At 62.7% G+C, this 110207-nt stretch carries 112 protein-coding genes, 3 tRNA genes and 2 pseudogenes (1 of these 117 running past the window's edge); 67 read left to right on the top strand and 50 right to left on the bottom strand.

What is annotated here, in order from left to right; all coding sequences use genetic code 11:
- Positions 1-208, top strand: partial view of a cytochrome-c peroxidase gene (locus ACWGTI_RS14785; protein WP_454587797.1) — the end only. It extends 992 nt beyond the left edge of the window; the window shows 208 of its 1200 coding nt (coding positions 993-1200); the start codon falls outside the window, past its left edge; the stop codon is at positions 206-208.
- 4 nt (positions 209-212) lie between these two features.
- On the opposite strand, the gene ACWGTI_RS14780 is transcribed toward ACWGTI_RS14785, so the two are convergent.
- The gene (locus ACWGTI_RS14780; RefSeq protein WP_454574293.1) at positions 213-674 is read right to left on the bottom strand and encodes an Lrp/AsnC family transcriptional regulator; all 462 of its coding nucleotides are present in this window, start codon (positions 672-674) and stop codon (positions 213-215) included.
- A gap of 156 nt (positions 675-830) precedes the next feature.
- Between ACWGTI_RS14780 and putA the strand changes: the two genes are divergently transcribed.
- Positions 831-4439: a bifunctional proline dehydrogenase/L-glutamate gamma-semialdehyde dehydrogenase PutA gene (gene putA / locus ACWGTI_RS14775; protein ID WP_454587796.1), complete on the top strand. Its 3609-nt coding sequence runs from the start codon at positions 831-833 to the stop codon at positions 4437-4439.
- Between the two features lie 69 nt (positions 4440-4508).
- Positions 4509-5579, top strand: a complete 1071-nt coding sequence (locus tag ACWGTI_RS14770; protein WP_454587795.1) for a glycosyltransferase family 2 protein — start codon at positions 4509-4511, stop codon at positions 5577-5579.
- 43 nt (positions 5580-5622) lie between these two features.
- On the opposite strand, the gene ACWGTI_RS14765 is transcribed toward ACWGTI_RS14770, so the two are convergent.
- The 4 genes from ACWGTI_RS14765 to ACWGTI_RS14750 form a co-directional block, all read right to left on the bottom strand.
- Positions 5623-5937 (bottom strand): antibiotic biosynthesis monooxygenase family protein, encoded by a 315-nt coding sequence (locus ACWGTI_RS14765; RefSeq protein WP_454587794.1) that lies wholly within the window; start codon positions 5935-5937, stop codon positions 5623-5625.
- Between the two features lie 67 nt (positions 5938-6004).
- Positions 6005-6997 (bottom strand): energy transducer TonB family protein, encoded by a 993-nt coding sequence (locus ACWGTI_RS14760; protein WP_454587793.1) that lies wholly within the window; start codon positions 6995-6997, stop codon positions 6005-6007.
- Between the two features lie 127 nt (positions 6998-7124).
- Positions 7125-7565, bottom strand: coding sequence for a hypothetical protein (locus ACWGTI_RS14755; RefSeq protein ID WP_454587792.1), 441 nt, complete (start codon positions 7563-7565; stop codon positions 7125-7127).
- Between the two features lie 5 nt (positions 7566-7570).
- Positions 7571-9712 carry a TonB-dependent hemoglobin/transferrin/lactoferrin family receptor gene (locus ACWGTI_RS14750; RefSeq protein ID WP_454587791.1) on the bottom strand — a complete coding sequence of 714 codons (2142 nt, stop codon included), beginning with the start codon at positions 9710-9712 and terminating at the stop codon, positions 7571-7573.
- A gap of 273 nt (positions 9713-9985) precedes the next feature.
- On the opposite strand from ACWGTI_RS14750, the gene hemP reads away from it, so the two are divergent.
- From hemP to ACWGTI_RS14725, 5 genes are all read left to right on the top strand, one after another.
- Positions 9986-10192, top strand: coding sequence for a hemin uptake protein HemP (hemP, locus tag ACWGTI_RS14745; protein WP_454587790.1), 207 nt, complete (start codon positions 9986-9988; stop codon positions 10190-10192).
- Positions 10193-10245: 53 nt separating this feature from the next.
- Positions 10246-11304 carry a hemin-degrading factor gene (locus ACWGTI_RS14740; protein ID WP_454587789.1) on the top strand — a complete coding sequence of 353 codons (1059 nt, stop codon included), beginning with the start codon at positions 10246-10248 and terminating at the stop codon, positions 11302-11304.
- Positions 11305-11429: 125 nt separating this feature from the next.
- A complete protein-coding gene (locus ACWGTI_RS14735; RefSeq protein ID WP_454587788.1) occupies positions 11430-12317 on the top strand; it encodes a heme/hemin ABC transporter substrate-binding protein in 888 nt (295 codons plus the stop codon).
- Between the two features lie 4 nt (positions 12318-12321).
- Positions 12322-13419 carry a FecCD family ABC transporter permease gene (locus tag ACWGTI_RS14730; protein ID WP_454587787.1) on the top strand — a complete coding sequence of 366 codons (1098 nt, stop codon included), beginning with the start codon at positions 12322-12324 and terminating at the stop codon, positions 13417-13419.
- A gap of 23 nt (positions 13420-13442) precedes the next feature.
- Complete coding sequence (locus ACWGTI_RS14725; RefSeq protein ID WP_454587786.1) at positions 13443-14231, top strand: heme ABC transporter ATP-binding protein; 789 nt, start codon at positions 13443-13445, stop codon at positions 14229-14231.
- 5 nt (positions 14232-14236) lie between these two features.
- Here ACWGTI_RS14725 and rirA read toward each other — a convergent pair whose 3' ends face one another.
- Complete coding sequence (gene rirA, locus ACWGTI_RS14720) at positions 14237-14698, bottom strand: iron-responsive transcriptional regulator RirA (RefSeq protein ID WP_454587785.1); 462 nt, start codon at positions 14696-14698, stop codon at positions 14237-14239.
- Between the two features lie 281 nt (positions 14699-14979).
- Here rirA and ACWGTI_RS14715 point away from each other — a divergent pair, with 281 nt between their 5' ends.
- The 3 genes from ACWGTI_RS14715 (at position 14980) to ACWGTI_RS14705 (ending at position 17607) form a co-directional block, all read left to right on the top strand.
- Complete coding sequence (locus ACWGTI_RS14715; RefSeq protein WP_454587784.1) at positions 14980-16275, top strand: DUF445 domain-containing protein; 1296 nt, start codon at positions 14980-14982, stop codon at positions 16273-16275.
- A 230-nt stretch (positions 16276-16505) separates the two neighbouring features.
- The gene (locus ACWGTI_RS14710) at positions 16506-16931 is read left to right on the top strand and encodes a phasin family protein (protein WP_454587783.1); all 426 of its coding nucleotides are present in this window, start codon (positions 16506-16508) and stop codon (positions 16929-16931) included.
- Between the two features lie 178 nt (positions 16932-17109).
- Positions 17110-17607 carry a MaoC family dehydratase gene (locus ACWGTI_RS14705; protein WP_454587782.1) on the top strand — a complete coding sequence of 166 codons (498 nt, stop codon included), beginning with the start codon at positions 17110-17112 and terminating at the stop codon, positions 17605-17607.
- Here ACWGTI_RS14705 and ACWGTI_RS14700 read toward each other — a convergent pair.
- The gene (locus tag ACWGTI_RS14700; protein WP_454587781.1) at positions 17604-19040 is read right to left on the bottom strand and encodes an MFS transporter; all 1437 of its coding nucleotides are present in this window, start codon (positions 19038-19040) and stop codon (positions 17604-17606) included. The genes ACWGTI_RS14705 and ACWGTI_RS14700 overlap by 4 nt on opposite strands.
- Before the next feature lie 128 nt (positions 19041-19168).
- Here ACWGTI_RS14700 and ACWGTI_RS14695 point away from each other — a divergent pair, with 128 nt between their 5' ends.
- Positions 19169-20062, top strand: a complete 894-nt coding sequence (locus tag ACWGTI_RS14695; RefSeq protein WP_454587780.1) for a LysR family transcriptional regulator — start codon at positions 19169-19171, stop codon at positions 20060-20062.
- A gap of 4 nt (positions 20063-20066) precedes the next feature.
- Here ACWGTI_RS14695 and ACWGTI_RS14690 read toward each other — a convergent pair whose 3' ends face one another.
- Positions 20067-21503 carry an aminotransferase-like domain-containing protein gene (locus ACWGTI_RS14690; protein ID WP_454587779.1) on the bottom strand — a complete coding sequence of 479 codons (1437 nt, stop codon included), beginning with the start codon at positions 21501-21503 and terminating at the stop codon, positions 20067-20069.
- A gap of 106 nt (positions 21504-21609) precedes the next feature.
- Between ACWGTI_RS14690 and ACWGTI_RS14685 the strand changes: the two genes are divergently transcribed.
- Positions 21610-22473, top strand: a complete 864-nt coding sequence (locus ACWGTI_RS14685; RefSeq protein ID WP_454587778.1) for a DMT family transporter — start codon at positions 21610-21612, stop codon at positions 22471-22473.
- Positions 22474-22499: 26 nt separating this feature from the next.
- Here ACWGTI_RS14685 and ACWGTI_RS14680 read toward each other — a convergent pair whose 3' ends face one another.
- The 3 genes from ACWGTI_RS14680 to ACWGTI_RS14670 are packed head-to-tail and all read right to left on the bottom strand — an operon-like array spanning position 22500 to position 24942.
- Entirely contained in the window at positions 22500-23540 is a 1041-nt protein-coding gene (locus tag ACWGTI_RS14680; RefSeq protein ID WP_454587777.1) for a zinc-dependent alcohol dehydrogenase family protein, read from the bottom strand.
- A 39-nt stretch (positions 23541-23579) separates the two neighbouring features.
- A complete protein-coding gene (maiA, locus tag ACWGTI_RS14675) occupies positions 23580-24230 on the bottom strand; it encodes a maleylacetoacetate isomerase (protein ID WP_454587776.1) in 651 nt (216 codons plus the stop codon).
- Between the two features lie 4 nt (positions 24231-24234).
- Positions 24235-24942, bottom strand: a complete 708-nt coding sequence (locus ACWGTI_RS14670; RefSeq protein ID WP_454587775.1) for a fumarylacetoacetate hydrolase family protein — start codon at positions 24940-24942, stop codon at positions 24235-24237.
- A 207-nt stretch (positions 24943-25149) separates the two neighbouring features.
- On the opposite strand from ACWGTI_RS14670, the gene ACWGTI_RS14665 reads away from it, so the two are divergent.
- Positions 25150-25833, top strand: coding sequence for a response regulator (locus tag ACWGTI_RS14665; protein WP_023681717.1), 684 nt, complete (start codon positions 25150-25152; stop codon positions 25831-25833).
- On the opposite strand, the gene ACWGTI_RS14660 is transcribed toward ACWGTI_RS14665, so the two are convergent.
- From ACWGTI_RS14660 to ACWGTI_RS14650, 3 genes are all read right to left on the bottom strand, one after another.
- Complete coding sequence (locus tag ACWGTI_RS14660; RefSeq protein ID WP_454587774.1) at positions 25830-26225, bottom strand: hypothetical protein; 396 nt, start codon at positions 26223-26225, stop codon at positions 25830-25832. The two genes, ACWGTI_RS14665 and ACWGTI_RS14660, sit on opposite strands and share 4 nt — an antisense overlap.
- Positions 26226-26399: 174 nt before the next feature.
- Entirely contained in the window at positions 26400-27743 is a 1344-nt protein-coding gene (locus ACWGTI_RS14655; protein WP_454587773.1) for an ATP-binding response regulator, read from the bottom strand.
- 4 nt (positions 27744-27747) lie between these two features.
- Positions 27748-28884, bottom strand: coding sequence for an FIST N-terminal domain-containing protein (locus ACWGTI_RS14650; RefSeq protein WP_454587958.1), 1137 nt, complete (start codon positions 28882-28884; stop codon positions 27748-27750).
- Between the two features lie 20 nt (positions 28885-28904).
- Here ACWGTI_RS14650 and ACWGTI_RS14645 point away from each other — a divergent pair, with 20 nt between their 5' ends.
- The 4 genes from ACWGTI_RS14645 (at position 28905) to ACWGTI_RS14630 (ending at position 33075) form a co-directional block, all read left to right on the top strand.
- Entirely contained in the window at positions 28905-29123 is a 219-nt protein-coding gene (locus tag ACWGTI_RS14645; protein ID WP_454587772.1) for a hypothetical protein, read from the top strand.
- Between the two features lie 65 nt (positions 29124-29188).
- On the top strand, positions 29189-29689 hold the full coding sequence (locus ACWGTI_RS14640; protein WP_454587771.1) for a (2Fe-2S)-binding protein: 501 nt from the start codon (positions 29189-29191) through the stop codon (positions 29687-29689).
- A gap of 121 nt (positions 29690-29810) precedes the next feature.
- On the top strand, positions 29811-32162 hold the full coding sequence (locus ACWGTI_RS14635; RefSeq protein ID WP_454587770.1) for a xanthine dehydrogenase family protein molybdopterin-binding subunit: 2352 nt from the start codon (positions 29811-29813) through the stop codon (positions 32160-32162).
- A gap of 115 nt (positions 32163-32277) precedes the next feature.
- Positions 32278-33075, top strand: a complete 798-nt coding sequence (locus ACWGTI_RS14630; protein WP_454587769.1) for an FAD binding domain-containing protein — start codon at positions 32278-32280, stop codon at positions 33073-33075.
- Between the two features lie 140 nt (positions 33076-33215).
- On the opposite strand, the gene ACWGTI_RS14625 is transcribed toward ACWGTI_RS14630, so the two are convergent.
- The 6 genes from ACWGTI_RS14625 to ACWGTI_RS14600 form a co-directional block, all read right to left on the bottom strand.
- Positions 33216-33698, bottom strand: coding sequence for an SRPBCC family protein (locus ACWGTI_RS14625; protein WP_454587768.1), 483 nt, complete (start codon positions 33696-33698; stop codon positions 33216-33218).
- 70 nt (positions 33699-33768) lie between these two features.
- The gene (locus tag ACWGTI_RS14620) at positions 33769-34263 is read right to left on the bottom strand and encodes a GNAT family N-acetyltransferase (protein WP_454587767.1); all 495 of its coding nucleotides are present in this window, start codon (positions 34261-34263) and stop codon (positions 33769-33771) included.
- Complete coding sequence (locus ACWGTI_RS14615) at positions 34263-34964, bottom strand: copper homeostasis protein CutC (RefSeq protein ID WP_454587957.1); 702 nt, start codon at positions 34962-34964, stop codon at positions 34263-34265. The genes ACWGTI_RS14620 and ACWGTI_RS14615 overlap by 1 nt, the downstream gene beginning before the upstream one ends.
- Positions 34965-35139: 175 nt before the next feature.
- Positions 35140-35574, bottom strand: coding sequence for a cupin domain-containing protein (locus ACWGTI_RS14610; protein ID WP_454587766.1), 435 nt, complete (start codon positions 35572-35574; stop codon positions 35140-35142).
- Positions 35575-35654: 80 nt separating this feature from the next.
- Positions 35655-36038: a hypothetical protein gene (locus tag ACWGTI_RS14605; protein ID WP_454587765.1), complete on the bottom strand. Its 384-nt coding sequence runs from the start codon at positions 36036-36038 to the stop codon at positions 35655-35657.
- Positions 36039-36102: 64 nt separating this feature from the next.
- The gene (locus ACWGTI_RS14600; RefSeq protein ID WP_454587764.1) at positions 36103-36642 is read right to left on the bottom strand and encodes an alpha-ketoglutarate-dependent dioxygenase AlkB; all 540 of its coding nucleotides are present in this window, start codon (positions 36640-36642) and stop codon (positions 36103-36105) included.
- 195 nt (positions 36643-36837) lie between these two features.
- Between ACWGTI_RS14600 and ACWGTI_RS14595 the strand changes: the two genes are divergently transcribed.
- Positions 36838-37065 carry a KTSC domain-containing protein gene (locus ACWGTI_RS14595; protein WP_454587763.1) on the top strand — a complete coding sequence of 76 codons (228 nt, stop codon included), beginning with the start codon at positions 36838-36840 and terminating at the stop codon, positions 37063-37065.
- A gap of 28 nt (positions 37066-37093) precedes the next feature.
- Here ACWGTI_RS14595 and ACWGTI_RS14590 read toward each other — a convergent pair whose 3' ends face one another.
- A complete protein-coding gene (locus ACWGTI_RS14590; protein ID WP_454587762.1) occupies positions 37094-38596 on the bottom strand; it encodes a winged helix-turn-helix domain-containing tetratricopeptide repeat protein in 1503 nt (500 codons plus the stop codon).
- A 264-nt stretch (positions 38597-38860) separates the two neighbouring features.
- On the opposite strand from ACWGTI_RS14590, the gene ACWGTI_RS14585 reads away from it, so the two are divergent.
- Together ACWGTI_RS14585 and ACWGTI_RS14580 are read left to right on the top strand one after the other, a co-directional pair.
- Positions 38861-39127 carry a hypothetical protein gene (locus ACWGTI_RS14585; protein ID WP_454587761.1) on the top strand — a complete coding sequence of 89 codons (267 nt, stop codon included), beginning with the start codon at positions 38861-38863 and terminating at the stop codon, positions 39125-39127.
- A 1589-nt stretch (positions 39128-40716) separates the two neighbouring features.
- A complete protein-coding gene (locus ACWGTI_RS14580; RefSeq protein WP_454587760.1) occupies positions 40717-40932 on the top strand; it encodes a hypothetical protein in 216 nt (71 codons plus the stop codon).
- Positions 40933-41395: 463 nt separating this feature from the next.
- Here the strand turns inward: ACWGTI_RS14580 and ACWGTI_RS14575 are convergent.
- Positions 41396-41470: transfer RNA gene (locus ACWGTI_RS14575), tRNA-Asn, on the bottom strand.
- Between the two features lie 230 nt (positions 41471-41700).
- Between ACWGTI_RS14575 and ACWGTI_RS14570 the strand changes: the two genes are divergently transcribed.
- The 9 genes from ACWGTI_RS14570 (at position 41701) to ACWGTI_RS14530 (ending at position 53535) form a co-directional block, all read left to right on the top strand.
- Complete coding sequence (locus ACWGTI_RS14570) at positions 41701-41961, top strand: hypothetical protein (RefSeq protein ID WP_454587759.1); 261 nt, start codon at positions 41701-41703, stop codon at positions 41959-41961.
- Between the two features lie 439 nt (positions 41962-42400).
- Positions 42401-42474: transfer RNA gene (locus tag ACWGTI_RS14565), tRNA-Cys, on the top strand.
- A 109-nt stretch (positions 42475-42583) separates the two neighbouring features.
- Complete coding sequence (locus tag ACWGTI_RS14560) at positions 42584-43258, top strand: protein-L-isoaspartate O-methyltransferase family protein (protein ID WP_454587758.1); 675 nt, start codon at positions 42584-42586, stop codon at positions 43256-43258.
- Between the two features lie 186 nt (positions 43259-43444).
- Positions 43445-44833, top strand: coding sequence for a TolC family outer membrane protein (locus ACWGTI_RS14555; RefSeq protein ID WP_454587757.1), 1389 nt, complete (start codon positions 43445-43447; stop codon positions 44831-44833).
- A 369-nt stretch (positions 44834-45202) separates the two neighbouring features.
- Positions 45203-46105 (top strand): PopZ family protein, encoded by a 903-nt coding sequence (locus tag ACWGTI_RS14550; protein ID WP_454587756.1) that lies wholly within the window; start codon positions 45203-45205, stop codon positions 46103-46105.
- 225 nt (positions 46106-46330) lie between these two features.
- Positions 46331-49114: a valine--tRNA ligase gene (locus ACWGTI_RS14545; protein ID WP_454587755.1), complete on the top strand. Its 2784-nt coding sequence runs from the start codon at positions 46331-46333 to the stop codon at positions 49112-49114.
- 358 nt (positions 49115-49472) lie between these two features.
- The gene (locus tag ACWGTI_RS14540) at positions 49473-50708 is read left to right on the top strand and encodes an outer membrane protein transport protein (RefSeq protein ID WP_454574226.1); all 1236 of its coding nucleotides are present in this window, start codon (positions 49473-49475) and stop codon (positions 50706-50708) included.
- 291 nt (positions 50709-50999) lie between these two features.
- A complete protein-coding gene (gene ilvD, locus ACWGTI_RS14535; protein ID WP_454587754.1) occupies positions 51000-52724 on the top strand; it encodes a dihydroxy-acid dehydratase in 1725 nt (574 codons plus the stop codon).
- Positions 52711-53535, top strand: coding sequence for a tetratricopeptide repeat protein (locus ACWGTI_RS14530; protein WP_112564806.1), 825 nt, complete (start codon positions 52711-52713; stop codon positions 53533-53535). The genes ilvD and ACWGTI_RS14530 overlap by 14 nt, the downstream gene beginning before the upstream one ends.
- Positions 53536-53563: 28 nt before the next feature.
- Here the strand turns inward: ACWGTI_RS14530 and ACWGTI_RS14525 are convergent, their stop codons facing one another.
- The 4 genes from ACWGTI_RS14525 to erpA all read right to left on the bottom strand — a co-directional run bounded on the left by ACWGTI_RS14525 (position 53564) and on the right by erpA (position 55482).
- The gene (locus ACWGTI_RS14525) at positions 53564-53818 is read right to left on the bottom strand and encodes a hypothetical protein (protein WP_454587753.1); all 255 of its coding nucleotides are present in this window, start codon (positions 53816-53818) and stop codon (positions 53564-53566) included.
- 116 nt (positions 53819-53934) lie between these two features.
- Entirely contained in the window at positions 53935-54729 is a 795-nt protein-coding gene (gene xth / locus ACWGTI_RS14520; RefSeq protein WP_454587752.1) for an exodeoxyribonuclease III, read from the bottom strand.
- The gene (locus tag ACWGTI_RS14515) at positions 54726-55130 is read right to left on the bottom strand and encodes a VOC family protein (RefSeq protein ID WP_454587751.1); all 405 of its coding nucleotides are present in this window, start codon (positions 55128-55130) and stop codon (positions 54726-54728) included. Before ACWGTI_RS14515 ends, xth begins: the two co-directional genes overlap by 4 nt.
- A 4-nt stretch (positions 55131-55134) precedes the next feature.
- Positions 55135-55482 carry an iron-sulfur cluster insertion protein ErpA gene (erpA, locus tag ACWGTI_RS14510; protein WP_027050337.1) on the bottom strand — a complete coding sequence of 116 codons (348 nt, stop codon included), beginning with the start codon at positions 55480-55482 and terminating at the stop codon, positions 55135-55137.
- A 76-nt stretch (positions 55483-55558) separates the two neighbouring features.
- Here erpA and ACWGTI_RS14505 point away from each other — a divergent pair, with 76 nt between their 5' ends.
- The 13 genes from ACWGTI_RS14505 (at position 55559) to ACWGTI_RS14445 (ending at position 71543) form a co-directional block, all read left to right on the top strand.
- Positions 55559-56773: a deoxyguanosinetriphosphate triphosphohydrolase gene (locus tag ACWGTI_RS14505; RefSeq protein WP_454587750.1), complete on the top strand. Its 1215-nt coding sequence runs from the start codon at positions 55559-55561 to the stop codon at positions 56771-56773.
- A 62-nt stretch (positions 56774-56835) separates the two neighbouring features.
- A complete protein-coding gene (argS, locus tag ACWGTI_RS14500) occupies positions 56836-58599 on the top strand; it encodes an arginine--tRNA ligase (protein ID WP_454587749.1) in 1764 nt (587 codons plus the stop codon).
- A gap of 103 nt (positions 58600-58702) precedes the next feature.
- Positions 58703-62065, top strand: coding sequence for an SPOR domain-containing protein (locus ACWGTI_RS14495; protein WP_454587748.1), 3363 nt, complete (start codon positions 58703-58705; stop codon positions 62063-62065).
- 133 nt (positions 62066-62198) lie between these two features.
- On the top strand, positions 62199-63218 hold the full coding sequence (gene nagZ, locus ACWGTI_RS14490; RefSeq protein WP_454587747.1) for a beta-N-acetylhexosaminidase: 1020 nt from the start codon (positions 62199-62201) through the stop codon (positions 63216-63218).
- Between the two features lie 63 nt (positions 63219-63281).
- A complete protein-coding gene (locus ACWGTI_RS14485) occupies positions 63282-64085 on the top strand; it encodes a segregation and condensation protein A (protein ID WP_454587956.1) in 804 nt (267 codons plus the stop codon).
- On the top strand, positions 64082-64855 hold the full coding sequence (gene scpB / locus ACWGTI_RS14480) for an SMC-Scp complex subunit ScpB (RefSeq protein WP_454587746.1): 774 nt from the start codon (positions 64082-64084) through the stop codon (positions 64853-64855). Before ACWGTI_RS14485 ends, scpB begins: the two co-directional genes overlap by 4 nt.
- Before the next feature lie 180 nt (positions 64856-65035).
- On the top strand, positions 65036-65257 hold the full coding sequence (locus ACWGTI_RS14475) for a twin-arginine translocase TatA/TatE family subunit (RefSeq protein WP_023667688.1): 222 nt from the start codon (positions 65036-65038) through the stop codon (positions 65255-65257).
- A gap of 86 nt (positions 65258-65343) precedes the next feature.
- Entirely contained in the window at positions 65344-66078 is a 735-nt protein-coding gene (tatB, locus tag ACWGTI_RS14470) for a Sec-independent protein translocase protein TatB (protein WP_454587745.1), read from the top strand.
- The gene (gene tatC / locus ACWGTI_RS14465) at positions 66075-66950 is read left to right on the top strand and encodes a twin-arginine translocase subunit TatC (protein WP_454587744.1); all 876 of its coding nucleotides are present in this window, start codon (positions 66075-66077) and stop codon (positions 66948-66950) included. The genes tatB and tatC overlap by 4 nt, the downstream gene beginning before the upstream one ends.
- Positions 66951-67049: 99 nt before the next feature.
- Positions 67050-68354, top strand: coding sequence for a serine--tRNA ligase (gene serS / locus ACWGTI_RS14460; protein WP_454587743.1), 1305 nt, complete (start codon positions 67050-67052; stop codon positions 68352-68354).
- Positions 68354-69115: a 5'/3'-nucleotidase SurE gene (gene surE, locus ACWGTI_RS14455; RefSeq protein ID WP_454587742.1), complete on the top strand. Its 762-nt coding sequence runs from the start codon at positions 68354-68356 to the stop codon at positions 69113-69115. Before serS ends, surE begins: the two co-directional genes overlap by 1 nt.
- A gap of 26 nt (positions 69116-69141) precedes the next feature.
- Positions 69142-69795 (top strand): protein-L-isoaspartate(D-aspartate) O-methyltransferase, encoded by a 654-nt coding sequence (locus ACWGTI_RS14450; RefSeq protein WP_454587741.1) that lies wholly within the window; start codon positions 69142-69144, stop codon positions 69793-69795.
- Between the two features lie 239 nt (positions 69796-70034).
- Entirely contained in the window at positions 70035-71543 is a 1509-nt protein-coding gene (locus tag ACWGTI_RS14445) for a peptidoglycan DD-metalloendopeptidase family protein (protein WP_454587740.1), read from the top strand.
- 115 nt (positions 71544-71658) lie between these two features.
- Here ACWGTI_RS14445 and ACWGTI_RS14440 read toward each other — a convergent pair whose 3' ends face one another.
- Complete coding sequence (locus ACWGTI_RS14440; protein ID WP_454587739.1) at positions 71659-72534, bottom strand: ATP-binding protein; 876 nt, start codon at positions 72532-72534, stop codon at positions 71659-71661.
- 269 nt (positions 72535-72803) lie between these two features.
- Between ACWGTI_RS14440 and yajC the strand changes: the two genes are divergently transcribed.
- The 7 genes from yajC to ACWGTI_RS14405 all read left to right on the top strand — a co-directional run bounded on the left by yajC (position 72804) and on the right by ACWGTI_RS14405 (position 79754).
- The gene (gene yajC / locus ACWGTI_RS14435) at positions 72804-73151 is read left to right on the top strand and encodes a preprotein translocase subunit YajC (RefSeq protein ID WP_454587738.1); all 348 of its coding nucleotides are present in this window, start codon (positions 72804-72806) and stop codon (positions 73149-73151) included.
- 112 nt (positions 73152-73263) lie between these two features.
- Positions 73264-74307 (top strand): SecDF P1 head subdomain-containing protein, encoded by a 1044-nt coding sequence (locus ACWGTI_RS14430; protein ID WP_454587737.1) that lies wholly within the window; start codon positions 73264-73266, stop codon positions 74305-74307.
- A 185-nt stretch (positions 74308-74492) separates the two neighbouring features.
- Positions 74493-77045, top strand: a complete 2553-nt coding sequence (gene secDF / locus ACWGTI_RS14425; RefSeq protein ID WP_454587736.1) for a protein translocase subunit SecDF — start codon at positions 74493-74495, stop codon at positions 77043-77045.
- 11 nt (positions 77046-77056) lie between these two features.
- Positions 77057-77446 carry an Mth938-like domain-containing protein gene (locus ACWGTI_RS14420; RefSeq protein ID WP_454587735.1) on the top strand — a complete coding sequence of 130 codons (390 nt, stop codon included), beginning with the start codon at positions 77057-77059 and terminating at the stop codon, positions 77444-77446.
- Positions 77447-77471: 25 nt separating this feature from the next.
- Positions 77472-78293: a phytoene/squalene synthase family protein gene (locus ACWGTI_RS14415; RefSeq protein WP_454587955.1), complete on the top strand. Its 822-nt coding sequence runs from the start codon at positions 77472-77474 to the stop codon at positions 78291-78293.
- Positions 78294-78369: 76 nt separating this feature from the next.
- Positions 78370-78804: a hypothetical protein gene (locus ACWGTI_RS14410; RefSeq protein ID WP_454587734.1), complete on the top strand. Its 435-nt coding sequence runs from the start codon at positions 78370-78372 to the stop codon at positions 78802-78804.
- Positions 78804-79754: a sterol desaturase family protein gene (locus tag ACWGTI_RS14405; protein WP_454587733.1), complete on the top strand. Its 951-nt coding sequence runs from the start codon at positions 78804-78806 to the stop codon at positions 79752-79754. The genes ACWGTI_RS14410 and ACWGTI_RS14405 overlap by 1 nt, the downstream gene beginning before the upstream one ends.
- A gap of 16 nt (positions 79755-79770) precedes the next feature.
- On the opposite strand, the gene ACWGTI_RS14400 is transcribed toward ACWGTI_RS14405, so the two are convergent.
- The 3 genes from ACWGTI_RS14400 to trmFO all read right to left on the bottom strand — a co-directional run bounded on the left by ACWGTI_RS14400 (position 79771) and on the right by trmFO (position 81856).
- Entirely contained in the window at positions 79771-80103 is a 333-nt protein-coding gene (locus ACWGTI_RS14400; protein WP_454587732.1) for a type II toxin-antitoxin system RelE/ParE family toxin, read from the bottom strand.
- Positions 80087-80377, bottom strand: coding sequence for a type II toxin-antitoxin system ParD family antitoxin (locus tag ACWGTI_RS14395; protein ID WP_454587731.1), 291 nt, complete (start codon positions 80375-80377; stop codon positions 80087-80089). The genes ACWGTI_RS14400 and ACWGTI_RS14395 overlap by 17 nt, the downstream gene beginning before the upstream one ends.
- A 69-nt stretch (positions 80378-80446) precedes the next feature.
- Positions 80447-81856 carry a methylenetetrahydrofolate--tRNA-(uracil(54)-C(5))-methyltransferase (FADH(2)-oxidizing) TrmFO gene (trmFO, locus tag ACWGTI_RS14390; protein ID WP_454587730.1) on the bottom strand — a complete coding sequence of 470 codons (1410 nt, stop codon included), beginning with the start codon at positions 81854-81856 and terminating at the stop codon, positions 80447-80449.
- A 72-nt stretch (positions 81857-81928) separates the two neighbouring features.
- Here trmFO and ACWGTI_RS14385 point away from each other — a divergent pair.
- Positions 81929-82087, top strand: a pseudogene (locus tag ACWGTI_RS14385) (Rrf2 family transcriptional regulator); the annotation flags it as partial.
- Here the strand turns inward: ACWGTI_RS14385 and ACWGTI_RS14380 are convergent.
- From ACWGTI_RS14380 to ACWGTI_RS14370, 3 genes are all read right to left on the bottom strand, one after another.
- Positions 82073-83101 carry a mechanosensitive ion channel family protein gene (locus tag ACWGTI_RS14380; protein ID WP_454587954.1) on the bottom strand — a complete coding sequence of 343 codons (1029 nt, stop codon included), beginning with the start codon at positions 83099-83101 and terminating at the stop codon, positions 82073-82075. The pseudogene ACWGTI_RS14385 and the gene ACWGTI_RS14380 sit on opposite strands and share 15 nt — an antisense overlap.
- Positions 83102-83171: 70 nt before the next feature.
- Entirely contained in the window at positions 83172-83594 is a 423-nt protein-coding gene (locus tag ACWGTI_RS14375) for a cupin domain-containing protein (RefSeq protein WP_454587729.1), read from the bottom strand.
- 67 nt (positions 83595-83661) lie between these two features.
- The gene (locus ACWGTI_RS14370) at positions 83662-84141 is read right to left on the bottom strand and encodes a carboxymuconolactone decarboxylase family protein (protein WP_454587728.1); all 480 of its coding nucleotides are present in this window, start codon (positions 84139-84141) and stop codon (positions 83662-83664) included.
- Positions 84142-84269: 128 nt separating this feature from the next.
- Between ACWGTI_RS14370 and ACWGTI_RS14365 the strand changes: the two genes are divergently transcribed.
- On the top strand, positions 84270-85169 hold the full coding sequence (locus ACWGTI_RS14365; protein ID WP_454587727.1) for a LysR substrate-binding domain-containing protein: 900 nt from the start codon (positions 84270-84272) through the stop codon (positions 85167-85169).
- A gap of 392 nt (positions 85170-85561) precedes the next feature.
- On the opposite strand, the gene ACWGTI_RS14360 is transcribed toward ACWGTI_RS14365, so the two are convergent.
- On the bottom strand, positions 85562-85705 hold the full coding sequence (locus ACWGTI_RS14360; RefSeq protein WP_142865062.1) for a DUF1127 domain-containing protein: 144 nt from the start codon (positions 85703-85705) through the stop codon (positions 85562-85564).
- Positions 85706-85756: 51 nt separating this feature from the next.
- A complete protein-coding gene (locus ACWGTI_RS14355) occupies positions 85757-85897 on the bottom strand; it encodes a DUF1127 domain-containing protein (protein WP_006335194.1) in 141 nt (46 codons plus the stop codon).
- 235 nt (positions 85898-86132) lie between these two features.
- Between ACWGTI_RS14355 and ACWGTI_RS14350 the strand changes: the two genes are divergently transcribed.
- From ACWGTI_RS14350 to ACWGTI_RS14340, 3 genes are all read left to right on the top strand, one after another.
- Positions 86133-87245 carry a DUF2157 domain-containing protein gene (locus ACWGTI_RS14350; protein WP_454587726.1) on the top strand — a complete coding sequence of 371 codons (1113 nt, stop codon included), beginning with the start codon at positions 86133-86135 and terminating at the stop codon, positions 87243-87245.
- The gene (locus ACWGTI_RS14345; RefSeq protein ID WP_454587725.1) at positions 87242-87826 is read left to right on the top strand and encodes a GDYXXLXY domain-containing protein; all 585 of its coding nucleotides are present in this window, start codon (positions 87242-87244) and stop codon (positions 87824-87826) included. The genes ACWGTI_RS14350 and ACWGTI_RS14345 overlap by 4 nt, the downstream gene beginning before the upstream one ends.
- A gap of 77 nt (positions 87827-87903) precedes the next feature.
- On the top strand, positions 87904-89352 hold the full coding sequence (locus ACWGTI_RS14340; protein WP_454587724.1) for an aromatic amino acid lyase: 1449 nt from the start codon (positions 87904-87906) through the stop codon (positions 89350-89352).
- A 100-nt stretch (positions 89353-89452) separates the two neighbouring features.
- Here the strand turns inward: ACWGTI_RS14340 and ACWGTI_RS14335 are convergent.
- Positions 89453-89535: transfer RNA gene (locus ACWGTI_RS14335), tRNA-Leu, on the bottom strand.
- A gap of 339 nt (positions 89536-89874) precedes the next feature.
- Between ACWGTI_RS14335 and tig the strand changes: the two genes are divergently transcribed.
- The 4 genes from tig to ACWGTI_RS14315 all read left to right on the top strand — a co-directional run bounded on the left by tig (position 89875) and on the right by ACWGTI_RS14315 (position 94172).
- Positions 89875-91350: a trigger factor gene (gene tig, locus ACWGTI_RS14330; protein ID WP_454587723.1), complete on the top strand. Its 1476-nt coding sequence runs from the start codon at positions 89875-89877 to the stop codon at positions 91348-91350.
- 263 nt (positions 91351-91613) lie between these two features.
- Positions 91614-91994, top strand: a complete 381-nt coding sequence (locus tag ACWGTI_RS14325) for a c-type cytochrome (protein ID WP_454587722.1) — start codon at positions 91614-91616, stop codon at positions 91992-91994.
- A 48-nt stretch (positions 91995-92042) separates the two neighbouring features.
- The gene (gene cyoE, locus ACWGTI_RS14320) at positions 92043-92975 is read left to right on the top strand and encodes a heme o synthase (RefSeq protein WP_454587721.1); all 933 of its coding nucleotides are present in this window, start codon (positions 92043-92045) and stop codon (positions 92973-92975) included.
- Between the two features lie 378 nt (positions 92976-93353).
- A complete protein-coding gene (locus ACWGTI_RS14315; RefSeq protein ID WP_454587720.1) occupies positions 93354-94172 on the top strand; it encodes a DUF2189 domain-containing protein in 819 nt (272 codons plus the stop codon).
- A gap of 55 nt (positions 94173-94227) precedes the next feature.
- Here ACWGTI_RS14315 and ACWGTI_RS14310 read toward each other — a convergent pair whose 3' ends face one another.
- The 7 genes from ACWGTI_RS14310 to ACWGTI_RS14280 all read right to left on the bottom strand — a co-directional run bounded on the left by ACWGTI_RS14310 (position 94228) and on the right by ACWGTI_RS14280 (position 100138).
- The gene (locus ACWGTI_RS14310; protein WP_436260332.1) at positions 94228-94701 is read right to left on the bottom strand and encodes an aminoacyl-tRNA deacylase; all 474 of its coding nucleotides are present in this window, start codon (positions 94699-94701) and stop codon (positions 94228-94230) included.
- 196 nt (positions 94702-94897) lie between these two features.
- Positions 94898-95296 (bottom strand): cytochrome C oxidase subunit IV family protein, encoded by a 399-nt coding sequence (locus ACWGTI_RS14305; protein ID WP_454574190.1) that lies wholly within the window; start codon positions 95294-95296, stop codon positions 94898-94900.
- Between the two features lie 9 nt (positions 95297-95305).
- On the bottom strand, positions 95306-96028 hold the full coding sequence (locus ACWGTI_RS14300; RefSeq protein ID WP_454587719.1) for a heme-copper oxidase subunit III family protein: 723 nt from the start codon (positions 96026-96028) through the stop codon (positions 95306-95308).
- A 13-nt stretch (positions 96029-96041) separates the two neighbouring features.
- Complete coding sequence (locus tag ACWGTI_RS14295) at positions 96042-96746, bottom strand: cytochrome c oxidase subunit 3 (RefSeq protein ID WP_454587718.1); 705 nt, start codon at positions 96744-96746, stop codon at positions 96042-96044.
- Positions 96743-98512 (bottom strand): cytochrome c oxidase subunit I, encoded by a 1770-nt coding sequence (gene ctaD, locus ACWGTI_RS14290; RefSeq protein WP_454587717.1) that lies wholly within the window; start codon positions 98510-98512, stop codon positions 96743-96745. The genes ACWGTI_RS14295 and ctaD overlap by 4 nt, the downstream gene beginning before the upstream one ends.
- 23 nt (positions 98513-98535) lie before the next feature.
- Positions 98536-99420 carry a cytochrome c oxidase subunit II gene (coxB, locus tag ACWGTI_RS14285; RefSeq protein ID WP_454587716.1) on the bottom strand — a complete coding sequence of 295 codons (885 nt, stop codon included), beginning with the start codon at positions 99418-99420 and terminating at the stop codon, positions 98536-98538.
- A gap of 157 nt (positions 99421-99577) precedes the next feature.
- Positions 99578-100138, bottom strand: coding sequence for a DMT family transporter (locus ACWGTI_RS14280; RefSeq protein ID WP_454587715.1), 561 nt, complete (start codon positions 100136-100138; stop codon positions 99578-99580).
- A gap of 132 nt (positions 100139-100270) precedes the next feature.
- On the opposite strand from ACWGTI_RS14280, the gene ACWGTI_RS14275 reads away from it, so the two are divergent.
- Positions 100271-101050, top strand: a complete 780-nt coding sequence (locus ACWGTI_RS14275) for an alpha/beta hydrolase (RefSeq protein WP_454587953.1) — start codon at positions 100271-100273, stop codon at positions 101048-101050.
- A gap of 73 nt (positions 101051-101123) precedes the next feature.
- Here ACWGTI_RS14275 and radC read toward each other — a convergent pair whose 3' ends face one another.
- Both radC and map read right to left on the bottom strand, forming a co-directional pair.
- The gene (gene radC / locus ACWGTI_RS14270; protein ID WP_454587714.1) at positions 101124-101906 is read right to left on the bottom strand and encodes a RadC family protein; all 783 of its coding nucleotides are present in this window, start codon (positions 101904-101906) and stop codon (positions 101124-101126) included.
- Between the two features lie 35 nt (positions 101907-101941).
- Entirely contained in the window at positions 101942-102769 is an 828-nt protein-coding gene (gene map / locus ACWGTI_RS14265) for a type I methionyl aminopeptidase (protein WP_454587713.1), read from the bottom strand.
- 323 nt (positions 102770-103092) lie between these two features.
- Here map and ACWGTI_RS14260 point away from each other — a divergent pair, with 323 nt between their 5' ends.
- From ACWGTI_RS14260 to ACWGTI_RS14250, 3 genes are all read left to right on the top strand, one after another.
- Positions 103093-103389, top strand: coding sequence for a DUF982 domain-containing protein (locus tag ACWGTI_RS14260; RefSeq protein WP_454587712.1), 297 nt, complete (start codon positions 103093-103095; stop codon positions 103387-103389).
- A 147-nt stretch (positions 103390-103536) separates the two neighbouring features.
- Entirely contained in the window at positions 103537-103812 is a 276-nt protein-coding gene (locus ACWGTI_RS14255; protein WP_454587711.1) for a DUF6074 family protein, read from the top strand.
- 69 nt (positions 103813-103881) lie between these two features.
- On the top strand, positions 103882-104550 hold the full coding sequence (locus ACWGTI_RS14250; RefSeq protein WP_454587710.1) for a DUF2161 domain-containing phosphodiesterase: 669 nt from the start codon (positions 103882-103884) through the stop codon (positions 104548-104550).
- Between the two features lie 24 nt (positions 104551-104574).
- On the opposite strand, the gene ACWGTI_RS14245 is transcribed toward ACWGTI_RS14250, so the two are convergent.
- On the bottom strand, positions 104575-104928 hold the full coding sequence (locus tag ACWGTI_RS14245; RefSeq protein ID WP_454587709.1) for a hypothetical protein: 354 nt from the start codon (positions 104926-104928) through the stop codon (positions 104575-104577).
- 731 nt (positions 104929-105659) lie between these two features.
- Here ACWGTI_RS14245 and ACWGTI_RS14240 point away from each other — a divergent pair.
- From ACWGTI_RS14240 to ACWGTI_RS14225, 4 genes are all read left to right on the top strand, one after another.
- The gene (locus ACWGTI_RS14240) at positions 105660-105866 is read left to right on the top strand and encodes a hypothetical protein (RefSeq protein WP_454574179.1); all 207 of its coding nucleotides are present in this window, start codon (positions 105660-105662) and stop codon (positions 105864-105866) included.
- Positions 105867-105904: 38 nt separating this feature from the next.
- Positions 105905-106375, top strand: coding sequence for a GNAT family acetyltransferase (locus tag ACWGTI_RS14235; protein WP_454587708.1), 471 nt, complete (start codon positions 105905-105907; stop codon positions 106373-106375).
- 650 nt (positions 106376-107025) lie between these two features.
- Positions 107026-107571, top strand: a complete 546-nt coding sequence (locus ACWGTI_RS14230) for a cupin domain-containing protein (RefSeq protein WP_454587707.1) — start codon at positions 107026-107028, stop codon at positions 107569-107571.
- Positions 107565-108626: a glycosyltransferase family 2 protein gene (locus tag ACWGTI_RS14225; RefSeq protein ID WP_454587706.1), complete on the top strand. Its 1062-nt coding sequence runs from the start codon at positions 107565-107567 to the stop codon at positions 108624-108626. The genes ACWGTI_RS14230 and ACWGTI_RS14225 overlap by 7 nt, the downstream gene beginning before the upstream one ends.
- A gap of 37 nt (positions 108627-108663) precedes the next feature.
- Here ACWGTI_RS14225 and ACWGTI_RS14220 read toward each other — a convergent pair whose 3' ends face one another.
- The 4 genes and pseudogenes from ACWGTI_RS14220 to ACWGTI_RS14205 form a co-directional block, all read right to left on the bottom strand.
- Positions 108664-108849, bottom strand: a complete 186-nt coding sequence (locus ACWGTI_RS14220) for a hypothetical protein (protein WP_454587705.1) — start codon at positions 108847-108849, stop codon at positions 108664-108666.
- Positions 108846-109157, bottom strand: a complete 312-nt coding sequence (locus ACWGTI_RS14215; protein ID WP_454587704.1) for a hypothetical protein — start codon at positions 109155-109157, stop codon at positions 108846-108848. The genes ACWGTI_RS14220 and ACWGTI_RS14215 overlap by 4 nt, the downstream gene beginning before the upstream one ends.
- Positions 109158-109679: 522 nt before the next feature.
- The gene (locus tag ACWGTI_RS14210) at positions 109680-109961 is read right to left on the bottom strand and encodes a helix-turn-helix domain-containing protein (protein WP_454574176.1); all 282 of its coding nucleotides are present in this window, start codon (positions 109959-109961) and stop codon (positions 109680-109682) included.
- Positions 109962-110130: 169 nt separating this feature from the next.
- A pseudogene (locus ACWGTI_RS14205) lies at positions 110131-110207 on the bottom strand (CsbD family protein); the annotation flags it as partial.

The following is a 110207-nucleotide window of genomic DNA, read 5'->3' as shown; positions in this document are numbered from 1 at the left end:
GCGCGCCTACAAGACGCCGTCGCTCAGGGGAGCCGCGACGCGGCCACCCTATATGCATGCCGGTCAGTTCTCTTCGCTGGAGGAGGTGGTGGCGCATTATGCGAAGGCGGAGGCGAGCGTCGAGGGCACCTCCGAAGTCCACCCGCTGCAACTGTCGGATCGCGAACGTGCGGCGCTGGTGGCGTTTTTGAAGACGCTGTCGGACTGAGGTGTCAGCGGTCCTTCACCGTTTCCATGGCCACGAAGGTCGAGGTCTGGGCAACGTGGGGCAGGGCCGAGATGCGCTCTCCGAGAACGCGGCGGTAGGCGGCGATGTCGGTGGTGCGGACCTTCAGGAGATAGTCGAAGCTCGATGCCATCATGTGGCACTGCTCGATCTCTGGCACCGCCTGCACCGCGCGGTTGAAAGCGTCGAGCGCGGCGGAGCGTGTATCCGACAGTTTGACCTGGACGAAGGCGACATGGCCTTCGCCCATGCGCTCGCGGTCGATGATCGCCTGGTAGCCCCTGATATAGCCGTCCTTCTCCAGGCGCTTCACCCGCGCCTGCACCGGCGTTTTCGACAGTCCGACCTTGCCGGCCAGTTCCGACATGGACAGCCGCCCGTCGCGTGCCAGAGACGACAGGATGTTTTTGTCGATGCGGTCCAATTGGTCTTCCGTCACGGATATCATAGTCCATTTGATGACAATTCGACCACAATGATAGATCGACTAGCCTTCCATGTCGATTTCTTTGGACCGGCTGAAAATACGGCTCTGTGCTAGCTTGCGCCATTCGGTCCGGCGAACGCCGGCCCGCTCCCAGATGCTCGCTCCGCAGGGACCGCCATGCCGCTAGACACCATCCGCCAGCAGATCCGCGCCAACTACCTGCCCGACGAAGACGCGGCTGTGAAGCGTCTAGCTGCGGCAACAGAACTTTCCGCCGATGACCGCAAAGCGATCTCGGCCCGCGCCGCCGATCTTGTGCGGGCGGTGCGCGGCTCGTCCGACCCCAGGCTGATGGAGGTGTTTCTCTCGGCCTACGGTCTCTCCACCAAGGAAGGCGTGGCACTGATGTGCCTGGCCGAGGCGCTGCTGCGCGTGCCCGACACCGAGACCATGGACGATCTCATCGCCGACAAGATTGCGCCGCATGACTGGTCGGCCCATTCAGGTGGTTCGAGCTCAATCTTCGTCAATGCATCGACCTGGGCGCTGATGCTGACCGGCCGCGTGCTCGACGAGGGCGAGGGTGGCATTGAAGGCACGCTGCGCTCGATGGTGCGCCGGCTGGGCGAACCGGTCATCCGCAAGGCGGTGGCCGCCGCCATGCGCGAAATGGGCGAGCAGTTCGTGCTCGGCCGCTCCATTGCGGAAGCCGTCAAGCGCGGCAAGGCGATGATCCAGAAAGGTTATCTCTATTCCTTCGACATGCTGGGCGAGGCAGCCCGCACCGAGGCCGATGCGCTGCGCTACCTCAAGGCCTATGCCGACGCGATTTCCTCGCTCGATTCAGGCTCGAACGGTCCCGATATCAGGCAGAACCACGGCATCTCGGTCAAGCTGTCGGCGCTGCATCCGCGCTACGAAGAGGCGCAGAAGGAAAAGATGCTGCCGATAATGGCCGAACGGCTGCTGTCGCTGGCGCTGGCCGCGCGGCATTCGCGCATGGGCCTCAACATCGACGCCGAGGAGGCCGACCGGCTCGACCTGTCGCTGGATGTCATCGAGAAGGTGTTGTCCGAGCCGGAGCTCGCCGGCTGGAACGGGTTTGGTGTGGTGGTGCAAGCGTACGGGCCACGCGCGGCCTTCACCATCGACTGGCTCTATGCGCTGGCGAAAAAGTACAACCGCAACATCATGGTGCGGCTGGTCAAGGGCGCCTATTGGGACACCGAGATCAAGCGGGCGCAGACGCTCGGGCTTTCGGGCTACCCCGTCTTCACCCGCAAGGCCAACACCGATGTTTCCTACATCGCCTGCGCCAAAAAACTGCTTGGCATGACCGACCGCATCTATCCGCAATTCGCCACCCATAACGCCCACACCGTTGCCGCCATCCTGTCGATGGCTGACAACCGTGACGCCTTCGAGTTCCAGCGTCTGCACGGCATGGGCGAGGCGCTGCATGAGACGGTGCGCCAGGCCGAAGGCACGCGCTGCCGCATCTATGCGCCGGTCGGCGCGCATTCCGATCTTTTGGCCTATCTGGTCCGCCGCCTGCTGGAGAATGGCGCCAACTCGTCCTTCGTCCACCAGCTGACCGACGAGGATGTCGAACCGGAAGATATTGCGCGCGATCCGCTCGAAACGATCGAGGGCCAGGGGCCTGCCGCCAATCCGGCAATCGCTCGCCCCGCGACGATCTTCGGCGCCGGGCGGCGCAACTCGAAGGGGTTCGACATCACCGATCCGGTGACGCTGGTGGCGATCGACAAGGCCAAGGCGGCCTTCGCCGGGCCTGAGCGCTGGCATGCCAAGCCGATCACGCGTGCGGCCGGCTACGGCAAGCAGCGCCCGGTGGTCAATCCGGCGAAGCCTGCCGAGATCGTCGGCACGGTCAGCGAAGCGGCGGCCAAGCAGGTCGCGACGGCTGTGCGCTTTGCGGTGGAAGCGCAGCCGGCCTGGGCAAAGCGCCCCGTCGCCGAGCGCGCCGCCATCCTCAACCGCGCCGCCGAACTCTATGAGGCCAACGCCGTTGAGTTCTTCGCGCTCGCCACCAGGGAAGCCGGCAAGTCGCTGGCCGACGGCGTCGCCGAAGTGCGCGAAGCCGTCGACTTTCTGCGCTATTACGCTGCCGAGGCGGCGGACAACGAAGCGGGCACGCAAGCACGCGGGGCGATCGTCTGCATCTCGCCGTGGAATTTCCCGCTCGCCATCTTCACCGGCCAGATCGCGGCCGCACTCGTCACCGGCAATTCGGTCATCGCCAAGCCAGCCGAACAGACGCCACTGATCGCCTTCCGCGCCGTCGAACTCTTGCGCGAAGCCGGCGTGCCGGAGGATGTCATCCAGCTTCTGCCCGGCGATGGCCCGTCGGTCGGCGGACCGCTGACCGCGGATCCGCGCATCGCCGGCGTCTGCTTCACCGGCTCGACCGAGGTCGCCAAGCTGATCGAGAAGCAGCTGGCCGAGACAGCGGCGCCGGACGCCATGCTGATTGCAGAGACCGGCGGTCTCAACGCCATGATCGTCGATTCCACCGCACTGCCCGAACAGGCGGTGCGCGACATACTGGCGTCGGCCTTCCAGAGTGCCGGCCAGCGCTGCTCGGCGCTGCGCGTGCTCTATGTGCAGAAGGACGTCGAGAAGAAGATGCTGGAGATGCTGAAGGGCGCCATGGAGGCGCTCACCATCGGCGATCCCTGGCAGATATCGACCGACGTCGGACCGGTCATCGACGACGAGGCGCAGGCTTCGATCCGCGACTATTGCACCACGATGGGCCTGCAGGGGCGGCTGATCGCCAAGCTCGAAGCGCCGAAAGATGGCCGCTTCGTTGCGCCGCATGTGTTCCGCGTCAAAGGCATCGAGGAGATGGAGCGCGAAGTGTTCGGCCCGGTGCTGCATGTCGCCAGCTTCGACGCCGACGGGATCGATGCCGTCATCGCCGCCATCAACCGCAAGGGCTACGGCCTGACCTTCGGTCTGCACACCCGCATCGAGGGCCGCGTCCAGCATTTCGTCGACGGCATTCATGCCGGCAACATCTATGTCAACCGCAACCAGATCGGCGCCGTCGTCGGTTCACAGCCATTCGGCGGCGAGGGGCTTTCGGGCACCGGCCCGAAGGCCGGCGGGCCGCACTATCTCCGGCGGTTCCGCAAGGGTCCGGAGGCCGGCACCGAGATTGCCGAGGGCCGCAAGGTGACGGCGACCGAACTCGCCGACAATCTGCCCGATCCGACGCTTGGCGGCTGGTCGACGCGGCCGGACCGCATCGCCATTCTGAGAAAGCATCTGCGCGGCAAGGGTGCGGCAGCGATCGGCGCTGCCGCCGGCATCGATTTCGGCCAGGTCGATCTGCCCGGACCGACGGGCGAGGCCAACACGCTGTCGCTGTCGCTGCGCGGCCGGGTGCTGTGTCTCGGACCTGACGCCGACACGCTGCTTGCCCAGGCGATCCAGGCGCTGGCCGCAGGGAACGCGGTGCTGGCGGTCGCGCCAGGCGCGCCGGCAGCACTGTCGGCGCTGACCGGCAAGGGGCTGCCGCTGGCTGCTATCGATGGCCGGCCCGATCCGGTCGAGGCACGTTCGCTGCGCGTCGATGTCGTCGCCTTCTCGGGCAAGCCCGAGGCAGCCCGCATCGTGCGCAAGGTGATCGCCAACCGGAACGGTCCGATCGTGCCGCTGGTCAGCGAAGTGCTCAATCCGGCGGCCTATGCGCATGAACGCGCGGTCTGCGTCGACACCACCGCTGCCGGGGGCAACGCCAGCCTGCTGGCCGCGGCGTAGGGGACTTTTCGCGGCTCGCTTGCCTGCGTCTGGTTGCAAGGATATGCCCTGATATAGACAGCAACTCGAGTGGGCCAAGCCGAACAGATGGAAGAGAAGCGCCCACCGTTTGAGCTGCCGCGCGTGGCCGTGGTCATCACCTGCTACAATTACCGGCCCTATGTCGAACAGGCGATCCGTTCGGTATTGACGCAGACCTACCGGAATTGGGAATGCGTCATCGTCGACGATGCCTCGACCGACGGCTCGGCCGAGCATGTCCGCCAGCTTCTCCAGTCAATCGGCGATCCGCGCCTGCGTCTCCTGATGCGGCCGCAAAACGGCGGCCAACTGGCGGCCTTCCGCGACGGCTTTGCCGCTGGTGACGCGCCGTTTGTGACCTTCCTTGACGCCGACGATGTCTGGCGGCCGAATTTTCTCCTGGCGCATATTTCGGCCCATCTCAATGCAGTGCGCTCTGCGGCGCTGTCCAGTTCGGACGTGTTCCTGGTCGATGGCGACCGAACATTGCTGGGCGGCACCTATGCCCTGTTGCGCAAGCCGCGTCCCGAGCCGGATGGCCTCGGGACCGTCATTCCGGCCGGCGGGCAGCTTGGCGAGATAGCGCCCGATCTCGCCTATGCATCGGATCATCCGGTCACCTATTTTGGGCCAGGGGTCTATGGCTGGATGTGGGCGCCGACATCATCGATGGTTTTCAGACGTGGCGCACTGGAACCGGTTCTGGCGTTCCCCTTCAAGACCAGGATAGGGACCGACTATCTGGCTGCAACATGCGCGCATCTGTCGGCCGGCAGCCTGCTCTTGTCGGAAGGTCTCGGCCTCTATCGTCTGCACGGCGCCAACGCGTCCGCCGGCGTCTCCTATGCCGGAGGCCACGTGCAGCAATCGGCGGCCTATCGCACGCATGAGATCGCGCTGGGTACGGATGTTCTCGACTATGTGCTCGCCAATGCGGAGCGGCTCGGTGCCGTCAATGGCCGCGATTTCGTGCCTGGATTCCTGGCGCAGCACATCAGGCGGTTCGGCCGCCTGGGAGATGATCCGCGCGTGAGGCCTTTTCTGGATCGCAGAAGCCGGTTGCGATGGCTGCGCAAGCGCGTCACCCGCTCTTTGCGGCGATTGCTTGGTCGGGCCTGACAGTGGGCAGGTCTGAATGCAGCTGCCCTTAGGCCAAAATATCTCAAGCGCCCTCGACGACCGAAAAGCCTTCGAACTGCGGATGGCCGAGATAGTGCACCTTCGAGGTGCCGGTGTTGCGGTGGGCGGCGCGAAAATTCTCGGATTTGGTCCAGGCGACGAAATCCTCGTGGCTTGCCCAAATCGTGTGCGAGGCAAACAGCGTGTAACCCTCGGTCTCGTTGACCGGGCCGCGCAGCAAGTGGAACTCCCTGAAACCCTTCATCTCCGAAAGGCTGGAATCACGGTTCTTCCAGACATCCTCGAAGGCGGTCTCCGAGCCGTTCTGGACCTTGAAGCGGTTCATGGCGATGTACATTGGCTTCCTTTCGATACCGACGAGTTGTGTTTGATGAACCGCTACGGCTGCGGCGGTGGAGGTTTTCTTAAAATGGGCCGATCCGCGCCCTGAACACCCAACTCGACCTGCCGGTTTCCGTTGGAATGGGCGGGAATGGAGCTTGCTGGCGCACCAGCTTCAAAGCGAATTCGTCAAGCTCGGCAGACCCTGAACTTTCGGCAAGCTGTACGTCGCCGACGCTGCCATCGGCCATGACGACGAAAACGACCCTGGCATTGTTTTGAGCCTTTGCTTGCACCGCTTTGGAAACGCGGCGGTTAGCCTTGGCGAGTTTCTTTTGAATTTCCCCGCTGTAGCGGGATTCCATCGCATTGCCGGCCGCAGCCTGCTTTTTGCCCTTGCTGGCAACCACTGATGCGTCGCGTTCCTCGCCGTCTGCCGCGCCGCGCGAATCGTTGGTGTTGCTTGTTCCTCCGACTCCAGCTGAGGCGCTTGGCCTTGCAGTCGGGACTGGTGGCTTGGCAACAGGGGTTTCTGCGGGAGGTGCGTCTGCAGGAGGAGCCTCGGTGCTTTGCGTCTGCGCAGCGGGCGCTGCCGGCGGCTCACTGCTTCTGGTGACACTCTGGTCGTCCTGGCGAGGGGTGGCAGCGGTCAACATGTCGGGAGTGTCGATTGCTTGTTTGACGGCTTCCGGTGGCGACTTAGGAGCCTCGGGCTGTTCTACCGGTTGTGGTGCCTCGGCCGGCGGCGCGGGTGGAACGGCCTTGGGTTCGGGCGGTCGCGGGTCCGACACCAAGGTGACATCTACCGCGCCGGGCGCCTGGCCGTCCAAATCGCTGCCGACGACATCAACGCCCGATTGATCGGTGCCCTCGGACTGTATCGCGTTGCTGGAATCGAATGTTCCCGCAGGCGCGATCAACAACGCCGCCGCAACAGCAGCGTGGAGCAGGCCGGACGCAATGATCGCCACCGTCCACTTGCGGTCCGCAGCCGACGGCTGCGACTGCGCAAGCGGCTCTGCCGGCGCAATCGCCAGGTCGTTGCCGGCGTCGGGGAGGGGGCTGATGTCCTGCATGGTTTGCGGCGAGACCTGCCGCGAGCGGGGTGGGGTTGTCAAATCAAGATCGGTTGCGGGCCACGGCGATGGACCGGAGATGGGCCACGCCGCGCTATCGTGCTTGAAGGCGGGCTGCAGTCCCACCTCAGACGCCGAATGCGATGCCGGTCTTGGTCGCAGTCTTCAGCCCGCGCATGCAGGCGCCCGGCTCGACGCCGGCGCCGGCGCATTCGGTCGCGCTGTTGATCAGCACGCGGCTGAGTTTGGTGCAGTCGGTGCCGGCGAGGTCGAAACGGGTCACCTTGGTCTTGCCGGCCGGCAGGTCCTTGAAGTCGAGCACGCTCAGCCGATCGACGACGCCGGCATCGTTGAACAGCGCGATCTCGAAGGCCGCCTTGGATAGATCGGCGCCAAGCGCATTGTTGACGACGAAGGTCAGCCGGCAGCCCTTGTTGGATGGCTGCGCGGCATTGAGCTCGAGGCTGAGTTGCGGCGCCGGCGCGGACTGGGCCCACGCCGGCGCCGAACCGACCGACATCGCCAGCGTCGAGGTCAGGAGACGAAGCGATATCGTCAAGCTTGTCATTGACGTCAGCCTCCAAAGCGCATGGTTGCCGCCAGCTTCAGCGTGATGCCGGGCTCGTAGATCACAGCAGTTGTGCCGCCGTTCAGCGGGTTGGTGTATTTGACATCGAACAGATTGTCGGCGCGGAAATCGACCTTCAAATTGTCGGTCGCTTGGTAACTGGCGAAGGCGTTGACCAGCGTATAGTCCTTGGCCACGGGGTTGCCCTTGGGCTTGCCGTTGTATTGCACCTCGCCGCCAACGGTCAGCTTGTCCTGAAGGAAGCGGAAGCCGAGCTGCCCGGTGACCTGCGAGGACGGGATGGCGGCAAGGTCGGCCCGCTCGCCTTCGTAAGAGATGGTGTGGCCGTTGATGATCGAGGCCGACAGCCCGGCATAGCCCCAGGCGGCGTCATAGACGCTTTCCAGTTCGACGCCGTTGATCTTGGCCTGGGCGAAGTTCTGGTACTGGAGGCAGATCGGGATGCCGGGGCCGAACGGGCAGCCGCTGGTTGGGTCGAACGGCGACAGCGTCACGCCCTCGATGTAGTCGTCGACATCGTTGTGGAAGTAGGCGGCCTTGAGCCGAAACGCGTCCCCGGCCTCGATGATGTCGTTCAGCTTGTAGTTGACGCCGAATTCGGTGGTCTTGCCGGTTTCGGGCCGCAGGTTCGGGTTGGGCAGGAACGGGAAGGTGACGCCGGCCGGATGGTTGCCGCTGATCAGCGTTTCGGTCAGTGACGGCGAGCGGTAGCCTTCCGCGTAGGTGCCATAGAACTGCAGGCCGGCAAGGCTGGCGCTTTCGAAGGGCGAGAGGCCGACGGTGATGCGCGGCGACAGCCGGTCGCCCGAGGTTTCGTTGTCCGGATCCTTCAGTCTGTAATTGTCGTAGCGCAGGCCGGTGATGACTTCGAGCCAGCCCCAGCTCAGCTTGTCCTGGATGTACGCGCCTGACACGTTGCGCTTGCCCGACGGCGTGTAGAAACTGTCGCCGCCCGATGTGCCGCCGGTCTCGACGTCGTCGCCGACCCAGTCGCCGCCAAAGGTCAACTCGTGCGCGATGCCGGCGGTCTCGAAGCGCGACGTGTTCCAGATGTCGATCCCGGTGGTGCCGACATCGAAGGTCGACGTTGAGCCAACCGGCAGCACGACGGGAAGACCGGTGACCGGATCGAACCGGTTTTGCGGCACAAGCGTCGTCAGGTCGAGATTGGTCTTGTTGTAGGAGGCATTGATGTGGAGATCGAGCCAGCTCTTGGCGTCGTCGGTGATGTTGTAGCGGGCAGTAAAGGTGTTCGACTTGAGGTCGACATCGTTGGCCGGCACGCCGCCGCTGGTTTCCATCCAGCCATCGCTCGAGCCGATCCAGCCGAGCTTCAATTCGCTGTTTTCACTGGGCCGGATGGTGGTCTTGATGAGGCCGCTCAGCACGTCGAAGCCGGTACCGGCGACGGTGTCGCCGCTGCCGTTCTTGTAGTCGTCGTAGTCGCGGTAGACGATGTTGCCCAGCACATCCCAATTGTCGTTGAATTTGTAGGCGCCGCTGGCGCTGGTGGTCCAGCCCTTGCCATTGCTTTCATAGCGTCCGGTGACGGAACCGGCCCAGGTCTTACCGGGCTTCAAGAAGTCCTCGGCATCCTTGGTGTCGAAGAAGACGACACCGCCAATGGCCCCGGAGCCATAGGTGTTGGCGACCGGTCCGCGGATCACATCGACGGATTTGATGAGTTCAGGATCGACATAGAAGGTCGACTGCGTGCCGTGGTCTGAGCGCTGGAAATTCTGTCGGGCGCCGTCGACAATCACCGCAACGCGGCCGAAATCCTGCAAGCCGCGAATGTTGATGCTGGAGCTGACGCGTCGCGCGTCGGCCTGCACGGTGACGCCCGGCACGCCGAGCAGCATTTCGTTCGGTGTCGTCGCCATGCGGCGGTCCAGCTGTTCCTGGTCGACATGGCTGGCCGATGCCAGCGATTCGATCGCCGTCTCGCCTGTCCGGCTGATGACGAGGATCTTGTCGAGCAGTGTCACGCCGGCAGGGGCGGGCTGTTCGGTTTTCTCAGCCTGATCGGCCTGCTGTTGATCAGGCGCCGGTTGCGTTGCCTGTTGAGCGCTGGCCGGCGGCGTAAGCAACGCGATAACTGCACCACCCGCAAGCAAGGCGGCCATCGCCTTTGCCATAGACCGATGTACCGGATCGGCGTGCGCCAGACCCAGTCGTCCACGATTTCCCAACCCCATGCCCCAACTCCAAAATCCAGGTTCGATGCTGGCTGGCGTTGGCGCTCGCTGGCATTTTTCATTGCTTCCGGCGTCTTAAATGTTGACTCATTTAGTCCGGTAATGCACTGACTAATAAACATGACTATTAGAGTCAAGAAATGAATCGGCATTTTTGCAACGCCTAGCCAGACGCCCGGCACAGGAAAGGGATCGATAGAGATGAACACCCACAATCCCAATGACTTTCGCTACCGCGTCCGCCGTTCCGAGGACGCCACAGCCCGCTTCGACCGGGTGCCGCTGGCGGTAAGGACGCTCTCTTCCAACACGTTGTTCCAGGGCGAGCACGAGATCGGCATCGAGCACCACGGCGCGCTTTACCGGCTGAAGATCACCCGCCAGGGCAAGCTCATCCTCAACAAGTAGCCAAACAACCGGCCAGGCCGAAAAAACAAGCCAGGACAGACAGGTAGCAAGACATGGACCAGCGCGTAAAACCCGCCCCGCATGAAATCCGGCGGGCGCGGGCAGACAACCCGAAAGCGCGCGAGCGTGACCTTGCCGCCGAGCTCGGTATTTCCGAGGCCGAACTGGTCGCCGCTTATTGCGGCGAGGGCGTCGTGCGCGTCGAGCCGCGGGTCAACGATCTGCTGACCGGCCTCGACGCCGTCGGCGAAGTGATGGCGCTGACCCGCAACGAAAGCGCGGTGCACGAGAAGATCGGCGTCTACGACAAGATCGTGCCCGGTTCCCACAACGCCATGGTGCTCGGCGAAAACATCGACCTGCGCATCTTTCCGAAAGTCTGGGCGCATGGCTTTGCGGTGGAGAAGCGCGATGGCGGCGACATCCGCCGCAGCCTGCAATTCTTCGACGCGGCGGGCGATGCGGTGCACAAGGTGCATCTGCGGCCTGCGTCCAATCTCTATGCCTACCAGAAGCTGGTAGCGTCGCTCGAATCATCGAACCAGGAGCCGACCGTTTCCATCGCAGGCTTGGCCGAGGACGATACGGAGACACCGGGCGCTGATGCAAACATCGACGATTTGCGCGACCGCTGGAGCCGGCTGACCGACGTGCATCAGTTCTTCGGCATGCTGAAGGCGCTGAAGCTCAGCCGTCGCCAGGCCGTGCGCATGGTCGGCCAGGACTATGCCTGGCTGCTCGACAACAACGCCGTCAACGCCATGTTCCATCATGCCGCAGCCGACGGCATGCCGATCATGTGCTTCGTCGGAAACCGCGGTTGCATCCAGATCCATTCCGGCCCGGTCAAGACGATCAAGCCGATGGGGCCGTGGATCAACGTCATGGACGAGACTTTCCATCTGCATTTGCGGACGGATCACATCCAGGAAGTCTGGGCCGTGCGCAAGCCGACCAAGGAAGGTCATGTCACCTCGCTCGAAGCCTATGGCGCTGACGGCAAGATGATCATCCAGTTCTTCGGCAAGCGCCATGAAGGCGAGGGCGAACGCGACGACTGGCGGTTCCTCGCTGAAAACCTGCCGCGCATTCCAAGCCCGACCGCGGCCTAGAGCCGGATGATTTCAGGTCTTTCCGACCTGAAATCTGAATCCGGCTCTAAATCAAAGAGATAGGAGCATGATGTCGTCCGAAAACCGCTTCACACTTTTCGGCATCATGCTCCGGGGACCAAACGATGATTTCACTGTTCAGGCGCTCGACGCTTGCCGCGGCCATGAACCTGTCGCTGTTTCTTGCAGCACCGGCGCCGGCCAGCGAAAACCTCGCCGTCTTCGCCGACACGTCGCGGATCGCGGCGATCGGCGGCTCGATCACCGAGATCGTCTACGCGCTTGGCGAAGAGGGCCATCTGGTCGCCCGCGATTCAACCAGCCGCTACCCGGCGGCGGCGGTCGCATTGCCCGATGTCGGCTATATGCGCCAGCTGTCGCCGGAAGGCGTTTTGTCGGTCAATCCGTCGGGCATTCTGGCGCTGCATGGCAGCGGCCCGAGGGAAGCGGTCGGTGTGCTGAAAAAGTCGAGCGTGCCGTTCATCGACGTGCCCGAGCACTACAGCCATGACGGCATCCTGGAAAAGATCCGCATCGTCGGCAAGGCGCTCGGCGTCGACGCAAAGGCCGAGAAGCTGGCGGCCGAGACCGACGCCAAGCTGAAGGCGGCCGAAAAGCAGACGGCGTCGATCAAGGAGCGCAAGCGCATCCTGTTCGTGCTGTCGATCCAGGGCGGCAAGATCCTCGCCGCCGGCAGCGACACCGCCGGCGACGGCATCATCAAGCTCGCCGGGGCGGTCAACGCGGTCGAAGGCTTTTCCGGCTACAAGCAGATGTCCGACGAGGCCATTGTCACCGCCAAACCGGACGTGATCCTGGCGATGAAGAATGCCGGACCGCCAATTGCGGAAGCTGAGCTGTTCGCCATCCCGTCGATCACTTCGACGCCGGCCGGCGCCGATCACAAGCTGATCCTGATGGATGGCGGTTACCTCCTCGGCTTCGGGCCGCGCACGGCCGCTGCCATCCATGACCTCGCCGTCTCGGTCTATGGCAGCCAGGTCACGGACTGAGCGAATGGTGGACCAGTCGATCGCCGGCGCGGCGGGCAAGGTGGCGGCCGAGGGAGATCGTTCAGGGCGCGCGCGCCTGGTCATTTTGCTCCTGTGCGTGATGCTTGCCCTTTCCATGTTCCTGTCGCTGACGTCGGGCGCGTCCGATGCGTCGGCCGTCGGCGTCATCCGTGACTGGCTGACCGGCACTGTGCCGGCCGACGCCGCGCTCGGCGCTCGCGACCGGCTGATCGTCTACGACATCCGCATGCCGCGCGTGCTGCTCGGCGTGCTGATCGGAGCGGCGCTGGCCGTCTCCGGTGCGGTCATGCAAGGGCTGTTTCGCAATCCGCTCGCCGATCCCGGCCTGATCGGGGTATCAGCCGGGTCGAGCCTGGGCGCGGTCGCCGTCATCGTGCTCGGTACGACCTGGCTGGCGCCGCTGACTTTGGCGCTGGGCAGCATGGCCCTGCCGCTCGCCGCCTTTTTCGGCGGCCTTGCGGTGACGCTGGTGCTCTACCGCGTCGCCACGCGGCAGGGGCGGACCTCGGTCGCCACCATGCTGCTTGCCGGCATTGCGCTGGCCGCCCTTGCCATGGCGCTGACCGGCATCCTGATCTTCATGGCCGACGACCGGCAATTGCGTGACCTGACCTTCTGGCAGCTGGGATCGCTGGGCGGCGCGACCTGGCCGAAGATCGCTTCGGTCGGCCCGATCATCATCTTGGCGCTGGCGACAATGCCGTTTTTGGCCCGCGGGCTCAATGCGCTGGCGCTCGGCGAGGCGACGGCCGGCCATCTCGGCATTCCGGTGCAGCGGCTGAAATACACCGCGATCGTCGGCGTCTCGGCGGCAGTCGGCGCTTCGGTCGCGGTCAGTGGCGGCATCGGCTTCGTCGGCATCGTCGTGCCGCACCTGCTTCGCCTGCTGATCGGCCCGGACAATCGCTATCTGCTGCCGGCGTCCGCTCTGCTCGGCGCCTCTATGCTGCTTCTTGCCGATGCCGTCGCCCGCGTCGTCGTGGCGCCGGCCGAACTGCCGATCGGAATCGTCACCGCGATCGCCGGCGCGCCGTTCTTCCTCTGGATCCTGCTGCGCAAGCGCGGCGTGATCGACCTGTGAGATTTGAAACCTGTGAGGCCATCATGATCGAAGCGCACGATGTCTCGGTGGCGATCGGCGGCAAACGCATTGTCACTAATGTAGATTTTGTCGCGCGGCCGGGCGAAATCGCCGCCATTGTCGGACCCAATGGTTCGGGCAAGACGACCTTCCTTAAGGCACTGTCGGGCGATCTGACGTTTACGGGAACCATTGCCGTCAACGGCCGCAACCTCGCTGATATGAAGCCGATGGAGGCGGCCACTGCACGCGCGGTGCTGCCGCAGGCGACGACGCTGTCCTTTCCCTTCACCGTGCACGAAGTGGTCAGGCTCGGCCTTGTCGGCGGCCGTTCCGGCGTGCTGCCGGGTGAAGACGACAGGCTGCCGGAGCGCGCGCTGGCGCGCGTCGACCTCGACGGTTTTGCCGGCCGTTTCTACCAGGAGCTTTCGGGTGGCGAGCAGCAGCGCGTGCAGCTGGCGCGCGTTCTGTGCCAGGTCTGGGCGCCGGTGCTCGACGGCAAGCCGCGCTATCTGTTCCTCGACGAGCCGGTTTCCAGCCTCGACATCAAGCACCAGCTGATCATCATGAACATCGCCCGCGATTTCGCCCGGCGCGGCGGCGGCGTGATCGCCATCCTGCACGACCTCAATCTGACGGCCATGTACGCAGACCGGATCTTCGTCATGCATCGCGGCAGGCTTGCCGCCAATGGTTCGCCGCAAGAGGTGTTGAGCGACGATCTCATCGAAAAAGTGTTCGATTGCCGGCTGAAGGTCGGTGTGTTGCCGGCTGGAAACGTGCCGTTCGTGCTGCCGCAGTCGGCGGCTTAGAAAGTTCAGGCGGCCGGAGCTCGCTGCACCAGCATGTCGATCCCGAGCAGATGGCGCACGTTCGGCCGCGCCGCCACCATATCGGCAATCGTGTAACGGGAGAGCACGGCAAAGAAGGCGTTGAGAGCCTCACGCAGCGCCGAGTTGAGGGCACAGCTGTCGACCAGCGGACATTCGGCCGCGTCGTTCTCGAAGCACTCGGCCATGGCGAAGCTCTCTTCGGTCACCCGCACGACGTCGAACAGGTTGATCTCAGCGGCGGGACGGCCAAGCCTGACACCACCATTGCGGCCGCGCACCGTCTCGACCAGACCATGCTCGACCAGCGGCTGCAGGATCTTGAACAGGAAAAGCTCCGACACCGAATAAGCGGCCGCGATCTCGGGGATGCGGCTCAGCCGTTCGGTGTTTGCCGCGCAATACATCAGGATGCGCATGGCGTAGTTGGTCTGGCGCGTTAACCGCATTTCATTTCTCACCCAATTGCTGGCGCATTGGAACTGCACCAGATTTTAGATTGTGCTGGTGCGGCTTTCTCACCCGGAGCTTCGGATTCGCCCACACTGGCCTCTTCGGAATATGGCCTATACCTTGGAACAATTCCAGACTGGGATTGCATGATAGGTGAATATTCTTGTCAACTTTGTGTGCGCAATCGGCATGTCTCGAGGCGAAATCGGCCGTCCGGTCATGTCCCGGGCCGAAACAGTCCCTAAATACCCCTGAGATCGACGAGGAGCGGCCCATCATGTCTCAATCGGCCCCGTCCCTGGCGTCCGGCGGTTTCGATACCGAAGCGGGCGCCAAGCTTTCCGCGCTGCGGTGGACAAAGTTCCTTGCCACGGCAGCGCTGGCGCTTTGCGTCGTGGCCTTTGCCGTCGCCAAATCGTTCGAGGGCACCTATCCGTGGCTTGGCTTCGTGGCGGCCTTCGCCGAGGCGGCGACCATTGGCGGCCTGGCCGACTGGTATGCTGTCGTGGCGCTGTTCAAGCGACCCCTCGGTCTGCCGATCCCGCACACCGCCATCATCCCGGAGAACCAGAACCGCATCGCCGACAATCTCGGCCGCTTCATCGAGGTCAATTTCCTGGCGCCGGAGCCTGTGCGCGAAAAACTTGCCGAGGTCGATTTTGCGGCGCTCGTCTCCGACTGGCTGACTGACGCCGAACGCTCTGCCGGTCTGTCGCGCTTCGTCGTGCGGCTGGTGCCGCAGACGCTTGCGGCGATCGAGCAATCCGGCCTGCGCGGCTTCTTAGCGAGCCGCATGCTGGAGCAGATAGACAAGGTGCCGCTGGCGCCGCTGGCCGCCGAGCTGCTGTCGGCGCTCACCGACGATCGCCGCCACCAGAAGCTGTTCGATGAGTTCACCCGGGTGATCGGCCGGTTCCTGAACGACGAAGAGGCGCTGGCGACGATGCGCGAAAAAATCCGCGAGGAGTTGCCGTCGCTCTTCAACCTGTTCAGAGCCGACGCCTACCTCCTGAAGAAGATCGTCGCTTCCGCCGGTTCGCTGCTCGACGAGGTGCGCGCCGATCCCGATCACCCGATGCGGGCCGAATTCGACCGTTTCGCGCATAGCTTCATCGAGCGGCTCAGGACCTCGAAGCAATACGCCAAGCGGGCAGAGAAGCTCAAGCGCGATTTCCTGGCGCGGCCAGAGGTCAGGGCGCTGGCCGGCGATATGTGGCAGAGCCTCAGCCTGTTCATCGAGCAGGATGCCAAGGCGGAGAATTCGATCGTTCGCGAACATCTCGCCAACATGTTCGTCGAGGTCGGTCGCCATCTTGCCGGCGATCCGCAGATCAGGGCCGACATGAACCAGGGCTTTGTCGTGGCGCTAGGCTCGTTCGTGGAGAGCCAGAAGAGCGGCGTGTCGACATTCATCGCCGACCAGGTCAAGCGCTGGGACCTTGCCCAGCTGACCAGGCTGATCGAGATGAACATCGGCAGGGACCTGCAATATATCCGTTTCAACGGCATGATCATCGGCGGCCTTGCCGGCGTCGCGCTCTACGTGGGCGAGCGCCTGTTGCTTGCTGGTTGAAGTGGGGCCGGCTGACCTGCATTCGCCGCCAAATTGCATTGCGCGGGCGAATGGACACGCGGCGCGCGAGTGCTATTGTCCGGATTAGAGCAGTTCACCGTTTTCACAGAAAACTGCGACCTGCTCTAACTCTTTGTTTTGACGCAATTCCGGACGGAAAACCGTTTCACGCTTTTCCTGGAATTGCTCTAGGGTTCCGCATTTGCAGTAAACTGGGGAGCAAACGAGCAATGGCCAAACAACCCGATTCCGATTCGTTCCTGGACATGTTCAGCCGCTTCGGCCGCGACCTGAAGGTGCCGAATGTCGAGGCGGTCCTTGCGCATCACCGCAAGAACCTCGAGGCGCTAGAAAAATCGGCGCGGGCGGGGGCTGCCGGCGCGACCTCGCTCTTGTCCAGGCAGCGCGAGATGCTGCAGGACACGCTGCGTGAAGTCAGCGACATGGCGCAAAGCTACCGGGTGCCGGGCAACCCGCAGGAGATGATGTCGAAACAGGCGGAGTTCGCCAAGAAATCCTTCGAAGCTGCCCTGAAGAACGCCAGCGAAGTGGCCGAGATGGTCAAGAAATCCGGTACCGAATCGGTCGAAATCCTGCGCGAACGCATCAAGGAAGCGATGGAGGAAATCCGCTCCGGCTACGAAAACAAGAAGTGATGCTAGGGGCGCGGCCTGACGACGGCGGCCAGCCACGGCTCTGACAGGCCGCTTGCGCGCATGACCATGGACGAAGGGCGGTATTTGGCCGAGAATGGCGGAACAGAATCGCAACAGGCGAATTGACAGGGGCTGTCGGTTCGTGGTCCGAGGCATTGGAGCCATCGGGAAAGCAGGAATGACGGAAATACGGTCGAAAGCGCCGCCGACCTTCGAGCAGCTAAGGGCGATGGTCGGGCAGGAGCTCGGCGTGTCGGAATGGACGACCGTCGACCAGAACCGCATCAACCAGTTTGCCGAATGCACCGGCGACCATCAGTGGATTCATGTCGATCCGGAGCGCGCGAAGCGGCAGAGCCCATTCCGCACAACGATCGCGCATGGCTATCTGACGCTGTCGATCATCGGCGCACTGGCGCTCGACATGGGCATCGTGCCTGAAAACACGCAAGCCGCCTTCAACTACGGCTTCGACAAGGTGCGTTTCCTGGCACCGGTCAGGGTCGGCGCGCGCATCCGGCTGCGCTCCACGCTGTTGTCGGTGGAGGACAGGGGGCCGGGCCAATACCTGATGAAGGCCGCCAACACGGTCGAGATCGAGGGCGAGCAGAGGCCCGCCCTGACCGCCGAAACGCTGGTCATGCTGTATGAGCGCCGCAAACGGGCAGGGGCCTAAGCCGGCCGGCCGGCGGCGCGGGCCGAGAGCAGCGCCAGCAGCAGGGCAGCCACTGCCAGGGCCGTCGCCGTCTGAAAGGTGATCTGCATGCCTTGGACGGCTGCCGCTGAGGTCAACTGACTTTCCGGTCCTCCCGTTGATGCGGCCGCGAAGATAGCGCCCATAAGCGATGCGCCGGTGATCAGGCCGAGATTGCGCGACAGATTGAGCAGGCCGGAGATGACGCCGCGCTCGCCGGCGGCGACACCGTTCATGACGGCTGCATTGTTGGAGGTCTGGAAGAGCGCGTAGCCGAAGCAGGTGACGATGATCGGCATGACATAGCTGGCAATGCCGAGTTTTGTCATAGCAAGCGACAGCAATGAGGTGCCGATGGCAAGGCTGAACAGTCCGGCGACCATCATCCTGTGCGCGCCGAAGCGATCCGTGAGGCGGCCGGCGATGAGCGCCGAGAGCGCCGAGACCAGCGGACCTGTCGACAGCACCACACCGACCATCGCGGCATTGAGCCCGAGACCGCGCGACAGATAGAACGGCGCAACCACCAGCGTCGCCATCATCACCGTGGCGACGACGAGGTTCATGGCGAGGCTGGCAGTGAGCCTGATGTCATACAAGCCGGCAAGCCGGATCAAGGGATTCTTCGCTCTCGTCTGCGCAACGCCGAACAGGAAGATGCCGATGCCGGCGGCGATCAGCAGGCCGATGTTGAGGGTGCCGAAATTGCCGCGGCCGAGCGTCATCGCCAGCGCATAGGCGGTGGGCGTCAGAGCGAGCAGCGCGGTGCCCACCGCATCGAACCTGCCTCGATCGGCTTCGGCAGCCTTGCCGCGGGCGGGCAGGGCCAGCCAGGCGAGCGCGAAGGCCGCGACGCCCAGCGGAACATTGACGAGGAAGATCGCCCGCCAGCCGAAGCCGGCGATGAGAAGGCCGCCAAGCGAGGGGCCGAGCGTGGTGCCGATCGCCGACACGGCGCCGAGCAAGCCCATGGCGCTGCCGGTTCGTTCCTTGGTGACTGTCTCTGCGACAAAGGCCAGCGTCAGCGCCATCATCAGCGCTGCACCAAGCCCTTGCACGGCGCGCGCCGCGATCAGCAGCCACAGGGTCGGCGCAAGCCCGCACAGAACCGAAGCCAGCGTGAACAGCGCGATGCCGCCGAGCAGCAACGGCCGGCGACCGAACATGTCGGCCAGCCGCCCGGCGCTGACGATCAGGGCGGTGATGGCGAGCAGATAGGCGAGAACCACCCATTGCACCGACTGGAACGACGCCCCGAAGGCCTGCATGAGGGAAGGCAGGCCGACGCCGGCGATGCTGGTGCCGAGCGACGACAGCAGCGTGGCGAGTGACAGACTGGCCAGCGCCAGGACAGCGGACTTGATCTGTTGCGGCGCGGAGACGCGCTCGCTTGCGTTCTGCTCGGCAATTGCCATGGCGATCTCCTTTTTCGATCCGAGAGCGGGCCTGCCCGAGATCTAGTTTCTGAAATGACATGGCGAAAGGCGCAGCATTTGCAGCTTATTCGTGCGTGGAACGCCATGTCTTGTGTTACAATCCGCTGATGACATCACCCGATCTCAATCTGCTGTTCGCGCTCGACATCCTTTTGGCAGAAGGCAGCGTGGCGCGCGCCGCCAGCCGGCTGAGGCTCAGCCCTTCGGCGATGAGCCGGACGCTGGCGCGGCTGCGCGAGGCGACGGGCGATCCATTGCTGGTTCGCGCCGGCCGCGGCCTGGTTCCAACGCCGCGCGCGGAGGAATTGCGGCGGCAGGCCGGCCGCGTCGTTGGGGATGCCGAGGCGTTGCTGCGCCCTGCCAGGCTTCTCGATCTCGCGAAGCTGGACCGGGTTTTCACGCTGCGCACCAATGAAGGGTTCGTCGAGGAGTTTGGACCGCGTCTTGTCGCCCGCATCCAGGCCGAGGCGCCCGGCGTGCGGCTGCGCTTTGCGCCCAAAGCCGACAAGGATATCGCCTCGCTGCGCGACGCGACGATCGATCTGGAGATCGGCGTCGCCGGCGAAACCGGACCGGAGGTGCGCATACAGGCGCTGTTTCGCGACCGGTTCGTCGGCGCGGTGCGAGCCGGCCATCCGTTGAGCGAAGGTGCGATGACACCAGAACGCTATGCAGCCGGCCGCCACATCAGTGTGTCCAGGCGCGGCCGCGAAAGAGGACCGATCGACGAGGCCCTCGCTCTGCTTGGCCTGCAGCGGACGGTGGTGTGCATGGTCGCCGGTTTCTCGGCCGCCCTCGCCATGGCGCGTGCGTCGGACCTGATCGCCAGCGTGCCGGGACGGCATACCCAAGGCGCACGTGCCGGCATGGTCAGCTTTCCGCTGCCGGTCGCCACCGTCGAGGTCACCATCTCGATGCTCTGGCATCCACGGCTTGACGCCGATCCGGCGCAACGCTGGCTGCGCGACTGCGTTCGCGAGGTCTGCGCGGCCTCTCGCTGATCGATCACCGCGCCATCGCGGTCTCAAGCACCCTGAAAATGCGCTCGTCCTGACACTGCGCGACGTTGAAGCGCAGGAAGCGGCTGGCGGTTCCCGACAGGCTGAACGCATTGCCGGGCGCCAATACGATGTTGTCTGCCAGAGCGCGGCGGGCGATTTCGGCCGCATCCGCGCCATCCGGCAGGCTGCACCACAGGAACAGTCCGGCCGGCTGATCGATCCACGGCGTGATGCCGATCGCCTTCAGGCGCGCGGCCGTCTCGCCCATGGCGCGCGAAAGGCGCGCCCGCAGCAGATCCATATGCTTGCGATAGCTGCCGTCCTTGAGCAGCGCCAGCACCAGTTCGGCCGCCAGTCGGCCGCCGCCGAAGGTGGTGGCGATCTTGAGGTCGGTGAGTTGCTCGATCCAGTCGCGCGGTGCTGCGATAAAGCCGCAGCGCAACGAGGCCGACAGCGTCTTGGAGAAGCTGCCGATGTGGACGACGCGATTGAGGCCGTCGAATGCCGCTAGCCGGGGTGCGGGGCTGTGCTCGAAATCCGCAAAAATATCGTCCTCGATAATGGTCAGGTCCGACTGGTCGGCGAGTTTCAGCAGCCGGTGTGCGGTGACCGGCGACAGGATCGCGCCGGTCGGGTTGTGGATGGCGGAATTGGTGATGTAGAGGCGCGGCCTGTGCTCGGCGAGCGCTTGCGCGAACAGCTCGATATCCGGCCCCGATGGCGTGTAGGGAACGCTGACGACCTTGGCACGATGGGCACGCAGCAGCGCGTGAAAATTGAAATAGCAGGGGTCGTCGACCAGAACGGTATCGCCGGGCTCGATCAGGAAGCGGCAAAGGAGATCGATGGCTTGCGTGCCCGATTCCGTCAGCATGATCTGTTCGGGCGAGACCTCGATGCCGTGGCCTGCCATGCGCCGCGCCAGCAATTGCCTGAGCGGCGGCAGGCCAAGCGGCGTGCCGTAGTCGGAAAGGTCGACATCGTCGGCGCGCGCCACCGTGCGCAGCGCCCGGCGCAAGGCGGATTGCGGCATCCACGAAGCCGGCATCCAGCCGCAGCCGGGTTTGAGCATCTCGCCACCGGCTTCCAGCGACTGGCGCGACACCCACAGCGGATCGACTTCACGGTCGAGCCGTGGGCCGATCTCGGCGAGCGACAGCGGCGCCAGCGATCCGGCGGCATAGAAGCCCGAACCCGGCCGGGAGCGGATCGCGCCTTCGGCGGCAAGCCGTTCATAGGCTTCGACGACGGTCGATTTCGACACCTGCATGGCTTTGGCGAAGGCACGGATCGAAGGCAACCGCGTGCCCGGCGTCAGGCTGCGCGCCGATATACGCTGGCGAATGGTCGCCATGACAGTTTCGACCAGCGTGTGGGAGATAGGCGTGGTCGCAGCGAGGGCGGCGTCCGCAGGGTTAGTTTTGAGAGCGAGTTCGGTCATCTGTATTGCTCATTCGGCCATTACAGTTTTGCAAAATTGTACCGCATTGTCTCTAGCAGTTCCATACCCTCAGGCCCGATAGAGAGCGCAAGAATTGGAGCCTGGAATGGACAAGACCGCGAGCGGCTGGGTGAATGGATTCGTCGGCGTGCTGATCTTCAGCGGTTCGCTGCCGGCAACGCGTGTGGCGGTGGCGGATTTCGATCCGACCTTTTTGACCTCGGCCCGCGCGGCGATTGCCGGGCTGCTCGGCCTGGCGATGCTCGTCCTGTTCCGGCAGAAGCGGCCGGAGCGCACCGATTTCATGTCGCTGGTGATCGTCGCACTTGGCGTGGTGGTCGGCTTTCCCTTGCTAACGGCGCTGGCGCTGAAGCACGTCACCTCCGCCCATTCGATCATCTTCGTCGGCCTGCTGCCGCTCGCCACCGCGATCTTCGGCGTGCTGCGCGGCGGCGAGCGCCCGCGCCCGGCCTTCTGGTTGTTTTCCTGCGTCGGCAGCGGGCTGGTCGCGGGTTTTGCGCTTTCGCAAGGCGTCACGGCGTCCCCGGTCGGCGACGGCCTGATGCTGGCCGCCATCATCGTCTGCGGGCTGGGCTACGCCGAGGGCGCCGCGCTTTCGCGCCGGCTCGGCGGCTGGCAGGTGATCTGCTGGGCGCTGGCGATCTCGCTGCCGATCATGCTGGTGCTGACGCTCGTGACCCTGCCGCCTTCGTTCGCCACAATAGGTTCCGGCGCCTGGGTCGGTCTTGCCTATGTCTCGCTGTTCTCGATGCTGATCGGCTTCGTGTTCTGGTATCGCGGCCTGGCGCAAGGCGGTATCGCCGTAGTCGGGCAATTGCAGCTGCTGCAGCCCTTCTTCGGCCTGGCGTTGGCGGCAAGCCTGCTGCACGAACAGGTGAGCCCGCTGATGGTGGTGGTCACGCTCGGCGTGGTGGCGTGCGTGTTCGGCGCGAAGAAGTTCGCGCGCTAAATCCGCGGCGGACGGCTACTCCGCACCTAGAACTTCGTCACAACCCCAATGCCGATCCCCTCAAAACCACCCATCGCCATCAAGGCGGCGGGCGCCTCGTCGAGGCTGATCTTCTTGCCGACCAGCAGTTCGGGCTTAAGCTTGCCGGTGCGGATCATCTCCATCATTGCGGGGTAGCGATAGGCTTGCATGCCGTGGCTGCCGAGGATTTCGAGCTCAAAGGCGATCACCTTGTCCATCGGCACTTGTGGGCGGGAATGTTCGCCCAGCATCAGCCCGACCTGCACGTGGCGGCCGCGCCGGCGCAGATTGGCGATCGAATTGAACGATGTCGTGGGGTGGCCGAGCGCGTCCATCGACATATGCGCGCCGCCATTGGTGATCTGCTTGACCGCCTTGACGACGTTGGGTGTGGTCGAGGCGTTGATCGTCGCCACGGCGCCGATCTTTTTGGCGAATTCCAGTTTCTCGTCGGTGAGGTCGATCGCGATGACGTTGGCGCCCATGGAACTGGCTATCATGATCGCCGACAGGCCGACGCCGCCGCAGCCGTGCACGGCCACCCATTCGCCCGGCGTCACCCGGCCCAGGTCGACAATGGCGCGAAACGAGGTGACGAAGCGGCAGCCGAGGCTGGCGGCGGTGGCGAATTCCATCTCCTCGGGCAGGCGCACGAGATTGGTGTCGGCATGCTCGATGGCGACATATTCGGCAAACGATCCCCAGGCGGTAAAACCCGGCTGCGTCTGGTGTTCGCAGACCTGGTGGTTGCCTGAGTTGCACTCGAAGCAGCGGCCGCAACCGACGGCGAACGGCACGGTGACGCGCTCGCCGGCCTTCCAGCGGGTGACCCGCTTGCCGGCGGCGACGACGACGCCGGCCAGTTCGTGGCCGGGAACATGCGGCAGTTGGACGTCAGGGTCATGGCCCATCCAGCCATGCCAGTCGCTGCGGCAGAGTCCGGTCGCCTCGACCTTGATGACGACGCCATCGGCGGCCGGCTTCGGATCGGGCACGGTCTGGATCGTCGGCGCTTGGCCGAATTTCTCGAAGACGACGGCTTTCATCGGGTGGTCCTCATGCTCTGCACCAGCAACATTGCGCCGCTATTCCGCATCTATCTGATTCTCGGGCGCTGCCTTCCGAAAGGCCGGCAGCGCCATGCAGGCGGCGTGGATGCGCGATATGGTGGGGTAGGGCGCCAGGTCGACGCCGAAGCGGGCGTTGCTGGCGATCTGGGCGACCAGGCAGATGTCGGCGAGGCCCGCCGCGTTGCCATGGCAGAAAGTGCCGGTCTCGGCCGATGGAGCCAGAATCTTTTCAAGCGGCTGAAAGCCCTCGTTCACCCAGTGGCGGAACCAGTTGACGACATCCTGGTCGCCCGCCCCAAACAGCGTGCGCAGCGAGGTCAGCACCCGCAGATTGTTCACCGGGTGGATGTCGCAGGCAATCATCTGCGCCAGCATTCTCACGCGCGCCCGCCCGAGCGCGTCCCTGGGGAGCAGCGGCGGTTCAGGCTTGGTCTCGTCGAGGTACTCGATGATCGCCAGCGACTGGGTCAAAAGCGTGCCGCCCTCCAGGATCAGCGCCGGCACCAGCCCTTGCGGATTGACCACGCGGTAGGCGGGTTCCAGGTGCTCGCCATGGCGCAGATGATGCGGCACGTAGTCGTAGGTCAGCCCCTTCATCTCCAACGCGATGCGCACGCGGTAGGAGGTGGAGGAGCGGTAGTAGTTGTGGAGGACGAGGTCGCTCATCGCATTACGACTTGCCGATGGGATCTTGGCCGATGGTGATCTCGATGGTGCCGATGCCGTCGACGCCGCCGGTCATCGTCTGGCCCACTGCCACGGCGCCGACGCCGGCCGGCGTGCCGGTAAAGATCAGGTCGCCCGGTTGTAGTGCAACCGACTCGCTACAGATCGAAACGATATCGGCGATCGGCCAGATCAGTTCGGCGAGGTCGCCATCCTGTTTCACCGCGCCGTCGACGGCGAGCCAGATGCGGCCCTTTTTCGGGTGGCCGGATTGTGCGGCTGATATCAGAGGGCCACAGGGCGCCGAACGATCGAACGCCTTGGACCAGTCCCAGGGCCGCGCCGCTTTCTTGGCCTCGTCCTGCAGGTCGCGGCGGGTGAGGTCAATGCCGACGCCGTAGCCCCAGACATGGTCGAGCGCTTGCGCGCGGGGGATGCGGACGCCGGCCTTGCCGATCGCCGCGACCAGCTCGATCTCGTGATGCAGGTTCTTCGTCAGCGGCGGGTAGGGGATCGTCATCCCTGAATCGACCACCGCATCGGCCGGCTTGGTGAAGAAGAAGGGCGGGTCGCGCTCGTCATTGCCGAGTTCGCGGGCATGCGCGGCGTAGTTGCGGCCGACGCAGAAGATGCGGCGCACCGCAAAGCGGGCCGCCGAGCCTGCAATGGCGACCGACGGGGTTGCGGGCAAAGGGAGGACGAAGTCTGTCATGCCAGGTCTTTCTGCTTCAGCTTCCGGCACATTTGACCGATTTGAACCGCCGGGCAAGCATGAGCGTCCGCAAAAGCGTCGGCTCGGCCTTGATCGTTTGGAAGAAGGCGGCTTCGCCTCCTGGGTTAAGATGGCGATAGACTATTTGCCAATAAGCTGGCCATACCAGCGGGAGTATCGTGCCCAGGGAGGACTGAAACGAGCCCCATGACAGCAATCAACGATCGTGCCCGGTTCCTGATCATCGACGACCATCCGCTGTTTCGCGAGGCGTTGCACAGCGCCGTGCAGATGGCCTATCCCGAAGTCGACACGGTGGAGGCACGATCGATCGCCGAAGCGCTCGATCTTCTGGGTGGGATAAAACCGTTCGATCTGGCGCTGCTCGATCTCAACATGCCTGATGTCCATGGCTTTGACGGGCTGCTGCAGCTCAGGACCCGTCATCCGCGGCTGCCAGTGGTCGTCGTCTCGGGCTATGAGGAGCCGAAGATCATCTCCGAAGCGCTGTCCTATGGTGCCGCCGGCTTCATCCCGAAATCGGCTCGCAAAAGCGATCTTGCCGCCGCCATCCGCTCGGTGATGGAGGGCGCGATCTATGTGCCGGAAAACTACGAGGGACAGCCGCCCGACGCTGACAGCACAGACCGCGCCGATATGGTGCAGCGGCTGGCGAAACTGACGCCGCAGCAGCTCAGGGTGCTGCAGATGCTGCGCCAGGGCCTGCTCAACAAGCAGATCGCCTACGAGCTGCAGGTCGGCGAAACCACGGTCAAGGCGCATGTCTCGGAGATCCTGCGCAAGCTCAATGTGTACAGCAGGACGCAAGCGGTGATCGAGGTGTCGAAGCTGGACAATGCGGAGCTGTTCAGGGATCAGGCGGGGTTTTAGACGGTGAGCGAGTGCTGCACTGTCACTGCAATTCCAGCGCCCGGCAACGGGATCTCATTGTCGATATTCGCTTCCTTGGGCCGTTCCAGGGGCTGGCATACCCTGTAGGCCTTCTTGAGCGCCGCGGCAGCGTCTTTGCGGGTTTGCGTTTTCATGATCGCCTGCGCTTTGTCGAGGACGCAGTCCAGATAGTCATCATCATCGTCCGCGCGAGCCATCCCGACCATCGTGGATGCGGCCACTATACCGGCCGCAGCCAACACCACTAGGCGGCCGGGCAGGAAACACGCGCCGACCGCCGACATCGCGGTCTTTGTGAAACGAAACCAGGGACTACTCATCATCACAACGGTTGAGGGATCACCCTGGCGGACCAGGTCACGCGAGGCCATGGAGCAAATGCTGTGCCATGCGCGTCGACCCATTTCGGCACATTTGGAGCGGTGGGAACGGTGACGGGTGCGCTTTGCTTGGGAGTTATGGTGACAGGGCACTATTTTTCGCGTGGACTCTCATCCGGCTGCCGCCACCTTCTCCCCGTATAGTGACGGAGAGAAGGGCTCATCTCAAGCCAGCAGATGCGCCAGCAGCGCCCTTAGCTGCGCCGGTTTCAGCGGCTTGCGCATCAGTTCGATGCCGGCGGCGCGGGCGGCTTTCACCACTGCTTCAGAACTGTCGGCGGTGACGATCAGGGCCGGCACCGCGCGGCCGAGATAGTCGCGGACGTCAGCGATGGTGGCGGTGCCGAGGTCGCCGTCGTCGAGATGCTGGTCGGCAATGACGATGTCGGGCACCCAGTCGGTGTCGCCGAGCAGGCTGAGTGCATCCTCGGTCGACGTCGCGGTTCGCACCAGGCATTGCCAGCGCTCGAGCAGGAAGGTCATGGCCTGCAGCACATCGGCGTCGTTTTCGACCAAAAGCACCTTGGTGCCGAACAGGCCGTAGCCGCGCGGCCGCTCCATCTCGGCAAGGCTGGCGATGGCATCGGCGCTGGCGCCGATGCCGACCGGCACATCGATATGGAAAATGGTGCCGCGCCCGAGCTTCGAGGAGAACGTCACGGGATGGCCGAGCGCGGCGGCCATGCGCCGCACGATGGCAAGGCCGAGCCCCAGCCCGCCGCCGGAGATTCCGGTATCGCCCGGAATGGCGGAGCCGCGATGGAATTCCTCGAACACCGCCTCGCGCTGATCTTCGGGAATGCCGCAGCCGGTGTCGGCGACATCGATGCGGATGGTGTCGCCGCGGTGCCTTGTGCCGACCAGCACGCCGCCGGAGCGGGTGTAGCGCAGCGCATTGGATAGGATGTTTTGCAGGATGCGGCGCAAAAGCGTGCGGTCCGAACGCACCACCGCGCTGACCGGGCGGAACTTCAGCGCCAGGCCCTTCATCTCGGCAACCGGCAGGAAGTCCGAGCGTAGCGAGGAAAACAGCGTCTCCAGATTGACGTCGCCAATGTCGGGCTCGACCACGCCGGCATCGAGCTTGGAAATGTCGAGCAGCGTGCGCAGCAGGTCTTCCATCGTCTCCAGCGAGCGCTCGACCTGACGGACGAGTTTCTTGCCCTCGTCGCTGGTCTGCACTTCGGCCAGCGCCGAGACCGAGAGGTGGGCGGCGTTCAGCGGCTGCAGCACGTCATGGCTGGCTGCGGCCAGGAACCGCGTCTTGGACAGGTTCGCCAACTCGGCGTTTTCCTTGGCGGCGCTGAGGTCGATGTTCGACTGCTCCAGCCGGCGCAGCGTCGAATGCAGTTCCTCAGTGCGGATGCGCACCCGGTTTTCCAGTGAAATCGCGGTCTGGAACAGCGAGAAGGCGTTGCCCTGCTGGTCCATCGAGCGCTCGACGCGGCTGACCAGAGCGGCGTTGATCTTCTTCAGCCTGTCGACGTCGTCGATATCCCTGAGCGGCATGGAGCTACTCCGCCGCCTGTCGTTCGCCGAACGCGATGCCGGTGAAAGTCTGGTTGAGGTGCATCGACCGGTACTGTTCGCCATAGGTGCCGAAGCCGATGACGTTGTTGACTCGATAGAGTTCGGAGATGTCGCGGAACACCTGACGGTTGCGGGCGTCCAGCCTTCGCAGCACGCAATCGAAACCGAGCACCATGTCGATGCCACCGAGCCGCTCCTCGACGTCGCGCAGGGCGGCGCGCGTCGATTCCACCATGTCCTTGGGCTGGGCGATGGACAGCACGACGCCGTCGTCGATGGCGCAGAAGAATGACAGCGAGCCGTCGGGATGCATCTTCTGGATCGAGCGGCAATAATATTCGCCGCCCACCTTCACCACCACCGGGTGCGAGGCGAAGCTCAGCGGCGTCAGGTTCTGCGCAACGATGCCGACCGAAGCGGCATATTCCTCGGCCGCGTTGGTGGCGTTGAATTCGCGCACGGTGCGGTGGTCGGGATCGGATGCCGTCACCACCAGCTTCTCATCTGTAGGAACGAAATTGTCGGTTTTGAAGACGTGGAAGGGAATTTCGGTCGATATCAGCACGATGATGGCGCTGTCGGAGGCCACCTTGCCGTTCGAGATCAGCCTGGTGGTTTCGAATTTCAAATCGTCGCCCGCCGAACCGCCGATCAGCGGGATGTCGTCCAGCCCCCAATGGATGGCCGAGGTCACCGCTTCCTCGGCAAAGGACAGGCCGTCGATGAAGCAGAGCGCAAAGATGCTGTTGGAATGGCAACCGCCGATGCGTCCGCGCAGCAGGCGCCGCAAGGCCTCGACTTCATCGGTGATCCTGTCCATGCCCGAAGAGGAGAGATTGTCGACCATGGTGCTGACCGCGGAGAACGAGGCGGAAGGAAGCAGAAGCGCCAGCACGTGGCCTTCCTCCAGGCCCTGCGGGGTGATCTCGCCGGCAGTCGAGCAGGCGGCATAGGTCAGCGTCGGCGCATGGGTCTTCAGCGCTTGCGACAGTGCGGTGGCGTCGACCAGGCTCTGCGAGAAGAACAATAGCGCAAAGCCGGCGTTGATGGCAGAGGCTTCGGCGGCGACAGCGCGGGCGAATGCATCGGCGTCGGGCTCGTCGGTGGTGATAGCCGACAGACCGGATGCATAGCTCGTCCGTGAACTGGCCAGCAGCTTTCTCCGCGTTCCTCCGACGCATTTTTGTGCGCGCCTGTTTTCGTTTTTATGTCTTTTGGCGCGCCAGCGTCGATGGCATTGTTGCCTTCAATCCGCACTTTGGCAATGGGGCGGACGAGCCCATGATTTTCGCTTTCTCCATGACCGAAAGTACAATGGGCACCCGTGTGTTTTTTGCGCGTTCTGCGGTGTACGAATAGCGCATGGCCGAGCGCCAAAGCCGCGCCGGCAGCATGATTACCGAGGTTATACCCAGGGAGGATGCATGTCGGACGTTTCGTTTGTCGTGAACGGAAAACGGGTCAGCGGGGCTGCCGAGGACCGAACGCTTCTGGTTCATTTCCTGCGCGAAAATCTTGGTCTCACCGGAACGCATGTCGGCTGCGACACCTCGCAATGCGGCGCCTGCGTCGTCCATGTCGACGGCAGGGCGGTGAAGTCCTGTTCGATGCTGGCCGTGCAGGCCTCCGGGTCGTCCGTGGTGACGATCGAGGGGCTCACCAACGGCGCCGACCTGCATCCGGTGCAAGCTGCGTTCAAGGAACATCACGGCCTGCAATGCGGCTTCTGCACGCCAGGCATGATCATGACTGCGACCGACATGATCGCGCGCCATCCCGAAGGCCTCGACGAGGCGACAGTGCGCGCCGAGCTCGAAGGCAACATCTGCCGCTGCACCGGCTACCACAACATCGTCAAGGCGATCCTCGCCGCATCGAAGACGATGGCGAAGGCGTCGAAGGGCAGGGCGAAACAAGCGGCTTAGAACGAGGGGAATAGGGGAGTGGGGCAGTAGGGGAGTAGGGCAAAAAGGCTAAACCGAGCCGCTTTTCCCTACTCCCTTACTCCCTACTGCCCTACTCCCCTAAATTCCGGAGGAATTCCTTATGGGCATTGAAGGTATCGGCGCTCGGGTCGCGCGCAAGGAAGACAAGAGGTTCATCACCGGCGCCGGCCGTTATGTCGACGACATGGTGGTGCCCGGCATGAAGCATGCCGCTTTCGTGCGCAGCCCGCACGCGCATGCGCAGATCAAGAAGATCGACGTCAAGAAGGCCCAAGGCATGCCCGGCGTCATCGGCGTCTTGACCGGCAAGGAACTCAAGGCCGACGGCATCGGCAACCTGATCTGCGGCTGGATGATCCATTCCAAGGACGGCTCGCCGATGAAGATGGGGGCCTGGTCGCCGCTCGCTGTCGACAAGGTGCGCTATGTCGGTGATGCTGTCGTCATCGTGGTGGCCGAAACCAAGGGCCAGGCGCGTGATGCGGCGGAAGCCGTCGAGATCACCTACAAGGAATTGAAGGCGGTGGTCGATGCGACCAAGGCGCTGCAAAAAGGCGCGCCGCAGGTCCATGCCGAGGCCGAGGGCAATCTGATCTTCGACTGGGAGATCGGCGACGCCAAGGCGACAGACGCGGCGATCAAGGCTGCCGCCCATGTCACGCGCATGAAGATCGTCAACAACCGGCTGGTTCCCAACGCAATGGAGCCGCGTGCCGCCCTTGGGCACTACGACAAGGCCGAGGACCACTTCACCTGTTGGACGACCTCGCAGAATCCGCATGTCGCGCGGCTGGTGATGAGCGCCTTCTACAATGTCGCGCCGGAAAACAAACTGCGCGTCATTGCGCCCGATGTCGGCGGCGGCTTCGGCTCGAAAATCTACATCTATCCCGAAGAGATCGTCTGCCTGTGGGCATCGAAGAAAACCGGCGTGCCGGTCAAATGGGTCGCCGACCGCACCGAAAGCTTCCTCACCGACGCGCATGGCCGCGACCATGTCTCGACAGTCGAAATGGCATTCGACAAGAACAACCGGATCACCGGTTTCAAGGTCGACACCATCGCCAATCTCGGCGCCTACATGTCGCTGTTCTCGTCCTGCGTGCCGACCTATCTCTACGCGACGCTGCTGTCGGGCCAGTACAACATCCCGACGATCCACGCCAATGTGCGCACCGTCTACACCAACACCGCACCCGTCGACGCCTATCGCGGGGCAGGGCGGCCGGAGGCGACCTATCTGCTGGAACGGACCATGGAGACGGCGGCGCGCGAACTCGGCGTGTCGCCGGCCGAACTTCGGCGCACCAACTTCATCACCACCTTCCCGCACCAGACGCCGGTGATCATGAATTATGATGCCGGCGACTATGGCGCTTCGCTCGATGCGGCGACAAAGGCGTCCGACTATGCCGGCTTTGCCAAACGCAAGGCTGCCGCGGCCAAGGCAGGAAAGCTGCGCGGCATCGGGATGAGCTGCTACATCGAGGCCTGCGGCATCGCGCCGTCGGCGGCGGTCGGTTCGCTCGGCGCCGGCGTCGGCCTGTGGGAATCGGCCGAAGTGCGGGTCAACGCCGTCGGGACGATCGAGGTGCTGACCGGCTCGCACAGCCATGGCCAGGGCCATGAGACGACCTTCGCGCAGCTGGTCAACCAGCGTTTTGGAGTGCCACTCGACTCGGTCTCGATCGTTCATGGCGACACCGACAAGGTGCAGATGGGCATGGGCACTTACGGCTCGCGCTCGGGCGCCGTCGGCATGTCGGCAATCGCCAAAGCGCTCGACAAGGTCGAGGCCAAGGCCAAGAAGATCGCCGCCCACCTGCTTGAGGCCGACGAGGGCGACATCGTCATCGAGAATGGCGAGGTCAAGGTCGCCGGCACCGATAAGAGCCTGCCCTGGTTCCAGGTGGCGCTTGCCGCCTACACCGCCCACAATCTGCCGGCCGGCATGGAGCCGGGGCTGAAGGAGACAGCGTTCTACGATCCGGCAAACTTCACCTTCCCGGCGGGCTGCTACATTTGCGAGGTCGAGATCGATCCGGAAACCGGCACGACCGAGATCGTCCAGTTCGTCGCTGCGGACGATTTCGGCAACATCATCAACCCGATGATCGTCGAGGGCCAGGTGCATGGCGGCATTGCCCAGGGCATCGGCCAGGCGTTGCTCGAAGGCGCCCATTATGACGCCGGCGGACAGCTGCTGACGGCGAGCTACATGGATTATACGATGCCCCGCGCGGGCGACCTGCCGTCGTTCAAGGTCTCGACCTCCAACACGCCGTGCCCGAGCAACCCACTCGGCATCAAGGGCTGCGGCGAGGCCGGCGCCATCGGCTCGCCGCCGGCGGTCATCAACGCCATCACCGACGCCATCGGGATTACCGACATCGCCATGCCGGCCTCGCCGTCCACCGTCTGGGCAGCGATCCGCGCGGCGAAGAAGCACTGAGAAGCGAATAGCGACAGGGAGTAGCGAATAGGGAAAGAGGCGCAGTGCGAAGGGGCAGTCCCTACTCGCTATTGGCTATTCCCTATTCGCTCTTTCCCCGAAGGGAGAAAGACAAATGTACGCAGTCAACTACCACCGCGCCGCCTCGGTCGCTGACGCCGCCAAGATGGTGAAGAGCGGCGACGCCAAGCTTTTGTCGGGCGGCATGACGCTGATCCCGGCGATGAAGACCAGGCTTGCAGCACCTTCCGACCTGGTCGACCTGTCGCGGATCAAGGAGCTGCAAGGCGTCAAGGTGTCGGGCAAGACCGTCACCATCGGTGCGGCCACCACACATTACGACGTCGCCAGTGACGAGAAGCTGCGAAAGGCCTGTCCGGCGCTGGCGAATATGGCGTCGCTGATCGGCGACCCGGCGGTCCGCCACAAGGGCACGATCGGCGGCTCGGTCGCCAACAATGATCCGGCTGCCGACTATCCGGCAGCATTGCTGGCGCTTGGCGCCACCATTGTCACCAACAAGCGCGAGATTTCGGCAGCCAAATTCTTCACCGGCTTGTTCGAGACGGCACTGAAGGAGGGCGAGATCATCACCGCGGTCAGCTTCACCGCGCCGGCGAAGGCTGCCTACGAAAAATTCCGCAATCCGGCCTCGCGCTACGCGATCGTCGGCGTGTTCGTGGCCAAGGGCAAGGTTGGGGTCAGCGTTGCCGTCACCGGCGCCGGCGACGACGGCGTGTTCCGCTCGAAGGAAATCGAGGCCGCGCTGGCGAAGAACTTTGCCGCATCAGCGCTCGACGGCGTGAAAGTGCCGGCGAAGAATCTGATGACCGACCTCCACGCTTCGGCCGAATACCGCGCCAACCTGATCGCGGTGATGGCCAAGCGCGCGGTGAACGCCGCCAACGCTTGATTTCTTCCGATACAAATGACTGGAAAGGGGCCCTTCGCGGCCCCTTTTTTGCTGGAGCGGCTCATTGTTTCAAGGAAACGCGGAGCTATTCTATCGCGGAAAAATCGGTGCGCGACTGGCCGGCAGCCAGCAAGGCGCTATCATGCCGCCTTCTTCTGCGCCGCGAGATAGCGGCGCAGGCCGGCTTCGCCGCGCGGGGTGGTCCAGCGATGATTCCAGGCAAAGGCTGGCCTGAGCAACGGCGCCAGGAACTTGAGGATCGGCCTCTCGACCGTCACCTGCCAGACAAGATCGACATGGGTGCCGGTTCCCGAAGGCGACAGTTCCGCACGCCACAGGCCGTCGAAATCGCCGAAGGTCTTGACCACCACCAGCCGGCCGGGCTCGAGCTCGGCGGCTTCGACTATGAAGTTCAGTTCATAGGGCAGGGCGCCTCGTGCCCGCGCTTTGGCCCGCGAGCCGACGACGCCCTTGCCCTTGCGGTCGAGTGGCACGACCTCCTTGTAGACGTCGCCCCACCACAGCGGCAGCAATTCGGCCTCGGACAGCACTTCCCAGACCTGTTGCGGCGTAGCCTCTGGGATGTCCCAGCTTTCCTCGAAGCGGAAGACGTTGCTCGGCATTGGTGTTTCGCCCCCGACCGGCGGAAGTTACTTTAGGCCTGGCTTCATTATGGCGCCAGTGGCGCCCGCGTCATCCGGCGATCTGCCTGAGATAGTAGCGCACCGCCTTCTTGCCGCCATGGATCACGGCGTCGCCGACCTCGGCAAAACCGAGCGCGGCGTGGAAGGCGTCGGATGCCGGGTTGGGGGGCTCGGCATTGACCTCGCAGGTGACGATGCTGTGGCCCGCGCGGGCGACTTCCACGAACAGATCCTCATAAAGCTGGCGGGCATGGCCGCGGCCGCGCGCTTCGCCGGCAACGACGACGCGGTCGACATAGACGAAGCGTGGATAGCGCTCACGGAACCAGAGGAAGTTCGGGCTGTCGTAGCGAGCATCCTGGTCGAAGGTCATGATGAAGGCTTCGAGCGCGGCGATGCGGCGGGCATAAAACGCTTCTCCGAGCAGGAAAGACAGCCGTTCGGGTTCGAGCCATGACAGCTCGGCCGCGTGTTCATTGTTGAGGGCGAGGATGGCAGCCTCATCTGCTGCCGAGACGCGGCTGATCGGGGCGGGCGTGGTCATCAAGCCCTGGCCGCCGCGATTGTCGCCGCCACCAGCGCGCCGTCGGTTACCGTGGTGCGATATTCGCGGTCGAGATCGGTGCCTCCCATGCCGACGTCCGGGTTGCGGTAGGCCATTGCGCTCGGTACGTCCTTGAGTGCGGCGAAATGCATTTCTGTCAGCCCGGTTTTCGCAAGCACCTCGACGATGTTGTCGGGATCAAGCCCCCCGCAGCCGAGGATGATGAGGCGGCTGCCGGCCTGGCGGACGAGATCCGCCAACAGGCCGGCGCCTTCCACCGCGGTATCCCTCTGGCCGCTGGTCAGGACGCGACCGACATTGCAGCGGATCAGCGCTTCCAGCGCCTCGGCCGGGTCGCGGGTCATGTCGAAGGCGCGGTGGCAGGTGACGTTGAGCGGACCCGCCGCCTCGACCAGAGCGCCCATGCGGGTTTCGTCGATGGTGGCGTCGGCATTGAGGCAGCCGACGACGACACCGGCGACGCCGAGATCGCGCAGCGCTGCGACATCGGCGAGCATCGAGCGGTATTCGGCCTCGCTGTAGAGGAAGTCGCCACCGCGCGGCCGCACGATGACATGGAAAGGAATGGTCGCGCTCTCAAGCGCTGCGCGCACCGTGCCGAGGCTCGGCGTGATGCCGCCTTCGACCAGGCTGGCGCAGAGTTCGACCCGATCGGCGCCGGCGGCTTGCGCGGCCAGCATTCCGTCGATGCCTTCGACGCAGATTTCGATCAGGGGGCGAGCATTACCGGCCAAGAGACGATCCTTCATGAATGCAGACGGCCAGTCCTAGCATCGGCTCGATTGCCGGGGAAGCGGAACAACCAATCGCTGCTTGGGCCAGCCGGGAGCCCAGCCTGGATCCGTCGCGGGAGGCCTATTGTTTCTGCAGAATGGTGTTCTTGACGCCTTGCTCGACCTGGTCGATGACCAGCAGCTTGACCGCGCCGTCACCGATATTGGTGGCCTGGTGCCACTGGCCGATCATCTCGACGATGAAATCGCCTGTCTTGTAGGTGTTGCTGTTGCCGGTCTCGACATTCGTCACCTTGAGCGTTCCGGCCTCGACATAGGCGTAGCGGGCAAACGGGTGCTTGTGCACCGGCAAGGTGGCGCCGACCGCGATGTCGTAGGTCGAAACCAGCACCTGGACATTTTTCTGCGGCAGCACGATCGGCTGGCCGGAAGCCGTCTGGGTGCGATCGGCAAGCGGCGTCACGACAACCGGGGTTCCGCTGCTGTCCAGTGCCCAGGCGGCGTTTACCGATAATGCGACCGCGAACAGCAGCGTCGATGCCAGAATCTTTCGCATGGTTCCTCCAAGTTTCTGCCGCCACATTGGTGCGCCAAAGTTCTACCTGCCGTCAGTTACCGGTTGGTGGAGACATAGCGTCATCCACCCGCGCCATCGTCCATCATCGTATTCGTGAGTTTCTCATAGATGTTGCTGCATGTCTGAGACTGCGGGCAGTGTTTTACGATAAGCACCGGGGCGACAGTCAGTGCGACGGCGACCAGCATTTGCAGGAAGAGAGAAGGCCCGAACCGTTTGCCGAACACGGCCCGGCAAGCGAAGTAGAGGCTCTGCGCCAGGCATGCCCAAACAAGGACATGCAACAGCGTGCTGGTCGCTCTCGCATAGGGCGTTACGTATCCGTCGGGAAAGCCGACCATCCCAAGATCGACGAGCCATTGCAAAGCCAGCAGGCAGGACAGACACGCCCATAGAACGAGCGTTGCGCGGACGCCCACGGATTTGCTGCGATCAACGCTCATATGCAATCGAAGCACAACTGGGCGCTGCCTTCCAGAGGGGCTGCTGCGTGCCTTGGAGTGGTGCCTATTTCAGGGTGCGCAGCGTGATAGAATAGCGGTGCCCGGCGACCGGCGGAATGCTGTGTTCCCATTCGCGGCGCGCCGGACCGTCCATGAGATAGACGGACCTCGGCTCGACCTCGATCGTCTCACGGTCCCATTTCACGCCGGCTTTACGGCGCAGCCGAAAGCTGCAGGGCGCCAGCAGCGACACGCCGGCGACGAGTTCGAAGTGCGGCTTGTCGCGATGCCAGCCTATGCCCGCTCCCGGACGGTATTCATTGATCAGTACTTGCGCGAAATCTGGGGCTGCGCGTCCGGCAAAGTCCGCTACCTTGTCGCGAAGCCGCAGCAGAAATTCTGGGATGGGCGGCGCTTCAACGACCTCGCGCCGATCGTAGTCGTAGCGCAGGCCGAAGCCGGCCACCTGCCGGTTGGCAAGATGGCCATGGAAGTCAAAGGGCTTGAACGACAGTCCCTTGAGGTGACGGACCAGCGCGGTCTCTTCGTCTGGAGTGATCAGGTCCGGCCGATAGGAGAACCCTTCCGGCAGGGTGGACGCCATGCCGAAGAGATCGCCCTGGCAGGTGTGGGCTTCAGTGCTCGATTTCATCGGTGACATCTGACGCAGATAGGAAGGCTCAGCGAGCAGGCAAGATTTTGGCGCAGCCGGAGGCCTGTCCATCCGACGGAACCTCCGGATTGCTGCGGCATTAAGAACTGGCGAAGCAGGATTTGGGGCGAAGCAGGATTTTTTGACATGCCGTCCACTGCCATCCGCAACACGCAATACGACCCGGCGACGAAGGTCCTTTCGGTCTGGTTCGTGCCGAGCGGGAACCGCTACGATTATGAGGAGGTCGAGCCCGAGACCTATGCGGCGTTCTGGGCCGCCTTCTCGAAAGGGCAATTCTTCAACGAGTTCATACGCGATCGCTACCGGTTTCGCCTGGTTGAGGACGGGCGCCGGCGGGCGGCTGGATCCTGAGCAACGCATCAAGCCCCCGAAGGTACGTTCACGCGGGAAACCCGGCCTTTCTCAAGCCTGACGTGAAAAGCTCGAGGGCGACTTGGTCGGCGAACGGGAGACCTGACATCAGCCGGACAGTCAGGTCGTGTTTCCTCGTCAGTGCTTCCTCGACCTCAGCGCGGGCCTTCTGCGTCTCGCCCAAATGTGCGTACGCCGCTGCGAGGAAGGCATGTATGAAGAATTGGTCGCCGGCCTTCTGATACGAACTGACGGCTTCCGAGTACCTTCCAAGCAGCAAGAGGGAGCTGCCCTTCACCTCCCAGAACCATATCGGAGGTAACGGGTCGCGCAGGAGCGCAGTTTCGAGCACGTTCAGCGCCGTCTCGGCCCGTCCGCCGTAGTTGAGCCAGCTTGCGTAGTCCCCCGCTATGTTCACGTCCAGCGGGTTCAACGAGCGCGCCTGCTCCAAATGCACTCCGGCATCGCTGTACCGGCGCATGTGCGTAAGCACCAGCCCCATGCTCTGGTGACAGACGCCATCGCTCCTGTCGAGAATTAGCGCCGTCCGTGCCGATTCCCAGGCCTTCTGCAGCGTCCGCGGATCGTTGTCGTACCAAAATCGGCTAACAAGGGCCTGCGCGAGGAAGGCGTGGCCTTGGGCGAACGTCGAATCGAGCTCGACACACCGAACGAACAGAGGCTCGGCCTTGTCATTTTCATATCGGTAGAAGTGCGCGCGCCCCTGCAGGTAGTAGTCGTATGCATCCCACTCGGCCGGAGGCTTGCGTCTGGTCCGGCTCGCCGAATCTGCCTCCGTTTGGCCTTCGACCATCGAGGCAATGAGAGCGGCCACCTCGTCTTGCAATGCGAAGATGTCGTTGAGGGCCCGGTCGTAGCGTTGAGCCCACAGGTGGGTGCCGGTGGCGGCGTCGATCAACTGTGTGGTGATCCGAATGCGATCACCGAGCTTTCGCACGCTGCCTTCGACGAGGTAGCGAACTCCGAGTTCGCGATGGACTTCGTCAATGTCCAATGCCGGATGGCGAAACTGAAACGATGAATTGCGCGCGATGACAAGGAGGGAGCGGAACCTGGCCAGTTCCGTAATAATGTCCTCGGTTATGCCGTCGCTGAGATACTGCTGGTCCTGATCGCCGCTCAAGTTGGCAAAGGGCAGCACCGCAATTGACGGCTTGCCGGACGGTGGTGTCGGTCTGCGGGATGCGCTCGCCACCGGCTCGACAGTCCCGATGAAGCGGTAGCCGATACGAGGCACCGTGGCGATCCACTCGCCGCCATTGTCAGCCGGACCGAGTGCCTTTCTTAATGTCGCGATCTGGACGGTAAGGTTGCCTTCCTCAACGACGGTGCCAGGCCAGGCAGCGTCCATCAGTTCGGCCTTGGTCAGGATCTCACCGGGCCGTGCCGTAAGCGCAGCAAGCAGCGTCAACCCACGATGCCCAACAGTGATCGGGATCTGCTCTTTAAGCAGCGTCCCGATATCGGGATCGAGTACGAACGGACCAAAAGCGATGCGAGTCCCCTGCATGGGGGCATATTAGACGTTTCGGACGTTTTCGGAACAGTTTCGGCACCGCTTAAGTGCCGGCGTCACTTTCGAAGCTTATGCCCATCCCGCCACGCCAGATATTCAGCCGAAGTAGCGAAGTCGCCGCCGGTCCCCCCGGGAGGCTGCTCCTCGGGGCGGCTGCGCAAGCGACCAAACTGCCATACTTGCGCGATTGCTAAAATAATAAATAATGGTCAGAAGGGTGTGGGAAGCCGTTGGGGAGCGTCGGAAAGGGGTTGGGCCATGTATTTTCCGCAGTTTGTGGTGGGAATGCTGGCGACATCAGTGGTCGTTGCAGTTTGGGCCTATCTCGACACGGGGTCCATGGGGAAGGGCGTAATCTGGGGCGTCATCGCCGGTTTTCTGTTGCAGGCGGGGTATTTCGCGCTTGTGTTTGGGCTTGTCTACGGGCGGCGGGACACTGAGCAGGAAGCGAAGGGCACCAATCCGGACACCGCCAAACAAGCCGAACGCGCAGCTTCGCCGCCGTTGCGGACAAAACGTGGTTGACGTCCAGTCAACTAGGCGCAATCATTTCGGATTGTGTAGGTGAGGGGCGTTTCAATGAAACTCGTTGTCTTTGGCGTAGCAATAGTATTGGCCGCCACCGGAGCGGCTGTTGCGAAAGAGAAGAAAAAGGTGGCCACCGCTCAGGCTGCAACCTCGTGTTCCGCAGCTCATATGAAGGCTGGCAGCAAGCCGACCACGAAACGGGGTTGCAAGTCGACAAGCACCGTGGTTGCGCGACCCTCAAATGGGGGCGCAAACTTCCTGGATCACTATAGTCCGCGCTTAGGGTATGACACCAGTCCGTGGTTTCAAACTGGCTATAATTGACGGCGGCTTCGGCTTCCGGGCTCTTCCATGCGCGAACGTTCGCTGCCATACGCGGATGCTTGTTCGTGCATATTCGCTGCATGGCCAGAAAGTCAGCCAAGTCGTTAAAACAGGCTGCGCTTGGAGATAGCCAAATGCGCCTTCCGCCACCTAAAATGGGCAGATCCAAGGGCCCGACATGATCAGAGGTGCTTGCGCATCTCATGCAAGCCGATCAGTGGAATCAACGCTTCTGTAGCCCGCTTCCTCTTGCTCAGGCTTTCATATTAGCAATGATTAAAATACGAGAATGTCCATGGCAGGGTTGTTAGCAAACTCCTGCTATTGTGCGGCTTGGTGTCAGGTGGATGAAATTGTGCTGGTGATGCGCGGGGCTGGATGGATCAAGGGCCTGAGGGAAGCTGAGGCTCGCAACCTGAGAAGCGAGATCAGTCGGCTCGAAATAGACTTGATCGCCGCTGCCAATTCTCAGGGTAAATCCAGGCTGCATGACGTCGCGCACGCACTGCGATGCCAGAAGGCGCGCCTGGAACGTCTGGAGGAGTGCCTCGGCTCAATGACGTCGAATGTCCGGTTAGCGGCTTCCGCAACGCAGACTCGTGAAGGCTGCCGATAAGCGAACGAATGGCCCCCAGCCTCACGGTGGCGGGCTTTTCGCGTGGCGCTACGCTAACGGGCATTCTTTTTATCATTCGCCGCCGCAAGTTGCCGCGCTTGGTCAAAAACGCCACCGGAAAGCGACGTGGTTGGTTGCTAAGCAGCTTCTTGGAAACCACTTGTCGTAACCGTTGATTCAACCATTGCTAGTATACAGAGGCGTGGAAGCGGCTCCGACACTGCGCTTGGGTTGGGGGTTTGCCGGAGCCGCCTGCGCAGTCCGGTTGGGGTTTGACCGCGCCGTCCTATTTTGGGACAGCGCGGTCAACGATTCGTTAAAATTTTCCAGAACTAATAAAGCGCGTGCTTAATGGACTCCCGATCTTGCGAGTTTGAGCATGCTCCGGTCCGAAATGGGCACTGTCCCTTTTCAGCACTGAAATACTGGCACCGCTCTTGCTGCATACCACTTTTGCCGGCTGATCCCCGGTCCTGATCGCGTACTCTGATCAGGTTGTAGGCTCGCCGGGCTTGAGGCGGTTGGGGTCTTCGCCCGGCGAGTTTCTACCAAGCCAAGCGAGGGTGGAGACGCGGGGAACGTTTCAGGCCTTACTGACGAGCCGCGTTTTCCGCTTTGGCGCAACATAGCTCTCGACCAAGCGAACGTGCTCGGCATCGACGGTCACGAGCGGCCGAAGGCTGATCGTCACCTTATCGCCGTCAACGCGCGTGACCTGGCCGGTGAGCTCCATATGCTGGCCGATCACGGCCTTCGAAGTCGAATCGACAACCGAATGTGGGAAGGCGTAGGAGGGATGGTCACGCTGATGCGATCGGGCGTCACCCGCCCGCGCACCGTGGTGTTGATGAAGCGTCGGTGAATCTTGCGCGGATCGGTCCGTCCACCTTGGCAAGATGGCCGGCGCCGTGGGTGGGGTTGATGGTGGGCAGCGCCGGCCAATGCGGGGTTGGGGACCCGCGAAAATCAAGCTATCTGAGTCGTTGGCGGCGCGAATGGGTGTAATCACGTAAGCTGTCCCTAATGCGCCGGATGCCCGGGAAGAACTGCCGCTATGGTGAATAGTGGGTTACTATCCACAGGGCGCTCAGTCATGCGGGAGGGCGACGACGAGCGCGAAGCCGACCATGGCGACTATGACGGCCCGTGCCTCATATCTGGAGGGCAAGGGCTCTGAAAATCTATCAGCGTGTTAGTCTCGGCCCGATGCCTTCACGGTGGCGGGCTTTTGGATTCGAAAGGCAAGCTATCCGGTCCGGCGTACATATACCGTACATAACCGAAAAATCGCCGGTTTTGCAGCTTCGCCAAGTGCTTGGAAATGTTGGCTCCCCGGGCCGGATTCGAACCAGCGACCAACCGGTTAACAGCCGGTTGCTCTACCACTGAGCTACCGGGGAACAGAGGCTCTCATGTGAGTGGCGCAGCCTATAGCAAACCCGTTTCGGCTTTGCAAAGAAGCATTTCGCATTTTTTAGCGCTTTTTCATGCAATGGTTTGTGGCAATCGCCTGAGAACACCACATATGAGCCGTCTGGACTGCCGCCTGGCCTTGGTCGGCGGAACCAAAAGGTGATGGCAGCCTTTACGACGTATGGCTTTACTGACGGCAACCGGATCGACTTTCGACATGACTACAGCAGGCGAAAACCAGGCACCGGCGCGCAAAATCTCGGTGTTCGGCCGCGAGTTCACCATGCCGCGCTCACGGGGCCTCAGGATCGCCATCGGTATCGTCCTGGTGTTTTTCGGCATTCTCGGCTTCCTGCCGATTCTCGGCTTCTGGATGATTCCGCTCGGCCTTTTGGTGCTTTCCTACGAATTTTCTGCGGTGCGCCGTCAGCGGCGGCGGTTCGTCGTCTGGTGGGAACGGCGGCGCCGACCGAACTGAAAAGCGATGGGGGTCCGCTCAGCGGCCGCTGCGCCTTTCCAGCCCCTCGCAGATTTCCTTGAGGACGGCGGCGGCGGAAGCCAGTCGCGCGCGATCGTGCGGCGAAAGCCGGGTTGCTCCCTCGATGGAGAGGCGGTCGAGCGCATATCGCACAACCTATTCGCAGCGCAACAGCGACAATCTGCGCGAACGCTGTTTTCCAGTCTGCCGCGGCCTTGGCATGGGCTACCTCCATCTCCCGCTACGTAAGGTGCAGGTGGGAGTTTCGCCTGCCAGGCAGTCGTGCTTAGTGGGCCGCTAATATACCGCTCCGCCAAGCGGTTAAACCGCTCGGGAACCACGCTAGGGAGGCTGACGCGGAAAGCGCGCCGGAATGCTGCACGAACGCTTGACGACCTTTCGTCGCCACCATATTGAGTTCGCTCGCCGGGAGCGACGAGGCCTCGTGGCGGAGTGGTTACGCAGAGGACTGCAAATCCTTGCACCCCGGTTCGATTCCGGGCGAGGCCTCCAGTTGCTTCAGCTCCCGCGCGGCGGGGGCTTGAGTTCCGGTCGAATGCGCCGCAGTGTTGGCGCGGCGAGCGCGTTGCAGCGCATTGGTTTTTGACGGATTGGTTGGGACATGAGCGCTGATTTCTCCGAACTTCGCGTCAAGATGGTCGACGGCCAGGTACGCACCACCGATGTGACCGACGCAGCATTGCTCGATGCCATGCTTGCGGTTCCGCGCGAGGCTTTTGTCGGGGCAACGCAACAGGTTCTTGCCTATATTGACGAGGATATCCGCATCTCCGACGGCGGCGATGGCAGCGGTGCGCGCTACCTCATGGAGCCTTCGCCGCTGGCCAAGCTTTTGCAACTGGCCGAGATCAGCGCCGGCGATTCGGTGCTCGATGTCGGTTGCGGCACCGGCTACTCCGCGGCGCTGCTGTCCAGACTGGCAAAATCCGTTATTGCGCTGGAAAGCGATACCGGATTGGCAGAAACGGCCAGGGCCGCGCTCTCGGCGCAGGGCTGCGACAATGTCGCCGTGGTCACCGGGCCGCTGCCCCAAGGTCATGCCGCCAAGGCGCCATACAACGTGATTCTCGTTGGCGGCAGCGTCGAGGAAGTGCCGGCGGCACTGCTAGGCCAGCTCGCCGAAGGCGGCCGTCTGGTGGTTGTCGAAGGGCAGGGCAATGCGGGTGTGGCCCGGCTTTTTTTCAAAGCAGGGGGGGTTGTAACCGGAAGACGGGCATTTAATGCGGCAATTAAGCCACTACCGGGATTTGAACGCATTCACGCGTTCGAATTCTAAGTGATTTTGCCTTGCAGCAAAGACGCTGTCATGTTGGCTTGCGATTGGACAATCGTTGCTGATTTGGTTAACCGGTGTTTCGGGAGGCCGTCAGCGGGGGAACGATATATCGACGCGGCGCTGGCTGATCCCTTGGGATGGGCTGGCGTGGCGTGGTTCCCGTGCAGAACGAATGAGGGATTTAAAGTGCCGTCCTTAGCCAAGAGCTTGTTTGCTACCGTCCTTATTTCCGCGACAGCGCTGTCGCCGATAGCCGCCTCGGCGGAAACCATCCTCGGCGCGCTTTCCAAGGCCTACCAGAACAATTCCTCGCTGAACTCCGCCCGTGCCGGCGTGCGCGTCACCGATGAGGGCGTGGCGATCGCCAAGTCGGGATACAGGCCGGTCATTACCGGGAGTGCGGACGTCGGCTACGCCAGCCGGCACCTCAACGGTTCAAACGCCGGCACTCGTCTGACCACAGGGAGCTTCGGCGTCGCCATCAATCAGATGCTGTTTGACGGGTTTCAGACCAAGAACAACGTCGCGGCAGCCGAGGCGCAGGTCAAGGCGTCGGTCGAGAGCCTGCGCAACACCGAAGAGAATACGTTGTTCAACGCGGCAAGCGCCTACATGGATGTCATCCATGACCGTCAGGTGGCGGTGCTCACGGAACAGAACTTGCAGTTCCTGACCGAGCAGGCGCGCGCGGCGCGCTCGCGCTTCGAGGTCGGCGAAGGCACGCGCACCGACGTGGCGCAGGCCGACGCCTCGCGCTCGGCCGCGGTGGCGCAGTTGAGTGCTGCCCGCGCACAGGCGCTGGCCAGCGCCGCAACCTACCGCCAGATCGTCGGCGACGATCCGGGCAAGCTCAAGGCGGCGTCCCCATTGGCGAAGCTTTTGCCGAGGAGTCTCGATGCGGCGATCGACATCGCGGCGACCGAACATCCGGCCATTCTTTCTACCGAGCATCTGGTCGACGCAGCCGCATTTCAAGTGAAGTCGCACGAAGGCGCTCTGCTGCCGCAGCTTTCCGCTTCCGCCGGCGTTTCGGACGACTACTCCAAGAACTCGCCGGAAACCTTGACGTCACAGAATGGCACCACCCGTTCCGCCAACATCGGTGCGACACTGACCATTCCGATCTATTCGGGCGGCCGCACCTCGGCCCTGGTCCGCCAGTCGAAGGAATCGCTCAGCCAGGCCCGCATTGAAGTCGATGTCAGCCGCGACCAGGTGCGCCAGGCGGTGACGTCGGCATGGACGCAATACACCTCTGCGCAGGAAAGCGTTGACGCCAACCGGCAGGTGATCGCCGCCGCGCAGCTGGCACTCAACGGCGTCATCGAAGAGCGCAATGTCGGCCAGCGTACCACACTCGACGTGTTGAACGCCCAGAACGCCGTCATCTCGGCCAAGATCGACCTCGCCAGCTCCGAGCGCGATGTGGTGGTCGCGAGCTACGCCATCCTTTCGGCCATGGGCCGTCTGTCGGTCGAGCGCCTGGCGTTGAATGTGGTGAAGTACAAGCCTGAAGAGCACTACAGAGCCGTCAAGGACAAGTGGATCGGCCTGCGCACGCCGGATGGCCGCTGACCGCGCTTAGGCGGTTCAAATCCCGCTCGGATTGAAGCATTGGAGTGCCGCGCATCATAGGGATGCGCTGCGCTATCCTTTTGTACCGACATGATCGGTTCCGAAAGAAGGTTTTCGGTTCGGCCATGTCTAAATTGTTGAAATCCCGCGTCTCCCGAGATTGGGGATTCTCGGATGGCGATCCGTCGGCTACGCTGTCGCCATGATTCGTGCCCGGCTTTGCCGGACAGGGAATCTCGGAACGGGTCACTACAGCGCCGCGCGTCCGATTGGACGCGCAAGGACGCTGTAGTACTTGGATTTTGCGCATGATTCTGTCCGAAAATCGAACCGATTTTCGGGGGCATGCGCGGGGCGGCGGATGTGACGATGGCGACGGCAAGCAGCGCGCAGCGCGAACCTTCCATGGAAGAAATACTGGCTTCCATCAGGAGGATCATCGAAGACAGCGACACCGGCCGCAAACAGCCGGGTGACGCCGATGAGTTGCGCCAGGACCTTGCGCCCGCCGCCGGGCCGGCCTCGGATGTCGAAGCCTTCCGCAGCGAGCTGCACAGCGCGGCCGAAAGCAAGAAGCCGGTGACGCTGGCCGAGGTGCAGGCCCAACTGGCCGAACCTGTGGTGACGCGGCTGGAGCCGCGCTCCGAGCCTGCTCCGGTGAAGCCCGCCACGCCGGCAAATCCTGCTCCTGCGACCGTCGCGCCCCCCGCGCATGCACCGATGACCCTGGCGGAAGTGAGCGCCAGAATCGCCAGCGAGTCTGCTCCGGCGGGCAAAGCAGAAGCGCCGGCCCGGCCGAAGGCGGAAACCACCGATTCGATTGTTACCGATTGGCGGCGCGAAATTGCCGCCGTCGGCAGCCAGGCAAAGCCCGCCGAAGCGGGCACACCGCTGGAAATCGGGCCGCAAGAAATCAAGCCGCAAGAGACCGGGGAGCTGCAGGCTGCAGCAGCCGAGATCGAGGCTTTCGAGGACGATCTCGCGACCGAGCCGACTTTCGAGCATAGTCCTTCGCGCAGCGAGCAGGCGCACCAGGCAGATGCAATGCCGGTTCGCCCGGCGATCGTTTCGGAACACACAGGACGACAGGTCGCCGCGGCCTTCGGCGAGCTCTCCGACGCCTTTGCCAGCCGCAGCAAGAAGACCTTCGACGAGATGGCCGAGGAGATGCTGCGGCCGATGCTGCAGGATTGGCTGGACAATAACCTGCCGACGCTGGTCGAGCGCCTGGTGCGCGAGGAAATCGAGCGCGTCGCGCGCGGCGCGCAGTAGGGATCGCAACCTTTTCCGGATCAAAGCGCCGCCCTTGGGCGGCGCTTTTTCGTTGCGGTTTAGCTAGAGCCTGGCCTTGTGGCCAAGGCGGCACCCGGACCTGTTGCCTCGATCCATGCCGCCCTATCTAATGGCTGGTACCGTTGGCCGCCTGCGGTTGACTTGGCCAAAACCTTCCGATTTACACCGGACCAGCAAACTCCCGACAGCGCGGACCACTTTCCCATGCTTGAAAAGACCTACGACGCCAAGACCGTCGAGCCGAAGATCGCCAAAATCTGGGAAGAGGCGGACGCATTTCGCGCCGGCGCCGGCGCCGAGGAGGGGGCGGAAGCCTTCACCATCGTCATCCCGCCGCCCAACGTCACCGGCTCGCTGCATATGGGCCATGCGCTCAACAACACGCTGCAGGACATCCTCGTGCGCTTCGAGCGCATGCGCGGCAAGAACGTGCTGTGGCAGCCGGGCATGGACCATGCCGGTATCGCCACGCAGATGGTGGTCGAACGCCAGTTGATGGAAAAGCAGATCCATCGCCGCGATCTCACCCGTGAACAGTTCATCGAAAAGGTCTGGGAGTGGAAGGCCGAGTCCGGCGGCGCCATTTTCAACCAGTTGAAGCGGCTCGGCGCCTCGGCCGACTGGTCGCGCGAACGCTTCACCATGGATGAGGGCCTGTCGAAGGCCGTGCTCGAAGTGTTCGTCACGCTCTACAAACAAAGGCTGATCTACAAGGACAAGCGCCTTGTGAACTGGGACCCCAAGCTCTTGACGGCGATCTCCGATCTGGAGGTCGAGCAGCAGGAGGTCAACGGCAACCTCTGGCATTTCCGCTATCCCGTCGAAGGCGAGACGTACGATCCGGAAAACCCTGCGACCTTTATCACCGTGGCGACGACACGCCCGGAGACGATGCTGGGCGACACGGCGGTTGCCGTGCATCCCGATGACGAACGCTACCGGCATCTGGTCGGCAGGAATGTCGTGCTGCCGATCGTCGGCCGGAAAATCCCAGTCGTGGCGGACGAGTACTCCGATCCGGAAAAAGGCTCCGGCGCGGTCAAGATCACGCCGGCGCACGACTTCAACGATTTCGAGGTCGGCAAGCGCCACAAGCTGCCGGCAATCAACATCCTGACCGTCGAGGCCGCCATTAAACTGAGGGATAATGAGGACTTCCTCGCCGGTCTTGAGGTGACGCCGGAGCGCCAGGCCGTCTGGAATGAGCTCGACGGCCTCGACCGTTTCGTCGCGCGCAAGAAGGTTGTCGAGCTGATGGAGGCCGGCGGCTTCCTCGACAAGGTCGAACCGCATCGCCACGCGGTGCCGCATGGCGACCGCGGCGGCGTGCCGATCGAGCCGTTCCTGACCGAACAGTGGTATGCCAACGCCGCCGAACTCGCCAAGCCGGCGATTGCCTCGGTGCGCGAGGGCGCTACCCGCTTCGTGCCGAAGAACTGGGAAAAGACCTATTTCGACTGGATGGAGAACATCCAGCCCTGGTGCATTTCGCGCCAGCTGTGGTGGGGTCACCAGATCCCGGCCTGGTACGGGCCGGACGGGCGCGTCTTCGTCGAGAAGACCGAGGAAGAGGCGCTGGGCGCCGCTATCGAATATTACCTGGCGCTGGAAGGGCCTTGGAAGGCCTGGGTCGAGGAAAAGCTCGAGAATTTCGAGCCGGGCGAAATCCTGACCCGCGACGAGGATGTGCTCGACACCTGGTTCTCCTCGGCGCTGTGGCCGTTCTCGACGCTGGGCTGGCCGGACCACACGCCCGAGCTGAAGACCTACTACCAGACCGATGTGCTGGTGACCGGCTTCGACATCATCTTCTTCTGGGTCGCCCGAATGATGATGATGGGCCTGCACTTCATGCACGAGGAGCCGTTCCACACCGTCTATGTGCACGCGCTGGTGCGCGACAAGAACGGGCAGAAGATGTCGAAGTCGAAAGGCAACGTCATCGATCCGCTCGACCTCATCGACGAGTTTGGCGCCGACGCGCTGCGCTTCACGCTGACGGTGATGGCCGCACAAGGGCGCGATGTGAAGCTTGATCCGGCGCGCATTGCCGGCTACCGCAATTTCGGCACCAAGCTGTGGAACGCGACGCGCTTTGCCGAGATGAACGAGGTTGCGCGCAATGATGATTTCTGGCTGAACGACGCCAAGCTGCCGGTCAACCGCTGGATCCTGACAGAGCTGACCAGGGCGTCGCACGCGATTACCGAGGGCATCACCTCATACCGCTTCAATGAAGCTGCGGGCGCGGCCTACCGCTTCGTCTGGAACCTGTTCTGCGACTGGTATCTGGAACTCCTGAAGCCGGTGTTCATGGGCACCGACGAGGCGGCCAAGGCGGAAAGCCGCGCCTGCGTCGCCTTCGTGCTCGACGAAATCTACAAGCTGCTTCACCCGATGATGCCGTTCATGACCGAGGAATTGTGGGCGCAGACGGCAGGCGAGGGCAGGACGCGCGACTCGCTGCTTTGCCACGCCGCCTGGCCGTCACCGGACTTCGAGGACGCCGATGCAGCCGCCGACATCAACTGGCTGGTCGACCTCGTCTCCGGCATCCGCTCCGTGCGCTCGGAGATGAACGTGCCACCGGCGGCGATCGCGCCGCTGGTGGTGGTCGGCGCCAGCGCCGAGACCCACCAGAGACTGGAACGCCATGCTTCCGCCATCAAGCGGCTGGCGCGGGTCGGCGATATCTCGCCGCAGGACGCCGCACCCAAGGGCTCGGCCCAGATCGTGCTCAACGAGGCGACGATCTGCTTGCCGCTCGGCAGCCTGATCGATCTCTCCGCCGAGGCGGCGCGGCTGCAGAAGGAACTGGCCAAGGTGACCGAGGAAATCGCGCGGCTGCACAAGAAACTGTCGAACGAACGATTCGTCGCCAGCGCGCCGGAAGAGATCGTCGCAGCCGAGCGCGAAAAACTCGACGAATACCGCGATCAGCAGGAGAAGCTTTCGGTGGCGTTGACCAGGGTGCGCGACGCCGGTTGAGCACCGGATTCGCGAGGCGCCGACAAGCGTTTCGCGACGGCTCTTTTGCCCAATAAACAGGCATTCCGTTGCGTTAATATTGACGTAAACGGAAAGTTTCAGCCCCATTGTTGCCATAATGTAACAATCGGGAGGAATGCCGGCAAAACAGCCGGATTTCGTGCCGTTTTAAGCGTTTCTTTCTGATTTCTTTCCTAATGTGCCTCCCAAATGGCCATTTTTGGACCTGCTGGCCAGGCCGCCTCTGTGTTCGAAATGCGGTCCGCAAGAGTGTACGTGTACGCTATGTGATTTCATTGTTGCACCGTTAACCTGAATTGGTTCTAGCTTGACGCACTCGTATTCGGGGAGGACATCCATGAACAATTTGCGTTTGAAAACACTGCTGGGGGCGGGGTGTTTTTCGCTGGGCTTGATCGGTTCCGTGCATGCCGGCGGCATCGAGCGCGGTGGCTACGACATAGACCTTCTGTTTGATCCAGCTCCGTTCGCCACGGAAGCCGAGGCGACTTATGTAATGCCAGAGCGCAAGCTCAAGAACGCGGTCGATACCGATCCGAGTGACGGCAATCTTACATTCCTGGGCAGCACTGCGAAAGACAGCAAGAGCTACTGGGTGCCGCGAATCGGCGTCAAGGCCGAGGTCGTCAAGGGGGTCGACTGCATGTTCGACTATTCCCAGCCGTGGGGCGCGCACACAAATCCGGGTCTGTGGGCCGGCGCCGAGTCCAACATGGAAACGGACATCAAGAGCAACAACTACGCCGGCACTTGTTCTTACAAGATGGATGCCGGCAAAGGCCAGGTTCGCTTCATAGGCGGCGTCTATTACCAGGAAGTCTATGGCTTCAAGGAAGACCTGGTGTCACCGCTGGTGCCGGGTTTCCAGGGAACCGGTCGTGTTGATCTCAAGGGGACCGGCTGGGGCTGGCGCGCCGGCCTTGCCTATGAAATCCCAGAAATCGCGCTGCGCGCCAGCCTCGTCTACAATTCGCGGGTCAAGCTCGACAACATCTCGGGCACGCTGGACTTGACGCATGTTGGCCTTGTCGTGCTGCCGATCTACGGCGCGACGGAGTACATGCCGGACACGGTCGAATTGAAGTTGCAGTCGGGCATTGCGCCCGGCTGGCTCGCCTTCGGCTCGCTCAAGTGGGTCAACTGGAGTCTGCTGCAGAGTGTTCCGATTTGCGTCCAGGGCACTCCCTCTGCGCTGTGCGTTACCGGTGATGCCCTGCATTCAGCCCAGATCACCTCGCTGGACCTGATGTATCGTGACGGCTGGACCGTCACCGGCGGCATTGGCCACAAGTTCAACGATGACTGGAGTGCGGCCGGCCAGCTTTCCTGGGATCGCGGCACCTCTCACGGCTATGGCTCGCAGACCGATACCTGGACAGTCGGCGGCGGCGTCGCCTACACGCCCAAGCCCAACATAGAGGTTCGTCTGGCCGGTGCGATCGGCGTGCTGACCAGCGGCCATTCGGGAACAGTGAATGGCGAAAACGGCTATGTGGCAGGCGAGGAAGTCAGCTACGACTTCGGCAACGATCTGGTCACGGCGATTTCGGGCGGCCTCAAGATCAAGTTCTAAGCCTCTGGAAAGTCGAATGAAAAGGCCGGGCAATGCCCGGCCTTTTTCTTTTGGATTGGCACTGCCGATGCCTCCGTCATCCAAGCTGCGTTGCACATAAACCGCACTAATGCCCCCTCTCGCGATTGTGACGTTTTGGCAACAGTTTCTGAACAACCCCCGCGCTACGGTTCCTCCTGACCCAATTGCCCATTTCCCGCCATAAACCCGGCGCACCTCGAATTTGTCTCGGGACACGCGCCAGAAGGCTCGGCGATGAGGCAGGCCGCACCGCCCGCGGCAAGGAAGAGTATGGACGCCAGAGTCATTTCCAAGGCCAAGCTGCCTAGCCGCCATGTGACCGTCGGTCCGGCGCGTGCGCCGCACCGTTCCTATCTCTATGCCATGGGCCTGTCGGCGGCCGAGATCGCGCAGCCGCTGGTCGGTGTCGCCTCCTGCTGGAACGAAGCCGCGCCCTGCAACATCTCGCTGATGCGACAGGCACAAGTGGTCAAGAAGGGCGTCGCGGCCGCCAACGGCACGCCGCGCGAATTCTGCACCATCACCGTCACCGACGGCATCGCCATGGGCCACCAGGGCATGAAGTCGTCGCTGGTGTCGCGCGACGTGATTGCCGATTCGGTCGAACTCACCATGCGCGGCCATTGCTATGATGCGCTGGTCGGCCTTGCCGGCTGCGACAAGTCGTTGCCCGGCATGATGATGGCCATGGTTCGGCTCAATGTGCCATCGATATTCATCTATGGCGGCTCGATCCTGCCCGGCAGCTATCGCGGCCGCCAGATCACCGTGCAGGATGTGTTCGAGGCGGTCGGCCAGCACTCGGTCGGAGCGGTCAGCGATGCCGAGCTGCTCGAGATCGAACAGGCCGCCTGTCCGTCGGCCGGCTCCTGCGGCGCCCAGTTCACCGCCAACACCATGGCCACTGTCGCCGAGGCGATCGGCCTGGCGCTGCCCTATTCCTGCGGCGCGCCAGCGCCTTACGAGATGCGCGACCGCTTCAATTTCGCTTCCGGCGAAAAGATCATGGAGCTGGTCGCCAAGAATATCCGGCCGCGCGACATTGTCACGCTGAGGGCGCTGGAGAACGCGGCGACGGTGGTCTCGGCCACCGGCGGCTCGACCAATGCGGCTTTGCACCTGCCGGCCATCGCGCATGAGGCAGGCATCAAGTTCGACCTGTTCGACGTCGCGGCGATTTTCGAGAAGACTCCCTACATCGCCGACCTCAAGCCGGGCGGGAAATATGTCGCCAAGGACATGTTCGAGGCCGGCGGCATTCCGCTGTTGATGAAAACGCTGCTCGACCACGGCTACCTGCATGGCGACTGCCTGACCGTGACCGGCCGTACTTTGGCCGAAAACATGGAGCACGTTGTCTGGAATGATAGCCAGGATGTGGTCCGTCCCGCCAACCGACCAATCACCCAAACCGGCGGTGTCGTGGGCTTGAAGGGTAACCTTGCCCCCGAGGGTGCGATCGTGAAGGTCGCGGGCATGACGGAGCTGAAATTCTCAGGCCCGGCACGCTGTTTCGATTCGGAAGAGGAATGTTTCGAGGCGGTCACGCACCGCAACTACCGGGAAGGCGAGGTTCTCGTCATCCGTTACGAAGGTCCGCGCGGCGGCCCGGGCATGCGCGAGATGCTGTCGACGACGGCGGCTCTCTACGGCCAGGGCATGGGCGGCAAGGTGGCCCTCATCACCGACGGCCGTTTTTCGGGCGCGACGCGGGGCTTCTGCATCGGCCATGTCGGACCTGAAGCTGCCGTTGGCGGCCCGATCGGACTGTTGAAAGACGGCGATGTGATCTCGATCGATGCAACCAAAGGCACGATCGAGGTCGATCTGTCCGAGGCTGAACTGGCAACGAGGGCGAAGACCTGGAAGGCGCGCACGACCGATTATCAGTCGGGCGCGATCTGGAAATACGCACAGACGGTGGGCCCCGCCCGCGACGGCGCGGTCACCCATCCCGGCGGTGCCAAAGAAACACATTGCTATGCGGATATCTGAGTTGTTGAGGTCGTCTGTCCTTCCGGCACTGGTCGCTGTTGCGATCTTTGGCGCCGTGGGCCAGGCCATGGCCTTCGACGACAAGGTGTTCGACGACAAGACCGGCGTGAAGCCGCAATCGAGCCCGTGGGCCGTGTTCCAGTTCGGCTTTTCCGCCTACAAGAGCGGCCACAAGGAACAGGCGGTCGAGGCGTATAAATACGCCGCCGAGAACGGCCAGATCGGCGCCACCTGGAAGCTCGCGCGCATGTATGCCGAAGGCGACGGCGTGACCCGCGATGACTATGCGGCCTTCAAATTCTTCTCCGAGATCGTCGACCAGGATGTCGAGCCGGGGTCGCCGGAGGAAAGCTATGTCTCCGACGCGCTGGTGGCGCTGGGCGACTATCTCAGGACAGGCATTCCCGGCAGCCCGGTCGAGGAAAACGAGGTCGCGGCGCAGGAATATTACATGCGCGCAGCCGCCAACTACCGCAATCCGAACGCCCAGTTCGAGATGGGCCAGATGTTCCTGAAGGGCGAGGGCGGCGTGAAGGCCAGCGTCAAGCAGGCCGGCCGCTGGTTCCAGCTCGCCGCCGAAAAAGGCCATGCCGGCGCCCAGGCGACGCTTGGCAATCTTCTGTTTCAGAGCGGCAAGATCGTGCGCGGGCTGGCCATGATGACGGCCGCGCTCGAACGCGCCTCGCCGGCCGACCAGCCGTGGATCCGCGGCATGCAGGAAGAGGCGTTTGCCGCCGCCGGCGAAGCCGACCGCCGCACCGCCATATCGCTGGCTGACGACATCCTGACCAAGGGCGGCGGCGACCAGTAAGGTTGCCCGCCTCAAAACAATCGGAAAATCAGTTCTCGATCGGCTCGGTCGGCACCGCTCTGCGTACCGGCATTGAGATTGGCGTGACGCGCAAGTGAGGCTTCATCGTGCTGTCAGGGCAGGTGTCGCCGATCTTCGTCCATGAGGTGTTGTTGAGCACCAGATCGCAGCGGGCCATATGGCTCTGGTCGGAAACCGTCAGGCAAGCGACTTGGCCTACCTGGTAGGACTTGCCATTGGCCAGGCACTGCTGGTCGGCCAAAGCGGCTGCAGGTGCAGCCATGGCAAATGCCAAGCCGATCGGACAAAGAAGGAATCGTATGGTCATGGAACCCCAGCCGCCATGCTGATGTCCGACTGAATGGCGCGATTGTGGCGATATCAGGGTTTCGGCTGATCTCAGGCCGGCTGCAGCGCCAGATCGATCGCCACCGGCACATGGTCGGAGGGTTTTTCCCAGGCGCGCACGTGCTTTTCGATCGAGGCCGAGGAAAAGCGGTTGGCGGCTTCGGGCGACAACAGCAGATGGTCGATGCGAATGCCGTTGTTCTTCTGCCAGGCGCCGGCCTGATAATCCCAGAAGGTGTAGACATCGACCGCGTCGGTGACAGCGCGCACCGCCTCGGTGAAGCCGAGGTTCTTCAGTCGGCGGAAGGCCTGCCGGGTCTGCGGCTGGAACAGCGCATCGCCCAGCCAGTTCTCGGGGAAGCGTGCGTCGATCGGCTCGGGGATGACATTGTAGTCACCGGCGAGCACCAGCGCCTCTTCCAGAAGCAGGCGCTGCTCGGCCCAGCGATGCAGCCGGTCCATCCACGACAGCTTGTAGGGGAATTTCTTCTCGTCATCGATCGGATTGCCGTTCGGCAGATAGAGCGAGGCGACGCGCAGCGCGCCCTGATCGGTCGAGAACACGCCCTCGATGAAGCGCGCCTGCTCATCCGCGACGTCGCCCGGCAAGCCTCGGATGACTTCGTCGAAGGGCAGCTTCGACAGCAGAGCGACGCCATTGAAACCCTTCTGGCCATGGGTTTCGACATTGTAGCCCAGCGCCTCGATCTCGGCGCGCGGGAACTGCTCATCGACCGTCTTGATCTCCTGCAGGCAGACGATATCGGGCTGGCTCTCAGTCAGCCAATGAGTGAGGTTGCCGATGCGGGCGCGAACGCCGTTGATGTTCCAGGTGACGATTTTCATGGCGGCCTCAGGGAATGTTCAGGCGGGAGACGTTCGACAAGTCCGATCGTATTGCCTGCCGGGTCCTTTAGAAAGGCCATCCACTCGCTTTCCCCCGCTGGACCGAACGTGCCTTCGGCATCGTTGTGGACGAGCGTAGGCGGTGCCGTGAAGGGAACGCCGGATGCTTTCGCCTCGGCATGGAAGGTTTCGAGGCCTGCAATATCGAGATAGACGGTTCCTGCCGGCACGCCATCGGTGAACAGCAGGCGCACGTCGCCGGCCATAATAAAGGCCATGCCGGGCGGATCGTATCGGGCGTGAACTCCCAGGCCGAGCACATCGCGCCAGAATGCCAGCGTGACATCGAGATCGCGCCCGGCCGACAGGGCGACCTGACGGACCGCGCCGATGGCAGGCATCTGACTAGATGGAGAAACTGGTGCCGCAGCCGCAGGAGGCGACTGCATTGGGATTGCGGATCTGGAACGACTGGCCCATCAGATCGTCGACGAAGTCGATGACCGAGCCTCCCATATAGACCAGCGACAGATCGTCGATCAGCACGGTGGCGCCGTCCTTCTCGATTGCGACGTCATCGTCATTGCGCGTGTCGACCAGATCGAACTTGTAGGAAAAGCCGGAGCAGCCGCCGCCCTCGACGGAGACGCGCAGGGCCGTCTTGCCGGCTTCGCCAGAGACGATTTTCGCGATCCGCCTGGCGGCGGACTCGGTCATTTCGACTTTCATGGCAGTCTTGGCATCAGCGCCCATGGGCGTCACCTTGCTTTCGGTTTCACATGATAGGTATGAAGCGGGAAGGGGCAAGTCAACTGCGGCGGCATCGGCCATGACAAATGAGCTTGGCGACATTGGGTTCGGCTATCGGCCGCGCGCGGCCTATGCCAGCGATCCCGCCAAGTCGCGCGGGCGGCTCTATGACGAGGTCGAAAGCCCGACGCGCACGCCGTTCCAGCGCGACCGCGACCGGATCATCCATTCCACAGCGTTCCGCCGGCTGAAGCACAAGACACAGGTGTTCGTGGCGCATGAAGGCGACCACTATCGCACCCGGCTGACGCATTCGATCGAGGTGGCGCAGATTGCGCGCGCTCTGGCGCGGGCGCTGCGCGGTGATGAGGATCTGGCCGAGGCGGTCGCCCTGGTCCACGATTTCGGCCACACGCCGTTCGGCCATACCGGCGAGGACGCGCTGAACGAGCGAATGACCGAATGGGGCGGCTTCGACCACAATGCCCAGTCGCTGCGCGTGGTAACGCGGCTGGAGCGGCGCTATGCCGAGTTCGACGGGCTGAACCTGACCTGGGAAACGCTGGAAGGCCTGGTCAAGCACAATGGCCCGCTGACCGACGCCAAGGGAAAAGGCCTCAAGGGCCAGGTGCCGCAGGCGATCCGGGATTATTCGCAGCTGCACGACCTCGAACTCGACCGTTTCGCCGGTATCGAGGCGCAGTGCGCGGCGATCGCCGACGACATTGCCTACAATACCCATGACATAGATGACGGCCTGCGCTCCGGCTTCCTGACGCTGGACATGCTGGAGGAGGTTACCCTGCCGGGATCGATCCTCGCGGGCGTGCGTGCGCGCTATCCCGGCCTTGACGATGTGCGCACCGGCCATGAGCTGATGCGCCGGCAGATCACGATGATGGTCGAGGACGTCATCGTTTCGACCACAGCCAATTTGGAGCGCATCAAGCCTGACAGCGCTGAAGCGGTGCGGGCGGCGGGCGAGACGATGGTGACGTTTTCCGCCGGGATGGCGGCGAGCGAGAAGGAATTGAAGGCGTTTCTCTACAAGCACCTCTACCGGCACGACGAGGTGATGCGCGTGCGCGGCGATGCCGAGCAGATCGTGCGCGACCTGTTCGACGTCTATTTCGCCGATCCACGCGCCATGCCGGATGGCTGGCGTGAGGGGCTCGACCGGGCCGAAGACCGTATCAAGGCGCGCAGCGTTGCCGATTTCCTGGCGGGGATGACCGACACCTACGCCTTGAAGGAACACCGCCGTCTGTTTGACCATACGCCCGATTTAAGCTAGGGCGGGCGCGATTTGCCGGCCAACGAGCCGGTTCTCCTGCACAGTCCGCCAGAGCAAGACCCATGAACATCTTCGCCGATTTCAGCGCGCGAATCACAAAAGCCGTCGAAGCGCTTGATTTGAAAGACAGTAATGGCGCTACGCCCGACCTGTCGCGGATCGCCGTCGAGCCGCCGCGCGACGCCAGCCATGGCGATCTCGCCACCAATGCGGCGATGGTTCTGGCCAAGCCCACCGGGCAGAACCCGCGCGCGCTGGCCGAACGGCTGGTGGAGGTGCTGCGCGCTGACGCCGATGTTGCCGGGGCCGACGTCGCCGGCCCCGGCTTCGTCAATCTCCGGCTGAAGGACGCCTTTTGGCAGACGCATCTGACCGCGCTGCTCGGGCAGGGCCGCAACTATGGCCGCTCGACCATCGGTGGTGGCCGCAAGACCAATGTCGAATATGTCTCGGCCAACCCGACAGGGCCGATGCATGTCGGCCATTGCCGGGGTGCGGTGGTCGGCGACACTCTGGCCAATCTGATGGCCTTCGCCGGCTACGACGTGACCAAGGAATACATCATCAACGACGCCGGCTCGCAGATCGACGTGCTCGGGCGTTCGGCCTTCCTGCGCTACCGCGAAGCGCTCGGCGACGACATTGGCGAGATACCGGCCGGTCTCTACCCTGGCGATTATCTGGTTCCGGTCGGCGAGGCTCTGGTTGCTGAATTCGGCCGCAAGCTGTTGCAGATGCCGGATGACGAGGCGCTGGCCATCGTCAAGGACCGCACCATCGATGCGATGATGGCGATGATCCGCTCGGATCTGGCGCTGCTCAACGTGCATCACGATGTGTTCTTCTCCGAGCGCACGCTGCATGCCGACAATGCCAGGAAAATCCGCTCGGCGATCAACGATCTGACGCTGAAGGGCCATATCTACAAGGGCAAGCTGCCGCCGCCCAAGGGCGAAAAGCCGGACGACTGGGAAGATCGCGAGCAGACTTTGTTTCGGTCGACCGCAGTTGGCGACGACATGGATCGGGCGCTGGTCAAGTCCGACGGCTTGTTCACCTATTTCGCCGCCGACGTCGCCTATCTCAAGGACAAGGTCGATCGCGGCTTTGTCGACCTGATCTATGTGCTAGGCGCCGACCATGGCGGCTATGTCAAACGGCTGGAAGCCTTGGCGCGGGCGATTGCCGGTGATGATCTGAAGCTCCAGCTGACGGTGCTGCTGTGCAATCTGGTGAAGCTGTTTCGCGATGGCGAACCGGTTCGGATGTCGAAGCGCTCGGGCGACTTCGTCACACTGCGCGAAGTGGTGGAGGAAGTGGGCCGAGACGCGATCCGCTTCATGATGCTCTACCGCAAGAGCGATGCGCCGCTCGACTTCGACTTCGCCAAGGTGACGGAGCAGTCGAAGGACAATCCGGTGTTTTACGTGCAGTACGCCTCGGCGCGCTGCCATTCGGTGTTCCGGCAGGCGAGCGAGCAACTGGGCGAGGCCAATTTCGACCGCAAGAGCCTGGCCGCCGCCTCGGCGTCGCTTACCGATGAGGGCGAGATCGGGCTGATCCGGAAGCTGGCTGAATATCCCCGGCTGATTGAATCGGCGGCTCTTGCGCTGGAGCCGCACCGGCTGGCATTCTACCTCTACGATCTCGCCTCCAGCTTCCATGGGCACTGGAATCGGGGCACCGAGAATCCAGACTTACGTTTTGTTAAGGTTAACGACCGACAATTGACGCATGCCAGACTAGGGCTGGTGCAGGCTGTTTCGGATGTTTTGACCTCCGGCCTGACGCTGATTGGGGCTGATGCGCCCACCGAAATGCGTTAGGTTTGACTAAAACACCTGTCACCATTTGCCCACATTGCGCTGGTAAGGGCCAACCCTACGCGACGTCCATGGCGTCCGAATGAGTGCGAGTTCGGGAACAATAATGGCAGACAGAACCCAGCTGAGAGCAGCCGACAACAACGACATCGACCAGGATGATCCGTTCGCGGAACTGACCAGGATCATGGGTTTCGATCCGCGCCAGCCGGTCAAGCCACAGGCGCCAGCCGTCGAGAAGGCTGCGGACGAGGGTGATTTCGACATCGACCTCGAGAAGGAGTTGATGGGCGAGTTCGGCGACGACCTCGCATCCATGGAGGTTAGCCAGCCAGCCATGGAGGTTAGCCAGCCAGCCATGGAGGTTAGCCAGCCAGCCCCCGAGGTTCACCAGCCTGCCGCTGAGATTCGCGAGCCGGCTTTCGAAACCGCCGATGCCGCGATGGACGATGCGCTCGCCGCTTCGCTGGACCATGATTTCGTCTTCGACGATGCCGCCGATCATGATTTTGGCGTTCTCCCGCAGGCTGTGACGGCTGCCGCCCAGCCCGCATTCGACGAACCCGCATTCGATGACGATTTCGACACTGCCATTGCCAGTTCGCTGGAGAACTTGTCACCGCTCGAAGACGATCTTCCGACGGACGACGAGCTTGCCGCGTCGCTCGATCAGGGATTGTTGCTCGATGACGATGAGACGGATGATGTCGCCCATGGCTCTGGTGTCGCCGAAGTTGCCGCGCCTGCCGACGACGTCGCATTCGACGATGATTTCGACAATGCCGTCTCGCTGTCGCTGGAAGACGAATTGACGCTGGACAGTCATGTGCCGGCGCAGGAGCAGTATGCCGCTCCGGAAGCCGAGGCCCCGGTTCATGTCGTCGACGCCGGCGACCACGCGGTTGCCGATGAGGGCTTTGCCGGTCATTTCGAAGACGCAATGGCCGATGTCGACATGGATTTCGCCGCCCAGGATTTCGAGCCTCAGGCTTTCGAAGCTCAGCCTGTTGAAGCCGAGGATCCGGAAGAGCGCGATCTGGATGTCAGTGATATCGAGGCCAGCGCGCCGGTTGAGATGGATCCGCCGGAAGCCGATGAGACGCCGGCCTGGACTGCGGAGGCCGGCCCTTCCCATGAGGCTGAACATGAGGCGTTCGACGATTTCGATCTGAGCATCGACGATGCGGTTGCCGACCAAGAGCCGGTTGCCGAGGTCGCCGCCGCTCCGGTGCAGCCAGCCCCGGACGTACGCGCTTATGTGGCGCCCGCTGTTGTGGCGCCCGTCGTTGAGGCGACGCCGGCCGCTGACGAGCGGACTTTGGAAGATGAACTTAACGCGCTGCTTGGCGCGATGAGCACACCACGGCCGGCGCCAGTCATCGAGCCCACAAGAGCCTATGAGCCTGTCGTGCCGGTGCAGCGGTCCGCTCCGGCTCCGGCGGCTCCCGCCGATAATCTCGATTGGGATCTGGACGAACACGCCCCTGCGCAGGCTCCTCAGGCCGCCGCGGCCCAGAACGATGCCGATTTCGGTGATCTGCTTGCGGGGGAACTCGAGGGGCAGGAGCCCGAGATCGAGTTCGACGATCATGCCTTCGATGCGGCCTTGGCCAAGGGCATCGATCTCGGTGATGACGACACAGCCACACCTGTTACTGGCGACTGGCGCTCGACGCCGCCGGAGCCGGCGCGTTCGTGGAGCCGCGTGACCCCGACCCCCGCCAACCCTTCTTTCTCAGTGCAGCCGCAACCTTCGTTTGCAGCGCAGCCTCAAGCTTCGTTTGCAGAAAAGCCTTCGATGCCGCCGGCGGCAGCGCCAACCTATCGCGACCAGCCGGTCGCGGCTGCCTCTGTGGCGCCGGCGCCAACGCGCCAGGCGCCGCTTTCGGCTTATGACGAGATGCCGGATGTCGAGACGGTCGATGTGCCGGAGCGTGTGGTGGCGATCGCCGACGACCTCGACATTCCCGAGCTCAGCTTCCAGGAAGACGAGCCGGCGGCCTACGACGATATCGACGCGGAATTCGCCGGTCTGCTCACCGACATGAATGCGGTGGAAGCGGCGCCACCGCCTGCGGCCACGCGCAGCGCCGCTTATGACGACGATTCCTACAGCTCCGGCTTCAGTTCTGGCCACGAGCTCGACCAGCGCGCCTATGCGGCGCGGTCGGCAGAAGCGCCTGTGGCCGCAGCGCAACCTTCCTATGCTGGTGCTGCTGGCGGCTTCGCCGTGGACGATCTGCCGGGCAGCCGGCCGGTTTCGCAGGCTGACGATTTCGCGGTCGACGAACTCGACTATGATCCGGATCTGGACGAGGCGATGGCGTTGCCAGGCCCGGCCGAGCAGGAAGCTGCAAGGCCGCGCAGGAGCGGCCTGCTGGTCGCCGGGGTCGTTGCCGCGGTGGCTATTGCCGGCGGTCTGGGCGCCTTTGCCCTGTCGTTCGGCGGCAAGGGTGGCAGCGACGCTCCGGTGATCGTCAAGGCCGACAACACCCCGATCAAGGTCAAGCCGGAAAATCCCGGCGGCGCCGTGGTGCCGAACCAGGACAACAAGGTCTATGACGCGGTCGCCAAGGGCACCAAGCCGGCCGAGCCGGTGCAGGAGAAGCTGGTCACCAACACCGAAGAGCCGGTCGATGTGAAGGCGCAGGAACCGGAAAGCCGCGTCGTCGATCTTTCACCCGACGATACCGATGCTGCCCCGGGCACCGACGCCGCCGGCAACCCCGATGCTGCAGGCAATCCCGACGCGGCCGCGGCACCGGCACCCAAGTCCGAGGACCGCATCGCGCAGGTTCTGCAGGAAGCCGACAAGAACCCCGATACGGTGGCCGTTGCCCCGCGCAAGGTGCGGACCATGGTGGTCAAGCCCGACGGCTCGCTGGTGGCACGTGAGGATCCGACGCCGGCCGCACCGCAAATTGCGGCGGCCGAGCCGCTTGACCCGGCGCCGCAGCATGTCGCCCCGTCGGCCGATGCCGAGCAAACCGGCACCGTGGCGCCGGCCGCCGATCAGGCAAATGGCGACCAGGCTGGTGCCGAAACCGCCAAGCCGGTCAAGCCGGTGAAGCCGGCGGCTGCACCGAAGGTTGAGACGCAGTCCGCCAACACGCCGCAGATGGTTGCCGTGGCGCCGCAGCGCCCGTCCGATCAGCCGGTCGACGTGGTCGGTGAGGTCAAGCCCGACCAGGTTGCCTCCATTCCGGCGACGGCCGCGACAACAGGCGGTTCGTGGTCGATGCAGATTGCTTCGCAGCCGACGGTCGAAAGCGCCCAGGCCAACTATGCGGACCTGCAGCGCCGCTATGGCAGTGTGCTCGCTGGTCGCACCGCCAACATCGTCAAGGCGGAGATCGCTGGCAAGGGCACTTTCTACCGCGTCCGCGTCCCGGCGCAGTCGCGCAACGATGCGATCAATCTGTGCACCAGCTACAAGGCTGCCGGCGGCAACTGCTTCGTGTCGCGCTAAGACCTGATCCAATCATCGAAGCCGGCGCGTTCCCAAGGGTCGCGCCGGCTTTTTCATGTGGATGGACGAGGGGTTCAGGTGCTTGCGGCCCAGGGTGATTCCCTTTGACGGCGCGAAGCCCTAAACTCAGGGGATGACCGAATCAAAATCCATGATCCTCGGCTGTGCCGGGAAATCGCTCACCCGCGACGAAATCCGTTTCTATCGCAATGAATGCCCGTGGGGCTTCATCCTGTTTGCGCGCAACATCGGCGAGACCGAGCAGATCCGCGATCTGGTTGCCGAGATGCGCGACTGTATCGGGCGCCCCGATGCGCTGGTGTTCATCGACCAGGAGGGCGGAAGGGTGCAGCGCCTGCGGCCGCCGCTGGCGCCGAACTATCCGGCCGGCGGCGCGCTCGGCGCACTATGGCGCAAAGATCACGACGCCGGCACACGCGCCGCCTGGCTGATGGCGCGGCTGCATGCCTTCGACCTTTTGCGCTACGGGATCTCAGCCGATTGCCTGCCGGTGCTGGATGTGCCGATCGATGGCGCCAGCGATGTCATCGGCGCGCGCGCCTACGGCAAGGAGCCGCGCCCAGTCATCGAACTCGGCCGCGCGGCGGCGGAAGGGCTGATGTCGGGCGGCGTGCTGCCGGTGATGAAGCACATTCCGGGTCATGGACGCGCCTTTGCCGACACGCATTTCGAACTGCCTGTCGTCGATGCCTCGCTGAGTGAGCTGCAGCGGCATGATTTCGCCCCGTTCCGGGAGCTTAGCCATCTGCCGATGGCGATGACGGCGCATGTCGTCTACAGCGCCATCGATCCGAACAACCCGGCGACCACGTCGGGCAAGGTCATCGACGAGATCATCCGCCGCGACATCGGCTTCGACGGGCTGTTGATGAGCGACGACACCTCGATGAAGGCACTTTCTGGGGATTTCCCGACAAAGGCGGCCTCGATCCTTGCGGCGGGCTGCGATCTGGTCCTTCACTGCAATGGCGTTTTCGAGGAGATGGCGGGCATCGCATCGCGAACCACGGGACTTGAAGGCACGTCGCTGGAACGCGCCGAGCGGGCGCTGACCTATATAAGGGATCGCGACCGGGCCGACGAAACCGAAATACGCGCCGAGTTTGCCACCTATTTCGACGCGGTGGCCTAGACCAAAAGGAAGCAGAAGTAAGTGGCGGAAACATTGGACAGCAAGGCTTCGAAGGCCGCACCGATGGACCGTCTGTGGGCCGAGAACGACGATTCACGCGTCACGGGCGATCCGTCGCTGGTTGTCGATGTCGCCGGCTTCGAAGGTCCGCTTGACCTTCTGCTGCACCTTGCCCGCACCCAAAAGGTCGATCTGGCGCGCATTTCGATCCTGGCGCTGGTCGAGCAGTATTTGGCCTTTGTCGAGACGGCGAGGGCTCTGAGGCTCGAGCTTGCCGCCGACTATCTGGTGATGGCGGCGTGGCTGGCCTTCCTCAAGTCGAAGCTTTTGATCCCGAAACAGCCCGGCGAAGAGGGCGAAAGCGGCGAGGAACTGGCGGCGGTGCTGCAGTTCCGGCTGAAGCGCCTGGAAGCCATGCGCGACGCCTCGGCGCGGCTGGTCAACCGCAACCGTCTAGGCCGCGACGTGTTTGCCCGCGGCATGCCGGAAATGGTCATCGTCGAAAAGCGCAACGCCTATTCGGCCTCGCTCTACGATCTGCTCACCGCCTACGCGCAGCAGCGCCAGAAGCAGGCCATCACCAATGTGACGATCGCCAGGCGCGGCGTCTGGTCGCTCAAGGACGCGCGCGACGTCCTGGCCCGGCTGATGGGGTCGCTGAGCGACTGGACGGCGCTCGACAGCTTCCTGATCGAGTATATGACCAGTCCGGAGGAACGCCGCACGGCCATCGCCAGCTCGTTCGCCGCAACACTGGAAATGGTGCGCGAGCGGCAGATCGATGTGCGGCAGGACCAGGCGTTTGCGCCGATCTATCTGCGCGACCACCGGGAACCGGCAATCAAAGCAGTCGAGGTGGCATCATGAGCGAACGCGGCAACGCTTCGGTCATTCCGTTCAAGGTCGAAGAAGAGACGGAGGAGGGCATTATCGCCCAGGACCCGACTGAGACCCAGAACTCGCCCATGAATCCTGGCGAACGGCTGCATATGGCGGAAGCCGTGCGCATGGCCGAGGCGATCGTATTCGCCAGCGCCGAGCCGGTCAGCGAAAAGCAGCTCGCAGCCAGACTGCCCGATGGCGTCAACATCGCCGCTGCCATGGCCGAGCTGCAGCAGATCTATGCGCGGCGCGGGGTCAATCTGGTGCGGGTCGGCGACGCCTGGGCATTCCGCACGGCCGGCGATCTCGCCTTCCTGATGAGCCGCGATACGGTCCAGCAGCGCAAGCTTTCCCGCGCGGCGCTCGAAGTGCTGGCGATCATCGCCTACCACCAGCCGGTGACGCGCGCCGAGATCGAGGACATCAGAGGTGTCGAGACCTCGAAGGGCACGCTCGACATGCTGCTCGAAACGGAATGGGTGCGGATGCGCGGCCGCCGCCGCACGCCCGGCCGTCCGGTCACCTACGGCACGACGGACACTTTCCTCGACCATTTTGCGCTCGAGGAGATCCGCGATCTTCCCGGCATGGACGAGTTGAAGGGAGCGGGGCTGCTTTCCGGCCGCATGCCGTCGAATTTCGCCATCCCGCTGCCGCCGGCCGATCCGGATGCGCTGACCGAGGACGAGGATGCGCTGACCGACATCGACCTCGAGGAACTCGGCCTGCTGACGCCGCGCGTCACGGAAGATTGACCGCAAACCGCTGTCAAAAAGCTGCATTGGGGCTGTAGATGCGCCGATTGGTAGCGGGCAGCCTTGCCGAAAATGCGTGACATGAGCCGCGCCTTCATAAACTTTGTCGCTGTTGTGTTTGAATCCCAACGCGAAAACGCATAGATCATCGCCAGGGAAAACATTCGAGAGAGAGTTACAATGGGTTCATTTTCGATTTGGCACTGGATGATCGTGCTGGTGATCGTGCTGCTGGTGTTCGGCCGCGGCAAGATCCCCGAGCTGATGGGCGACATGGCCAAGGGCATCAAGAGCTTCAAGAAGGGCATGGCCGACGACGATACCGCCGATGACAAGCGCACCGTCGAGCACCGCCCGGACGAGACCGTTTCGGCAGTGAAGGAAAAGGCCAGCAAGAGCTGAGCCCAAGGTTGTTGCTTTTGTGCAAGTCGTTGTCCCAAAACCGCTTCGCACTTTTGGGCGACAAGCACTAGTCGGAACTGATTGCCATGTTTGAAGTCGGCTGGACCGAAATGCTGGTGATCGCGATCGTCATGATCGTGGTCGTCGGGCCCAAGGATTTGCCAAATATGCTGCGCACCTTCGGCCGCACGACGGCAAAGCTGCGCGCGATGGCCTCCGATTTCCAGAAACAGTTCAACGAGGCGCTGAAGGAAGCCGAACTCGACGACGTCAAGAAGTCGGTCGATACGCTCAGGAGCCTCAATCCGGCGGCCGAGATCCGCAAGCAGCTCAATCCATTCGAACAGGCGGCAGCCGACGTGCGCTCCGGGGTCGATGCGGTGATGAAGCCGAAGCCGGCGGTCGATCCCTCAACGCCGGCGGCAGAGACCCCGCAGGCAGCGGAGCCGCTCAAGAACGGCGCGACGGTGATGCCCGGTGTCAACGGACCGGATACAGCGCCGGCTGCGCCGATCTTTCCGGCCATGACCGACGAGTCCGTGGTTACGCCGGCTGTTGCAACAGCAACGCCACAAAAAGCGCCTGCAAAGACGGCAGCGACAGCCAAGCAAGCCAAGGCGCCGGCAACCAAGATGGCGGCATCCAAGGCAGCACCGGCAAAGGCTACACCGGCGGCCAAATCCTCTGCCAAGTCGCCAGCAGCGACCGCCAGGGTGGCGCCGGCAAAGGCCGCCAAATCAGTTGCTGCTACAAAGGCTGACCCGAAGCCTGCCCCAGCCAAAAAGCCGGCAGCCAGGAAGACGGCGGGAGCCGCCAAGTGAGCATTACGGACAGCGAAAAGGACGAGATCGAAAAGTCGTCGGCTCCGCTGATGGAGCATCTGATCGAACTGCGGCGGCGGCTGATCTGGTCGATCGGCGGCTTCTTCGTCGCTTTCCTCGTCTGCTTCTTCTTTGCCAAAAAGCTGTTCAACCTTTTGGTCATCCCGTTCAAATGGGCGACGCAATGGGCAGGGCTCGATCCACACAAGGTCGAGCTGATCTATACGGCGCCGCAGGAATTCTTTTTCACGCAGGTCAAGCTCGCCATGTTCGGCGGCATGGTCATCGCCTTTCCGCTGATCGCCACGCAGATCTATAAATTCATCGCGCCCGGCCTCTACAAGAACGAACGCAACGCCTTCCTGCCGTTCCTGATCGCCTCTCCGATCCTGTTCCTGATGGGCGCGTCGCTGGTCTATTTCTTCTTCACGCCGATGGTGATGTGGTTCTTCCTCGCCATGCAACAGGCCGGCACCGACGACCAGGTGCAGATTTCGCTGCTGCCTAAAGTGTCGGAATATCTCAGCCTGATTATGACGCTGATCTTCTCCTTCGGCCTGGTGTTCCAGCTGCCGGTGGTGACCAGCCTGATGACGCGCGTCGGCATGCTGTCGTCGAAGGCGCTGGCCGAAAAGCGCAAATGGGCGATCGTCATCGCTTTCGTCGTGGCGGCCGTGCTGACGCCGCCCGATCCGATGAGCCAGATCGGTTTGGCCATTCCGACCATCCTGCTCTACGAGGTCTCTATCTGGGCAGCGCGGCTCATCGAGCGCGACCAGGTCAAGCAGAAGCTGGCGCGCGAAAAGCAGGAAGCTGCCGAAGCCGTGGCCGAAAAAGCAGCGAAGGCGTCCTCAACGCAGGCTCATTCCTAGGCCGGCGCTTTCGCTAGCGGAAAAACGCGACAGTCGCCGTCTTGCATCGATCAAGGATGCGGTTTACCCCCTCAGACCTTACCTGAGGACGGACCAACCATGCTTGACATCAAATGGATTCGCGACAACCCGAAGGCCCTTGTCGAGGCGCTGGCCAAGCGCTCGTGGTCGGCTGACGAGGCGCAGTCCACGGTCGACGAGTTGATCAAGAAGGACGAAGCGCGGCGCGAGCACGTCACCGAGCTGCAGACCAAGCAGGAACGCCGCAACGCTGCCTCCAAGGAGATCGGCAACGCCATGCGCTCGGGCGACGCAGCACTCGCCGAGAAGCTCAAGGCGGAAGTCGGTGACATCAAGACCTTCATCCAGAATGGCGAGGCGCGCGAGCGCGAGCTCGACAAGGCGCTGAACGACGCGCTGGCTGTGCTGCCCAACGTGCCGCTCGACGACGTGCCGGTCGGCAAGGACGAGCACGACAATGTCGTCAAACACATTGTCGGCAAGGCGCCGACGCGGCCGAACTGGGTGAAGGAGCATTTCGAAATCGGTGAAGCGCTCGGCATGATGGATTTCGAGCGTGCGGCAAAGCTGTCGGGCTCGCGCTTCACTGTGCTGAAGAGCGGGCTGGCGCGGATGGAGCGCGCCATCGGCCAGTTCATGCTCGATTTGCACACGACCGAGCACGGCTATGAGGAAATCATCCCGCCACTGATGGTCAAGGACGAAGTCCTGTTCGGCACCAACCAGCTGCCGAAATTCGAGGACGATCTGTTCTTCACGCCGCATGGCGATGGCCGGCTGGGCCTGATCCCCACCGCCGAAGTGCCGCTCACCAATCTTGTGCGCGAGGAGATCACCGCGCACGAGAAACTGCCGCTGCGATACACCGCGCTGACGCCGTGCTTCCGCTCGGAAGCGGGTTCGGCCGGGCGTGACACACGCGGCATGCTGCGCCAGCACCAGTTTTACAAAGTCGAGCTGGTATCGATCACCGACCAGGAGTCTTCGCTCGCCGAGCACGAGCGGATGACGCAATGCGCCGAGGAAGTGCTGAAGCGGCTGGAGCTGCCGTTCCGCACCATGGTGCTGTGCACCGGCGACATGGGGTTTGGTGCGCGCAAGACCTACGACATCGAGGTCTGGCTGCCCGGCCAGAATGCATACCGCGAGATCTCGTCCTGCTCGGTCTGCGGCGATTTCCAGGCCCGGCGCATGGATGCCCGCTATAAGGACCGAGACGGCAAGGGCAATCGCTTCGTCCATACGCTGAACGGTTCGGGCACCGCCGTCGGCCGCGCTCTCATAGCTGTCATCGAAAACTACCAGAATGAGGATGGCAGCGTAACCATTCCTGAAGTGCTGCGGCCTTATATGGGCGGTCTGGCGAAGATCGAATCGAAATAATGCGCATTCTTCTGACCAATGATGACGGCATCCACGCCGAGGGCCTGGCGTCGCTCGAACGCATCGCCCGCACCCTGTCGGACGATGTCTGGGTGGTGGCGCCGGAGCAGGACCAGTCCGGATACGCGCATTCGTTGTCGATCTCGGAGCCGCTCAGGCTGCGCAAGATCGGCGAAAAACATTATGCCGTGCGCGGCACGCCGACCGACTGCGTCATCATGGGCGTCAAGAAGATCCTGCCCGGCGCTCCTGACCTGATCCTCTCGGGCGTCAACTCCGGCGCCAACATCGCCGACGACGTCACCTATTCCGGTACGGTTGCCGGGGCAATGGAAGGCGCGCTGCTCGGCATCCGCTCGATCGCGCTCAGCCAGGGCTATTCCTATGTCGGCGAGGACCGTGTTGTTCTCTACGAGACCACTGAGACGCTGGCGCCGGCACTGCTGAAGAAGCTCGTGGCCATGCCGCTGCCGGACGGCGTCCTGCTCAACGTCAATTTTCCGAACTGCCTGCCTGACGAGGTCGCCGGCACCGTGGTGACGTCGCAAGGCAAGCTGGTGCACAGCCTGTGGGTCGACGAGCGCCGCGACGGGCGCGGCCTGCCTTACTACTGGCTGCGCTTCGGCCGCGAGCCGGTCGAGGGCAAGCAAGGCACCGATCTCTACGCTCTACGCAACCGGCTGGTGTCGGTGACGCCGCTGCAGCTCGACCTCACCGCGCATGAAATCCGTGACCAATTGACCAAGGCTCTGTCTGATTAAGGCTTTGGCATGAACAAGGTTTTTGCATGAACTTGCCGCTCGACGACCGCGAGGGTTTTGCCGCTTTCCTGCTGCGCCTGCGCGGCCGCGGCGCGGTGCCGAAGGCGCTGATCGCGGCCTTCGAGGCGACGCCGCGGCGCGGCTTCCTCAACGGACAGTACCATTCCATCGCCTGGTCGGACGGCATGCTGCCGATCGAGTGCGGTGAGGCGATCGAGGGCGCCGACCTGCAGGCGGCGGTGATTGCCGCCTTGGCAATAGAGTCGGGCAACCGGGTGCTCGAAATCGGCACCGGTTCGGGCTACACGGCGGCGGTAATGTCGCGGCTGGCGGCGCGCATCGTCAGCATCGACCGCTACAAGACGCTGGCGGAGCAGGCCAGGCAGCGCTTCGAAGCGCTCGGCATCGGCAATGTCATTGTGCGCCAGGCCGACGGTTCCAACGGGCTCGCCAATGAAGGGCCGTTCGACCGCATCGTCGCCTGGGCGGCTTTCGACAGCCTGCCGCGCTTCCTGCTCGACCAGTTGTCGAGCGGCGGCATCGTCATTGCGCCGATCGGGCCGGAGGAGGGCGAGCAGGTGCTTGCCAAGCTGACCAAGGTCGGCAGCCGTTTCGAGCGCGAGGATATCGGCACGGTGCGCCTGCAGCCAATCCTGCGCAGCGTCGCGGCGGTCATCTGATCCGCGCGCCTCGCGCGCAGAATTCTGCACCGCTGCACTCCACTCCAACAGTCTGGCATGGATCCCAGGGTCTTCGCGACGGCGCTTGCGCCTGCGTCGCCCCAGGGATGACGTTGATGAAAGTGCCATAGAAAATGCTTTAAGAAAATTTGCGTCTGATTCTATGGGGTTAACCCCCCAGTAACATTAACGCGCTTTAATCATGACCAGTGTGTACCGGGTCTGTGCGGGTTAGTGCGATGCAATTCAGTGTTTTGAAGGCAAACGGGCGTACTCTGTCGCGGGGTTGCGCTGTTCTTATGCTAGCCGGAGTGGCGGCGGGGTGTAGCTCCCAGGCCTCGCGGTTCAATGGTGTGGACGACGTCTTCACCTCTTCGACCAACAATCAGCGCGCCATTATCGACAAGCAGAGCACTGCGCAGCCCTATCCGGGCGATGTGGCGCCCGCACCGATCGCTGCAGCACCCGTAGATGGCAGCCATGCCCAGTCGGTCAGCCGTTCCAGCCTGGAACCGGTCACCGTCCAGCAACTGCCGCCGCCAAGCGAGCCGACGGCGGCGCCGATGCGCACCGCTTCCGCGCCGGCGCTTGCGCCTGCACCGCATGTCGACAGGACCATGACGACCGGCACCGTTCAGCCGGCAAGGCCGTTCAAGAATGCTGGTGAGTCCGATGCGACGAGACCGGCTGCTGCCGGCGCGCCGCATGCGACCGAGATCGTGGTCAGGGATGGGGAGACCATTTCCGGCATCGCCCAGCACTATCACGTGCCGGCCGATGTGATCATGAAGGTCAACGGCTTGAGCGCCACCAAGGGGCTGAAGACCGGCCAGAAACTGGTCATCCCGGCCTATGCCTATTCGAGCAAGGGGAGCGAGCCGAAAGTCGCCGACGGCAAGCCGACGAACGCTCCCAAGGCGCCGGCTCCCGAAAGGGTCGCCGTGCTGCCGCAGCAGCCGAAACTCAAGGACAGCAAATCCGCGGCGCAGGTGGACGCTTCGGCGGCCGCGAACAAGCCGAAGACCGACAAGCCGGCGCAGACGGCTGCGACCGCGCCGAAGGCAGGTGCCGGCACCTATACGGTCCAGTCAGGCGACACGATGTCCTCCATCGCCAGGAAGACCGGCGTCGGCGTCGTGGCGCTCAAGCAGGCCAACGGCATGAAGGACGGCCTGCTCAAGATCGGCCAGACGCTGAAGATTCCGGCCGGCGGCACGGCGACCGTCGCCAGCACCAAGCCGGCAAAGGTCGATCCGGTGACGACGGCCACCACCCAGCCGGCGGCAAAGCCGACGGAGACGCTCGCCACCTACACGCCGCCGAAGAAGGACGCCAAGGTCATCCAGCAGGCCGAGGACGAAGACGCCGTGGCGCCGGACGCCACCGGCATCGGCAAGATGCGCTGGCCGGTACGCGGCCGTGTCATCTCCAGTTTTGGCGGCGGCAAGGACGGTGTCGACATCGCCGTGCCAGAGGGGACGCCGGTCAAGGCGGCCGAGAACGGCGTCGTCATCTATGCCGGCGACGGCCTCAAGGAATTCGGCAACACGGTGCTGGTGCGCCATGAAAACGGTCTGGTCACAGTCTACGGCCATGCCAGTTCGATCGAGGTTCAGCGCGGCCAGAAGGTCAAGCGCGGCCAGGAAATCGCGCTGTCGGGCATGAGCGGCACCACCGACTCGCCGAAACTGCACTTCGAAGTGCGCAAGAACTCGGCCCCGGTCGATCCATCGGGCTATCTCGAATAGCCGAGCTGTCTCGAATAGAACAATAAACGATTGCAGGCCGTCTGACCTCCAGTCCGGCCCGCCGGCTCAGCCCGCTCCGCAAGGGGCGGGCTTTTTCAGCTTTGCCGGATCGACGTCAATCGTTGAGCGGCTTGCCGAGGCGGCCGGCCAGATCCTGGGTGAACTGCCAGGCGACACGGCCCGAGCGGCTGCCGCGCGTCGTCGCCCATTCCAGCGCCTCGGCGCGAAGTTGTTCCGGGTCAATGGTGAGCCCGTGATGGCTGGCATAGCCATTGATCATGTCGAGGTATTCGTCCTGCGAACATTTGTGGAAGCCGAGCCACAAGCCGAAACGATCGGACAGGGAAACCTTTTCCTCGACCGCTTCGGACGGATTGATGGCGGTCGAGCGCTCATTGTCGATCATATCGCGCGGCAACAGGTGCCGGCGGTTCGACGTCGCATAGAAGATGACGTTGGCCGGGCGGCCCTCGACGCCGCCTTCGAGGGCTGCCTTCAGCGACTTGTAGGACGTGTCGTCATGGTCGAATGAGAGATCGTCGCAAAACAGGATGAAGCGGAAGGGCGCCGCCTTCAACTGGCCCATCAGCCTGGGCAGCGTATCGATGTCCTCGCGGTGGATCTCGATCAGTTTGAGCGGCAGGTCGGATTTGGCTTTGGCATTGATCTCGGCATGCACGGCCTTGACCAGCGAGGATTTGCCCATGCCGCGCGCGCCCCACAACAACACGTTGTTGGCGGCGTGGCCGGCGGCGAAGCGCTCGGTGTTTTCGACCAGAATGTCGCGCACGCGATCGACGCCGCGGATCAGGCCGATGTCGACGCGGTTGACCTTGCGCACCGGTTCGAGATAGCCGGGATCGGCCTGCCAGACGAAGCAGTCGGCCACGGCAAGATCGGTATGCGGCACTGTTGGCGGGGCGAGGCGGGTGACCGCCTCGATCAGGCGGTCGAGCTTTTCGTTCAGGGCCTCGATGGTGCTGTCGGTCATGTCTCAGTCTTTTGTTTGTCCTGCACGAACGTGCGGGCCGGAAATCGTCCCGATCCGGGCGAGATAGAAACGGTTCCAAGCTTTTGTTTGAGCATGATCTTTTGCGAAAACCACGCCCGCTATCCGGGAGCATGCTCTAACACGGGTCAACCCGTCGGAAAAGCAGCCGAAAGCCGGGCCGTCCAGTTGCATTGGCAACTTTACCCACTATATTCCGGCCAAATTTGGCGAGGCCGCCTTATGGCCTTCTTCGTAACCAGGAGTTCTTGATGTTCGTCACACCGGCATACGCCCAAGCCACCGGAACTCCGCTTGGTCCGTTCGGGGATATCGGCATGATACTCCCGTTCGTGCTGATCTTTGTGATCATGTATTTCCTCATCATCCGGCCGCAGCGTGCTCAGCTGAAGAAGCGCCAGGAGATGATCGCGGCAATTCGCCGTGGCGACACGGTCATCACCGGCGGCGGCTTTGTCGGCAAGGTGACCAAGGTGATCGACGACCATGAGCTCGAGATCGACCTTGGCGGCGGCACCAAGGTGACGGCGCTGCGCTCGACGATCGCCGATGTGCGGGTCAAGGGCGAGCCGGTGGCAAACCAGAACGCCAAGAAGTAAGCCCAGAACAGAACCGGATTTTAGGGCAGGATATACCAGCAACGGGCAACGCCATATGCGGTTTTCGCGCCTTACGAAGATCCTGATCTGGCTGGCGGTTGCGATCGTGGTGGTGTTCGGCGTGCTGCTTGGCGCGCGCTCCCTGAAGCCGGCCGGCACGCTCGACGATCTTCTTGCCTGGCTGCCCAAGCGGCACGCGAGCTTTGAGCAGCTGGGCGGTTCGCAGTTGCTGCTCGAGGTGGACAAGGACGAGCTGATCAAGTCTCGTCTCGAGACGGTGCTTGCCGACATTCGCACGCTGCTGCGCGACGCTCGGGTTGGTTACAAGGGGCTTGGTCAGTCGGACCGCGAGGCACATCTCGAGATTAGAGATCCAGCACAAGTCGATGCCGCCAAGGCGGCCCTGAAGATATTCACCGATCCGGTCGCCGGGGATAATCCGGTCAAGGAGATGCTGCTTGATGAGCCGGAACCAGGACTGCTCAGGCTCACGCTGACGGATGAGGGCGTGAAGCTGCGGACGTCGATGGCGTTGGCGCAATCGATGGAAATTATCGAACGCCGGGTCAGCGACGGCGTCGGCGTTGAACCGATCTTAAAGCCCCAGGGCAGTGACCGCATCCTGGTTCAGGTGCCCGGCTTGCAGACGCCAGCTCGGCTTATCGCCATTCTTGGGAAGCCCGGCAATTTGACCTTCCAGATGGTCGATACGACGATGTCGGTACAGGACGCCGTCAATGGCCGCCCTCCGGCAGGCTCCTCGGTGCTTTATTCGCAGGATGATCCGCCGGTTCCGTATCTGGTCGAAAACCGCGTCATTGTTTCCGGCGACAGCATCGTCAATGCCCAGGCGGCCTACAGCTCAGCCATGAATGAGCCGGTTGTATCGTTCACCTTCGACTCCAAGGGCAAGGCGCGTTTCGCCCAGGCGACTTCACAGAATGTCGGTAGGCCCTTTGCAATAATCCTCGACGATCACGTGATTTCGGCGCCCATTATCCGCGAACCTATCCTTGGCGGCTCCGGTCAGATATCTGGCAACTTCACCAAGGAGAGCGCGAACGATCTAGCCCTGCTTCTGCGTTCGGGTCCGATGCCGGCAACGCTCAATATAGTCGAGGTACGCACGATAGCGCCGGGCGGCGTTCAGAATTAGAATAGGGCTGGACATCAACCAATTGCCGCGGAAACCGATCCGGCGGCAGCGCCAAATTGACCTTGTCGCGCTCGACAATCGACGATGTGCAGGTTAAGGGCGAGCCAGCGGCGAACCAGAACGCCAAGAAATAACCGAATTGTCGGCGGAACGATCCGCCGTTACGCCCTGACGGACAACGCCATATGCTTTATTTTTCGCGCGTGAAGATGATCCTGATCTGGCTGGCCGTGGCCGCCACGTTCATCCTTGCCGCGCCCAATCTGTTTCCTGCCAGCACATTGGCGCAATTGCCGAGCTGGGTGCCGAAGCGGCAGATGACGCTCGGTCTCGACTTGCAGGGCGGGTCACACATCCTCTTGCAGATGGATCAGAACGATCTGGTCAAGGCGCAGCTGGAGACGACGCGCGACGAAATCCGCACGCTGCTGCGCGATGCCAAGGTCGGATATACCGGCCTTGGCGGAACCGGCAGGACCGTGCAGGTGCGCATCACCGACCCGGCCCAGATCGATGCCGCCAAGACGGCACTGCAGCCGCTGACGGCTCCTGTTGCCGCCGGCCTGTTCACCGGTGGCTCCATCCAGGAAATGTCGCTGGACGATTCCGAAGCCGGCCTGCTCAAATTCACCGTCACCGACGCCGGCATCAAATACCGCACCTCGGCCGCATTGGCGCAATCGATCGAAGTCGTCGAGCGTCGCGTCAACGAACTCGGCACCACCGAGCCGATCGTGCAGCGGCAGGGCGACGACCGTGTGCTCGTCCAGGTGCCTGGCTTGCAGGATCCGCAAAGGCTGAAGGAGATCATCGGCCAGACCGCCAAGATGACCTTCCAGATGGTCGATACGTCGATGTCGGTCCAGGATGCGCTGAATGGGCGCCCGCCGGCAGGCTCGTCGGTGCTTTATTCGCAGGACGATCCGCCTGTTCCGTATCTGGTCGAGAACCGGGTCATCGTTTCGGGCGAGGATCTCGCCAAGGCGACGGCAACCTACAACTCGCAGACCAACGAGCCGGTTGTTTCGTTCACCTTCAATTCGCGCGGCGCGACCCGGTTCGGCCAGGCGACGCAGCAGAATGTCGGCAAGCCATTCGCCATCATCCTCGACAACCAGGTGATTTCGGCGCCGGTGATCCGCGAACCGATCCTCGGCGGCAGCGGCCAGATATCAGGCAATTTCACTGCCGAAAGCGCCAACGACCTCGCGGTGCTGCTGCGCGCCGGCGCGCTGCCGGCAAAGCTCACTGTGATCGAAGAACGCACCGTGGGCCCGGGCCTCGGCCAGGATTCGATCCATGCCGGCAAGGTCGCCGGCATCATCGGCTCCATTCTCGTCGTCGCCTTCATGTTCGTGGCTTATGGCTTCCTTGGCTTCCTCGCCAATATTGCGCTCGCCGTCCATGTGGCGATGATCGTCGGGCTTTTGTCGCTGCTTGGCGCGACGCTGACCTTGCCCGGTATTGCCGGTATCGTGCTGACCATCGGTATGGCGGTCGATTCCAACGTGCTGATCTATGAGCGCATCCGCGAGGAGCGACGGCTTGGCCGCTCGGTGATCCAGGCGATCGACACCGGCTTCACCAAAGCGCTGGCCACGATCGTCGATTCCAACGTGACGTCGCTGATCGCCACCGTGGTGCTGTTTTATCTCGGCACTGGTCCGGTCAAGGGTTTTGCCATCACATATGCGATCGGCATCCTGACCACGGTCTTCACCGCCTTCACCTTCACCCGTCTGCTGGTGTCGATCTGGCTGCGCCGCGCCCGTCCGAAGGAATTGCCGCGCGCGCCGGTGACCTTCATCCCGCCGGGCACGAAAATCCCGTTCATGGGTATTCGCCGCTGGACATTCGCGTTGTCGAGCGCGTTGTCGATCCTGTCGGTCGTCGGCTTCCTGACCCTTGGCATCAACTACGGCATCGACTTCAAGGGCGGTTCGATCATCGAGGTGCAGTCCAAGTCCGGCGACGCAAATCTTGGCGATATCAGAAGCCGGCTGTCGGAACTCAACATCGGCGAGGTGCAGGTGCAGCAGTTCGGCGCGCCCAATGATGTTCTGATCCGCGTCGGCACCCAGGATGGCGGCGAGAACGCCGAGCAGACGGTCATCGACAAGGTGCGCGGCGAGCTGCAGGATACCTATGATTTCCGTCGCGTCGAAGTGGTGGGGCCGACGGTTTCCGGCGAACTGGCCAAGCAAGGTACTCTCGCCATGCTGATCGCGCTGATCGGTATCCTGGTCTATGTCTGGTTCCGCTTCGAATGGCAGTTCGCCGTGGGCGCCATCGTGGCGACGGTGCATGATGTGGTGATGACGCTGGGCTTCTTCGTCATCAGTGGGCTCGAGTTCAACCAGTCGTCGCTGGCGGCGATCCTGACCATCATCGGCTATTCGCTGAACGATACGATCGTCGTCTACGACCGCGTCCGCGAGGATCTGAGGAAATACAAGAAGATGCCGCTGCCGCAATTGCTGAACAACGCCATCAACGAGACGCTGTCAAGGACGACGCTGACCTCGGTGACGACGACGCTAGCGCTGCTGGCGCTGGTGCTGTTCGGGGGCGAGGTGATCCGCTCGTTTACCCTAGCGATGCTCTTCGGTGTCGTCTTCGGCACCTATTCGTCAATCTTCATTGCAGCTCCCTTGCTGATCCTGTTCAGGCTGCGGCCGCAGGCCACGACCGCCGATGAGGAAAAGCCGATGGGTGGCGGCAAGGCTGTGGCGACCTGACGGCCACTCCGGTGGCAAAAGGCATCGTCATTCGCGAAGCGCATTTCCCCGGACGCGCGCCGATCGAGGCCTATGGCAATGGCGGTTTCCGCTTCGCCGACATGTCCCATCGCGGCTCGCTTTTGTGCCTGCCGTCCGGCATCCATGGCTGGGACCCGGCCGATCCGCTGGCGCTGACGGCGGCGGATTTCAACCTGCTGCTGGCCGAGGCCAACAAGGTCGAGATCCTGCTGGTCGGCACCGGCAAGGATTTGCGGCCCTTGCCGGCAGCACTTCGGGCGACCCTGAAAGCGGCCGGCATCGCCTCCGACCCGATGTCGACAGGAGCGGCGGTGCGGACCTACAATGTGCTGCTTGCCGAAGACCGCGCCGTGGCTGCGGCGCTCATCGCCGTCGACTGACGTGACCGGCGCCGCCAACATCGTCATGGAGGCGGTGCGCGCCGGCGACCATGACCGCTATCTCAGTGCACTCTACGCACCGGCCGACAAGCGCGAAGCCTTGTTCTCGCTGTACGCCTTCAATGCCGAGATCGCATCGGTTCGCGATCGCATCCATGAGGCGTTGCCGGGCGAAGTGCGGCTGCAATGGTGGCGCGACGTCATCGCCACTGAGGCAGCAGTCTCCGGCAACCCGCTTGCCGACGCGTTGAAGGCGACTATCTCCGCCCATGGGCTGCCGAAAGCTGCTTTCGACAACATGCTCGAAGCCCGCATCTTCGACCTCTACGACGATCCGATGCCGTCGCGTACCGATCTCGAAGGCTATTGCGGCGAGACGGCGGCGGCGCTGATCCAACTGGCGGCAATGGTGCTTGATCCCGTCGAGGCGCCGCGTTTTGCCGAACTGGCGGGCAGGGCCGGCTGCGCCCAGGCGATGACAGGCCTGTTGCTGCTGTTGCCGCTGCATCGCCGGCGCGGCCAATGCTTCGTGCCGGCCGATATTCTGGCGGCGGCGGGCTCGTCGCCGGAAGAGTTTGTCAGCGGCGATGGCGGACCAGGTGCTGCGCGGGCGGTGGCCGCGATGGTCGCGTTGGCGCAGGAGCATCTCGGCGCTTTTGAGCAAGGCGCGTCGACCCTGCCGGACACGCTGCGCCCGGCATTTCTGCCGCTCGCCTTGACCTGTGCCTATCTCGCCAAGATGGCGGGCGGCCGTAGCGCACCGCTAGCGGCCACAGCACGGCTTTCGGCTCTGCGCCGGCACTGGCTGCTCTTCAGGCGCGCGACGCGCGGCTGGCCGACCATTTGACGTAAACGTCACTCGTGCTAGGACTCCGTTGGACTGAAATTGCCGCCGAAGACGCGGCCGGTCCGGAGGAGATCCCATGAGCCTGCCTGTGCTGGTCGGCCTCGTCACTGTCGGCATTGCGCTGTCGGTGCTTGCCGTGCATTTCACGGGCGGCAGCAAGATTGCGACGCTAGCTGGAGCGGATCAGGCGCTCGGCCGCTTTGCCGATGATTTTCCCGAAGAGAAGGCCGCTGCAGTGCGTCTGACGGGGGATGGCAGGACGGCATTCCTCGATCTCGGTCCAGCGCGCAGCGGCATCGTCCACAGCGTTGGCGACTGCTTCTTGACGCGCATCGTCACGCCGCATGACATCCTGACTCTTGACCTCGACGAAGCCGGAGTGATCTCGCTCAGACTCGCCGACTTCACCTGGAAGGGCGGGCGGTTCGCCTTTGCCGACAAAGCCGACGCCAGTGCCGTTGCCGAGACGCTCGGGCTGCGCAATCCAGATCTTGCCAGGGAGGCGGCGTGATGGACGACTACAATTTCCCGCAAGTGACGCAGCTTGCCATTCCATTCTTCGTAGCCGCCATCCTGATCGAGCTCTGGCTGGTGCGCACCGGCCGCGCCAAGGGATCCTTCGAAACGCGCGACACGCTGACCAGCCTGATGATGGGCGCCGGCAATGTCGTTGCCGGCCTATTGCTCGGCGTCGTCTCCTATTGGGCGTTGCTGTGGCTGTGGCAGTTCCGCTTCTTCAATCTCGGCCTGTCGGTCTGGGTGTTCCTGGCGGCCTTCCTGCTCGATGATCTGCGTTACTATGTCTACCACCGCATCGCTCACCGGGTGCGCTGGGTGTGGGCCGAGCACGTCAACCACCATTCCAGCCAGCACTACAATCTATCGACGGCGCTCCGGCAAAGCTGGACCGGGCTGTTCACTTTCATGTTCGTTTTGCAGGCGCCGTTGGTGCTGCTCGGCTTTCATCCGGCGGTCATTGCCTTCACCTTCGGCTTCAATCTGGTCTGGCAGTTCTGGATCCACACTGAGGCGATCGGCAAGATGTGGGGCTGGTTCGAATTCATCTTCAACACGCCTTCGCATCACCGCGTCCACCACGCCACCAATCCGCGCTATCTCGACGCCAACTATGCCGGCACGCTGATCATCTGGGACCGCATGTTCGGCACTTTTGTCGAAGAGCTGGAAGAGGACCGGCCACGCTATGGCATCGTGAAAAATCTCGGCACCTTCAATCCGCTGAAAGTGGCGTTCCACGAATGGATCGGCATGTTCCGGGATGCCTTCGCGCCGAGGCTGACGCTCAGCGACCGCGTCAACTATCTGCTCAAGCCGCCGGGCTGGAGCCATGACGGGTCGCGCGAGACGTCGGAAAGCCTGAAAGCCGCCTATGTCAGGCGGAATCCGAGCGAGGCGGGCATGCCGGGGTTGCCGGGAGTGGCAGCGGAGCCGGCGGAGTAGCTACCCGATTACAACGCTACGATGGATCGCTCGAACCGCCGTCGCGCATGAAGGTCTCGTAGTCGCGACCACCATAGAAAATGTTGACTATGCGGATGAGATCGTCGGCGATGACATAGACAATGACCGCCGAGTGCTCAAAAGGGACCATTCGCAAACCCGGTGCTATATCATCGCGGGAGCGACCGCCCCGTGGTGCGTTGCCGATACTCTGGCAGCGGTCTTCGATGCGTAAGGTGAACTTGAGCGCGACGTCTGGACTTCCGCCAGCGTCGACAATATGTCGGAAAATCTCTGCCAGATCGTTCCTGGCGCTTTCGCCATATTCAATCTCAAGCCGCTGAATCATCGCTGCGGCTCGAATACTGAGCGGCGAGCTCCCGAAGATGACCGCGAACTTTTTCCCCGGAATAGCCAGGCCTGGTGTCTTCGATCGATGCCTTCACTCGCGCCCGGATCGACGCCAGGCGCTCCGCGTACTCTTCCTCTTCGCGCTGGAACGCGCGGAGTGCTGCACGGATGACTTCGCTGGCCGAGCCGAAAGAACCATCCTCGACCTTTTCGCGGATCATGCGCGCCATGGCCGGCGTGACGGTGACGGAGAGTTTTTCGGCGGATTCCATGGAATGAGCCCTAATACGGAAAGTAGGATAATATCCCACTGAGTGCCTGAGGTCCAGTCGAACGCAGGACTACTCAGCCGCCTCGGCTCGCGCCGGTAAGCCCAGCCATTGCCGGCAATCCACCAGCGCACGCGAGGTGATGGCGTGGCGCTTGGCAACCGTCTTGTCCTTGCCGCGCGGGCGCTTGCCTTCGGTCTTCGGCGCTTCCACCGGCGGGAAGAGGCCGAAATTGACGTTCATCGGCTGGAAGGAGCGTTTGCCGGGCTCGTCGTCGGAGACGATGTGGCCGCCGGTAATGTGGTTGAGCAGGGCGCCGAAGGCGGTGGTGAGCGGTGGCAGCGAGGGCGCATGGCCGAGCCGCTCGGCGGCGGCGAAACGGCCGGCGAGCAGGCCGATGGCGGCGCTCTCGACATAACCCTCGCAGCCGGTGATCTGGCCGGCAAAGCGCAGGCCGGGCCGCGACTTCAGCTGCAGCGAGGCGTCGAGCAGGGTCGGCGAATTGATATAGGTGTTGCGGTGCAGGCCGCCGAGGCGGGCGAAATCGGCGTTTTCCAGTCCCGGTATGGTGCGGAAGACGCGCACCTGTTCGGCATGCTTCAGCTTGGTCTGGAAACCGACCATGTTGTAGAGCGTGCCCAGCGCGTTGTCCTGACGCAACTGCGCGACCGCATAGGCCTTGACCGTCGGATTGTGGGCATTGGTCAGCCCCATCGGCTTCATCGGTCCGTAGCGCAGCGTCTCGACGCCACGCTCGGCCATGATCTCGATCGGCAGGCAGCCGTCGAAATAGGGCGTGCCTTCCCATTGCTTGAACTCGGTTTTCTGGCCGTCGACCAGTGCCTGCACAAAGGCGAGATACTGCTCCTTGTCCATCGGGCAGTTGATGTAGTCCTTGCCGGTGCCGCCAGGTCCGACCTTGTCGTAACGCGACTGGAACCAGCAAATGTCCATGTCGATCGTGTCGAAATGGATGATCGGGGCGATGGCGTCGAAGAAGGCCAGCGCATCGGCGCCGGTTGCCTCGGCAATCGACTGGGCAAGCGAAGGCGCGGTCAGCGGGCCGGTGGCGATGATCGCCTGGTCCCATTCCGCCGGCGGCAGGCCGGGCACTTCCTCTCGCTGGATGGTGATCAGCGGGTGCGCTTCGAGCTTCTTCGTCACCGCTTCGGAGAAGCCGTCACGGTCGACGGCCAGCGCGCCGCCGGCCGGCACCTGATTGGCGTCGCCGGCGCTCATGATCAGCGAGCCGGCGAGCCGCATTTCGGCATGCAGCAGGCCGACGGCGTTGTTGTCGGCATCGTCGGAGCGGAAGGAGTTGGAGCAGACGAGTTCCGCCAATCCGTCGGTCTTGTGGGCATCGGTGCCGCGCACCGGGCGCATTTCGTGCAACACGACCGGCACGCCGGCTTCAGCCGCCTGCCATGCGGCTTCGGAACCGGCGAGGCCGCCGCCGACGATGTGGATGGGATTTTTGCTCATGAGCGCCGGAATAATCGCTTGGGCCGGCGATTGCAATTGCCGGGTGGGTTTTGGGCCGTTGTGAACCCACCGCGCCCGCGCCGGATGTCGCGCATCATGTGGGAAGCCGACGAGGCCTGGCGTGCAAAATTGCGCAGCGTCAGGCTTTCCGACCTCACCGCTGCCCGGGCGCAGGAGATCCCGGAAGACCTCTGGAGGAACAGCTTCGAATGGGCGCTAGAACGCGCCGGACGAACGCGAACGTGTGGCAGTCTTCGGTGGCAGGCTGTTCATCGCGGACATTATGCCGGCATAACTTTGCGGCGGCATCGCAAGCGACAGACCGTTCGCCTCGCAGTGGCTGTGGACAAGGTCGATCACTTCATTCCTGGCCGGTATGCGGTCACTCAGGCTTGCTACGCAGAAGAGCAGGTCAATCCCGATGGCCGTGGCATCGATGTCCTTGAGTGCGACGAGCGGTGCCGGCTCTTGGGCAACCCGCTTGCAGTTCCGGAGCACCGCAGACATGGCCCCCTCGATGAAGTGTGGTGCGCGCGTGGCCGCAATCCGTACAGTCAAGGTCATCATCAGCATGGGGTCGGGGCGGCTGACGTTGGTCAAGCTGAGCTTCGCCAACACACTGTTGGGGACGACGACGATGTTGTAGGCAGCCGTCAGCAGATGCGTGGAGCGCCAGTTTGTTTCGACGACGCGTCCTTCCGTGCCGTCGCCCAGCATGATCCAGTCACCAAGAGTGTAAGGCCGCCCCAGCGTCAGCGCGATGCCGGAGAAGGCGTCACCAAGGGTGTTTTGCAGCGCAAGGCCGCCAATGATCGCAACCACGCCCGACGTTGCCGTCAGCGTTCCGATGGGCGCTCCGAAGACGAAGCCTATTATCGATAGCGTCACGCCGAGATAGATGACAGCAACGACCAGATCCTGAAGCATGCGCGCTTCTCGCGGCCGGTGTTCGAGGACGATGTAGAGGCGCACAAAGCCGACGAGCGTCCAGGCGAGGTGCATCCACCAGAGGACGCGCGCGGACCTCGCCAAAAACGCTGCCACACCTTGCAGGTCTGTCTCCGCCACCCGGTACGGCAGGATACCGTAGAGGCAAAGCACCGCGGTCATGCCGGCGAAGAACATGATCTGGACGATCAGGCGCGCCATCGGACGCCCACGACCCTGGAAATACCACACGACGATCCCGGCAAGGCCAAGAATGTTGATCAGGACCAGAGCCAGGAAGTGATGATCGCCAAACATGGACACCGAGGAGGATCTCTGAGCTTGCTGGCCCGGCCGGACGCCAAGACGGCGTCCGGCCCTGTCCGGCCTACTTGACGGGATAAGTCAGTTCTTTCTGAGCGGTATCGACCACGAAGACGGCCAGCAGCTTTGCCGGTTCCGTCTCGCTGCCGTTCTCGCTCACGCTGTGGCGATCGCCCGGCAGCTCCGAAAAGCTCTCTCCGGCCTTGTAGACCGTGGCCGGGCCGTCATTGACCTGGCTGCGGATGGAGCCTTCCAGAACCGTCGCATAGATGAAGGCCGAGCTTGGATGCGTGTGCGCCTCCGAGTAGCCGCCGGGGCCATATTCGACCAGGATGCCCTTGATGCTCTTGCCGGGAACATTCGGCAGTTCATGCTCATAGACGAGCGTGACCTTGGCGGCCTTCTCGCCGGAGCGGGTCTCGGCGGCTGAGGCGGGGCCGGCCAATGATGCGCTCGCGATGAGGGCAGCGACGATTAGCTTGATCATTTCGAAACTCCTTTTTGATCTCCGTTTGCGGCCGGGCGCCGCACCGATTGATGCCTGAGGAAGGGGTTTAGTTCAGGCCGGCCTTGTCGAGGCCATAGAACTTGTCCGCGGAGCCGGGCACGGCCTTGAAGGCGACGCTGAGGCGGTTCCAGGCATTGATGTTCGTGATCGAGAAGGTCAGGTCGGAGATTTCCTTTTCCGACAGCTGCCCGCGCACACGCTCATAGATTTCGTCCGGAATACCGCCTTCGGGAAGGTTGGTGACGGCTTCGGTCCAGGCAAGCGCCGCGCGTTCACGGGGAATGAAAAGGGTCGATTCCCGCCAGACAGCGACATGGTAAAGCCGCAGCTCGCTCTCGCCGTGGATCTTTGCTTCCTTGACATGCATGTCGAGGCAGAAGGCGCACCCATTGATCTGCGATGCCCGGATATGGACGAGATCGCGGATTTTCTCCTCGATGGCGCCCTGTGCCTCCGCCATGCTGAGGTCGGAAAGTTTCTTGAACAGCTCGGGCGATTGTTGGGCTGCGTTCAGGCGCTGGGTCATTGCTTGTCCCTTTTTGAGGATATTTTATGTCCTTAAGGACGATTAATATCCATAATAACTGGACAGTAAAGCACCGCGCACATAGGATGCGAACATAAGGCTTATGCCGAAATGGAATGAGGGCAAGGATGGACGTGGTATCGGCATTGCGGGCGTTCCTGCGGGTGGCGCAGACAAAGTCCTTTTCCGCCGCCGCGATTGACCTCAATCTGACGCAGCCGGCCGTATCCCGGCAGATTTCCGCGCTGGAGGCGCGTCTGAAGACGCGCCTTCTGCATCGCACGACGAGCGCACTTGCCCTGACGGTCGAGGGTGAAAAGATGCTGCCGATGGCGCTGCGCGTCATCGAAGCGGTCGAAGCGCTGAGCGAAGCCGGCGGTGCAGAAGGCGCAACCGTGTCTGGAAAAGTGCGGCTTAGCCTGCCCACGCCGCTCGGGTTGTTTATCGGCGACCGCCTGACAGGGCTGCTGGAGAGCCATCCATTCCTTGCCGTCGACCTGATCTTGCGGGAAGAACCGTCAGATCTGGTCGCCGATGCCATCGATCTCGAGGTACGCCTCGGGCCGGTCGGAGACAGCAGCCTGATCTGTCGCCGGATCGGCTGGACGACCGCCTTTCTCGTCGCCTCGCCCTGTTACCTCAAGGGACGGGATCCACCGCAAGCGCCGCAAGACATCAGGGATCATCGCTGCATTTGTTACAGCCGCGCCGGCGACGGCCGGTCATGGTCGTTCTCCGACGGGGCGGATGATATGGTTCTGCGGATTGAGCCCCGCCTGGTCGCCAACAATTCAATGGCTGTCCATCGGGCAGCGCTGGCAGGGGCCGGGCTTGCAGTGCTGCCCCATATCCTGGCCGGCCCGGACATCGAAGCCGGCAGGCTGGTCAAGGTGATGCCGGATTTCCCGCCGACGCGGCTGCCGATCAACGTCGTCTATCCATCGCGCAAGAACATACCGCCACGGGTTGCAACGGTGCTCGACTTTCTTGTCCAGTCCGTCCGCGACGATGCTTTGATGGCGGCATAGGCGCCTTGGTCGACTGCTTGCTCAGCTGAAAGCCTGCCCGGAAACAACAACACCCGCCGGGGGAGGAGGTCCGGCGGGTGTCGTTTTGGGGGCCGATCCTCGGGAGGAGTGGGGATCGGCCGTATTCGTCATCGCCGGGGAGGAGGTCGGCTTTGACGAAATTCAGTTCGCCGGATCAAGGGGGGGCGAAACCCCTGGGGAGACGAACCTCGTTCGCTTCGGAAAGACGAACTTCGTTCGCTTTCGAGACGAACTGCGTTCGCTCGGGGAACAGCGCCCGCCGCGGGAGGAGGTGCGGCGGGCGCCGTTTTGGTGGTCAACCCTTGGGAGGAGGTAAGGGTTGGCCGTATTCGTCAGGGTCGGGGAGGAGGTCGACCCTGGCGAAATTCTTGTTAAATCGTCGCCTTGCGGGCGATGATCTTGATCTCGTCGCGGACGATGCCGAGATCGTGGAGCTGGCGGTTCGAAAGGCGACCCAGCTCGGTAACGGTGTCGCGGTAAACGCGCCAGTTACGGTAGTTGCGGATCAGGTTCATTGTCGTTCTCTTTTTCAAAACTGGTTCGGACCATTTGCGGCCCGAAGAGGATTAGACCGCCTTGCGGGCGACGTAGTGGATGTCGCTGCGGCTGATGCCGAGGTCGGTCAGTTCACGGTTCGACAGGCGGCTCAGCTCGGAGACGGTGTCCCGGTAGCGGCGCCAGTTGCGGTAGTTGCGGATCAGGTTCATGGTAGTGCTCGTTTCGTCTTTCGTACGGATCATTCCGTTTGTGTACGAACAGAAAGTAGGTGTGATCATATCGATTTAAAAGCGCTATTGGCGCATGGCAGCAATGCAAATTGTGCAATGCAACATTAACGCGCGTTCACGGCTTCGACATAAAGAAACCAGAATCGGAAAATGTCGTAGCGTCAGCGGTTTGACTGGATCGGCTGACATCAGGCTGAACTTGGGGGAGACGACGATGGCGAGCTATTCGTCACGGGTCAGGGCGGATATCGGGCGTTGGCAGCAGGCCGGCCTGATCGATACGCCGACGGCCGATGCGCTGACGCGCGATATCGAGGCAAACGAACGCAAGTCGCCAAGCTTCGGCACCATATTGGCGATGATGGCCGCACTCCTGTTCGGCGCCGCGATCCTGCTCTTCGTCGCCTCTAACTGGGAAGCAATCCCGCGGCTGGTGCGCGTCGCAGCCCTGTTTGCCGTCATTCTCGCCGGCTATGTCGGCGGTGCGGTGTTGAAGACGCGGGACCACGCGGCGATCGGCGAGGCGCTGTGGATCGTTGCCGCCGCGGCTTTTGGCGGATCGATCGCGCTGATCGGCCAGATGTATCATCTCACGGGTGACGAGGCCTCGGCCATCGTCACCTGGGGCATCGGCACGGCATTAGCAGCGGTGGCGTTGCGCTCGAACCCGCTGACCGTCGCTGCCGTCGGCATTGCCATTGCCTGGCTCTTCGTGCGGGCATTCAACTTTTACGAACGGGCTGAATTTCTCAATTTCTTCGTCATCATGGCACTGGCAATGTTCGTCGTCTCGTTCTGGACGCGCAGCCAATCGGCCCGGCACCTGATCCTGATTTCGTTCGTTTTCTATATCGCGGCGCGCCGCATCGACCACAACACGCTCCAATGGGCCATCCCGCTGGTCGTGGTTTCGGCGCTGCTTTTCGCGGCCGGCATCTTCGCTGCCGGGCCGGCTGACAGGATCTTCCAGCTCGGCGGGCGGTTGCCGCTGCATGCCTTGATCGGTTTCCTGACCGGGCTTGCGGCCATCCAGGTCGATCTGGGCGATCACTATAGCTTCAACAGCGGCTTTGCCGTCGCCTCAGTCGTGGCATTGGCCGGGATTGTCGCGGCGATCATGCTGGGGGGGCGCGAGAGCAGGGGCCTGCGTTGGGTCGCCTATGCCGGCTTTGCCTTCGAACTCGCCATTATCTACGTGGTGACCTTGCAGTCGATGCTCGATACGGCCGGCTTCTTCCTCGCCGCCGCGGTGCTGTTCGGCATCCTGGCCCTCGTTATCATCCGCGTGGAAAAGCGCATGAAGGCCCCGGAAGGAGCTGCAGCATGATGTCGGGCAAGAAACTTGTCATCTCGGCGCTGGTGCTGGCGCTGCTCCAGATCGGCTTTTTGAGCTGGATCATCGCTGGCCGCGCGGCGATCCTGCGCAACGGCAGGCAAGTCTTGCTGAAGATCGAACCGGTCGATCCGCGCGATCTGCTACGTGGCGACTACATCATCCTCGGCTACGAAATATCGCGCTTGCCGGTGAAGCTGATAGCCAACATTCCGGCCGGCCAGCGCACGAGCGAGAGCACGCCGATCGTGGTCCGGCTGAAACCGGGCGCCGATGGCTACTGGCATGCGACAACGGCCTGGTTCGGCAAGGCGCCGACGCCGCCGGCCGCCGACGAAGCCGATATTGTCGGCCAGGTCGCGCCGGGCTGGACGCTTGACGACCCCGAGGCGACGATCGCGCCGCAATACGGTATCGACCGCTTTTATCTGCCGGAAGGCAAGGGCATGGAGATCCAGAACGACATGCGAGTGCGGCCGTTCGGGGTGCACATCGCTCTCGCCGCCAATGGCGAGGCGCAGATCAAGGCGCTGATGGACGGCGACAAGACATTGTTCGAGGAACCGCTCTACTAGATAAGACGTCACTCAGGGCATGGATTTCGGTAAACATCGATCGCTTCGCCCAACTGTAACAGAACCGGCGAAGAACCATGACCATTACGCTGACGACGCGCGACGACATCAATCTCGACGCGGTCTTCCGTGTCGCGTGGAAAAACGACACGGTTCAAATCAGCGACAAAGCGTTGCTGCGCATAGCGGAATGCCGCGCTTCATTTCTGAAACTCATCGAATCCGATCCGCCGCCGGTCATCTATGGCGTCACCACCGCCATGGGCGAGCTGGCGAGCCGCAAGCTCGAACGTGACGAGCGCGACCGTCATGCGCGCATCAAGGCATATGCTGCCGCCACTTCCTTCGGCGAGCCGCTGCCGGACCGTGTCGTCAGGGCGATCGTGCTTGCACGGCTGACCAATTTCATCGAAGGCAACGCCGCCACCACGCCGCGCATCGCGCAGGCCGTCGCCGCGATGCTCGACGGCGGACCGATGCCGGTGGTGCCGTCGCGGGGGCAGGGCGGCGCCGGCGAGATCCTGGCGCTCTATCCGTTGTTTGCCGGGCTTACCGCTGGCCTGGAGCTCGAAGTGAAGGAGCGGGGTTCGCTGATCAACGGCTCGCCTTGCGCGGCGGCGCTGGTGGCGGACGCGGCGCTGGCGGCGCGCCGCCGCATCGACATGGCGCACAAGGTGTTTGCGCTGTCGATCGAAGCGTTTCGCGCGCCGCTCGAGCATTATGATGCAGCGCTCGACAGGCTCTGGAGCGACGAACACGAAGCGGCGGCCCTGCGCGGATTGCGGCAGTTTCTGGTCGGCGCCGGCGATGGGCGGCGCAATTATCAGGCGCCGGTCAGCTACCGCATCGTGCCACGCGTGATCGGCCATGCGCATCGCGCGCTGGCAGGCGCCGAGCAGGCGGCCACCGTGTCGCTGGCTTCGATATCGGACAATCCGGTCTACATTCCACCTGACGACGCGCATCCGCTGGGACGCTGCATTTCCACCGGCGGCTATCACAACGCCATGGCGACGCCGGCACTCGACGATCTGGCGGCGATCTGGGCTGATCTGTGCCTGCTCTGCGACCGCCACGCCTCCAAACTTCTGAACGGCAAGGTGTCGCTGCTGCCGGACCTGTTGATGACAGGGCGGCACTGGGCCGACAGCGACGGCCACGGCAATGTCGGCTACGTGCCGATGGCGATCACCGGCTATCTCGAACAGGCCAAGCTTGCGGCGCAACGCACCTTCATTCCGGGAACTGAGTCGGCCGGCGCCGGCCAGGACGACGTCGCCACCACGGCGTTCTTCGCCTGGACCAAGGAGGCGACCGCCGGCCGCTGCCTCGACGCGGCGATGGCGATGCTGGCCATGATCGCCTCGCAGGCGCTGTATGTGACCGAACGCACCGCACCGCCGGCCCTGCAGGGCTTTGTCGCCGATATCAGGAAGATCGTGCCGCCCGTCGAGGCCGACCGCGTGCTGGGGCCTGAACTGGCGAAGCTGGCGGAGTGGTTTACGGGGCAGTTGTTTGAAGTATAGGGCGTCGCGCCGGTCCTCCTACGCCAAGGCTTCGGAGGACACCCTTCGCTCTATCAAGCTCCCGGGTGGCCTGCCACCCGAAGCTCGATAGAGCGAAGGGTGGTGCGGGTAGAGGGACTCGAACCCCCACGATCTCTCGCCAGAACCTAAATCTGGTGCGTCTACCAATTCCGCCATACCCGCGCCGGCCGGCAATCCCATGTAGCCATCATTCTGTCAATGTCGGAGCGAAAATGGCGGTCATCCGCTGCAACGCGAAGATGGTTGAAAATTGGCCTCGCCTGTGACAAAAGGCGTGTCAAATGTGACGGGACGCGCCGATCCGCTTCTGCAGAATGTGATAAGAAGTAGGAAAAACAAGAACTTATTCACATCTTGGAACGCAGTTTGGAAGAATTTGAGCCGTAATTTCGGTCAAATCGCCAGGTTCCGTACCAAAAGCCATTCCCGGCAAGATTGTACCGGCAGGCTGTGAACGGCAGAGGCCGTGGCAGTCTCATTGGTGAAGATAAAGGTTTTACGATGCAGGTCACCGAAACGCTCAACTCCGGTCTCAAGCGCGAGATCAAGATCACCGTGCCGGCCGGTGATATGGAAGCCAAGCTGATGGCGCGGCTGTCCGACGCCAGGGACAAGGTCCGCATCAACGGCTTCCGCCCCGGCAAGGTGCCGGTCCAGCACCTGCGCAAGGTCTACGGCAAGTCGTTCATGGCCGAAGTGGTCAACGAGATCCTCAACGATTCGACCCGTTCGATCATCACCGGCCGCGGCGAGAAAGCCGCCATGCAGCCTGAAGTGATCATGACCGAGGACGAGAAAGAGGCCGAGAAGATCCTGGCCGGCGGCGCCGACTTCGAATTCCGCCTCAACTATGAGGTCATCCCGGCGATCGAGATCAAGGACTTCTCCGACATCAAGGTGACGCGCCAGGTGTTCGAAGTGCCGGACTCAGAAATCGACGAGCAGGTCCAGCGCGTTGCCGAATCGGCGCGCAGCTTCGAGCCGAAGACCGGCAAGGCGGCCGAGGGCGACCGCGTTTCGATCGACTATGTCGGCAAGATCGACGGCGAGGCTTTTGCCGGCGGCGCCGGCACCGACCAGCCGCTGGTTCTGGGCTCCAAGGAATTCATCCCGGGTTTTGAGGACCAGCTGGTCGGCTCCAAGGCCGGCGACGAGAAGCAGGTCACGGTCACCTTCCCGGAAAACTACCAGGCGGCGCATCTGGCCGGCAAGGAAGCCACCTTCGACGTCACCGTCAAGGAAGTGTCCAAGCCCGGCGCGCTGGAAATCAATGACGAGATGGCCAAGAATCTCGGCCTGGAATCGCTGGAGCGCCTGCGTGACGTGGTGCGCGGCCAGATCGAGAACCAGTTCGGTTCGATGACCCGCCAGAAGGTCAAGCGCCAGCTGCTCGACCAGCTTGACGCGGCCTATTCGTTCGAGGCGCCGTCGAAGCTCGTCGATGCCGAGTTCAACAACATCTGGACCCAGGTCAACCGCGATCTCGAAGCCGCCGGCCGTACCTTCGCCGACGAAGAGACGACGGAAGAAGAGGCACGCGCCGAATATCTGCGGCTTGCCGAGCGCCGCGTGCGCCTCGGCCTGGTTCTGGCCGAGATCGGCGAGAAGGCCGGCGTCACCGTTTCGGACGAGGAATTGCAGCGCGGCCTGTTCGAGCAGGTGCGCCGCTACCCGGCCAACCAGCAGCAGGAAGCCTTCGAGTTCTACCGCAGCAACCCGGAAGCGCTGAACACGTTGCGCGCGCCGATGTTCGAGGAGAAGGTCGTCGACCATCTGCTCGGCCAGATCTCGGTCACCGACGTCAAGGTCAGCAAGGAAGAGCTGATGGCTGACGACGAGGAGGCCGACACCGCCAAAGCCAAGCCGGCCAAGAAGGCCGCTGCCAAGAAGGCCGACAAGGCTGAAAAGGCCGACGACGCGGAAGAGCCAAAGAAGAAGGCTGCGCCGAAGAAGAAGGCCGCCAAGGACGCTGAATAAGCGCCTGACGACAAAATCAGAAAAGGCCGCCCTTGAGGCGGCCTTTTTCGTTGTGGCGGACGTGCCTTTGAGCCACCGCAGACCACCTAAACCTTTGTACGGTCGACATGTTCTACCTGCCGGCCAGATTCTGTGGTAGGTAGGTTCTGCAATTCCATTTGGGGGAAGAGTGAGAATCCGTTCTACCGTGCAACGCGCATGCTGGCGGTATCGGTATGCGCAGATCGTTTCGGGCAAATTTTGACGATCAGGGAGGAAATGCCATGCGCTTTGTTGCGTTTTTCGCTGTCGTGTCTGTTGCAACCTTCATCGCCAATCCATCGCGGGCACAGGATGCTGCGGCAGGCGAGAAGGTCTTTACCAAATGCAAGGTCTGCCACGTCGCAGACCAAGACACGAACAAGATCGGTCCTTCGTTGCACGGCGTTCTCGGCCGGACGGCCGGCACGCATCCGGATTTCAAATATTCTGAAGCCATGATCGCTGCCGGGGCATCCGGCGTCAAATGGGATGAACCGACGCTGACCACGTACCTTCACGATCCCAAGGCCATGGTCAAAGGGACGAAGATGGCGTTTCCCGGCCTCAAGAAGGACGAGGACATCGCCAACGTCATCGCCTACCTGAAGCAATTTTCCAAGTAGCTTGGCTTTTCGGCCGGCCAGGCTGCCGTTTTCCATTGGTCATCTCAAATGTCGGTCAAGGAAAGCCTCAAGGAAACCGGCGTCCGCATCTCGGAAGCGTCGGCCGGTGATTTCTTTGCGCTCTTGAAGCCGCGGGTCATGGCGCTTGCCGTCTTTACTGCTTTCGTCGGTCTGATGGTGGCGCCCGGCGCGATGAACCCGGTCATCGCCTTGATTGCAATCGGCTCGATTGCGACCGGAGCGGGAGCGGCCGGGGCCCTCAACATGTGGTACGACTCAGACATCGACGCGCTGATGTCGCGTACGTCAAAGCGGCCGGTTCCGTCGGGCCGCGTCACGCCGGGCGAAGCCCTCGGCTTCGGCCTGGTGCTTTCTGCGTTTTCGGTCATGACGCTCGGCGTGCTGGTGGGATGGCTTGCCGCGTCGCTGCTCGCCTTCACCATCTTCTTCTACGTCGTCATCTACACGATGTGGCTGAAGCGATCGACGCCGCAGAACATCGTCATCGGCGGCGCGGCGGGTGCCCTTCCGCCGATGATTGGCTGGGCGGCCGCCACTGGCACCATCGGCATTGAAAGCCTCATCCTGTTCCTGATCATTTTCCTGTGGACGCCGCCGCATTTCTGGGCGCTCGCGCTGTTCAAGGCCGGCGACTACGCCGCTGCCGGCATCCCGATGATGCCGAACGTGGCCGGCCAGGCCTCGACCAGAAGGCAGATCTTCGCCTATTCACTGCTCCTGGCACCAATCGGCGTGCTGCCTTGGGCGTTCGGGCTCACGAGCGCGTTCTATGGAATTGTTTCGGCTGCGTTGGGCGCGGGTTTCATCTGGCACGCCTGGAGGGCCTTGGTCATCCCCGACAAGGAGATGAAGCCGGCAAAGGCGCTGTTTGCCTATTCGATTTTCTATCTTTTCGCGATCTTTGCCATGTTGCTTGCCGACACAATCGCGATGCGCGCGTTCATCTCAGCCGGAGGTTGACGGCATAACCGCCGATCTTGGAACACTTGCCGGATCGAGACGACAGGTGGGTGATCGCTGCACCGAAAACGTTGCATATCAGGATCGGGTCACGATGGCAGAGCACAGAATCCCAGGATCAGCAGAGCGACGACGCCAAGGCCGAGTAGCAGAATGGTTTTTCTGTCCATGACCGACACCTTCGATTTGAGAGGATATCGAAGAAAGGTCTCAAGAGCCAGCGCATGACCTTGCGAGCCTTTGTGACAAAAGGGCGACAAGTTCCAGGCAATCGAGTATGTTGATTTCGGTGCAGGTCGCGGTTTTGCGTGGCCAGTCATGCAGAACGGCAGCACCGTGAAACCGCGACCTTGCCGGACCTGGTCTGGAGGAACGGGCATGACAAGTTTTCACGTGATTGCAGGCGCCAGCGAAACGCTGGAACACACCAAAATTCGAAAAATCGGTATTTCTGATCTTCTCGATGCGCTCAAGCGCGGGGTTGACGATTTCATGGTCAAACCGTCGCACATCGTTTTTCTTTGCCTGATCTATCCGCTTGTCGGCGTCGTGCTCGCGGCCTGGACTTCGGGCGCCAATGCGTTGCCGTTGTTGTTTCCGCTGGTGTCCGGCTTTGCGCTGATCGGTCCATTCGCGGCGATCGGCCTCTATGAGATCAGCCGCAGACGAGAAGCCGGGCTCGACACCTCCTGGAGGCACGCTTTCGAGGTCAGGAATTCTCCGGCCCTGCCAGCCATCGCGGCGGTCGGGATCATGCTGGTTGCGATCTTCATCGCCTGGCTTTTGACGGCGCAGGTTTTCTACCAATATCTCTTCGGCCCGGCTCCGCCGGAATCGATATCCGGCTTCATCAATGAAATCTTCGCCACCGGACGCGGTTGGTCTCTGATTATCATGGGGCACGCCATCGGCTTCGTCTTCGCCGCGGTGGTGTTGTGCACAACGGTCGTCGCCTTCCCATTGTTACTCGACCGCGACGTAGGCGCCTACGAAGCCATCCACACCTCGGTGCGAGCGGTGCTGGCAAACCCGATCCCCATGGCTGTCTGGGGACTGATTGTCGCCGTCGCCCTGATCATCGGCTCGCTGCCGGTGTTTGCCGGGCTGGCGGTCGTGCTGCCAATCCTTGGTCATGCCACGTGGCATGTCTACCGCAAGGTCGTGGAATCGCCGGCGCCGGTCAGGCCGACGAGTTGACGATATCCGGCTGGGGCTGCACCAGCGAGAGTGCTGGTGCAGGCGGTTGATTTTTTCAGTAGGCAGCGTGGCTGAAGCGGGCGTGACGTGCGTCCATGGTCAGGTTGCGGAAATCCTTGCCGCTCACATGCACCAGCGTCCTGTGGTCACCGCCCTCGAAATAGATGTCGGCGGCTTCGCCGAGGCTGTCGTCGAGGATCACCGGGACATCATAGGCCGCGCCGATCGGTGGAATGGCGCCGGTGTCACAATCGCCGAAGAGTGAGACCACCTCGTCTTCGGAGGCGAGTCCTAGACGCCTGTCCATGACGTCCTGCAGTGTACCGAGCTCGATTCTATGCGTGCTTGGGACCACGGCCAGCGCATAACCGAGTTCGTGGTGAACGACCACCGATTTGGCCATCATGCTGCCGGGCACATGCGCGGCAATGGCGGACTGCCTGCTCGTCGATGTGCGATGATGGGCGACGGTGTCGTAGGAAATTCCTCTCCCGTCAATGTAGTCCTTCAGTCTGTTTGCGATCGTCATCTTCGGCCTCCCTGCTGGAGTTCGCGGCGCATTGGAAACGAAGGCAATCATTCTCCTCCGATCGTTTCCGATAATAGCAAGATGGATCAGCCGCCGCTTGTTTCAAGGCAGCAGCAGCTCGACCTGGATCGCAGTCAGGATCCTGCGGTTCCTGACTGGAAATGCCGCGGGCGAAGCCTCAAATCCGGATTGCGCGTCAAGGCCCGGCCCCGAAAAACGACATCCGGGTGAGAAGCGTGTAATCCGCTTCGAAGAGCATCATCGCCACGAACACTAGTATCAGAACCGGCGGCAGGATGATCGCATATGCCAGCGCCAGCCGCTCCCAGGCCATGTGCATGAACACGGCCACGATCAGCCCCGCCTTGAGGATCATGAAGATCAGGATAAGCGACCACCTGAGATAGCCGTGAATGCCTAGATAGTCGACCATGTAGGAGCAAGCGCTGAGGATGAACAGCCACGCCCAGACCACCAGATAGAGCTTGATCGGGTGTTCCTGATGAACCTCCGCGACGCCGGTCGCTGGCGCGTCATGCGCATGACCAGCGTGCAGTGCGGGTTGCCCCAGGCCGTTTGCGGTTGCTTCAGCCATGTCAGCCTCTCACCAAAGATAGAAGAATGCGAAAATGAACACCCAGACCAGGTCGACGAAATGCCAGTAGAGCCCCATGATTTCGACGTTCTCGTAGCGACCCCTGCGGCTGGTGAAGAAACCGGGACGTCCGACGTCGTAATCACCACGCCAGACCTTGCGCGCCACGATGATGAGGAAGATCACCCCGATCGTCACATGCGTGCCGTGGAAGCCGGTGATCATGAAGAAAGTCGAACCGAACTGTGCCGCGCCCCAGGGATTGCCCCAGGGCCGTACCCCTTCGGTGATCAGCTTGGTCCATTCGAAGGCTTGCATGCCGACGAAGGTCGCGCCGAGCGCCGCGGTCAGAAGCATGAGGATTGCCGTTTTGCGGCGGTCGCGGCGATAGCCGAAATTGACGGCCATGGCCATCGTTCCGCTGCTCGAGATCAGCACGAAGGTCATGATGGCGATAAGGATCAATGGAATGTCCGAACCGCCGATACGAAGCGCAAAGACCTCGCTCGGATTGGGCCACGGCACGCGCGTGGAGATGCGAGCGGTCATGTAGGAGAGCAGGAAGCAGCCGAAGATGAAGGTGTCGCTGAGCAGGAAGATCCACATCATGGCCTTGCCCCAGGACACGTTCTTGAACGCGCGCTGATCCGAGGACCAGTCGGCGGCGATGCCATGCCATCCCGCCGGCCGCGGCTCCGTCTGGCTGGTATGCGTCAGGCTCGTCTCAGCCATGCTCTCAGACCTCCTAGGCCAGTAACTGCCGGCAAATGTCGATGAACGTCGCGGCCCAGCCGGCCAGGAGAATGAAGATGGCGAGCCAGACGAAAAGCAGGAAATGCCAGTACATGGCGCACAGTTCGACGCTGAGGCTAAGCCGCTCCGGCCGCGCTCCGTTCCAGGCGCCGGCGGTTGTCCTGCTTAGGCCCACCAGCCCGCCGACTATATGCAGGCCGTGCATCCCGGTGATCAGGTAGAAAAAACTATTGGCCGGATTGGAGGCCAGAAAGTAACCGTCGGCGGTCAGGTCCCGCCATGCCATGAGCTGTCCGACGAGGAAGGCGATCGCGGTGAGCCCTGCCGCAGCAAGGCCGAGCCTGACCGTGTCCATCTGGCGCTTGCGCGCCGCGACCGAGGCGCACTGCAGCGCGATGCTGCTCAGGACCAGCATGCCGGTGTTGAGCCAGAGCAGGCGGGGCATCGGCAGCGGCTGCCAGTCCGACAGCGCCATACGCATGAAGTACGCGCTGGTGAACAGCGCGAACAGGCAACCGACGACGGCGAGGAAGACACCCAGGCCGATCTTGGCAGTCGGCAGGCCCGACCGGTCGAAGGGGACAATATCTTCCGCCACACCCTGCTCGAGCCATGGCTTGGCCATCAGCCGCTGATGCGAGAGCCACCAGCCGGCAAAGCCGGCGATCACGAGCAGGAAGACCAGGATGACGCTCATGCCGGCTCCCTGGAGGGGCCGAATGTGCCCGGAATGTTTTGCGGAATGAAGTCCTCCTTGGCGCCCGGCACGCTGTAGTCATAGGCCCAGCGATAGACGATAGGCAGCTCCTTGCCGAAATTGCCATGCGCCGGCGGCGTCTGTGGCGTCTGCCATTCGAGCGTCGTGGCCCGCCATGGATTGCCACCAGCCTCGCGGCCATGGCGGATGCTCCAGATCAGATTGAACAGGAACACGACCTGGGCAAAGCCGACGATGAACGCCATGATCGAGATGAACGAGTTCAGGTGATGCGCCGACTCCGTCATGACCGTCACGTCGGTCATTTCGGCGTAGCGCCGCGGCACACCCATCAGGCCGATATAGTGCATGGGAAAGAAGATCAGGTAGGCGCCGAGGAAGGTGACCCAGAAATGGAACCGGCCCAGCGTCTCGTTCAGCATCCGGCCGGTGACCTTCGGATACCAGTGGTAGATCGCGCCGAAGATAACGAGGATCGGGGCAACACCCATGACCATATGGAAGTGGGCGACGACGAACATCGTGTCCGACAGCGGGACGTCGACGACGACGTTGCCGAGAAACAGCCCGGTCAACCCGCCATTGACGAAGGTGACGATGAAAGCCATGGCAAAAAGCATCGGTATGGTGAGATGGATGTCGCCGCGCCACAGCGTCAGCACCCAATTGTAGACCTTGATCGCGGTCGGGATGGCGATGATCAATGTCGTGGTGGCGAAGAAGAAGCCGAAATAGGGGTGCATGCCGCTGACATACATGTGGTGCGCCCAGACCACGAAGCTCAGCGCGCCGATGCCAACGATGGCCCAGACCATCATCCGGTAGCCAAAAATGTTCTTGCGCGCGTGCGTGCTGATCAGATCGGAGACGATGCCGAAGGCCGGAAGCGCCACGATGTAGACCTCGGGGTGGCCAAAGAACCAGAACAGATGCTGGAACAGGATCGGGCTGCCGCCATTGTGCTGCAGCTGTTCGCCCATCTCGACGACTGCGGGCATGAAGAAGGAGGTGCCGAGCGCGCGGTCGAGCAGCATCATCACGCAAGCGACGAACAGCGCCGGGAAGGCGAGCAGCGCCATGACGGTGGCGGTGAAGATGCCCCAGACAGTCAGCGGCAGGCGCATCAGCGTCATGCCGCGCGTGCGGCCCTGCAGCACCGTCACGACATAGTTCAGGCCGCCCATGGTGAAGCCGATGATGAACAGGATCAGCGAGACGAGCATCAGAATGATGCCCCATTCCTGCCCGCCGGGCGTGCCGGTCATGATGGATTGCGGCGGATAGAGCGTCCAGCCGGCACCGGTCGGCCCACCAGGCGCAAAGAAGCTCGACACCAGAACCAGCACCGCAAGCAAATAGATCCAGTAGCTCAGCATGTTGACATAGGGAAAGACCATGTCGCGGGCGCCGACCATCAGCGGGATCAGGTAGTTGCCGAAGCCGCCGAGGAAGAGTGCCGTGAGCAGGTAGATCACCATGATCATGCCGTGCATGGTGATGAACTGGTAGTAGGCCTCAGGGGTGATGAAATCGAAGGTGCCGGGGAAGCCGAGCTGCAGCCGCATCAGCCAGGACAGCACCAGCGCGACCAGGCCGATGGCCGTTGCCGTTGCCGAATACTGGATGGCGATGACCTTGGCGTCCTGCGAGAAGACGTATTTCGTCCACCAACTGTGCGGATGGTAGAGTTCCATTTCCGCGACTTCGGCGGGCGGGACGGCATCTGCAGGCGTGATATCGACCATATAGGAGCACCTCCGTGCCCTTTTTAGCGGGACCCGACAGTCTCGAGTTTTGCCGCAACTTTCAAAGCTGACATCGTCGCATTGCCCGGCGCCTGTTCTGCCGAGCCCGTCTGCTGGGGCGCCGACAATTGCGCGAACGTCTGCTGCTGGTCGAGCCAGGCCACATAGTCTTCCTGGGTGTCGACTATGACGATGCCATGCATCATCGGATGCCCCTGGCCGCACAGTTCGGCGCACAGGACCTGGAAGGTTCCGGTCTTGGTCGGGGTGAACCAGAAATAGGTGACCGAGCCCGGGATCATGTCCATCTTGGCGCGGAATTCCGGCACGTAGAAATCGTGCAACACATCGATCGAGCGCAGCAGCATCTTGACCGGCTTGCCGACCGGCAGATGCAGGTCGGCCGCTTCGACCACGACATCGTCCTGGCCGTTGGGGTCCTTGGCGATCACGCCCAGCGGATTTTCAGCGGTGACGTCACGGGTGTCGGATGTGCCGAGCTTGCCGTCCTTGCCGGGCAAGCGGAAACTCCACTGCCATTGCTGGCCAACGACTTCGACCATGGTTGCATCGCTTGGAACGTTGACGAACTGGCTCCAGACGAACAGGCCGGGGACCAGCATGGCGGTGACACCCACTCCGGTGACGATCGTCAGCCACCATTCGAGCCGCTTGTTCTCCGGTTCGTAGGCCGCCCGGTTCCCCTCCCGATGACGGAAGCGGAAGACGCAATAGGCCATGAACAACACCACGGCGGCGAAGACGACGCCGGTGATCCAAAAGGTGATGATGATGGTGTTGTCGATATAGTCCCAGTTCGAGGCAATCGGAGTCCACCACCATGGGCTCAGGAAGTGGAACAACACTGAGCCCACGACGATCAAAACGAGTACAACCACGATGGGCATGTCCCGTTCCTCCCGGTATTTCAGGGGGCGCGAAGCCGTCCCGGGAAAATACCGAGTGCATCATGCGTGATTTGCGATCGAAATTCTAGAGCCGGCTGTGGAAGGGGCAAAAAATCGCTTTTGCGGCAGCGGACCATGTCTGGCTGGTGACACCGGATCAAAGCGCCTTGATGACGATGCAGCCGGCCAAAAGCAGCACGACACCGGTGAGCCGCACGCCTGAGACGAACCGCTGCGGCAGCCGAAACCAACCGAATGTGTCGACGAAGATGCCGGCAACCTGCTGGCCGGCCACCGTCAGGCTGACGGCTGCCGCCGCGCCGATGACGGGGATGGCGGTGAACATGGTCGTGACATAGGTCGCGCCGGCAAGACCTCCGATCCAAGCCCACCAGGGCATCGATGACAGGCCCGCGAGGCGAGGGCGAGGCGTCTTCGTCACGGAAAGCGTGGCCAGAAGCACGGCGGCCATGACCAGCATCGCCACCAGGAATGAGATGGTGCCGACCGCGAATGGCGAAGCAGGGCGTTCACCGCGCCTTGCACCGGAAGCACGGCGCCTGCCAGCAACGCCAGTCCGATCCAGCCGAGTTTCGAGGGCGCGAGATTGTCGGCCGCGCCTTTCTGTCCCAGAACGATGAGGGTAGCGCCTGCAAGCACGACGAGCATCGGATTCAGCCCCTGCAAAAGGCCCCGAGCTCGGCGAGAACCGAGGCATGCGATCACGAAGCGGTGACGGCCGTAACGGAGCCTAGGCAGGCGGCGAAGACTGGAGGTAGGCGCGCCGGGCGAAGCATTGGCGGCGCGTCCCGTTCTGGGCGCGATCCGCCAACCTCTCAAGGAATCCACGATCATGATAAATCGGCGTACTTTCTCCACCGCGCTCGTCGCTGGGGTGGCGACGAGCCTATTGGCCAGCTCCCACGCGACGCGAGCGCAGACGGCCCCCAAGGTTCGCAATGTCGTTCTGGTCCATGGCGCCTATGCGGACGGCTCGTGCTGGTCAGAGGTGGTCGGCCTGCTGCAACGGGCCGGCCTCAACGCAACCGTCGTCCAGCATCCGCTGACCACGCTGGAGGCTGGCGTCGAGGCAACGCGGCGCGCGATCGCCCTCCAGGATGGACCGACGGTCCTTGTCGGACACTCCTTTGCCGGCATGATCGTCACCGAGGCAGGAATGGATCCAAAGGTTTCCTCGCTCGTCTATGTCGCGGCGCGCGCGCCGGATGCGGGCGAAGATTACACGGCGCTCGCCAAGACTTTTGCGGCGCCGCCCGCCTCCGCCGGACTTGTCTGGTCCGAAGGCTATGGCAAGCTCGGCGAGGAGGCTTTCCTGCGGGATTTCGCCGGTGGTATTCCTCGGGAGAAGGCGCGCATCCTCTACGCCGTCCAAGGGCCGATCTCGGACAAGCTTTTCACCGGAAGGACAACGCAAGCGGCCTGGCGCTCGAAGCCAAGCTGGTATGCGGTCTCGACCGAGGATCGCACGATCAATCCGGATCTCGAACGCTTCATGGCAAAGCGCATGAACGCAAAGACCATCGAAGTGAAGGCAAGCCATTTGTCGTTGATCTCCCACCCTCACGAGATCGCCGGGCTCATCTCGCAAGCAGCCGGATCGCTCAGCTAGCGAAATTGAACGGATCTGGGGCGGCATGGAAATCAGCCGCCTCATGCCTTGTCAGCGCTGGTTTGGGGCAGGCTCAGATCAGCAGCAGGCCCTTCATCGAGGCATTGCCCTTCTTGCCGATGATGATGTGGTCGTGGACGGCGATGCCCAGCGGCTTGGCGCTGTCGATGATCTGCTTGGTCATCTCGATGTCGGCGCGGGAAGGTGTGGGATCCCCTGAGGGGTGGTTGTGGACCAGGATGACGGCGCTGGCCGAGAGTTCCAGCGCGCGCTTGATCACTTCGCGCGGGTAGACCGGCGTGTGGTCGACGGTGCCGACCTGCTGCACCTCGTCGGCGATCAGCACGTTCTTCTTGTCGAGGAACAGGATGCGGAATTGTTCGCGGTTCTCGAACGCCATGGCCGAGCGGCAATAGGCAAGAAGCTGCGTCCAGTTGGACAGCACCTCGCGGTCGCGGACCTCCGTGCGCGCCATGCGCTGCGCGGCAGCGGCAATCACCTTGAGGTCGACCGCCACCGCGGGGCCGATGCCCTTCACCTCCTGCAGCAGCGCCACCGGTGCGCCGAGCACTTCGCCGAATGTGCCGAAGCGCGCCAAAAGCGCCTTGGCGATCGGCTTGGTGTCAACGCGCGGGATCAAGCGAAAGAGCAGCAGTTCGAGAAGTTCGTAGTCGGGCAGGGCGTCCGCGCCCCCGGCAACGAAGCGCTCGCGCAAGCGGTCACGATGGCCGTGATAATGCGGCTTTTCCGTCGGTTTGTCTTTTGGCGCCTTGTCCTTCGGTGACTTGTAGGTCGCCGGCGGTTCAATCCATCGCTCGGAGAAGAACCCCCGCTCGTCTTCGTCACTTTTCCCCATAGCCCGCATTTCCCTTTCAGGCTTTGGTTGGGAGACTAGGCCGGCAGGCCGGGGCGGTCGAGCTTGTTTGGCGAGAGCGTGAAGATCTCGCAACCGGTCTCGGTGACGCCGATCGTGTGCTCGTACTGCGCCGACAGCGAGCGGTCGCGGGTCACCGCCGTCCAGCCGTCCGACAGCACTTTCACATGCGGCCGGCCGAGATTGATCATCGGCTCGATGGTGAAGATCATGCCCGGCCGCATCTCGACGCCTTCGCTTGACGTGCCATAGTGCAGGATGTTGGGCGCGTCATGGAAGAGCTGGCCGACGCCGTGGCCGCAGAAATCGCGCACCACCGAGCAGCGCTCGGCCTCGGCAAAGGTCTGGATGGCGGCGCCGATGGCGCCGGTGCGGGCGCCGGGCCGGACCGCCGCGATGCCGCGCATCAGGCATTCATGGGTGACTTCGAGCAGACGCTCGGCGGCACGTTTGATGGTGCCGACAGGATACATGCGCGAGGAATCGCCGTGCCAGCCGTCGAGGATATAGGTGACGTCGATGTTGACGATGTCGCCATCCTTCAACGGCTTGTTGTCGGGAATGCCGTGGCAGACAACATGATTGATCGAGGTGCACGACGATTTGGTGTAGCCGCGATAGTTCAGCGTTGCCGGCAGCGCGCCATGGCCCATGCCGTATTCGAAGACGAAACGATCGATGGTCTCGGTGGTGACGCCCGGCTGGACCATCGGCACCAGTTCGTCGAGGCAGCGCGCGGTGAGATCGCACGCCTTGCGCATGCCGGCAAAGCCATCCTCGCCGTAAAGGCGGATCTGGCCGGTGTTCCTGAGGGGTGCCGTGGCGGCGTCGAGATAGGTGACCATAGTGTCCGTTTTTGCCTGTCAGCGGGCCATGCATATCAGCCCGTTCGAAAATCCCCCCAGATTTGGCATTGGAAGCCGCAAGGTTCAAGGAAGAACTGCCGGCGAGGGTCCGGCGCCACGATATTCATGCCTTACGACGCCCTATGCGCTCTTCACAGCCGTGCGCTCGTATGAGGCCGAGACCGATCCGGCGAACCAACAGAGCCAAGCGCTCCCCGACTGCCGAGACCGCACTGACGACACATTTTTGCGCGAAAAGCGGTCAAAGCAACTTTTCGGAACGAACGGCGTTGCTGTGGCTGCGCCAGTTCGGGAGACGTAGAATGGACAGATTGCAATTCGAGGTGCCGGTGCGTATCGCGCCTGCGCCCGGGCTGCCGGTAGAGGAGATCTACAGCGTCGAACAGGCGCTGGATGTCCTGCACGGCTGGCCAAAGAAGCGACAGGGCAAGGTCTTTGAGGCGGCGTTCAATGCCTGCTTCGGGGCCACGGTGGATGTGGTCAAGACCGAGGACGCTTGCCGCGCCTTCATGGCGTTCTGCCGGGTCAGCGGCCTGCTGGCCCGGGACATGATGGTGACAGTCAAGCGCGGCAGCGAGGCGAGGGGCCTGCGGATCTAAAGCCGACAGCCGCCGAGTTCCCGTTTGGCCTTTGCCCAAGGCGACTCGCGGACTCCGCAGCGTTAAGGTTCCGTTTCCGACTTCACAGCTAGGCATGAGGGCATAGAGCAGCGTCTGATTCGTTGCGTCAGTGTCATGGTGCAGAATATGTCCTCAGCCAATGTGCGTGCCTTCCCGCTAGACCGGCAGACCAAGCTGGTGCGCGAGGTGGCAGCCAGGCTGGGCAGGCTGCATGGCGAGGTGGCCACATCGTTCTGGAAGGCCACCGCCCGCGAACTCCTCGACAAGGCAATCGCTGCCGGCACCGACGCGGCTTCGGCCGCCAACGATGTCCGCCGGTTCTTTGCCGCCGTTCAGGACGAGATGCATCTGCTTGCCGACGATGCGGCTGCGGCGCAGTACCAGATGGGCAAGCGCATTTAGCCGTCTGAAGGATCGAGCTGCGCCACGCCGATCTGTCGCGACGCGGTCCGAATCGGCTATGCCTGCGTCATGCAGGAAACGTCTCTCTACGTCCCGGTGAAGCGGTTTCTCGAGAGCCTGGAATTCACGGTCAAGGGCGAAATCGGCAACTGCGATATCGTGGCGGTGCGCGATGGCGAGCCGCCGGTGCTGGTCATTTGCGAATTGAAACTGCAGTTCAACCTGGAACTGGTCCTGCAAGGCGTCGATCGCGCAGCCGCCTCTGATGAAGTGTGGCTGGCGGCCCGCATGTCGGCGCGCGGCAAGGGCCGCGAGCACGACCGCCGTTTTCGCGCGCTGTGCCGGCGGCTCGGCTTCGGGCTTTTGGCCGTCAGCGGCAAGGGCGACGTCGAATTGCTGCTCAGCCCGGCCGCCTTGCCGCCGCGCCGCGATCCGAAGCGCCGTTCGCGGCTGATGGAAGAGCACAAGCGCCGGCGTGGCGATCCGGTGGTCGGCGGCGGTTCACGCGCGCCTGTTATGACCTCCTACCGGCAGGATGCGCTGGCCTGCGCCGCCGCCATGACCGACGGCCCGAAGCGCCCGCGCGATCTGAAGGCGATTTCGCCGCGCGCGGCCAGCATCCTGTTGGACAATGTCTATGGCTGGTTCGCCAGGGCCGAGCGCGGCGTCTATGCGCTGACCGAAGGCGGCCACGCCGCCCTGCAGCGCTGGCCACAGGTTGCGCAGGACCAGGCGTGAGGATTTTTCGCACTGCCTGAAGCGTTACTCCTTGGCGGCGCTCAACCGCCGGTAGGAGACGCCATCGAAACTTGCCGTCACAAAGTCGGTGGCCGACATTTTTCGTTTGCGTCCGTCACTGCAGGTGTAGAGCGGCCAACCGGCATCGCTGCATTCGCTGGCGGAGCAAAAGCGGGCAAGGCAATTTCCGGTAGTCACCCGGAAGCCGCCAGTGCCGGCAAACCCCTGCAGCAGGCTGCCGTCGGCCGCGCGCCATGTCCGGGCCCTGAATTCCGCGCGCAGGAACCATGGTTCCAGCGGGACCGCCAGGCTGTTACGGCCGGCGCCTCCTGCGAGAGCGAGACGGCTGCGGGCCATGCCCGATGTGTAGGCGGTCACAAGGTCCGATCCGACTGAGTACGCCGAGGCTAGGCTGGTGTTATCGAGTATATGCGAGATTTTCTCACCCGCTTCTGCCCGCTGCACCAACAAGGCCGTCAAGACGAGGAAGGCAAAGCAGGCTTGCAGACCATTCCCGCCGCTGGCCTGCCGCCGGTCCGCCCGCGATGTCTCCCAAGCCCGCATCGTGCCCGATCCCACCCGTGGCGCGCCTGCCACAATCCGCCGTCATCGATGAGGACACAATGACGGCTGAACCCTGACATCCGCCGGTAAACACGGCGTCGCCAAACGTAGGGCGGATGCATCACGGCAGGATGCTTGTTCGTCAGTTCCTATTCAAGGCCCTTGGCGCGGTCCCAGGCTTGCCGCCGCCGAGCAGGGGCAGGGCGTCACGCTGGGCAGCCTGACGTTGGCACAGGCTGCGATTGCTTCGCGAAGTCTCGTCCAGCCATTCGAGCATGTGCTTGATGCTGGGCGAGGGTGGTTTGCAGTTTCGACCCGGAACCGACTTCGGGATGTCGACGTGTATTGGAGACGTGGGAGTGGTTGGGCCTACTCGCCGATTAGTGACCGAATGACCGTTGCGCAACAGCATCGCAAGATGCGAATTTAGCGATACGATGTTCTGTTCGGATGCCGCCATGCCTCTACACAAGACAATGCTCTGCGCTGCAGCAATGATCATTGTTGCTGCAAATTTCGCCGACGCTCGGCCTGACACGCGCAAGATGACGTGTTCACAGACCCAGGCGCTGATCCAGAGCCAGAAGGCCGCGGTGCTGACCACCGGGCCGAATACCTATGACCGCTATGTCCGCCAGTATGGCAATGAGTGCGACGCCCCGTCGGTGCCGAGGGTCAGGTATGTGCCGACCACCGACGGGCAATGCATGGTCTACCGGTGCGAAGAGGCGTCGCCATTGGTTCCGAATTGACCGGACACCAGTGGTTTGCAAAGCCGAGGGGGGAACCGATGAAACAACTGGGCTATTGGATGATGGCGGTCGCAGCTTTTATTCTTCTTCTGCTGGCGGCAATTTTGGTCGGCTATGCCGGCTATCAGATCGTGAAAGCGATCATCCAGGCGCCTCAGCTGCTCGCCGCCGGTGACTTCGGGTACACCATCATCGACGCGGTTGGATATGTGGTGATCGCGGTCGCAATCCTCGACGTCACCAAGCATCTGTTCGAGGAGCAGGTGCTGGAGCAAGGCCTTCACAGCAAGTCGACGTTCCGGAGCAATTTCGCGAGATTCGTCACGATCATTTCGATCGCGGTATTTCTGGAGGGGTTGGTTCTGGTGTTCAAGGTTACGCAGGACGACGTCAAACTGCTGATCTATCCGGTGCTTCTTCTCCTCGTCGGCGTCGCGATGACCATAGCGCTGGCTATTTTTACCTGGCTGGGAGCGGACCGCGACCCTTCCGGCGACGCTTCGCATTGACTGCGCTCGCATCGTCGCGGCCATGCTGCCCTCGGCAAGGCGAGCGAACACTGGCGTGGCGGGCAAGTCGCAAAGGCTCCCGTAGAGGATCTGCAGCCGTTCTTCTATTGCCCGAAATGCCGAGCCGCCGGCCGCGATGACAAGCGCATCGGCCTCATACATCACACGCTCTCCGCGCTCCATTCGGCCGCGCGATCGGGAGGAATGGCGCGAGAGCGTCGGACGGGCGCGCGCATAGGCCGGGCGTTCATAAGATTGCGGTGACCAGAACGAACGATTTTCTCAGTATATCGTGCGACGGTAGCGCCAGCCGCCGGCAGCGAGCAGGATCACGACAAGGGCGCCGATGTCGACAGGGATGTTCAGTGGCGGGTCTTTCGATCTGCGAGTGTCACTACCTCGTCAATCTGTCTGCGTAGTCGGGCAAGGTCAGCCGCCCGAAAATCAAGTGGCAGTTCCGCGCCTCTCTCCAATCGCAGAATGATGGAAACGGCGGGCGCTACGACGACATTCTCGCTTACACCTCGGGATACCGGGCGCGGGCATTCGCGCACATATCCTCACGTGGCCTTCCACGGCTGCCGTTGAAAGACAATTAAAAGAAGGGCAATGAGAGGCACCGCCAAAGCTAGTTAGATTGGAAGAGTCTTATGATGCAGAATATTCTCGAAAAGACGTTGGCCGGGGCGACGAAGGATCAGGAGACGGTTCGATCCGGCAAGCCGATTGCCAAGGTTCCCGATGGCCTGTCGTTCCACGACATGACCGCTCACATCGACGACAGGGGAAGCGTCACCGAAATCTACGACACCCGATGGAATTGGCACCCCGATCCGCTGGTCTTTTGCTACATGTTTACCATCCGACCGGGAACGGTGAAGGGTTGGGGGCTGCATAAGCTTCACGAGGATCGATACTTCGTTGTCGATGGCGAAATGGAGGTCGTCCTGTATGACCCAAGGCCCGAGTCGAGCACCTGCGGACAGGTATTTCGGATTGTTCTGTCTTCAGCCCGGCCACGCCTGATGAACATCCCCAGATTCGTCTGGCACGCGGACCACAACATCGGCACGAGGGACGTTAGAGCAATCAATTTTCCTACAATGCAATATGACCACGCCAATCCCGACAAATACCGGCTGCCGCTGGATACCGATTTGATCCCGGTCGACTTTGGCGGCCTCAAGGGATGGTAGACGCTCCGCCGGTCTTCAGCGTCCTGATGCCGACCCATAATCGTCCCGACTCTCTTGCCTATGCCATCCAGTCGGTGCTGGCGCAGACGGAGCAATCGTTCGAGCTTCTGGTCGTTGGCGACGGCGCAGCACCCGAGACCGAAGCGGTCGTGAAAAGCTTTTCCGACCCGCGCATTCGTTGGTTTGATTTCCCCAAGGCGCCTCACTTTGGCTATGCCAATCGAAATCTGGCGCTTCGATCGTCACGCGGGGAATTGATAGCCTTCGCCGCCGACGATGACTTGATGATGCAGGATCATCTTGCCCTCATGCGCGGGCAGTTCGTCGATCCGTCGGTGGCACTTGTCTACGGGCAGGTCCTCTGGGTCTCGACCGACGGCATTTGCGGTCCTGATCTTACCAACCTGTTTTTTCCCGAAGAGCGGCGTCAATTCATGGCGAGAGGGAACACGATAGCGGCCTCAGGCGTCGTATATCGCGCCAGCGCTCTTGCGGAGCGGACGGTGTGGCCAGAAGATGTGAACGGGGCGGGAGACTGGGAGATCTGGCGTCGCATCGTGCTCACCAAGGGCTTCGCCGCCTTGCGCTACCTTCGCCTTCCAACGTGCCTGCATTTCTCCGCCAAGTGGAGAAACCTCAGAGACTCCGGGAACCCGAGGCTGACGGGATTTATCAACGCGTGTGAGAAATCGATCTGGTATCCAGCGCCGCTGCGGGTCGCCATTCCGACAGGACAGCTGGAACAAAAGGTCTTCTGGGACATCATGTCTGTCGATCCCGATGGCTGGACCGCAATCATTCGCGAAGCAGCAGCCGACGCCGTTAACCGACTTGCGGTCGACCGTCTCGAAAACCTGGTTAGACCCGACCCGCCGCCCACACCACCTCCGCCCGCTGCCCCAGATAACGGCCGAGCGGAGGCTCTTGCGGCAGAAGTACGGGCTCTCGCGATAGAAAGGGAGGCTTTGAAGGTGGAGATGGAGGCGCTTAAGCGCTCGAAGAGTTGGCGTTGGACTGCCCCTCTAAGGCAATTGCGAAGGCGTATCGGCCGATAGGGGCCGGCGCCAAAGGGCATGAGGCGGCCGGATGATCCTATTCGTCCCCGTCGCCGAGGTACGCCTTCACACGTCCGAAATCGCGGTACATTCCGCCGTCCGGGTGCTTCTTCTCATGCCAGGTGATCGCCCAATAGCCGGTGTCCTGAAGACCTTCCATGACTAACACCCGATCGCGGTCGGCCGGGAAATGCTCCTTGAGAAGAGCGTTGACGGCATTCAAGCCGCCGCCCCGGTAGGCTTGTACATAGACATCATCTGCCCTTCCTCATAGGCCCAACCCGTCACACGTCTCGCGACATCCCTGACTAAATGGTGGATAGCGCTCGGCTCGCTCTGGGCGTATGTCGTGAAGAATTCCATTGACTGCGCGACCTCGTAGATCTCCCGGAAGTTCCGCGACATCCATTCGTCATTGTCGTCGAACGGGTGCAACATCACGTATTCCATGCGCTCCAAGGCATCCGGAAATCTCGCGAGATAGGCTTTTAGAAACGCTTCGACCTGATCGTCGCTGAAATGCTTGCCCATTGTGGTCTCCTTACCGCGGCCGGTAGCGCCAGACCGCGCCAAGCGAACATTGAGGCGCCTATAGCGGCGATGTAGAGCGGGACCATACTAGTTGCTGCGAACGAAGCCTGATTTTTCCTGGTCGACGAAGATGAGAAAATTCCCGCCCTAACTCGGTGAGGGCGGCCATGGGCACTAGGCCACTATCCATTGCCTGACCACAGGCTGAAATCATCAGAGCCGGCTCAAACTAGTCGCGCTCGGCCATCGCGGCTTGGATCATTCCTGCATGGTGAGGGATCTGCAGCCGTTCTTCTATTGCCCGAATTGCCGAGCCGCCGGCCGCGATGACAAGCGCATCGGTCTAATACACTCTAATACACCACACGCTGTCCGCGCCCTATTCGGAGTGGCCGTGCGAGCGAGAAGAGTGGCGCGAGAGGGTCGGGCGGGCGCGCGCATAGGCGAGCACCGCCGCCGGTTATGAGAGCCGGTTAGCAATATATCAGAAATTGCGAATATGGTCTTCGGTCGACGACTCAATTACAGGCGGTGCCGGCGGCGCCAGGTTCTATTGCCGTGGGGATCACTATTCGGACCTTCAGAGCGTGCGAGCGATGGGCTCCCTTCCGTGAAGACAATTCCTCCGCCCTCCAAAGCCCGACGCATAGCGGTGATATTACCGGGCCTCGGGCTCCTAAGCCCGTTTTCAAATTCCCTGATCGTCATTTCACTAAGATTGGCCTTGGCAGCGAGTCGCACTCGCGACCAATTCAATAGAGACCGTGCGGCCCTTAATTGTTCTGCTGAGAGTAGGCTGTCCATAAGGAGTCGAACATTCGAGATCCCTAAAATGTTCCGGTTGCTAGGCATTTTTGCGGATCTGCCTGACCGTTTGCGGGCGCCTCATCACGTTTGTCGCCGCGATTTAGCTCGCTAGCTTGGTTTTGGGCGGAAAGAATCAGGGGCGCCGAGCGCCCCTGCGAAAACTAGCCTACCAACCTTGCATCGAGTACCAGTCGTCAACGTCTCTCCGGACCCGATCCTTCTCGATTCCGTACCGCTCCTGGA

The sequence above is a fragment of the Mesorhizobium sp. ArgA1 genome (assembly GCF_053714375.1).
The sequence above is the reverse complement of the archived record's forward strand: the minus strand, read 5'-3'. Positions and strand labels throughout refer to the sequence as shown.

What these genes read in the sequence shown, in the direction of transcription:
- ACWGTI_RS14780 (WP_454574293.1), bottom strand. Translation starts at nt 674, where the DNA reads ATGATATCCGTGACGGAAGACCAATTGGACCGCATCGACAAAAACATC.
- putA (WP_454587796.1), top strand. Translation starts at nt 831, where the DNA reads ATGCCGCTAGACACCATCCGCCAGCAGATCCGCGCCAACTACCTGCCC.
- ACWGTI_RS14765 (WP_454587794.1), bottom strand. Translation starts at nt 5,937, where the DNA reads ATGTACATCGCCATGAACCGCTTCAAGGTCCAGAACGGCTCGGAGACC.
- ACWGTI_RS14760 (WP_454587793.1), bottom strand. Translation starts at nt 6,997, where the DNA reads ATGCAGGACATCAGCCCCCTCCCCGACGCCGGCAACGACCTGGCGATT.
- ACWGTI_RS14755 (WP_454587792.1), bottom strand. Translation starts at nt 7,565, where the DNA reads ATGACAAGCTTGACGATATCGCTTCGTCTCCTGACCTCGACGCTGGCG.
- ACWGTI_RS14750 (WP_454587791.1), bottom strand. Translation starts at nt 9,712, where the DNA reads ATGGCCGCCTTGCTTGCGGGTGGTGCAGTTATCGCGTTGCTTACGCCG.
- hemP (WP_454587790.1), top strand. Translation starts at nt 9,986, where the DNA reads ATGAACACCCACAATCCCAATGACTTTCGCTACCGCGTCCGCCGTTCC.
- ACWGTI_RS14740 (WP_454587789.1), top strand. Translation starts at nt 10,246, where the DNA reads ATGGACCAGCGCGTAAAACCCGCCCCGCATGAAATCCGGCGGGCGCGG.
- ACWGTI_RS14735 (WP_454587788.1), top strand. Translation starts at nt 11,430, where the DNA reads ATGATTTCACTGTTCAGGCGCTCGACGCTTGCCGCGGCCATGAACCTG.
- ACWGTI_RS14730 (WP_454587787.1), top strand. Translation starts at nt 12,322, where the DNA reads ATGGTGGACCAGTCGATCGCCGGCGCGGCGGGCAAGGTGGCGGCCGAG.
- ACWGTI_RS14725 (WP_454587786.1), top strand. Translation starts at nt 13,443, where the DNA reads ATGATCGAAGCGCACGATGTCTCGGTGGCGATCGGCGGCAAACGCATT.
- rirA (WP_454587785.1), bottom strand. Translation starts at nt 14,698, where the DNA reads ATGCGGTTAACGCGCCAGACCAACTACGCCATGCGCATCCTGATGTAT.
- ACWGTI_RS14715 (WP_454587784.1), top strand. Translation starts at nt 14,980, where the DNA reads ATGTCTCAATCGGCCCCGTCCCTGGCGTCCGGCGGTTTCGATACCGAA.
- ACWGTI_RS14710 (WP_454587783.1), top strand. Translation starts at nt 16,506, where the DNA reads ATGGCCAAACAACCCGATTCCGATTCGTTCCTGGACATGTTCAGCCGC.
- ACWGTI_RS14705 (WP_454587782.1), top strand. Translation starts at nt 17,110, where the DNA reads ATGACGGAAATACGGTCGAAAGCGCCGCCGACCTTCGAGCAGCTAAGG.
- ACWGTI_RS14700 (WP_454587781.1), bottom strand. Translation starts at nt 19,040, where the DNA reads ATGGCAATTGCCGAGCAGAACGCAAGCGAGCGCGTCTCCGCGCCGCAA.
- ACWGTI_RS14695 (WP_454587780.1), top strand. Translation starts at nt 19,169, where the DNA reads ATGACATCACCCGATCTCAATCTGCTGTTCGCGCTCGACATCCTTTTG.
- ACWGTI_RS14690 (WP_454587779.1), bottom strand. Translation starts at nt 21,503, where the DNA reads ATGACCGAACTCGCTCTCAAAACTAACCCTGCGGACGCCGCCCTCGCT.
- ACWGTI_RS14685 (WP_454587778.1), top strand. Translation starts at nt 21,610, where the DNA reads ATGGACAAGACCGCGAGCGGCTGGGTGAATGGATTCGTCGGCGTGCTG.
- ACWGTI_RS14680 (WP_454587777.1), bottom strand. Translation starts at nt 23,540, where the DNA reads ATGAAAGCCGTCGTCTTCGAGAAATTCGGCCAAGCGCCGACGATCCAG.
- maiA (WP_454587776.1), bottom strand. Translation starts at nt 24,230, where the DNA reads ATGAGCGACCTCGTCCTCCACAACTACTACCGCTCCTCCACCTCCTAC.
- ACWGTI_RS14670 (WP_454587775.1), bottom strand. Translation starts at nt 24,942, where the DNA reads ATGACAGACTTCGTCCTCCCTTTGCCCGCAACCCCGTCGGTCGCCATT.
- ACWGTI_RS14665 (WP_023681717.1), top strand. Translation starts at nt 25,150, where the DNA reads ATGACAGCAATCAACGATCGTGCCCGGTTCCTGATCATCGACGACCAT.
- ACWGTI_RS14660 (WP_454587774.1), bottom strand. Translation starts at nt 26,225, where the DNA reads ATGGCCTCGCGTGACCTGGTCCGCCAGGGTGATCCCTCAACCGTTGTG.
- ACWGTI_RS14655 (WP_454587773.1), bottom strand. Translation starts at nt 27,743, where the DNA reads ATGCCGCTCAGGGATATCGACGACGTCGACAGGCTGAAGAAGATCAAC.
- ACWGTI_RS14640 (WP_454587771.1), top strand. Translation starts at nt 29,189, where the DNA reads ATGTCGGACGTTTCGTTTGTCGTGAACGGAAAACGGGTCAGCGGGGCT.
- ACWGTI_RS14635 (WP_454587770.1), top strand. Translation starts at nt 29,811, where the DNA reads ATGGGCATTGAAGGTATCGGCGCTCGGGTCGCGCGCAAGGAAGACAAG.
- ACWGTI_RS14630 (WP_454587769.1), top strand. Translation starts at nt 32,278, where the DNA reads ATGTACGCAGTCAACTACCACCGCGCCGCCTCGGTCGCTGACGCCGCC.
- ACWGTI_RS14625 (WP_454587768.1), bottom strand. Translation starts at nt 33,698, where the DNA reads ATGCCGAGCAACGTCTTCCGCTTCGAGGAAAGCTGGGACATCCCAGAG.
- ACWGTI_RS14620 (WP_454587767.1), bottom strand. Translation starts at nt 34,263, where the DNA reads ATGACCACGCCCGCCCCGATCAGCCGCGTCTCGGCAGCAGATGAGGCT.
- ACWGTI_RS14615 (WP_454587957.1), bottom strand. Translation starts at nt 34,964, where the DNA reads ATGCTGGCCGCGCAAGCCGCCGGCGCCGATCGGGTCGAACTCTGCGCC.
- ACWGTI_RS14610 (WP_454587766.1), bottom strand. Translation starts at nt 35,574, where the DNA reads ATGCGAAAGATTCTGGCATCGACGCTGCTGTTCGCGGTCGCATTATCG.
- ACWGTI_RS14605 (WP_454587765.1), bottom strand. Translation starts at nt 36,038, where the DNA reads ATGAGCGTTGATCGCAGCAAATCCGTGGGCGTCCGCGCAACGCTCGTT.
- ACWGTI_RS14600 (WP_454587764.1), bottom strand. Translation starts at nt 36,642, where the DNA reads ATGGCGTCCACCCTGCCGGAAGGGTTCTCCTATCGGCCGGACCTGATC.
- ACWGTI_RS14595 (WP_454587763.1), top strand. Translation starts at nt 36,838, where the DNA reads ATGCCGTCCACTGCCATCCGCAACACGCAATACGACCCGGCGACGAAG.
- ACWGTI_RS14590 (WP_454587762.1), bottom strand. Translation starts at nt 38,596, where the DNA reads ATGCAGGGGACTCGCATCGCTTTTGGTCCGTTCGTACTCGATCCCGAT.
- ACWGTI_RS14585 (WP_454587761.1), top strand. Translation starts at nt 38,861, where the DNA reads ATGTATTTTCCGCAGTTTGTGGTGGGAATGCTGGCGACATCAGTGGTC.
- ACWGTI_RS14570 (WP_454587759.1), top strand. Translation starts at nt 41,701, where the DNA reads ATGACTACAGCAGGCGAAAACCAGGCACCGGCGCGCAAAATCTCGGTG.
- ACWGTI_RS14560 (WP_454587758.1), top strand. Translation starts at nt 42,584, where the DNA reads ATGAGCGCTGATTTCTCCGAACTTCGCGTCAAGATGGTCGACGGCCAG.
- ACWGTI_RS14550 (WP_454587756.1), top strand. Translation starts at nt 45,203, where the DNA reads ATGGCGACGGCAAGCAGCGCGCAGCGCGAACCTTCCATGGAAGAAATA.
- ACWGTI_RS14545 (WP_454587755.1), top strand. Translation starts at nt 46,331, where the DNA reads ATGCTTGAAAAGACCTACGACGCCAAGACCGTCGAGCCGAAGATCGCC.
- ACWGTI_RS14540 (WP_454574226.1), top strand. Translation starts at nt 49,473, where the DNA reads ATGAACAATTTGCGTTTGAAAACACTGCTGGGGGCGGGGTGTTTTTCG.
- ilvD (WP_454587754.1), top strand. Translation starts at nt 51,000, where the DNA reads ATGGACGCCAGAGTCATTTCCAAGGCCAAGCTGCCTAGCCGCCATGTG.
- ACWGTI_RS14530 (WP_112564806.1), top strand. Translation starts at nt 52,711, where the DNA reads ATGCGGATATCTGAGTTGTTGAGGTCGTCTGTCCTTCCGGCACTGGTC.
- ACWGTI_RS14525 (WP_454587753.1), bottom strand. Translation starts at nt 53,818, where the DNA reads ATGGCTGCACCTGCAGCCGCTTTGGCCGACCAGCAGTGCCTGGCCAAT.
- xth (WP_454587752.1), bottom strand. Translation starts at nt 54,729, where the DNA reads ATGAAAATCGTCACCTGGAACATCAACGGCGTTCGCGCCCGCATCGGC.
- ACWGTI_RS14515 (WP_454587751.1), bottom strand. Translation starts at nt 55,130, where the DNA reads ATGCCTGCCATCGGCGCGGTCCGTCAGGTCGCCCTGTCGGCCGGGCGC.
- erpA (WP_027050337.1), bottom strand. Translation starts at nt 55,482, where the DNA reads ATGGGCGCTGATGCCAAGACTGCCATGAAAGTCGAAATGACCGAGTCC.
- ACWGTI_RS14505 (WP_454587750.1), top strand. Translation starts at nt 55,559, where the DNA reads ATGACAAATGAGCTTGGCGACATTGGGTTCGGCTATCGGCCGCGCGCG.
- argS (WP_454587749.1), top strand. Translation starts at nt 56,836, where the DNA reads ATGAACATCTTCGCCGATTTCAGCGCGCGAATCACAAAAGCCGTCGAA.
- ACWGTI_RS14495 (WP_454587748.1), top strand. Translation starts at nt 58,703, where the DNA reads ATGGCAGACAGAACCCAGCTGAGAGCAGCCGACAACAACGACATCGAC.
- nagZ (WP_454587747.1), top strand. Translation starts at nt 62,199, where the DNA reads ATGACCGAATCAAAATCCATGATCCTCGGCTGTGCCGGGAAATCGCTC.
- ACWGTI_RS14485 (WP_454587956.1), top strand. Translation starts at nt 63,282, where the DNA reads ATGGACCGTCTGTGGGCCGAGAACGACGATTCACGCGTCACGGGCGAT.
- scpB (WP_454587746.1), top strand. Translation starts at nt 64,082, where the DNA reads ATGAGCGAACGCGGCAACGCTTCGGTCATTCCGTTCAAGGTCGAAGAA.
- ACWGTI_RS14475 (WP_023667688.1), top strand. Translation starts at nt 65,036, where the DNA reads ATGGGTTCATTTTCGATTTGGCACTGGATGATCGTGCTGGTGATCGTG.
- tatB (WP_454587745.1), top strand. Translation starts at nt 65,344, where the DNA reads ATGTTTGAAGTCGGCTGGACCGAAATGCTGGTGATCGCGATCGTCATG.
- serS (WP_454587743.1), top strand. Translation starts at nt 67,050, where the DNA reads ATGCTTGACATCAAATGGATTCGCGACAACCCGAAGGCCCTTGTCGAG.
- surE (WP_454587742.1), top strand. Translation starts at nt 68,354, where the DNA reads ATGCGCATTCTTCTGACCAATGATGACGGCATCCACGCCGAGGGCCTG.
- ACWGTI_RS14450 (WP_454587741.1), top strand. Translation starts at nt 69,142, where the DNA reads ATGAACTTGCCGCTCGACGACCGCGAGGGTTTTGCCGCTTTCCTGCTG.
- ACWGTI_RS14445 (WP_454587740.1), top strand. Translation starts at nt 70,035, where the DNA reads ATGCAATTCAGTGTTTTGAAGGCAAACGGGCGTACTCTGTCGCGGGGT.
- ACWGTI_RS14440 (WP_454587739.1), bottom strand. Translation starts at nt 72,534, where the DNA reads ATGACCGACAGCACCATCGAGGCCCTGAACGAAAAGCTCGACCGCCTG.
- yajC (WP_454587738.1), top strand. Translation starts at nt 72,804, where the DNA reads ATGTTCGTCACACCGGCATACGCCCAAGCCACCGGAACTCCGCTTGGT.
- secDF (WP_454587736.1), top strand. Translation starts at nt 74,493, where the DNA reads ATGCTTTATTTTTCGCGCGTGAAGATGATCCTGATCTGGCTGGCCGTG.
- ACWGTI_RS14415 (WP_454587955.1), top strand. Translation starts at nt 77,472, where the DNA reads ATGGAGGCGGTGCGCGCCGGCGACCATGACCGCTATCTCAGTGCACTC.
- ACWGTI_RS14410 (WP_454587734.1), top strand. Translation starts at nt 78,370, where the DNA reads ATGAGCCTGCCTGTGCTGGTCGGCCTCGTCACTGTCGGCATTGCGCTG.
- ACWGTI_RS14405 (WP_454587733.1), top strand. Translation starts at nt 78,804, where the DNA reads ATGGACGACTACAATTTCCCGCAAGTGACGCAGCTTGCCATTCCATTC.
- ACWGTI_RS14400 (WP_454587732.1), bottom strand. Translation starts at nt 80,103, where the DNA reads ATGATTCAGCGGCTTGAGATTGAATATGGCGAAAGCGCCAGGAACGAT.
- ACWGTI_RS14395 (WP_454587731.1), bottom strand. Translation starts at nt 80,377, where the DNA reads ATGGAATCCGCCGAAAAACTCTCCGTCACCGTCACGCCGGCCATGGCG.
- trmFO (WP_454587730.1), bottom strand. Translation starts at nt 81,856, where the DNA reads ATGAGCAAAAATCCCATCCACATCGTCGGCGGCGGCCTCGCCGGTTCC.
- ACWGTI_RS14380 (WP_454587954.1), bottom strand. Translation starts at nt 83,101, where the DNA reads ATGTTTGGCGATCATCACTTCCTGGCTCTGGTCCTGATCAACATTCTT.
- ACWGTI_RS14375 (WP_454587729.1), bottom strand. Translation starts at nt 83,594, where the DNA reads ATGATCAAGCTAATCGTCGCTGCCCTCATCGCGAGCGCATCATTGGCC.
- ACWGTI_RS14370 (WP_454587728.1), bottom strand. Translation starts at nt 84,141, where the DNA reads ATGACCCAGCGCCTGAACGCAGCCCAACAATCGCCCGAGCTGTTCAAG.
- ACWGTI_RS14365 (WP_454587727.1), top strand. Translation starts at nt 84,270, where the DNA reads ATGGACGTGGTATCGGCATTGCGGGCGTTCCTGCGGGTGGCGCAGACA.
- ACWGTI_RS14360 (WP_142865062.1), bottom strand. Translation starts at nt 85,705, where the DNA reads ATGAACCTGATCCGCAACTACCGTAACTGGCGCGTTTACCGCGACACC.
- ACWGTI_RS14355 (WP_006335194.1), bottom strand. Translation starts at nt 85,897, where the DNA reads ATGAACCTGATCCGCAACTACCGCAACTGGCGCCGCTACCGGGACACC.
- ACWGTI_RS14350 (WP_454587726.1), top strand. Translation starts at nt 86,133, where the DNA reads ATGGCGAGCTATTCGTCACGGGTCAGGGCGGATATCGGGCGTTGGCAG.
- ACWGTI_RS14345 (WP_454587725.1), top strand. Translation starts at nt 87,242, where the DNA reads ATGATGTCGGGCAAGAAACTTGTCATCTCGGCGCTGGTGCTGGCGCTG.
- ACWGTI_RS14340 (WP_454587724.1), top strand. Translation starts at nt 87,904, where the DNA reads ATGACCATTACGCTGACGACGCGCGACGACATCAATCTCGACGCGGTC.
- tig (WP_454587723.1), top strand. Translation starts at nt 89,875, where the DNA reads ATGCAGGTCACCGAAACGCTCAACTCCGGTCTCAAGCGCGAGATCAAG.
- ACWGTI_RS14325 (WP_454587722.1), top strand. Translation starts at nt 91,614, where the DNA reads ATGCGCTTTGTTGCGTTTTTCGCTGTCGTGTCTGTTGCAACCTTCATC.
- cyoE (WP_454587721.1), top strand. Translation starts at nt 92,043, where the DNA reads ATGTCGGTCAAGGAAAGCCTCAAGGAAACCGGCGTCCGCATCTCGGAA.
- ACWGTI_RS14315 (WP_454587720.1), top strand. Translation starts at nt 93,354, where the DNA reads ATGACAAGTTTTCACGTGATTGCAGGCGCCAGCGAAACGCTGGAACAC.
- ACWGTI_RS14310 (WP_436260332.1), bottom strand. Translation starts at nt 94,701, where the DNA reads ATGACGATCGCAAACAGACTGAAGGACTACATTGACGGGAGAGGAATT.
- ACWGTI_RS14305 (WP_454574190.1), bottom strand. Translation starts at nt 95,296, where the DNA reads ATGGCTGAAGCAACCGCAAACGGCCTGGGGCAACCCGCACTGCACGCT.
- ACWGTI_RS14300 (WP_454587719.1), bottom strand. Translation starts at nt 96,028, where the DNA reads ATGGCTGAGACGAGCCTGACGCATACCAGCCAGACGGAGCCGCGGCCG.
- ACWGTI_RS14295 (WP_454587718.1), bottom strand. Translation starts at nt 96,746, where the DNA reads ATGAGCGTCATCCTGGTCTTCCTGCTCGTGATCGCCGGCTTTGCCGGC.
- ctaD (WP_454587717.1), bottom strand. Translation starts at nt 98,512, where the DNA reads ATGGTCGATATCACGCCTGCAGATGCCGTCCCGCCCGCCGAAGTCGCG.
- coxB (WP_454587716.1), bottom strand. Translation starts at nt 99,420, where the DNA reads ATGCCCATCGTGGTTGTACTCGTTTTGATCGTCGTGGGCTCAGTGTTG.
- ACWGTI_RS14280 (WP_454587715.1), bottom strand. Translation starts at nt 100,138, where the DNA reads ATGCCTCGGTTCTCGCCGAGCTCGGGGCCTTTTGCAGGGGCTGAATCC.
- radC (WP_454587714.1), bottom strand. Translation starts at nt 101,906, where the DNA reads ATGGGGAAAAGTGACGAAGACGAGCGGGGGTTCTTCTCCGAGCGATGG.
- map (WP_454587713.1), bottom strand. Translation starts at nt 102,769, where the DNA reads ATGGTCACCTATCTCGACGCCGCCACGGCACCCCTCAGGAACACCGGC.
- ACWGTI_RS14260 (WP_454587712.1), top strand. Translation starts at nt 103,093, where the DNA reads ATGGACAGATTGCAATTCGAGGTGCCGGTGCGTATCGCGCCTGCGCCC.
- ACWGTI_RS14255 (WP_454587711.1), top strand. Translation starts at nt 103,537, where the DNA reads ATGTCCTCAGCCAATGTGCGTGCCTTCCCGCTAGACCGGCAGACCAAG.
- ACWGTI_RS14250 (WP_454587710.1), top strand. Translation starts at nt 103,882, where the DNA reads ATGCAGGAAACGTCTCTCTACGTCCCGGTGAAGCGGTTTCTCGAGAGC.
- ACWGTI_RS14240 (WP_454574179.1), top strand. Translation starts at nt 105,660, where the DNA reads ATGACGTGTTCACAGACCCAGGCGCTGATCCAGAGCCAGAAGGCCGCG.
- ACWGTI_RS14235 (WP_454587708.1), top strand. Translation starts at nt 105,905, where the DNA reads ATGAAACAACTGGGCTATTGGATGATGGCGGTCGCAGCTTTTATTCTT.
- ACWGTI_RS14230 (WP_454587707.1), top strand. Translation starts at nt 107,026, where the DNA reads ATGATGCAGAATATTCTCGAAAAGACGTTGGCCGGGGCGACGAAGGAT.
- ACWGTI_RS14225 (WP_454587706.1), top strand. Translation starts at nt 107,565, where the DNA reads ATGGTAGACGCTCCGCCGGTCTTCAGCGTCCTGATGCCGACCCATAAT.
- ACWGTI_RS14215 (WP_454587704.1), bottom strand. Translation starts at nt 109,157, where the DNA reads ATGGGCAAGCATTTCAGCGACGATCAGGTCGAAGCGTTTCTAAAAGCC.
- ACWGTI_RS14210 (WP_454574176.1), bottom strand. Translation starts at nt 109,961, where the DNA reads ATGGACAGCCTACTCTCAGCAGAACAATTAAGGGCCGCACGGTCTCTA.